Source organism: Streptomyces sp. NPDC012474, assembly GCF_042955185.1.
Classification (GTDB): Bacteria; Actinomycetota; Actinomycetes; order Streptomycetales; family Streptomycetaceae; genus Streptomyces; species Streptomyces cahuitamycinicus.
In genome coordinates, this window is record NZ_JBIBEP010000004.1 from 396,979 (window position 1) to 502,629 (window position 105,651).

The following is a 105,651-nucleotide window of genomic DNA, read 5'->3' on the forward strand; positions in this document are numbered from 1 at the left end:
AGGTGACCGGCGAGGACGACCTGCTCTTCCTCAAGAAGCAGGTGGGCGACGACCTCCTGACCCACCTGGCGCACTCCCCCTGGATCCGCGCGGCGGAACAGGGCCGGACCGGGTCCGGCCCGGACGCACTGGCGTCACTGGAGCCGCACAACCGCCACGCCCTCACGGTCCTGCGCGAGGCAGTCGACTCCCACCCCCGCGACTGGGACCGCCTCCACCGCCACGCGGTCGAGTTCCACCTGCGCAACGCCAACGCCTGGGCGGACGCGCGTACGGGCCAGGACCTGGCGGCTCAGGTGGATCCGGACTACGTGCCGGGCAGCGGGGCGGGCGTCTGATCCAGGAAGGCCGCCAAGGCCGTCACGAACGCACCCGCATCGTCCCTCCACGGAAAGTGCCCCGCTCCGCTTTGCACGACGAGTTCCGCCTGCGGGAACAAGGCGGCGTACTCCTTCATGACGCGCACGGGCGCGGCGATGTCGTACTCCCCGGCGAGAACGAGCACCGGTGAGGGCAACTCGGCGAGAGCGGCACGTGTGGCGCCGGGGTCGAAGGCTCCCTCGGAGGCGTACAGGGCCGCGGCCTGGTCGTTGCGCTGCTGCTGCTCCGCAGCGCGGAACTCCCGCGCCTCGTCGTCCCACCGGCCGAACCAGAAGGGGGCGACGGCGTCCCAGTCGGCGGGCTTCGCACGGCCGGAAGTGATCGCTTCCAGGGACGCCTGCGCCAGGGCGAACCACGGTTCGTCCCGACGCAGGCGGGCCGTCTCCAGCCGGTCCTCGGCGGTGATGCCGAGGCCGACGGCGAAGACGCTGGGCGTGATGAGGGCCAGCCGGTTCACGCGGTCCGGACGCCGGGCCGTGTACAGGAGGGCCAGGTTCGCTCCGGCGGAGTGCCCGAGCAGGTCGAGCCGCTCCAGGCCCAACTCCGCACGCAGCGCCTCGACGTCGCCGATCTGCCGGTCACAGCGGTACGACGCCGGGTGCCTCGGCAGCGTGGAGCGGCCCGTGCCCCGGAGGTCCAGCCGGATCAGGGTGCGATGGGCCGTCAGGCCGCCGAGGTCCCCCAGGTACACGGAGTCCTGCATGGGGCCGCCCGGGAGGCAGACCAGGGGTGGTCCGTCGCCCGTCACGTGGTAGGCCAGGGTGGTGCCGTCGGGTGCGGTGAAGGCGGGCATGGGCGCGACCTTGTCAGGATGTGGCGTGCTGGACAACGGGGTTTCCGTCGGGGCGACGGTCCCCGCCCATCAGGGCGTTCCACTATTCGATCCCCGTGGCATCGAGCAGCCGGACCACGTCCTTGCGCCCGTATCCGAGCATTCGGGCACGGCCAGCGGCCATCAGTACCAAGTGCGCGACGATCTTCGCCGCGTATCCGTCCTTGCCGTCCGCGTCGAACCATTCCTGGGGCTTTTCGACACCGAGGCTGTTCATCACCAGCCCGTGTTCACGGCGGACCTCCGCGACCGTGCCGGCGACCGCGTCCAGGAGCGTCTTCCCCGGCCGTTCGCACTCCAGGGCGAGGCACCCCCAGTCGACCGGCATGCACCCCTGCGGGGGGGCGCGCCCGCAGTCCCGCGTACCTCTCGTCCTCGAACCCGCAGGCCCGGAACTCGTCGTGCACCAAGGAGAACCGATGGAACCCCGGCGGCACCGGAGGCGGTGGAGGCGTGTACTCCCACCCGGCGTCCTCGTACAACTGCCGCTTCACCTCTTCTTCGTCGGCATGCGTCACGGTGAAGCCGTTGGCCTCGTTGCGCCCGGTCGTCGTGCCGTCGGGGTTGCGGTGGAAATGCAGGCCCATGGTGTGCTCCCGTCACCGTGCTGAGAAGTGGACGACAAGTCCCGTCACCAGCTCGAACGGCCCGCAGGCCGGGCAGGTGCCCGCCCCTCGAAGCACCATCCGATCGCGTGAAAAGGGCCGCTGCGGGAACTTGCCGGCGCAGCCGGACGGGCGGTTGTTACGCTCCCCCGATGAGGATCCCGGGCCCCGCAGAGATCCGGGCGCTGCACGAGAAGTACGCGCCCACCACCGAGGCGTTCGCCCTCGTCCACACGCACTGCGAGATCGTCTGGGGGATCGCCGAACAGCTCCTTGCCGCGCCCCACCTCGCTCATCTCGACGCCGAACTGGTCCGCGCCGGCTGCCTCCTCCACGACATCGGCGTCTACCGCCTCTACGGGGACGACGGACGACTGGACCACCGCAACTACATCCGGCACGGCCTGCTCGGCCAGGAGATCCTCGAAGCGGAGGGCTTCCCGGAGGCCCTCAGCCGCTTCTGCTCCCACCACACCGGAGTGGGACTCACGCGGCACGACATCGTGAGCCAAGGTCTGCCCCTCCCTCCCGGCGACTACGTGGCGGTGACGGCGGAGGAGAGGCTGGTGATGTACGCGGACAAGTTCCACACCAAGTCCCGGCCGTCGGCGTACCTCTCCCCCGACGAATTCGCCGCCCGCGTCCGCGGCTTCGGCGAGGACAAGGTGACCGCCTTCCAGGCCCTGCGCGCGGAGTTCGGCGACCCGGATCTCAGTGGGCCGGTGTCGGGCACCGAAGCAGGGGGAGGCGCCGCGTCAGCCGTCGTTCAGGGGTAGGGGTCGGGAAGCACGCGGGTTGCAGCCGACACCACCAGCACCGATGTCCGGCCTCACCTCTCGGGGAGGAAAGCGGCGCGGGAACCGGTCATCCCACCCGCTTCCACTCCTGACACCGATTGGTCGGCCCCGGCCGGGTGGGGCAGACAGGACATTGAGGGGGCTTCTGACCAAGCTCCTATCAGGTCATGTTCCACCTGGCCGGAGCCATGAAGAACGGGCCCCGTCAGCCGGACGGTACACCCGGAAGACAACCCAGCAGGGTGTCAGTCAGTGGCAGAGCCACGACCACCGGAACCCGCTACGAGTATCAATGTCAGTGGCTCGGCCTGATCTGCTCCTCGCGTCCGTTCACCCCGCACCGGACCGCGCGCGGACAGGACGAAGGACGCAGCCGAGCGGCGCCGCATTCGCCCCACGCGCCCGCGGCGCGATCACCGACCCGATGGGTTTCGTCCCATGCCTGGCCGTCTCCTCGAACTGCACGTCGAGAACTTCCGCAGCCTGCGCGACGTGACCGTGCCGCTCTGTCCACTCACGGTGTTAGTGGGCCCGAACGGCGCGGGCAAGTCCAACGTGCTGAAGGTGTTCGACTTCCTCGCCGACATCATCCGCACCGACCTCCAACCTGCTCTCGACACGCGCGGTGGGTTCGACGAGGTGGCCTTCTGGGGCGGGAACAAGCCGCCGACGTCCATGCGGATCCACCTCAAGGCGACCTGGACGACCAACTCCGCCCTCAACGCCCCGGACGAATACAACCTCACCATTCGGCGACGCTCCCTACCGGCGAACCGGGACGGCAGGCGACTCACGTACGCCCTTTCCCGTGAGGAGAGCTTCGCGTTCAAACGCAGGCAGGGGCGCGGACGGCGCATCACCATTCGAGTGAGGAAGCGCGCATCCTCGACGTGCGGGCGGGTGAGAGCAAGGACAGCGGCAGCTTCGGCATCCGGAGACTGAGCAGTGGCCTGTCCACGCTTCCCCGGCTCGGTCCTTCCGACGGCGGCGACGAGGTGACGCGGGTGGCCGATCGTCTCTCGTCATTCCGGGTCTTCGACGTCGACGTGGCGGCGGCCCGGCGCCCGACCCGCCTGCGCGGTACTGACTTCGGCACCCTCTCGCCGCACGCCGAGAACCTGGCCGGGTTCCTGATCCACCTGAGCGGCCGCGAGGAGATCTGGGACGACCTGGTCGCCGACGCCCGTACGGTCCTGCCACAGTTGGAGAACATCGAGGTCGAGGAAGTCGGCGGGGCGACGGACCAGCTGACCGTCGTACTGCGCGAGCGCGGCCTGCGCCGTCTGACGCCCCTCGCCGACGCCTCTTACGGGACCGTTCGCCTTCTGGGGCTGCTCGCCCTGCTGTACGACCCCAAACCTCCGGCGTTCACCTGCATCGAGGAGATCGACCATGGGCTGCATCCGCAGGCCCTGGAACTGGTCGTGCAGCGGCTGCGCGAGGCCGCCGAGCGGACGCAGTTCATCGTGGCCACCCACTCCCCCGCCCTCGTCAACCGGCTGTATCCGGAGGAGTTCGTCGTCTGCGACCGCGACGAGGATGGCGCGTCGATCATCCCGGCCCTCACCGTAGACGAGGTGAAGGAGATCGTTGAGGAGTCCGGTGAACAGCCGCTCGGGGAGTTGTGGTTCTCCGGGGTGCTGGGTGGCGACCTCACTGGGGGTGAACTGTGACTCCGAAGGCGCGGCAGAGCGGCGGGCGGGCCTCCCGGGCACCGGAACGTGGCGTCATCGTGCTGGCCGGCGAGGATCAGAACGACTGCGAGATCTCCTTCATGGGCGTTGATCGGTGATATGGCCGGCGACCGGCAGTTGGCCGGGGGAAGGGCAGCCGGCGGGCAGGTGCCTTCGGCCATCGCAGGGCAGCCGTGTACCGTCCGTGGCGCGCGACCGGGGTCCGGATTCGACGAGGCGGGTACCGATGTCCGAGGTGGGCCCTATTTTTGATGCTGATCGTCACGGTGCCCTCGCCGGCTGTCACGGCGGGGTGCACCCGGCGGTCCCGTCAGCCGCCCTGCCCGTAAGGCCTTCGTGAAGCCCACCCTGGCCGGCGAGGATACGCGCTCGCCCTGGAGCGGTTCCTCGGGGACCCGGGCACAGGTGACGGCCGGCCTCTACATCGGCGACAGGCCGGACACGGACTTCCGGTGGTGATGACGCGGCGTGAGGAGATGCCCCTCCCCGCGGCAGCAACCGCTCATACACGGACTTCGTCGGGGACCTCACGGGTTGGACGTGACGATCAGCCGCCGGTCAGCGTCGCCGCCACCGCCTGGAACCAGGCGCCGTAGGAGAACGGCTCGGGCGGGCCGACCTCCATGCCGAGCTCGGCGGCTGCCAGGGCGTAGTCCCCCTCGTCCAGAGGGAGGGCGAGCAGCTCGTGGAGTTCGCCCACGAGGCGTGCGGCGAGGTGGGGGTCGGTGGTGGCGGCGTAGTCGGCGACGGCCGCGTCGTGGTCGGGGAACTCGTCGACGATGTCCTGCGAGAACCAGCCGCCGAGCAGTTGCGCAGTTTCCGGGAAGCGCGCGTGCCACTCCCAGTGCGTCTGCGGGGACGACGGCTCTGGGACGTCGCCTTCCTCGATGCTCTTCTTCAGGTGATCGGCCAGAATCATCAGCCAGTCGCCGATCTCGGACTCTGCCATCCCGGTGTCCGGGGTCGAATAGAACTCGCCCAGCCTTTGCCTGATGCGGCCCGGTGGGTTGCGGATGTGTTCGCGCAGTTGGCGCTCCGCCTCCGCGATGGCCCAGGGGCGGGTGTGCCAGGTGTGGCGGAGGTACGCGTCCAGTGCGCGGCTGCGCCGCTCCGGACTGTCGTCGGCCGGTTGCCCCAGATATGCACGCATCACCTGGTCCAGCTCGCCGTACCGGCGGTCGTGTTCGAGGGGCTTCAAGGACATGTGCGTGCGGCCCCTACAGGTAGAACGGGACGGTCGTGTGAACGACGAAGCCATGCGGGCTCGACGGCTCACGGCGCAGAACGACGCGCGCCGCGCGAACGTCGACCGGCCCCCGCCCCGCCAGCAGGTCGCCCTCCAGCTGGACCCGGCCCACGTGCTCCTCTCGGGAGGGCCAGGCGGCCTCGATGGTGAGGCGAGCCCGGGTGCCCTGGGCGAGCCAGCGGTAGATGACCTGCTCGTTGGCGGTCACCACCTGCTGCGTGGCCCAGTGGGCGGTCTCCCGGTCGGGGTAGGAGGCGGAACGGGTCAGCACGGGGGCATCCTCTCAAAGCATCCGGCCAGGAGCTGCGCTTGTACGGATCAGTAGTCGGAGAAGTTCCAGAACATGCCCACCTCAGTGTCGGAGACGACGATCAGGCCGCAGTCCTCCGAGTAGTCCTTGGTAAGCGCCAGCGGGCTGTAAGCCCAACTCGATGACGTGAAGTCGAGCGTGCCACGGACATGGCCGGGCTTCTTGACGTTGGTGTGATAGGTGGCCTCGTCTCCGTACCGGGCGAGGATTGTGCGTGCCATCGCCCGCAATTCCTCCTCGCTTTCCGTGAAGCGCTTCAGGTTGGACAGGGTGCAGCAGTCGTCCGTGAGGGCCAGCAGCAGGTTCTCGGCGCTGGCCCGGTCGATCTCATGGAGACGCGGCGCGATGTACTCCGGAGGGTGGACGGCGAACGGATACGTGGGGTACGTCTCGCGCTCCGGGGTCTGCGCCGTGTCGTCGAGACCGGTCCAGCCCCGGGGATCCGGTACGGCCCGGGCCATCAACGCGAGAACGTCGAGGATCCAGTCCTCGTGGCGTCGCGGACCCGTGGCGTCGTACGGGAACGCGTCCTCGAAGAGGTGGCGTACTGCGGCTTCCCAGGCAATCTGGTCGACGGACATGTGGCGCTGGCCTTTCTATGCGGGGCGTCAGACCTTGGAGGGCATCGACGTCATGACGGTGAACGGCGGGGTGCGGCTGCTGTCGTACCGGATCCTTGTGTCGATGCCGGTGACGTCGTACGCCTTGGCGTTCATGCCGCCCTGCTTGTACCCGGACAGCGGGTCGTTCGGGTCGACCGGCTGCTTGAACACGCTGCGGCCGCTGGTCTCGCCGTTGGGCGCCGTCGAGTGAAACGGCTCGACTTCACCGTCACCCGGCGGCGGAGGGCCCTTGATCCACGCCTCGATGGCGGCCTTGTTCTGGTTCAGGTTGTACTCGGTCAGCTCCTCCGCCCGCTGGTAGTTCGGGAAAGCCGAAGCGGCTTTGGGCTTCGGCTTTCCGTACGGCCAGGCCTGCGTCGGCGTCGGGTTCGGCTGCTGGTCGCGTAGGCGCTGCGCCAACTGCTCGTCTGTCTTACCGACGTGCCTGTCCAGCGTGTGACCATGCTCCAGGTACTCGTTGGCAGCCAGGTTGAGGTCGTACTTGCCGGCCGAGTCGACCTTCAGCCAAACCTGCGAGTCCTTGAAGTCCTCCAAGGCCCGCATGCCGAAGCCCTCAGCGCGCGCCTCCTGGGCTTCGAACTTCGGGGCGCTCCGGTGCGCCTCGTCCAACGGCCCCATGAGGGCGTCGAGTTTCGGAACGAGCGCGTCCACCCGTCGGTTGTACTCGGTGACGATCGCGTTCAGCTTGGCGGTGTCCATGTTCAGGACGATGCCCTGGCCCAGCTGGCTCGCGCCCTTGGCGACACCCTTGACCACGCCTTTGACCAGGCCCTTGACGTCGTCCATGCCGACGCCGTCCTTGAGGTTGACCTCGACCTTGGGAATCGCGTCGCGTACGGCCTCGATGTAGACGTCCCACACCTCGCGATTGAGGTAGACGGCCGCTTCTGCGAACTCGTAGAGGAGGTCGCTGACTTTCTGAGCCGTGTCGAACAGCACGGTCATCACGGGGTGGGTGGCGGTCTGCGAGGAGGAGCTGTCGTGTTTCCACTCGTAGGTCTCGCGGCTCCCGCCCCACGACGTCGTGCCCCACAGCGAACTGCAGAACTGGCGCATCGCGTCGTGCCACTCGCTGTTGGTCTGTTGGGTGATGCTGTTGACGTTGCCGGTCAGCCCGCTCTCCGCCGTGGAGAGCGAGCTGGTCGTCGCCATCCACGCCTGGGACAGCGAGTTCAGGTAGTGCTGTTGCGGGAACGGGTAGACCTCGGCGACCTTGCCCATCCGGAAGGCGTGCTCGACCACCGGCCTCAGTACGTCCCGGACCGGCTCGGGCACCCACTCGAGGAGCCTGCGGATGAAATCGTCGCCACCGTCGTCGTCGCCCCACTTCAGATTCGGCACGGTGCCGTAGGCAGGCGGCTTCTCGATGACCTGCGGCAACGGCTGGACGACCGGTTTTGCCTTTCCGGAGGGGTCGTTGGCTGCCTCCGCCTTCGCGTAGGTGTTGGCCGTCGAAGTGAAGCCGACCGCCGCACCACCGATGCTGACGACGCTCTTGGCCCACACCTCGAGGAAACGGTTGCCGACCTTGACGTACGACGTCGCGAACGCTTGCGGCGAGGTGCCGTAACCGCCGGCGTCCGGGTACTTGTGCAGATCCTCGAGGAGGCTCTTGGCGCCTTTGTCCATCACCGTCTGCTGGCTCGCGACCCCGCCCGAGACGCGGTGGAGGTCGGTCGGCTTGACGTCGATGGTGCCGTTCTGGCTCGGTGGCGGTGTTCCCATCAGCCGGCTCCCCAGCCTCGCAGCACGGCTTGGTGCGCTGCCGCGTAGTTGATGTGGCTCGTGGTCGCGCACTCGTGGAGCCACTTCTGGGCCGCCTGGAGGTCCTGGGCCGAGCGGTCCCACTCGTCGATCTTGTCGACGAAGACCTCGCGGGCTTCCCCCTCCCAGGACAGCACGACCGGCACAACCCGGTCGTGGAGGTCCTCCAGACCGCTGTTCAGCTTCTTGAGGATGTCCTCCAGTTCGGCGGCGAGTTCGCGGAGGGTGGCGAAGGAGACGGTTATGTGGCCGTCGTCGGCGCTCCCGGTCGACATGATTCCCCGTTTCGTAGGTGTCATAGCGGAGGTGGCAGAGCTTCTCGCAGAGGCCGTCAAAAGGAGTCGAGGCTGCTGCGCGGAGGGACGGGCCCGGCTGTCTCCGGGTTCGGTGTCGACAGTTTGTCGACCTCGCTGTCGATGTCCACCGCGATGCTCCGCAGCCCGGCCACCACGTCCAGCTCCTGTTGCGTGAAGCCGTCCCGGCTCAGGCGTACGGCCTGCTCGAGGTGGCGGATCACTTCACGGATGCGCACGGCGTCCTCGGCCGCCGCCCGGTGGAACCCGCGGTACGCCGTCGCCGCAGGTCCTCGCCAGCCCGCTTCGATACGGTCGACGATCGCGTCCATCCGTCTGACCTGCTTGTCCAGGTGAACCTGCATGTCGTCGAGGTCATCGGCCAGTTTGGTGAGGTCCTGGCTCGACACCCTCAGATCGACGCCGCCCAATTGGCTCGCGCCCGCTCCACCTACACCCATGCTTCGTACCCCCGTGACTTCGGCATGGCAAACCGCGTATGCACGGTGATCCTAACCTCGCCCTCTTCCGCAGCCGGTGCCCGGCGGCGGGCCCGGGGCGGGCAGCCGACGGGCAGGCACGGCGCCTTCGGCCATGGGCGTCACCGACCCGCCCGCGCCCCGTCCGTGCCGCGCGGCCGAAGACCGGGATTCGACCGGGCGGGGCCCCGATGTCCGAGGCGGGCGTTATTTTTGATGCTGATCGTCACGGTGCCTTCGCCGCCTGTCACGGCGCGATGCACCCGGCGGTCCCGTCAGCCGTCCTGCCCGAAGGTCCTGGACGGCCGGGCGAAGCCCCCCGCCTGGACCGGCATCGTCCTCCTCGACGACGCGCCCGGCGTCCACGCCCAGGAGGAAGCGCACAAGCGCCGTTGGCGAGCCTGGCTGTACTGGTCCAATCTGCTGCAGTTCTTGGATGTCGGCGGCGGGGACGCCGTCCAGCTCACGACCGGCCGTCTCGACGGTTTCCCTGTCGAGACCCTGGCCGTCACGGGCGGCGGCGTCCTGGAGAGCGTCCGCGCCACGCTCACAGCCACCGTCGTGGGTTCCCCCGCGCCGGCCTGGACCACCGCAGGCCCCGGCCGCCGCGGAGGTGTCCGTCGCGGGAAGCGCCCCCGCCCGCCAGGGACGCGGCATGGGGCCCGGTCATCGAGTACCTCGACCCGGACGAGCCCGGTCTTGTCGGGGGGCCGGCAGGTACGGGGCGAGGGCCGCGTACACCTCCGCCGCAATGTCGGGACGGTCCTCGGGGTGCTTCTCGAGCAGTGCCTGTGTCAGGTGCTGGACGGCGCCCGGGGCATCGACACCGCAGTCGGCCAATCGGGGCGGGGGTGCGGTGAGGTGCTGGGTCACCAGCTCGGCGGGGCCCGCCCCGCGAAAGGGAGGGCGGCCGGTGAGCATCTGGTGCAGCAGGCACCCCACCGCATACAGGTCGCTGCGGCCGTCCAGTGACTTCTGGCCCGCCAGGAGTTCGGGCGACGCGTAGGCCACGTTGATCCGTCTGCGTCTTGTGCGCATGAGAGGCCCTCCAGCTCATCAGCGAGATCCCCGACGATGTGCTCGCTCAGAGGCAGGAAGTGACCGAACGGGCCCGCGAGGGGGGAGGGAAGGCCCCTCCCTTTCGGGAGGGGCCTTCCCCGGCGCTACCGCACCGGCGTCGCGACCGGCGCCGGCGCGAAGCCGGTCGGCCGGGCCGTGAAGGTGCCACGACCCTGGGTGCGGCTGCGCAACCGGGTCGCGTAGCCGAACAGTTCGGCCAGCGGCACGGTGGCGGTGACGACCGCCGCGCCCGTACGGGTGGCCGAGTCGGTCACCTTCCCGCGCCGGGCGGCGAGATCGCCGAGTACGCCGCCGACCGCGTCCTCGGGCACGGTGACCGTGACCTCGACGACCGGCTCCAGCAGGACCATCGCGCAGGCGCGCAGGGCCTCCCGGAGACCGAGCCGGCCGGCCGTGCGGAACGCCGTGTCCGAGGAGTCCTTCACATGGGTCGCCCCGTCGGTCAGGGTGACCCGCAGCCCGGTCACCGGGTGCCCGCCGAGCGGCCCCTCGGTGAGGGCGTCCCGGCAGCCCGCCTCGACCGCCCGGACGTACTCCTGCGGCACCCGCCCGCCGACGACGGCCGAGCGGAACGCGAAGCCTCCCTCCTCTTGCGGCTCCACATCCAGTACGACATGGGCGAACTGCCCCGCCCCGCCGTCCTGTTTGACGTGCCGGAACACCAGCCCGGACACGCCCCGGCCGACGGTCTCGCGGTAACCGACACGGGGGCGGCCGACATTGACCTCCAGGCCCAGCTCGCGCCGGAGCTTCTCCACCGCCACCTCCAGGTGCAGTTCACCCATGCCGGACAGGACCGTCTGCCCGGTCTCCGGGTCGGACCGCACGGCCAGCGAGGGATCCTCCTCGGTCAGCCGCGCCAGCCCCGACACGAGCCGGTCGGTGTCACCGGACCGGCGGGACTCGACCGCGACCGACACCACCGGCTCGGGCACACCGGCCGGTTCCAGGACGAGCGGCGCGTCCGGTGCGCACAAGGTCGAGCCGGCGCGTGCGGACTTCAGCCCGACCACGGCGACGATGTCCCCGGCGACTGCCCGGTCCAGCGGGGCGTGCCGGTCGGCCTGCACACGCAGGATCCGCCCGATACGCTCGCCGCGCCCGGCGCTCGCGTCCCACAGGGTGTCTCCCTTCTCGATCGTGCCGGAGTAGATCCGCAGGTAGGTCAGCCGTCCTGTCGGGGTGGCGTGCACCTTGAACGCGAGGGCGGCCGCAGGTGCCGCGGGGTCGGCCGGCCGGGCCTGCCCCTCGCCGTCGTGCGTACCGTTGACCGGCGGCACGTCCAGCGGCGACGGCAGGTAGGCCACGACCGCGTCGAGCAGCGGCTCGACACCGCGGTTGCGGTACGCGGAGCCGCACAGCACGACCACGCCGTCACCGTCCCGGGTCACCTCGCGCAGCGCCGAGGAAAGGGTCCCCTCGGACAGCGCGCCGGTAGCGCAGAACTCCTCCAGTGCCCCCGGGTGCAGTTCCGCCACGGCCTCCTCCAGCGACCGGCGGCGCGCCACGGCCTCGCCCCTCAGATCGCCGGGCACCGGCACGTCCTCGGCGGTGCCGTCGTCGGCCCACAGCAGTGCGCGCATGCGCACCAGGTCGACGACGCCGGTGAAGGAGTCCTGCGCGCCGACCGGGAGCTGTACGGCCAGAGGCGCCGGGTGCAACCGCTCCCGGATCGAGGCCACGGCGGCGTCGAGGTCGGCCCCGGGACGGTCCATCTTGTTGACGAACGCGATCCTCGGCACGCCGTGCCGGTCGGCCTGCCGCCACACCGACTCGCTCTGCGGCTCCACCCCGGCCACCGCGTCGAACACGGCCACCGCACCGTCGAGCACTCGCAGCGCACGCTCCACCTCGTCGGCGAAGTCGACGTGCCCCGGGGTGTCGATGAGGTTGAGCCGGTGACCGTCCCAGGCGCAGCTCACCGCCGCGGCGAAGATGGTGATGCCCCGGTCGCGCTCCTGCGGGTCGAAGTCGGTGACGGTGGTGCCGTCGTGGACCTCGCCGCGCTTGTGCGTGGTTCCGGTGGCGAACAGGATCCGTTCGGTGACGGTGGTCTTGCCGGCGTCGACATGGGCGAGGATGCCGAGGTTGCGGACGACGGCGAGCGGGTTGAGGTGGGTGCGCACGGCCCGGGGCCTTTCGGTGCGATCCGGAATGGGGCAGCGCGATTCCCGGGCGAAGCGGGCAGACGACGACCCGCGTCTGACGTCGCGTCAGCAGTGTTCGGGCGTCAGGCGTTCGTCCCGGTCAGCCGGTGCCGCCGCGCAGCGGGCACCGGGGCGACGAAGACACGAGGATCACCGCGTAGCGCGGCAGGGAGACGACGGCAGCGGTGTGGTCACGCATGGCCGTCTCCCTTCGTTCGTCGCGATGGTGCCCGGCGCTCGGTAGTGGGCGGCGCCGGGGATGTGCGTGAGTGTAGGGAGACCGATGCGAACGGGGCCAGGGATTTTTGGCGCCGGTCGCCCGGGCGGCTGCTGCCGGGTGGCCGGGGCTCGTCTTCTTCGCGTCCCGAGGGGCCAGGGTTCGTCTTCTTCGCGTCCCGGGAGGCCGGGGGTCGTTCACGTCGCCACCCGGGCCGGGGCTGCCCGGCGGCCCGGGTCCGTTTCCGTCCCCTCCCGAGCGGCGGCTGCCCGGCGGCCCGGGTCCGATTCCGTCCCCTCCCGAGCGGCGGCTGCCCGGCGGCCCGGGTCCGATTCCGTCGCGTCCCGAGCGGCGGCTGCCCGGCGGCCCGGGTCCGATTCCGTCGCGTCCCGGCCGACGGGGATTCAGCGGTAGTTGCCGGTTGCGGCTGCCGAGCCTCGCTGTGCCCCTCTGGTGTCCGCGCGCCTCAGGGTTCTCGTCCGGTTCGCGCTCTACTCGCCGGGCCGGTGACTGCGGACTCTGGCCGTATGGGGGCTGTCGAAGAGGGGCTGCGTCGATTACAGGTCGGCCAGTACGCGTGTCCGCGCTGCCGGTTGCCGCAGGAGCGCGTGGCGACGCTGGAGCAGGACTGGGTCCTGCTGGAGCCGGGGCTGGAGCTGCCGGCGCATCTCGTGCCGGCGGAGCATCGGTGGATCACTCTGTCGGACGGTCGTGTCACGGTGTACGGGGTGTGCCCGCCGGACGGATCGCAGCGCTGCCGGATCGAGCACCGGCTGGCGTGCTCGAAGCAGCCGTTGCCGGATCTCTGGCCGTGGCTGACGGCCCTGCGGGCGGAGAATGCCCGGGCGGCGCAGCGGCGAACGGACCCGGAACCGCCCCGCCCGCCGCAGGCGTGGCCGGACGCCGGGTAGGCGCGGCTCGCCCGTACGGCGGAGCCGAGGGCGCGGAGCCTGACCCGGGCCATCGGAAGGCCCGGGTCGGACCACTACTCCGGCGGGGTCGGGGTGTCGTGGGTGCGGTACATGGCCTGGACGTCGAGCTCCAGCTGGACGGTCGGGCCGACCACGGCGATGCCCCGGGCCAGCATGGAACGCCAGTTGAGCGTGTAGTCCTCGCGGTGCAGTTCCGCCGTCGCCAGGGCCGCGCAGCGCAACTCCTGGCCGTAGCCACCGTTGACGGTGCCGAGGTACGTCGTGTCCAGGGCCACGGAGCGGCTGACACCGTGCATCGTGAGGGAGCCCTGCAGCGTCCACTTGCTGCCGCCCCGGTAGGCGAAGCGCGCGCTCGTGAAGTCGATGTGCGGGAAGCGCTCGACGTCGAGGAAGTCGGCGGACCGCAGGTGGTTGTCGCGGGTGCTGTTGCCGGTGGTGATGCTGGAGGCGTCGATGCGGACGTGCACGCGGGAGTCGGTCATGTCCGGGGCTATCCGGATGCCGCCCTCGAAGCGTTCGAAGCGGCCGTGGACATGGGCCATGCCGACGTGCTTGGCGATGAACCGGATCGCCGTGTGCGGCGGGTCGAAGAGCCAGGTTCCGGGCGTCGGCAGCTGGAGCGCCTCGGCGGGCTGCAGCCAGACGCGTTCGGTGCCCGTCGGGGCGCCCGGGCCCGTCTCGATCGTCTCGCGGTGCGGCCGCAGGCCCTGCGCCGAGATGAGCAGGCTGTACCGGCCGGGCGGCAGCGCCGCGAGGAAGTATCCGTACGGGTCGGTCGTGCCGCGGGCGGCGACGCGGTGGGTGTCCAGGGCGGTGACGGTGACGTCCGCTGCGGCCAGCGGCGAGCCCATCGGGTCGACGACCTCGCGGGCGACGGCGCCCGCGCCGGCGGGGAGGGGGAGGGCGAGGCCCGCCGCTGCGGCGGGGGTGCTCTTGAGCCACCGGCGCCGGAGCAGTGCGAGGGCCATGGTGGTCACCTTTCTTCGGGTGCGCGGCCGTGCGGTCAGCGATTCAGCGCATGCCGACGGCCGCACCTTGCTGCGGTCACACCCCCTTGTCGATCTTGACGGACCGGGCTCCGGTGCGGGTGTCTCAATACGAGACAGTCAGGACTGCCCCCTGAAGGTGTCCGCGTGTTCGGCGGCCCACTGGGCGAAGCTGCGCGCCGGGCGACCGGTGACCTTCTCCACGACGCCGGAGACCGTACGGCCCACCTCCGGGGTGTTCCCGTACGCCTCCAGCAGGAAGCCGACGACGTCCTCGGGGAGGCCCGCCGCCCGCCACTGCGCGACGGCCTCCTCCTTGGTCAGCTCGATCAGCGTGATCTCCCGGCCCACGGCTGCGGCGATCGTCTTCACCTTGTCGCCGACGGTGAGCACCTCGGGGCCGGTGATCACGTACTCCTGGCCGCCGTGCCCCTCCTGCGTGAGGGCGACCGCGGCGACGGCGCCGATGTCGCCCTCGTGGACCATGGAGCTCAGCCGGTCGACGAACGGCTCCCGCACCTCGCCCGCCGCCACGATCCCGTCCGCCCACTCCAGGGCGTTGGCCATGAACTCGACCGGCATGAGCACGGTCCCGTCCACGCCGTCGTCGGCGCGCACCGCGTCCTCCAGCGGGGTGGGGCCGCCGCCGTGCAGCACGGTGACGCGGCGGACCCCGGCGGAGCGGGCGAGCTCCAGGAGCCGGGGGCCGGTCTCCAGCGGGCTGAAGGCCGCACCGCCGAAGGTGATCAGATGGAGGCCGGTGACGCCCTCCAGGGCCGGGGCCAGTCCGTCGGGCTCGGTCAGGTCGCCCTCGACCACCTCGACACCGGCCGGGAAGGAGGCCCTCGCGGCATCACGCGTCAGGGCACGCACCTCGTGGCCCCGGTCGAGCAGTTCGGCGACGACCTGACGGCCGACGGTTCCGGTGGCACCGGTGACGAGGATCTTCTGCGTCTGAGTCATGCCACGACCCTAGGAAGGCTTGCGGTCACCTTCTGTCCGCAAGGCCCAGAAGAGATGCCCCGGCTTCCCATACTGATCCGCAGGGGTGGGGGCAGTGGCGGAACGACGGCCCACGCGGCAGGACCTGGTCCGCCGCCGACGACGAAGCGGCTTCGTCGGAAGACGCGATGAGATCAGCACCTTCCGGACCAATCTCGGCCGGAATCCCGAGGCGGACGACTACCAGTTCCTCCACCATGTGCACGGCATCGCCGGTGTGGGCAAGACGTCTTTGCTGCGGCAGTGGGTAGCCATCGCCGACGAGCACGGCGCTGCCGCGGTGCACCTCGCCGGGCGGGAACGCAGTAGACCCCACGGCAGAGCCGTCGAGTGTTCCGGACTAAAGGGCGCTCCCGTCGGCACGCTCGGGCGGGCCTCCTTCGTACGCCGCCAGCAGTACGCCCCGGGCCCCTTCCGCCGTCACCTCGCGCGGATTGGCGTACGGCTCGCCCGCGGCCCGGACCGCCGCCGGGGTCACGTCGGCCTCCGTGAGGCCCAGTTCGGCGAGGGAGCGCGGGGCGCCGAGGCGGCCGGCCAGGTCCCACAGGGCGCGGGGCGCGTCGTCGGTGCCGAGGGCGCGGCGCAGTACGGTCAACGCCTGCGGGGCGGCGGGGGCGTTGTGGGCGAGGGCGTGGGGCAGGACGACGGTGTGCGTCTCGGCGTGGGGCAGGCCGAAGGTGCCGCCCAGGACGTGGCACAGCTTGTGGTGCAGCCCCATCGTGGTCGTGCCGAGGCACGCGCCGCACAGCCACGCCGCGTACAGTGCCCGGCCGCGCGCGTCGAGGTCCCCCGGGTCCGCGGCCAGCCGCGGCAGCGCCTCGGTCATCGCCCGGACGCCCTCCTCGGCCATGACCGAGACCAGCGGTGAGACGTCCGGGGCGTACAGCGCCTCGACGGCGTGCGCGAGCGCGTTGATCCCGCTGGTGACGGTCAGGGGTACGGGCAGGGAGAGCGTGAGGCGGGGGTCGTAGACGACGCTGCGGGGCTGGACGACCGGGTCGCGGCCGGTGCGTTTGGCTCCGTGCTCGGTCAGGCCCCACACCGGCGTCATCTCGGAGCCGGAGTAGGTCGACGGCACGGCGATCAGCGGCAGTCCGGTGCGCAGGGCGATCGCCTTGCCGAGCCCGATCGCGGAGCCGCCGCCGACCGCGACGCAGCCGTCCGCACCGGCCGCGCGTACGGCCGCGACGGCCCGGTCGGCGTCCTCGACGGGCACGTGCATCCGCGCTTCGGGGTGCAGCCCGGCGCAGCTGTCCCCGAGGGCGTCCGCCACCGTCCGCGCCACGGACTCGCCCCGGCTGCCGCACACCACGAACAGCCGCCTCAGGCCCAGGCGTCGCGCCTCGTCCGGGGTCGCTGTGACGGCCGCCCCGGGCCCGAAGACGACCCGCACGGGCCGGGTCTCGTACGTGAACCGCTCCTGGAACGTCATGCGGTCCGCTCCAGGACGAGGTCGAAGCGGGCGTGCCGGAAGGGGTTCGCCACACCGAACTCCCGGGCCAGCGACGGGTCATCGGTCTCCGTGAAGTCCTTGACCAGGCTCTGCTTCACGGCGAACACCGCGTCGGAGTCGAGGTAGTCGCCGCCGGCCACGAAGATGTGCGTGGTCACGGGCGTGTGGCCCTCGGCCTCGGCGATGAAGTGGATGTGCGCTGGGCGGTAGGGGTGCCGCCCGGTCGCGCGCAGCAGCCCGCCGACGGGGCCGTCGGTCGGGATCGGATACGCCGCCGGGACACAGGTGCGGAACCAGAAGCGGCCCTCGGCGTCGGTGGTGAACAGCCCGCGTCCGTTGCCCGCGGGCTGGACGCCGGGCTGCTGGACGTCGTAGTAGCCCTTGTCGTCGGCCTGCCAGACGTCGACGACGGCGCCGGGCAGCGGCGTGCCGTCGGCGGACCGCACCCGGCCGCTGACCACGCACCTCTCGCCTCCGCCCACCAGGTCGATGTCGTCGCCGAGCGCGCGGACCGGCGACTCGGTCAGGTGGAACGGGCCCAGCACGGTCGACTCGGTCGCCCCCGCCGCACGATCGCCGTTCAGAGTCTCCACCAGCATGGACAGGCCCAGGACGTCCGACAGCAGGATGAACTCCTGCCGGGTGTCGGTGCAGGCCTGGCCGGTCGCCGTCAGGAAGGCGATCGCCCGCTCCCACTCCTCCTGGGTGAGACGGGTCTCGCGTGCGAAGTCGTGCAGGTGGCGGACGAGGCCGGTGAGCAGTTCGCCCAGCCTCGGGTCCGCGGTCCCGCGCAGGCCGGCGAGCGCCTGCTCGGTGACGCCGGCCCCGGTCGCGTCGGTGGTCATCCCGACTCCTCCTCGTCGACGTCCGCTTCTTCCATGATGGCGCGCTCAGGCATGCCCGAGGATGCGCCGCAGCGCGTCCGCGAGCAGTTTCCCGGTATCCGGGCCGGCGCAGGCGTGCCGGAAGGCGACGAACCCGTCCGGGCGTACGAGGAGGGCGCCCGCGTCCGGGATCTCACGCAGCCGCGCCCAGTCGCCGTACGGGTCCTCGTACTGCTGCCCGGGGCCGATCACCACCGTGGCGATGTCCACCTCCTGCGCCTCGGCCGCCCGCGCCCACTCCTGTCCCCCGATGCCGGTCAGCAGGGTGAAGCGGCCCCGGCCGATCGTGTCGAGGGTGGAGAGCGTGCGGGTGCCGGAGGTGATCCAGGCGTGCGGGAGCCGGGCGCCGGGCCGGGAGGACGGCTGGTGGTACAGCTCGGGGTCGCGGGCGAAACCGGGGTCGGGCGTGCCGTCCGGGACGATCGCGGCAGAGCTGTCGGCGGGATAGCGCTGGTTGAGGTCGACACCGTGCGCGTTGAACTCGTAGACCTTGAAGGCGATCGCCTCGCGCAGCCTCGCCCGCTGCTTCTCGGCGGCCTCGGTGGCGTCCTTGCGGGCGGCGATGTTGGCCCACAGCTGCTCGGGAGTCTGCGGGGAGAGGCCGTCGAGGGCCTCGAAGACCGGGGCGGTCTCGCGGATGGACCGGTTGGCTCGGGTGACGATCTGCCGGCCGACCGGGGCGCGCTCGGCGGTGTAGCTGTCGAGCAGCCGCGGGTGGGCGGTGCCGTCGAGGACCAGCTTGAGCTTCCAGGCGAGGTTGTAGGCGTCCTGGATCGAGGTGTTGGAGCCTAGGCCGTTGGACGGCGGATGCCGGTGCACGGCGTCGCCGGCGCAGAAGACACGGCCGTTCGCGTACGACTCGGCGTACATCTCGTTGACGGTCCACGCCGAGGACGACCGGACGGTCACGGGGATGTCGTCGTCGCCGACGAGCTGCCGGACGACCGACTCGGCGTACTCGGTGGTCAGGTCGGGCGCGCCGGCGCTCACGTCGTACCCCCAGACGATCAGCCACTCGTTCCACGGGCGCACGCAGCGCACCAGCCCCGCGCCGATGCCGCCGACCGTCGCGCCCGGGGCGAGGACCCAGTAGAGGGTGGACGGGCGGTGGGCGGTGTACCGGCTCAGGTCCGCCTCGAAGACGATGTTGATGCTGCCGGCCACGCCCATCTGACCGCCCATCGGCAGCCCGGCGTCCGCGGCGACCTTCGAGCGTCCGCCGTCGGCGCCGATCAGGTACTTGGCGCGGATCTCGTACGTGTCCCCGCGCAGCCGGTCGCGGACGGTGGCCGTGACACCTTCGGCGTCCTGGGTGTGGGAGAGGTACTCGGTCTGGAAGCGGAGCCGGGTGCCGCGGGCGACGGCCGCGTTCACGAGGACCGGCTCCATGAGGTGCTGCGGCATGTCGCACATGCGGGTGGGGCTGGCGAGTTCGTGCTCGGCCTGCACGAGCGGGTCGTTGCCCCAGGAGCGCACCCGGCCCAGTTCCTCGCCCGCCAGGCTGGTGCAGAACGTCGTGTTGCCCATCAGGTGCTGGGGGGTGGCCTGCGCGGCGACCTCCTGCTCCACGCCGAGGTCGCGCAGCACCTCCATGGTGCGCTGGTTGGTGATGTGCGCCCGTGGGGTGTCGGCGAGGCTCGCGTAGCGGGTCACCACGATGTTGGGGACGCCGTAGGTGCTCAGGGCCAGCGCGGCCGAGGCACCGGCCGGGCCGCTGCCCACGATCAGGACGTCGGTCTCGACGACGGTGGACACGGGCGCTCCTGCGGAGGGGGGTCGGGCGGAGGGGGTTCCGGCGGCCCGGGTTCGGGCGGCGGGAATCGACCTCCGTGATCATGGCGTGCTCCGGGCGGCCGCGGGTGTCTCATTACGAGACACCTGGTGGGCGGGCCGACTTATGACGAGGGGCCTGGTGAGGCCGGCCGTCTCACTACGAGAGACCGGGTCGGTCCGGCCGTCTCATGACGAGAGGCCCGGTCAGGCAGACCGGACCAGCAATTGTTGGCCGTTCAACCGAACCCGCTACGGTGGTCCGTGCCGTGACCACCACAGATCCCTCCCCTGCAGCCACCGCCCGGCCCTGGCTGACCGCCGCCCGCGAGCGGTTCCTGTCGGGACGCCCGCTGCCCCCGGACGTACCGGAGGAGGTCCTCGCGGCGTGGCGGCGGGCGCGGTTCTTCGGTGTGCCGCACGACTTGGAGGAGCCGGTGGCGCGTCCGCCGCTCCCCGGGGAGTCGATACTGCTCGGTGCCGCCCGGCCGGTGCTCGACCGGATCGCCCCCGCTCTGGGCGGGAGCGGGTCACTGCTCGTCCTGACCGACGAACGACTGCGCGTGCTGTGGACGGCGGGCAGCGTGCCCGGGTTGGGCGTGTGCCCCGTCCTGTCGGAGCGGGAAGTCGGCAACAACAGCGCGGCCCTCGCCCTGCGCGCCCGCAGCCGGTCCGAGGTGCACGGACCCGAGCACTTCCTCGACCGGTGGCAGGACGTGTCCGCGGTCAGCGTCCCGGTCCTCGGCCCGGAGAGCGGGCAGGTGCTGGGCACGCTGACGGTCGCGTCCCGGCTGTCCGCCGCAGGCCGGCCGCATCCGCAGGCCGCGCTCGCCGAGGCGACGGTCGCGGCGGTCGAGACCGAACTGCGGGCGCGCGCAGGGCGGGGCGAGCGGGTGCTGCTGGACGCCTACCTGCGGGCCGCGCGGGGGCAGCACCGGGCCGTGGCGGCCCTCGACGGCCGCAACCGGCTGGTCAGCGACGCGGCCCAGCGGCTTCTGACGCCCGAGGTGCTCGCAGTGCTGGAGCATACGGCGGCCGGCGCCCTGGACACGGACGTCACGGGCTTCGCGGAGCTGCCGGATGGAGCCGGGTGCACCGCACGCGTCACTCCGGTCCGCCTGGACGGCAGGACCATCGGGATCGTGGCCGCCCTGGAATCCCTCGACGATCCCGCGCCCCCGGCCCCGGCCCCGGCCCCGGCGGTCGCACTGACCGGTTCCTCGGTCCCCTGGCGGCACACCGTCGGCCATGCCGTCGAACTGGCCCGCTCACGGGAACCGCTGCTGCTCACCGGTGAGCGCGGCACGGGCAAGTCCGCGCTGGCTCGGGAACTGGTCGGCCCGGACCCCGTCCAGGCCGCCGACGCGGCGCGGGACCCCGGCCTCGGCCAGGCTCTGCCCGCGTGGCAGCCCGGCCGCCCGCTCCTGCTCCGTCACGCCGAGCGCCTCGCGCAGCCCGGCGTGGCGGCGCTCAACTCCCTGCTCGACCAGCACCCGGACACTCGGCTGCTGGTCACCTACACACCCGGCGCACCGGTCGGCCCCTGCCTCCAGCGCCTGCTGGACAAACTGTCCGCCCGCTCGGTGACCCTGCCGCCACTTCGCGAACGCACCGAGGACATACGGGAACTCCTGCCGGCCCTCGCACCCCGGACGGCGCCCGGGCAGCCGCCGCTGACCTGGACCCTGGACGCCCTGCGTGCGCTCCAGCTGTACCCCTGGCCGGGGAACGTCACCGAGCTGGCCCATGTCGTAAGGGCCCTGGCGGAGCGGCGGCGGGCGACCGGGCCGGTGCGCCGGGCGGAGCTGCCGGACGCCGTCCGCGAAGGGCCGGCCGCGCGCCCGCTCAGCCCGATGGAGCACGCCGAGCGCGCCGCGATCCTGGAGGCGCTGCGCCGCCACGGCGGCAACAAGGCACGCGCGGCGGCCGCCCTGGGGATCGGCCGGGCGACGCTGTACCGCAAGCTGCGGGGGTACCGGCACTGAGTCACCCGACAAGCCGTGCGCACGCGCAACAGCTCGGGCGGGCCGAGAAAGATCTCGACCCGCCCGAGCTGGTTTGTGTCCGAGGGGGGACTTGAACCCCCACGCCCGATAAAGGGCACTAGCACCTCAAGCTAGCGCGTCTGCCATTCCGCCACCCGGACCAGGTGTCTGCCGCATTCAAGGGGTGTTCCCCGCAGCGACACGGACAACAATACCAAGGTTTCGGAGTGCCTTTCACCTGCGTTTCCGTGCACCTGGCGGGGGTCCGGGACCTCGCGCTCCGATACCTCTAGGGTCGCACCATGAGTGACTGGATGGTTACGCAGGGCTCCTCGGCCGGGCGTCGCCCGCGTGCGCTGTCACCGCTGAGGGAGCATCTGCGGGACACGTTCTGGTTCGCCCCGACCGCGGCGATGGTGAGCGTGTTCGTCGTCTGGGTGGGGGCGCAGGTGCTCGACGCGGCGATCGTCGACGCGCTCCAGGAGGACCGGGACTACGAGACGCTCGACGAGCTGCTGCGGTTCTCGGAGGACGCGAAGGCCGTGGTGACCGCGGTCGGCTCGGCGATGATGACCTTCATCGGTGTGGTCTTCAGCATCTCGCTGGTGGCCGTGCAGATGGCGAGCGGGCAGTTCACCCCCCGCGTGGTGCGGCTCTTCGTACGGAGCCGGATCACCAAGGCGACCTTCGCGGTGTTCCTGGCGACCTTCGTGCTGACCCTGCTGGTCCTGACGAGCTTCGACAGTGTCGAGGACCCCCGGGCCGTCACGTCGGTACCCCTGGTGCAGTCCGTACTCACCCTCGGCATGGTCGGGCTGAGCCTGCTGCTCTTCGTGCTGTACGTGAACGCCACCCTGAGGCTGATGCGGATCAGCCACGTGATCGCGCGGATCGCCTCTGAGTCGTTCCGGGTGGCCGCCTCGATGCCCGTGCCGGTGGGCGGGCAGGAGGCCCCCGGCCTGGACGCTGCAACCGCGTGGGTGCCGCACGAGGGCCGGGCGGGGGTGCTGCGGGACGTGCACGTCGCTCGGCTGGTGCGGGTGGCGCGCAAGCACGGGGTCGTGCTGCGGCTGATCCCCCGGATCGGGGACTTCGTGGTGCCGGGCATGCCGGTGCTGGCGGTCCACGGCGGGCCGGTCCCGCCACGCCGGGTGCTGCGCTACGCGATCTCGGTGGGGGTTGAGCGGACCTACCACCAGGATCTCGGTTTCGGGCTGCGGCAGTTGTCCGACATCGCGTTGCGTGCCCTGTCGTCCGCGATCAACGATCCGACGACCGCCGTGCAAGCGCTGGACCGTATCGTCCAGTTCCTGGCCGCGCTGAGCCGACGGCCGCTGGACGCCGCCCTGTACCAGGACCGGGCCGGTGCGGTGCGGCTGGTGCAGCCCGTGCCCCGCTGGACCGAGCTGGTGGACCTCGGGTTCACCGAGGTGCGGATGTGCGCGCCCCTGACCCCGCAGGTGTGCCGGCGCATGCTGGCCGGCCTGGACGACCTGCTCCTGCTCGCCCCGCCGGAACGGCGCGAACCGCTGCTGCGCCATCGCGAACTCCTCCGCCAGGCGATCGACGTGACCGCATCGACCCCGGCGGACCGGGAGTTCGCACTGCGCCCGGACCGGCAGGGGATCGGCTGAGGGACCCCGGGCACGCCCGGACACGAGGGGGAAGACGGCCGGGCCCGGCATCGCGGAGGGCGCTCGGGGCGGCGGCAGGGCCACCCGGCCTGGCCGGAGCGGCGCCGTGTCAGGCGTACGGCGCCGGAACCCACTCCGAGGGACGGGCCGCGTGGCGAACCGGCGCCGTACGCGCCCCCCTTCGTCAGGGCAGCAACTGGTACTCCGGGAAGTTCCCCGGCAGCCGCTCCCCCTCTGGGCCCCGCGTCACGGCGCGCACCAGCAGATCACCGCCGACGAACGCGCCGCGCCAGGAAGCTCCGAGCCCGCCGAACAGTTCGTCGCGGTCGCCCCGGGAGCGGGGCGTGCCGTGGCCGACCTTGAACGCGCGGATGTGCGGGGCGAGCCGGTCGTACGTCGCCCGGTCGTCCGTGGACAGCGTGGCGACCAGCGCGCCGTTGGAGGCGTTCATCGCGGCCAGGAGCTCCGCCTCCGTGTCGACCAGGACGATCGTGTCGACCGGGCCGAACGGTTCCGCGTGGTGCAGCGGAGACGACGAGGGCGGATTGAGGAGCGTGACCGGCTGGACGTAGGCGGAGGTGTCCTGACCGGGCAGGAAGCGGGCGTCGTCGGGTGTGGCGCGGTGCAGCGGTACGGCGCCGCGCTCGATCGCCTCGGCGACCTGGTCCCGCAGTTCCTTCGCCTTGGCCGCGTTGATCACCGGCCCGAAGTCCAGCTCAGGGTACGGGTCGTGGCTGTGCTCCACGGCGAGCGGATGCCCGACGCTGAGCGTGCGCACCGCCGGGAGGTACGCCGCCAGGAACGCGTCGAACAGGTGCCGCTGGACGACGAAGCGCGGGTACGCCGTGCAGCGCTGCTTGCCGTAGTCGAAGAGCTTGGGAATCACGGCGGTGAGCGCGTCCCAGTCCGAGTAGTTCCAGATGCCCCAGGTGTTGAGTCCTTCCTGCTCGAGTACGTGTCGCTTGCCGAGGTCGGCGACGGCCGTGGCCACGGCGGCGCCGGTGTCGCGGCCGCCGACGAAGGAGACGCAGCCGATCTCGGGCGCCCGTACCAGCGCCTGCGACAGCTCGCCTCCGCTGCCGCTGACAAGGGTCACGGGGATCCCCTCCCGGGCGGCCAGGGCGCAGGCCAGGGTCAGACAGGCGACACCGCCGTCGGTCGGGGTCTTGGCGATGACCGCGTTGCCTGCCAGTGCCTGGACCAGCATTGCGTGAACGAGCACGCTCATCGGGTAGTTCCAGCTGGCGATGTTGGACACGGGGCCGTCCAGCGGGGCGCGCCCGGCGAGCATCGGTTCTATGCCGTCGACGTACCAGCGGACCCCGTCGACGGCCCGGTCGACGTCCGCCTGGGCGAGCCGCCAGGGCTTGCCGATCTCCCAGACGAGCAGCAGCGCGAGCAGACCGCGGTGTTCGGCGAGCGCGTCGAGGGTGGCCGCGACCCGGGCCCGGCGCTCCTCCAGGGCGAGGTGGCGCCAGGCGCGGTGCTGGTCGAGTGCGGCGCAGACGGCCCGGTGGGCGGTGGTCCCGTCCAGGCGTGGCGGGCCGGCGATCGGGCTGCCGTCGACGGGGCTGACGGCGGGCAGGACCCGGCCGTCGTGCTGCCAGGCGCCGTTCCAGTGGTTGAGGACCCGGTCGTCACGGAAGGCCTCGGGAGCGACGGCGAGACAGCGCCGCCACGCGTCGGGCCAGGACGTGCCGGTCTTGAGGGTGAGGGTGGGTGCCATGCTGTTGCTCCGCTCTCGGTGCACGGTCGGGGGCGGGGAATCGGCGTGGTGGTCCGGGTGGGTGGGGGGTGGGCGGCCTGGCTGTCGGCCTTCGCTTCGCGGGAGCACGGTGGTGGCGCGGCTGTCGGCCTCGACCACGCGCGAGCACGGTGGTTGCGCGGCTACCGGCCTCCACCACACGCAAGCACAGTGACCGCCTAGCTACCGGCCTTCGAGCCGCGCAAGCGCCAGCTTCGCCGTCTCGGTCGGTGTGCTGCCCACTCTCACCCCGACCGCCTCCAGCGCCTCCTTCTTCGCGGCGGCCGTGCCGGAGGAGCCGGAGACGATGGCGCCCGCGTGGCCCATGGTCTTGCCCTCGGGCGCGGTGAAACCGGCGATGTAGCCGACGACCGGCTTGGTGACGTGCTCGCTGACGTACGCCGCCGCGCGTTCCTCCGCGTCACCGCCGATCTCGCCGATGAGGACGATCAGTTCGGTGTCGGGGTCGTCCTGGAAGGCGGCGAGGCAGTCGATGTGCGTGGTGCCGACGACGGGGTCGCCGCCGATGCCGACGCAGGTGGAGAAGCCGGCGTCGCGCAGCTCGTACATGAGCTGGTACGTCAGGGTGCCCGACTTGGAGACCAGCCCGATGCGGCCCGGCTTGGTGATGTCGGCCGGGATGATGCCCGCGTTGGACTGGCCTGGCGTGATGATGCCCGGGCAGTTGGGGCCGACGATGCGGGTGCCCTTGTCCTTCGCGTACGCGGTGAAGGCGACGGAGTCGTGGACCGGGATGCCCTCGGTGATGACGACCGCGAGGCCGATGCCCGCGTCGGCGGCCTCCACGACGGCCGCCTTGGCGAAGGCGGGCGGTACGAAGACGACGGAGACGTCCGCTCCGGTCGAAGCCATCCCGTCGGCGACCGAGCCGAAGACGGGGACCGCCCGGTCGTCGAAGTCGACGGTGCGGCCCGCCTTGCGCGGGTTGACCCCGCCGACGACGTTCGTGCCGGCCGCGAGCATCCGCCGCGTGTGCTTCATGCCCTCGCCGCCGGTCATGCCCTGGACGAGGACCTTGCTCTCCTTGGTGAGGTAGATGGCCATGGCGTTCCCTCTCCTCAGGCTGTGGTGGCGAGTTCGGCGGCACGGGCGGCGGCGCCGTCCATGGTGGTGACCTGCTGGACCAGCGGATGCGCGTGCTCGTCGAGAACGGCCCGGCCCCGGGCCGCGTTGTTGCCGTCCAGGCGGACGACCAGCGGCTTGGTCAGCCGGACGGTTTCCAGGGCCCGCACGATGCCGTCGGCGACCGCGTCGCAGGCGGTGATCCCGCCGAACACGTTGACGAAGACGGATTTCACGGCCGGGTCGGAGAGGATGACCGACAGCCCGTCCGCCATCACCTGCGCGCTCGCTCCGCCGCCGATATCGAGGAAGTTGGCCGGCCGCGCGCCACACCCGTCGACCACGTCCAGGGTCGACATGACGAGGCCGGCGCCGTTGCCGATGATGCCGACCTCGCCGTCCAGCTTGACGTAGTTGAGGCCCTTGGCAGCAGCGGCGGCTTCGAGTGCGTCGTCGTACCCTGCTTCCTCGGCGCCCCATCGTGCCTGCCGGAAGCGGGCGTTGTCGTCGAGGGTGACCTTGCCGTCGAGGGCGAGGATCTGCCCCTGCCGGGTCCGGACGAGCGGGTTCACCTCGACGAGGAGGGCGTCCTCGCGGACCAGGACTTCCCAGAGACGTACGAGGACGTCGACGGTCTGGGGCGGCAGCCCGGCCGCGTCGGCGATCTCGGTGGCCCTGGCCGACGTCACGCCCTCGGCCGGGTCGACGGGGATACGGGCCACGGCCTCCGGACGACCGGCCGCAACCTCCTCTATCTCCGTGCCGCCTTCCGCCGAGGCGATCGCGAGGAATTGGCCGGCCGCACGGTCGAGTACGTAGGACACGTAGAACTCGGTCTCGATGTCGACAGGCTGGGCCAGCATCACCTTGCCGACCGTGTGGCCCTTGATCTCCATGCCGAGGATCTGACGGGCGGTGAGCTCGGCGGCGGCCGGGTCTGCGGCGAGTCTCACCCCGCCTGCCTTGCCGCGTCCTCCGGTCTTCACCTGGGCCTTGACCACGACGCGGCCGCCCAGCCGGCGTGCGATCTCACGGGCCTCCTTGGGTGAGTCCGTCACCTCGGCCCGCGGCACCAAGATGCCGTGCCTCTCGAAGAGTTCCCTTGCTTGGTGTTCGTACAGGTCCATTCCGGCTCCTGACTGCCGTGTCTTGCGGGGAGCACCCCCCAGACACCCGAAAATGCCGCACGCCCCCTGGACACCACCCACCGGATGCGGGATAACAAGTTTCATACAGTATTCGTCGACTGTATGCAATGTACGCGAGCCGCTCCAACCCCCTACGAAGGGACAGGACTTCGCCATGCCCGACGACACCCAGGACTTGATCTCCGGTGGTCATCTCGTAGCCAAGGCGCTGAAGGCCGAGGGAGTAGACCGCATCTACACGCTGTGCGGCGGCCACATCATCGACATCTACGACGGCTGCGTCGACGAGGGCATCGAGGTCGTCGACGTACGCCACGAGCAGGTCGCCGCACACGCCGCCGACGGTTACGCGCGCATCACCGGCAAGCCCGGCTGCGCGGTGGTCACCGCGGGACCCGGGACGACCGACGCCGTGACCGGTGTCGCCAACGCCTTCCGCGCCGAGTCCCCGATGCTGCTGATCGGCGGTCAGGGAGCCCTTACCCAGCACAAGATGGGGTCCCTCCAGGACCTGCCGCACGTCGACATGATGAACCCCATCACCAAGTTCGCGGCGACCGTGCCCGACACGGCCCGCGCCGCGGACATGGTGTCCATGGCCTTCCGCGAGTGCTTCCACGGCGCGCCCGGCCCCTCCTTCCTCGAGATCCCGCGCGACGTGCTGGACGCCAAGGTTCCGGCCGCCAAGGCGCGCGTACCGCAGGGCGGCGCCTACCGCGCCTCGACCCGCTCGGCCGGCGACCCCGAGGCGATAGAGAAGCTCGCCGACCTGCTGGTGCACGCCGAGAAGCCGGCCATTCTGCTCGGCAGCCAGGTGTGGACCACCCGCGGCACCGAGTCCGCCATCGAACTCGTGCGGGCCCTCAACATCCCCGCTTACATGAACGGCGCGGGACGCGGCACCCTCCCGCCCGGCGACCCGCACCACTTCCAGCTCTCCCGCCGGTACGCCTTCTCCAACGCCGACGTCATCGTGATCGTCGGAACCCCCTTCGATTTCCGCATGGGCTACGGCAAGCGGCTGTCGCCGGACGCGACCGTCGTGCAGATCGACCTCGACTACCGCACGGTCGGCAAGAACCGCGACATCGACCTCGGCATCGTGGGCGATGCCGGTCTGGTGCTGAAGTCGGTGACCGAGGCGGCCTCCGGGCGGATCAACGGAGGGGCGTCCAAGCGCAAGGAGTGGCTGGACGAGCTGCGGGCGGCCGAGCAGACCGCTCTGGACAAGCGGCTGCCGAACCTGAAGTCCGACGCCTCACCCATCCACCCCTACCGCCTGGTCAGCGAGATCAACGACTTCCTCACCGAGGACTCGATCTACATCGGAGACGGCGGCGACATCGTCACCTTCTCCGGGCAGGTCGTGCAGCCCAAGTCGCCCGGGCACTGGATGGACCCGGGGCCCCTCGGCACGCTCGGTGTCGGCGTCCCCTTCGTGCTCGCGGCCAAGCAGGCACGGCCCGACAAGGAGGTCGTCGCACTCTTCGGAGACGGCGCGTTCTCCCTGACCGGCTGGGACTTCGAAACGCTCGTCCGCTACGACCTCCCGTTCGTCGGCATCGTCGGCAACAACTCCTCCATGAACCAGATCCGCTACGGCCAGGCCGCCAAGTACGGCAAGGACCGCGAGCGGATCGGCAACACCCTCGGCGACGTCCACTACGACAGGTTCGCCCAGATGCTGGGCGGTTACGGCGAGGAGGTCAGCGACCCCGCCGACATCGGCCCGGCGCTGCAACGTGCCCGTGAGTCCGGCAAGCCGTCACTGATCAACGTCTGGGTCGACCCCGACGCGTACGCCCCCGGAACCATGAACCAGACCATGTACAAGTGAGGTGCCCCCGATGACAGCTACCTCCACCAAGGCCCTCGAAGGCATCCGCGTCCTGGACATGACCCACGTCCAGTCCGGGCCGTCGGCGACCCAGCTGCTCGCCTGGCTCGGCGCGGACGTCGTCAAACTGGAGGCGCCGACCGGCGACATCACACGCAAGCAGCTGCGTGACCTGCCGGACGTCGACTCCCTCTACTTCACGATGCTCAACTGCAACAAGCGGAGCATCACCCTCAACACCAAGACCGAGCGCGGCAAGGAGATCCTCACCGAGCTGATCCGGCGCTCCGACGTCATGGTCGAGAATTTCGGCCCGGGCGCGGTGGACCGGATGGGCTTCACCTGGGACCGCATCCAGGAGATCAATCCACGGATCGTCTATGCCTCCATCAAGGGGTTTGGCGAAGGCCCGTACACCAACTTCAAGGCGTACGAGGTCGTCGCGCAGGCCATGGGCGGATCGATGTCGACCACCGGCTTCGAGGACGGGCCGCCGCTGGCGACGGGGGCCCAGATCGGGGACTCGGGGACGGGAGTGCACGCCGTGGCGGGCATCCTCGCCGCGCTCTACCAACGGGAGCGCACCGGGCGCGGGCAGCGGGTCAACGTGGCCATGCAGCACGCCGTACTCAACCTGTGCCGGGTGAAGCTGCGGGACCAGCAGCGTCTGGCACACGGGCCGCTCGCTGAATATCCCAACGACGACTTCGGCGACGAGGTTCCCAGGTCCGGAAACGCGTCCGGCGGCGGCCAGCCCGGGTGGGCGGTCAAGTGCGCGCCGGGCGGCCCGAACGACTACGTGTACGTCATCGTGCAGCCCGTCGGCTGGCAGCCGCTCAGCGAGCTCATCGGCCGGCCCGAGCTGGCCGCCGACCCCGAGTGGGCGACGCCCGAGGCGCGGCTGCCCAAGCTCGGCAAGATGTTCCAGCTGATCGAGGAGTGGTCCTCGACGCTGCCCAAGTGGGAGGTGCTGGAGCGGCTCAACGCGCGCAACATCCCGTGCGGGCCGATCCTGTCCACCCGGGAGATCATCGAGGACCGTTCGCTGGTCGCCAACGAGATGGTCGTCACCGTCCCGCACCCCGAGCGCGGCGACTTCGTGACCGTCGGCAGCCCGCTCAAGCTGTCCGACTCACCCGTCGACGTGACCAGTTCACCCCTGCTCGGCGAGCACAACGAAGAGGTCTACGTCGGCGAACTCGGCCTCGGTGACGAGGAAGTGCGCCTGCTCAAGTCGAACGGAGTGATCTGACGTGATGGCGGAAGACCGGGTCCTGCGGGTGCGGTCCCTCCTGGAGTCCGTGCGGGCCGAGGGACGGACCGCGCTGACCGCGCCCGAGGGCAAGGTGATCGCCGACGCGTACGGGATCGCCGTGCCGGGCGAGGAACTGGCGACGGACGTCGACGAGGCCGTGGCGTTCGCGGCGCGCTTCGGCGGGCCCGTCGTCATGAAGATCGTCTCACCGGACATCCTGCACAAGACCGACGCCGGCGGAGTGATCGTCGGGGTCGAGGGCGCGGCCGACGTGCGGGCTGCCTTCCACACCATCATCGACAACGCACGCGCCTACGACGCCGATGCCCGCATCTCGGGCGTCCAGGTGCAGGAGCTGCTGCCGAAGGGGCAGGAGGTCATCGTCGGCGCGGTCACGGACCCGACGTTCGGCAAGGTGGTCGCCTTCGGGCTCGGCGGGGTGCTCGTCGAGGTCCTCAAGGACGTCACCTTCCGGCTCGCGCCGGTGGACGCCGACGAGGCGCTGTCGATGCTGGACTCGATCCGGTCGGCGGAGATCCTGCGCGGGGTGCGCGGCCAGGCGGGCGTGGACCGGTGGGCCGTCGCCGAGCAGATCCGCCGGGTCTCGGAACTCGTCGCGGACTTCCCCGAGATCGCCGAGGTGGACCTCAACCCGGTGATCGCGACGGCGGAGGGGGCCGTCGCGGCCGACATCCGGGTGATCCTCGCCGAGTCGCAGCCCGCGCCGCGCCGGAAGTACTCCCGCGACGAGATCCTCGCGTCGATGCGCCGGCTGATGCAGCCGAGCTCGGTCGCCGTGATCGGTGCCTCCAACGAGCAGGGCAAGATCGGCAATTCGGTGATGCGCAACCTCATCGACGGAGGGTTCGCCGGGGAGATCCACCCGGTGAATCCCAAGGCCGATGACATCTTGGGCCGCAAGGCGTACAAGAGTGTCACGGACGTTCCCGGTGAGGTGGATGTGGCGGTCTTCGCGATCCCCGCCAGGTTCGTGGCCTCGGCCCTGGAGGAGGTGGGACGCAAGAAGATCCCGAACGCCGTTCTGATTCCCTCCGGGTTCGCCGAGACCGGCGAGCACGAACTCCAGGCGGAGATCGTGGCGATCGCCGAGCGGCACGGCGTCCGGCTGCTGGGCCCGAACATCTACGGCTACTACTCGACCTGGCACGACCTGTGCGCCACGTTCTGCACACCGTACGACGTCAAGGGCGGGGTGGCGCTGACCTCGCAGTCGGGCGGCATCGGCATGGCCATTCTGGGTTTCGCCCGCACCACCAAGACGGGTGTGTCGGCGATCGTCGGGCTCGGCAACAAGTCGGATCTGGACGAGGACGACCTGCTGACCTGGTTCGGCGAGGACCCGCACACCGACTGCATCGCGATGCACCTGGAGGACCTCAAGGACGGCCGCGCCTTCGTGGAGGCCGCCCGGGCGACCGTGCCGAAGAAGCCGGTGGTCGTGCTGAAGGCCGGGCGGACGGCCGCGGGGGCCAAGGCGGCCGGCTCGCACACCGGTGCCCTGGCGGGCGACGACGCCGTGTACGACGACATCCTGCGGCAGGCCGGGGTGATCCGGGCGCCGGGGCTGAACGACATGCTGGAGTACGCGCGCGCGTTGCCGGTGCTTCCCGCACCCAAGGGCGACAACATCGTGATCATCACGGGCGCCGGCGGCAGTGGTGTGCTGCTCTCCGACGCGGTGACGGACAACGGCCTGACGCTGATGGAGATCCCGCCGGATCTGGACGAGGCGTTCCGGAAGTTCATCCCGCCCTTCGGTGCCGCGGGCAACCCGGTGGACATCACCGGGGGCGAGCCGCCGTCGACGTACGAGGCGACGATCCGGCTGGGCTTGGAGGACCCGCGCATCCACGCGCTCGTCCTCGGCTACTGGCACACCATCGTCACTCCTCCGATGGTCTTCGCGGAACTCACCGCGCGCGTGGTGGCCGAGTTCCGGGAGCGCGGGATCGAGAAGCCCGTGGTGGCGTCGCTCGCGGGGGACGTGGAGGTCGAGGAGGCCTGCCAGTACCTCTTCGAGCGGGGGGTCGTGGCGTACCCGTACACGACCGAGAAGCCGGTGGCCGTGCTCGGCGCGAAGTACCGCTGGGCGCGGGAGGCGGGGCGGCTGGGGGGCGGTACATGAGGTGAGTGAGCGGGGGGCCGGCCGACGGTGCGCGTCGGCCGGTCCCGGGACCCGCGCGCGCACGAAAGGCATGGGACAGGGGGCGCTGGCCAGATCTTTCGACGCAAGGGGTGCGACACGACATGACAACGACCGATCTGCCCACCACGGTTCCCTACCGGGAGGTCACCGACGCGAACGGTCGCGTCTACCGCCTCGGTGAGACCGACATCGACATCATGGGGCGCAAGCGCAAGTGGATGGTGATCCTGCCCTGGATCGGCATGATGGGCATCTCCTCCGCCGAGTACGCGTTCGCGTCCGCCGAGGACACCCTGCACACGGCACACAGCTGGAACAGCATGCACATCTTCTGGATGATGACCGTCTGGGTCTTCTTCCAGGCCGCGGTGGCCTTCCCCGCGGGCAAGCTGCGTGAGAGCGGAAGGCTGCCGGCCCGCTGGGCCATGATGCTCGGCGCCACCGGCACACTGCTGGGCTACCTGTCCCTCGCCTTCGCGCCGCACGTGGTCTTCGCCTACATCGGGTTCAGCATGTTCAGCGGCATGGGCGCGGGCATGGTGTACGCCACCTGCGTCAACATGGTCGGCAAGTGGTACCCGGAGCGCAAGGGCGGCAAGACCGGCTTCGTCAACGGCGGTTTCGCCTACGGCTCGGTGCCCTTCGTCTTCCTCTTCAACGGCTACATGGACCTGACCAACTTCCGCTGGGTGCTGGTCTCGGTGGGTGTGTTCCTGGCCGGGATGGTCGCGTTCTCCGGCTACTTCTTCAAGGACCCGCCGAAGAACTGGTGGCCCGCCTCGATCGACCCGCTCAACCCGCCCGAGGACCCGCGCGCGGCCCGCTCGATGCGCATGAACCCGCCGGCGGTGCGCCAGTACTCCCCCAAGGAGGCCTGGCAGACCGGCAGGGTGGCCCTGATGTGGTTCTGTCTGGCCTGTACCTCCGGCGTGAACATCTTCGGTATCGCCTTCCAGGTCGAGATCGGCGAGGAGGCCGGATTCGCGGGCGGGATCGTCGCCACGGCCATGTCCCTGAAGGCCATCGTCAACGGCACCGGCCGCGGTGTCATCGGCTGGCTCTCCGACCTGTACGGCCGCAAGCGGTGCCTGCTCGTCGTCTGCGTGATCCTGGGCCTGTCCCAGTACGGCATCCTCTGGTCGGCGAACGCCGAGAACCTTCCGCTGTTCCTGGTCTTCTCGTCGATCTCCGGCTTCGGCGGCGGCGCCATCTTCCCGATGTTCGCAGCGCTCACCGCCGACTACTTCGGTGAGAACAACAACGCGTCCAACTACGGCATGGTCTACAGCGCCAAGCTCGTCTCCGGCCTGGGCGCCGGCATGGGTGCCGTGGTCGTCGGTGCCTGGGGGCACTCCGGAGCCTTCATCCTGGCCGGCTCCATCTCCCTCTTCGCCGGCTGCGTGGCAGTGTTCCTGACCCCGCCGGGACGCGACAAGAAGACGGGCCGCATCTCCCCCAACCCACAACCGCTCGGTGAGGACACAGCCTGACATGACGTGGGGTCCGACCGCGGCACGCAGACCGTTCGCACCGTCCGCCGTACACCGTCCCCGCCGCCGAGCGACCGACGTACACCGTCCCCACCGCCGAGCGACCGGCTGCCACCCGCACGTCCACCGTCTCGGCGGGACGGGCGGGGACGTCCCGGGCCGGACGGGGCCCGGGGGCTGACCGTCCCCGCGTGAGGAGGCCCTTCCCCGGCCGGGGAAGGGCCTCCTCACGTTTCTGAAGCCGTCAGCACTTCTCCTTCAGGGAGTGCAGGTGCGCGCTGGAGCGGCGCGCGAACGTGAAGGACTCGGCCGGGTTGTCGTGCTCCGCCTGCCAGTGGTGGGCCATGCGGTGGCCGCGCAGCCGGGTCACAGCGGAGATGAACCGCCGGTAGTCGATGTCACCGTCGCCGACATCGGTCATGCGGTAGCCGTACGGGTTCGACGGGTCGCTCTCACCGTCCTTCACGTGGAAGAGCGGGTAGCGGTCGGGCTGCCGCAACACGTAGTTCAACGGTTCGAAGGGGGCGGGCCTGCCGTCGGGCCTCTTGGAGAAGCGGAACTGACCGACGTACGCCCAGTAGATGTCCATCTCCAGGTAGACGAGATCGGGGTCGGTCTCCTTGAGCAGGACGTCGTAGAGGCGGACTTTGGGGTTGTCGGTGGCGAAGGAGAACTCCTCGGAGTGGTTGTGCTGGTAGAACTTCATGCCCCGGGCCTTCGCCGCCGCGCCGTACGTGTTGAATTCCTCGGCGGCACGCTTCCAGGCGTCGACGGTCGAGCCGTAGCGGAACGGGCCGGCGGCCGTGCCGATGTGCTTGAGGCCGAGGGCCTGGGCGTCGTCGAGGACCTTGGTGAGGTTCTGGGCGAATGTGTAGGCGCCCGGGTCGTCGGAGTAGTAGCCGACGTGGCTGCCGATCGGATTCAGGCCGTGGTTGCGGGCCAGCCGTCCGAGCTGGGCGAGGGTGATGGCGCCGGCCGAGCCCTGGGTGTAGCCGGCGAACTCGACCTCGTCGTAGCCGTATCGCTCCAGCTCGGCGAAGACGGGGCCGAAGCCGAGGCTGGAGACCTTGTCACGCAAGCTGTACAGCTGGATGCCGAGTCGGCCGGGCGGCAGGACGGGGCGGCCTCGACCCTTGGCGCCGGACGCGGTGCCTGCGGACGCGGCGGCAGGGGCGGCTGTCGCGGGGGCCGCGGCGCCGAGCAGGGCGGCGGCGGTGGCGCCGGCGGCCACGCCGAGCATGCCCCGTCTGCTGAGGCGGTGGCTGAGTTCGGGGTCGGGCTGGGAGAAGCGGCTCATGCGTGGAACTCCTCGTGATCGCGGGGCGTTGTCAGTGGTGAGTGCTTCACTTGTGACCAGTCGGGACTGAGGGCTATGGCCCCTACGGCCTCTACGGCCTCAGGCGAGACCGGCGAGTCGGAGCAGCAGTGACTTCACATCGGTGGCCGCGACGCGGTCGCCGACAGCACGGGGGGTGGAGCAGATGAGGAGCGGACCGTCGTCGTCGCTCTGCGGAAGGCGGCCGTGGCTGCCGCGAATAGGTGAGGGGTCCAGGGGCACGACCGCCATGCGGTAGCGCATGCCGAGTTTCTTGCGCGCCAGGGCGGTGGCCGCCTTGACCTTGACGTAGGGGTCGAGGGGATCCATGAAGAGCTCGACCGGGTCGTAGCCGGGTTTGCGGTGGATCTCGACGAGTTGCGCGAAGTCGGGCGCGCGGTCGTCGTCGAGCCAGTAGTAGTACGTGAACCAGGCGTCGGGTTCCGCCACGGCGACGAGTTCGCCCGCGCGCGGATGGTCGAGGTGATGGGCCTTCTTGCCCTCGTCGTCGAGGAGTTGCTCGATGCCGGGCAGGCCGTCCAGGGCGGCCCGGGTGGCGGCGAGGTCCTCGGGACGGCGCACATAGACATGGGCGATCTGGTGGTCGGCGACCGCGAAGGCGCGGGATGCCATCGGGTCGAGGTACTCCATGCCGTCCTGCGTGTGCACCTCCAGCAGGCCGGCGCGGCGCAGGGCGCGGTTGATGTCGACGTGCCGGTTCACCCGGGTGATGCCGTACTCGGACAGTGCGACGACGGTACGGCCCTCGGCGCGGGCGTCGTCCAGCAGCGGGGCCAGGGCGGCGTCCAGGTCGGCGGCCGCCTTCAGGGAGCGCGGATCGTCGGGGCCGAAGCGCTGCAGGTCGTAGTCGAGATGAGGGAGGTAGCAGAGCGTCAGGTCGGGGTGCCGGGTGCGGATGATGTGGCGGGTCGCGTCGGTGATCCACCGGCTGGACACGAGGTCCGCTCCGGGGCCCCAGAAGTGGAAGAGGGGGAACGTGCCGAGTTCTTCGGTGAGTTCGTCGTGCAGCGCGGCCGGCCTGGTGTAGCAGTCGGGTTCCTTGCGGCCGTCGGCGTAGTAGACGGGACGGGGGGTGACGGTGATGTCGGTGTCGGCGCCCATGGCGTACCACCAGCAGATGTTGGCGACGGTGTAGCCGGGGTGGGCGCGGCGGGCGGCGTCCCAGAGTTTGTCGCCGGCCACGAGCCCGTTGTGCTGGCGCCACAGGAGGACGTCGCCGAGTTCGCGGAAGTACCAGCCGTTGCCGACGATGCCGTGTTCGGAGGGCATGGTGCCGGTGAGGAACGTGGACTGGGCGGCGCAGGTGACGGCGGGCAGGACGGTGCCGAGCGGGGCGCGGGAGCCGGACTGGCCGAGCGCCTTCAGGTGGGGCATGTGGTCGAGGAGACGGGGGGTGAGGCCGACGACGTCGAGGACGAGGAGCGGGGTGGGGCGGTCCTCGGCGGCCGGGAGCGGGGCGGCCGGGTCCGGGTGCTCATGGGTGCCGGTGCTCATGGCAGTTCCTTCAGGCCGAGGTCGGTCAGCAGGTCGCGGGCGAGGGTGAGTTCGGCGGCGATGCCCTCGGCCAGTTGGGTGCGGCTCTTGGGGCGTGACTCGGGCGGGAGGGCCTGCCAGGTGTAGGTCTCGACCTCCAGGTGGCGGGTGAGCGGGCTCGGGCCGCCGACGAGCCTGGTCAGTGCGGATCTCAGGACCGGGAGCGTGGAGGTGAGGGGCGCGGCGGGGGCCGTGTGCAGGGGGACGTGGAAGTGGGCACGCCAGGGCGAGGCGTCCGGAAGGGCATCTCCGGCGAGGGCCTCGTCGAGGTCGTCGGTGGCACACAGGCCGGCCGCGGTGGCCGTACGGGTCTGGTGCAGGAAGCGGGGTTCGGCGAAGGCGGAGAGGGCCTGGCGCACCTCGGGAAGATGGGGGTGTTCGGCGTGCAGGGCGGCCGAGAGCTGGGATTTGACGACGGGGACGCGGGCTGCGGTGAGCGCGTCCAGGGCGGTGTGCGGATCTTCGAAGGAGGTGGCGAGATGGCAGGTGTCGACGCAGATGCCGATGCGGTCGTGGCCGATCGCGGTGAGCGGGGCGATGGCGTCGAGGGTGGTTTCGACGACACAGCCGGGTTCCGGTTCCAGGCCGACGCGGATGGAGCGGCCGGTCAGCTCCTCGAGGGCGTCCAGGCGTTCGGCGAGGGTGCGCAGCGCGGTGCGGGCGGTCTCCGCGCGCTCGTCGTCGTATGCGGTGCGCCAGGCGAGGGGCAGCGTGGAGATGGTCCCGTCGGTGACGTCGTCGGGGAGGAGACCGGCGAGGACACGGGCCAGGGCGGTGGTGTGGTCGAGGCGTTCCGGGTCGGCCCAGTCCGGCTTGTAGACACGGTACTTGACCTCCTCGGCACCGAAACCCTCATAGGGGAAGCCGTTGAGGGTGACGACCTCGAGGCCGCGCCGGTCCAGCTCTGTGCGCAGCCTGCGCAGTGCGGAGGGGTCGGTGACGAGGGCGTGGGCGGCGTCCTTCGCCAGCCACAGCCCGATGCCGAGCCGGTCGCGGCCCAGGCGGCGGCGGACGGGTTCGCAGTGGTCACGGAGTTGGGCGAGGACACCGTCGAGGGTTTCGGCGGGGTGGACGTTGGTGCAGTAGGCGAGGTGGACGGTGGAGCCGTCGGGGTGGCGGAAGCGCATGGTTCACGCCTCCGCGGGGGTCACTCGGGCCGGCGTGCCGGGGCCGGTGACCGGCGTGTGCGGTTCGAGCGGGGCGCCGCGCAGGATGGAGTTGCCCTCGTGGGTGGCCTCCGTGCCGGTGACGTCGAGGTTCAGGCGGCCGCTGAGCCCGTAGAAGGCGACGGGGTTGCGCCACAGCACCTGGTCGACGTCGTCCTCGTCGAACCCCTCGGCCAGCATCAGGTCGCCGACCTTGCGTGTCTTGAGGGGGTCGCTCTTTCCCCAGTCGGCGGCGGAGTTCACCAGGATCTGCTCGCTCCCGTGGGCGCGCAGGATCGCGACCATGCGCTCCTCGTCCATCTTGGTGTCGGGATAGACGGAGAAGCCCAGCCAGCAGCCGCTGTCCCTGGCCTCCTTGACGGTGGTCTCGTTGAGGTGGTCGACCAGGACGCGGTCCGCGGGCAGGGCGGACTCCCGGATGACGTCGAGGGTGCGGCGCAGCCCGGCGAGCTTGTCGCGGTGGGGGGTGTGCACGAGGGCGGGCAGTCCGTGGTCGGCGGCGAGCTGCAGCTGCGCGGCGAGGGCGGTGTCTTCGGCGGGGGTCATGGAGTCGTAGCCGATCTCCCCGACTGCCACGACGTTGTCCTTGACGAGATAACGCGGCAGCTCGTCGAGGACGGGCGCGCAGCGCGGGTCGTTCGCCTCTTTGGGGTTGAGGGCGATCGTGCAGTGGTGGGCGATGCCGTACTGCGCTGCGCGGAAGGGTTCCCAGCCGAGGAGGGAGTCGAAGTAGTCACGGAAGGAGGCGGGCGAGGTCCGGGGCTGGCCCAGCCAGAAGGAAGGCTCGACGACGGCACGCACACCGGCGGCGTACATGGCCTCGTAGTCGTCGGTGGTCCGGGACGTCATGTGGATGTGGGGGTCGAAGATGCGCATCAGGACTCCTTGCCGTGGGGGTGGTCCGTGCCGGGAGCCGGGGTGACGGACTCGGTCAGGTCCAGGACGCGGTGCAGGTCCTCGGGGACGGAGCGGCCGGCGGCGGTGCGTTCGGCGGCGTAGTCGGCCAGCATGCGGGCGAGTTCGCCATCGCCGGCGGCGCGTCGGGACAGATCCGCGACATGGTCGACGGGGACGCCGGTGAACAGGCATTTCAGCACGGCGTGACGCCAGGCATGGGCCGTCAGGTGCCGGGCGGCGTAGGGGCCGACGGCGGCGCTGAGGAGCCGGGTGTCGTTGGTGCGCAGGGCGTCCTCGATCAGCGGGAGGGCGCCCTGGCCGGACACGAGGTGGGGCAGGGCGTGCAGCACGGCCCGGCGTTCGTCGGCGGTGCCCTGGAAGTACACCCGGGTCAGGGCGTCGGTGCCGGCGCGGGCCGCGTCGAGGATCAGGACCCGTGCGGCGTCGGCGTGTACGGGCCCGCAGCGTCGGCCGGCCTCGGCGAGCCGCAGCTCCCATACGGAGATGGGCCCGTGGAGGCCGGGATGCGCGGCGGCCTCGTCGAGGGCGTGGTCGAGCCAGGTGCGGGCGGGTGGGTCCAGGTGGGTGGTGAGGTGGTTGCGGAGGTCTGTGAGCGAGGGGCGGGTGGATGCGGTGTCAGAGGTCGATGCGGTGCCAGGGGTCGATGCGGTGCCAGGGGTGGAATCCCCGGGGTGGGTTCTGGCGCTCGGGGTGTCCTGGGCGCTCTCGGTCTTCGCCGCGGGAGTGCTGTGGGGCCGGCTCACCTGCTGCTCCCTTCAGGGGCGGTGGAGGGAGCGCCGTGGGGTGGCGCGGGCTGCTGGAAGTCCTGAGCGAGGGCGGGCGGCGCGGTGGCCGCGGCTCGCTCGGCGTGGCGGAGGAACGGCAGGGAGTGCGCGGCGAAGTGAGGACCGGCGTGGGAGTGGCGGGGCAGTTCGACGACGGTCAGGCCTTGGTAGCCGGTGGCGGCGAGGGCCGCCAGGACCGGCGGAAAGTCGATCTCCCCCTCCCCGAACGGGAGGTGCTCGTGGGCGCCGCGCCGCATGTCCTCGATCTGGACGTGCCGCAGCCAGGGGGCGGCGGCGCGCACGCAGTCGGCGGGAGAGAGGGTTTCGAGGCACTGACAGTGCCCGATGTCCAGAGTGAGGCCGAGAAGTCCGGGATTCCCTAGGACACGGCGGAGGTGGTGGAAGTCGGCCAGAGTGGCGAGGAGGTGGCCCGGTTCGGGTTCGACGGCGAGCGGGATGCCCTCTGAGGCGGCGGCGTCCAGGACGGGAGCGAGGGACTCGGCGAGGTGCTTCCACGAAGTGTCGGTGTCGGCTCCCTCCGGCACGATCCCGCTGAAGCAGTGCACGGCGTGCGCGCCGAGGTCGGCGGCGATCCGGACGGCCCGCACGAGCAGGTCGGTGCGGCGGGCCCGGTCGCCGGGGTCCGGGTCCAGCAGGGAGGGGCCGTGCTTGCGGCGGGGGTCGAGCACATAGCGGGCGCCCGTCTCGACGGTGATGCCCAGCCCGAGCTCGTCCAGCCGCTGCGCGACCCGGCGGGTACGGGCGGCGAGGTCGGGGGCGAGCGGGTCGAGGTGCATGTGGTCGAGGGTCAGTCCGACGCCGTCGTAGCCGAGGTCGGCGAGGAGCGAGAGAGCGTCGTCGAGCCGGAGATCGGCGAGACCGTTGGTGCCGTAGCCGAAGCGGAGGGACGGGAGGGCACCGGGCGGGGCGGTGGCGGTGTGGGGTGAGGCGGCGGCCGGGACGGTGGGGTCGGATGAGGCGGCGGACTGCATGCCGAGGGCGTCTGAGGCCCCGGCCCCGCTGCTCTCCGAAGCCGCCCTGGCAGCTTCGGGGCTCATGTGACGCTCACCTTCTTCGCGAACCTCGCTCCGAGGGGGGCCAGGGCCGCGATGAGGAGGGCGGCGGCCGTGCCCCGGGAGCGCGCGGCCAGGGTGGCCTGGAGGGGGATGGTGGCGCGGATGCCGGCACCGACGGCGCGTTGGGTGAGAGGAGGTGAGGGGTTCAGGGCGGCGTGGAAGTAGGGACGTGCGACGGTCGCGGCGTAGGCGGCTCCGAGGACGGTGGTGAGCAGCCCCTTCCCGAGAGGCCGGGCCGCTCGGAGGCCCGTCAGCCCGACCACGGACTCCAGCCCGAGGTGCCGGGCCGCTCGGAGGCCCCGCCCCCCGGCCTGGGACTCCAGGCCGAGAGGCCGGGCCGCTCCGAGGCCCGTCAGCCCGACCACGGACTCCAGCCCGCGGTGCCGGGCCGCTCGGGGGCCCGTCAGCCCGTGGGCGGTTTTCTGCCGGCGGCCTCTCGTCGGCAGGGCGGAGCGACGCATCACCTGTCGGGTCAGCAGTGCTGTCGTCGCGAGGGCCGCCAGGGGGGTCAGAGATGAGCCGCCTTGCGCCTCCTGGCGGGAGACCGTGGTGACGGCAAGCGTGTGGGTGCCGAGGAGGGCCGCGGAGGGCAGGGCGGGGCGGGCATGGCCCGTCGTGGCCGCGGCTCCCAGGAGCAGGTCGAGGCCGCGGGCCGTGCCCATGGTCAGGGGGCCGGCGGGCGTGTGCTTCAGGCCGAGGTCGTACGCCCAGACGGTTACCGCCAGGGGCGCGGCGACGGCCAGGGCCGGGCGGCCAGCGCGCGCGGCCAGGGCCAGTCCGGCGCCGGTGAGGGCGCAGGCCGCCGTGAGTGCCGCGGCGGGCCGGACGCGGCCGGAGGGCAGGGGGCGGTGCGGGCGTTCGACGGCGTCGACGTCGCGGTCGGCCCAGTCGTTGAGGGCCATGCCGGCTTCGTAGAGGCAGAGGGAGGAACCGATGGCGAGCAGCGTGCGGGAACCGGGTGCCGAACCGGTGGCGGCCGCGCCGGCCAGGGCGTCCCCGGGGACGCTGAACAGGGCGGGCAGTCGCAGGAGTTCGGCCCACGCGCGGCTACGCCGCGAGCGGCCGGCGCATGCGCAGGGTGCCCTGCCATCGGTGGCGCCACCGGCGGGGCCACCGGGGATGCGACCGCCGGCACCACCGGCAATGCGACCGGCGACACCACCGGCGATACGACCGGCAGTGCCACCGGCAAGGCGTCCGGCCATGCCACCGGCCGGTCCACTGCCGGTGCCCGGAGGGGCGGCGCCCGCGACCGCGCCGTCGGGGCATCCGCAGGATGCCTGCCACAGTGTGACAGCGCTTCCCCAACTCTGCCGCAGTGTCACAGTGCTTCCCCCGTCTCCTCGGTGTCCCGCACCGACCGCGCACCACGGCCCTCTCCATCGGCCCGCCCGAGGCTCCGTCCGAACCGGACCAGTTCCTCGTACTGTTCGGACAACCCGACGGGCCCCTCCCCCACCGGGTCCTTGAAGTAGAAGCCGAGGGCGCCGAGCGGGCCGGACATTCCCGCCTCGTGGGCGCGGGCGGTCAGGCGGGCCAGGTCCAGCACCAGGGGTGCCGCGAGTGCCGAGTCGCAGCCCTGCCAGATGGTCTGGAGGATCATGCGGGTGCCGAGGAAGCCGTCGAAGGCGATGTGGTCCCAGGCGGTCTTCCAGTCGCCGAGGGCCGGGACGTCGTCGATGTGCGCCTCTCCCTCGGGGACGGCGCCGAGGGTGTCGGCGAGGACGCGTTCCTTGCCGGCGTTCTTCGCCGCCGCGGCGGCCGGGTCGGCGAGGGCCGCGCCGTCTCCGCCGCCGAGCAGGTTGGTGCCGGACCAGGCCCGGACGGTCAGCGCCCGTTGAGCGAACATGGGGCCCAGCACGGCGCGCAGCAGCGTCTGTCCGGTTTTGCCGTCGCGGCCGGCGTACGGCAGGCCGCTCCGTTCGGCCTCGCGGGCGGCGACGGGGTGGTGCATGCCCTCGGAGGGGGTGAAGTTGACGTAGGGGCAACCGGCGCGCAGGGCCGCCAGCGCGTAGAGGGTGCTGGGAGGGAGCGGGGAGCCGGGGCCGCCCTGGGACGCGGGTTCCGTGGAGGCGACGTTCACCACCACGGCCCGCTCCAGTGCCTGGCGGTGGACGAAGTCGCGGATGTCGTCGGCGAAGGCCGTGATCAGTTCGGTCTCGCTCCCGACGTCCCCGGGGGTGGGGCCGCCGGGCCGGATCTCCCGGTCGGCGGCGACGAGTTCGGCGGTGACGGCGGTGGCGGTGCCCGGTGGGAGGACGCCGCCGGCGGTCAGGGTCTCGGCGCGTTTGGGCAGGGGGCAGTCGAGGGTGTCGTGGCCGCCGAAGACGAGGTCGGACAGTGCGGGCAGACCGCTGTCGGTGAAGGCGGGGGTCTCGGTCACCATGCCGGTGGGCGGGTGCAGTCCCGCGGTGACGGCGGCACACCCCGTGACGACGGTGGTGGCGACGGAGCCGCGGGCTCCGATCAGCCACACTCCCACACGCGGTCGGGAGAGGGACGCGGACATGGGCAGCCTCCTGATCGTGCGCGAGCCCTGGGGGGGGAAGGTACTGAGACGGCGGGCGGGGGTCCGGCGTCCCCCGCCCGCCGCCGCTCTCAGCCACCCGTGACGGGCAGTTCCTTCAACTGGATGTTGCGGAAGGAGACCTGGTCGTCGGCGCCGTGGTTCTGCAGGCCGATGTGACCGTCGGTCAGGCTCCGCTGGGGGTCCTTGTTGGTGAAGTCGTTGATCTTGACTCCGTTGAGGAACACCTGGAGGCGTTCGCCCTGGACCTTGATCTCGTAGTTGTTCCACTGGCCGGGCGGCCGCAGAACCTGGTCACGGGCCTTGATGTTGGCCGACTTGAACGAGTAGACGGAGCCGGTGGTGCGGTCGGCCGCGTCCGTGGCGTCGATCTGGATCTCGTAGCCCTTGTTCACCGCGGACCAGGGGTCGTCGGAGGCGGGGAAGCCCACGAAGATCCCGGAGTTGTCGTCGCCCTGCATCTTCCAGTCGAGCTTGAGGGAGTACGACTTCAGTTCCTTGGCCTGGTACCAGAGCAGACCCATGCCGCCCTCGGACTCCATCACGCCGTCCTTGACGACGAACTTGCCGGGTCCGGCCTGCTTCCAGCCGTCCAGGGTCTGGCCGTTGAAGATCTTCCGGTGGTCCTTGCCCGGCTTGCAGTCCGCCTTCACCTGGCCGGTGGCGTACTGGAGGCCGCCGAGCAGGTGGGCGCGGAAGGCTTCCTCGGCGTAGGACTCCTTGGTGTGGCCGCCGCCGGTGTAGAAGGACCGGCCGCCGCCGTAGCTCTGGCACCAGGCGATCGGGTGGTCGCCCTTCATGGTGCCGCCCTGGTAGGTGGTCTCGTCCAGGGTGGCGAGGACCTTGGCCTGCTCGCGCGGGTTGGTGCGGTAGTTGTACCACTCGTCGGTGCGCTCCCAGGCCTCGTCCAGGTGCGCGGTCGAGGGGTGGTCGTGGTCCTCGACGCGGACGGTGGCCTTCTGGATGGCCGGGTGCGAGTGGAAGTAGGCGCCGACGAGGCCGCCGTAGAACTCCCAGTCGTACTCGGTGTCGGCGGCGGCGTGGATGCCCATGTAGCCGCCGCCGTTCTTCACGTAGTTCTCGAACGCCTGCTGCTGCTCGGCGTTGAGGACGTCACCTGTGGTGGACAGGAAGGCCACCGCGTCGTACTTGGCGAGGTTGGCCGTGGTGAACTGCTTCGCCTCCTCGGTGGCGTCGACCGTGATGCCGGCCGGGCCGCCGAGTTCCTTCAGCGCGGTGATGCCGGCCGGGATGGAGTCGTGGCGGAAGCCGGCGGTCTTGGAGAAGACCAGGACCTTCTTGCCGCCCTTGAACGGCTTTTTGGAGAACTCGAAGTCGTCCACGTCGAACAGCGCGCCCTCGCCGCCCTTGAAGACCAGGTAGATGTCGGTGGTCTTCTTCGGCAGCGACCGCAGGGGCACGTCGACGTTCTGGAACGTCTCCCAGCCACCGGTCGGAGGGATGTAGGCAGAGCCGTGCAGCGGACCCTCGGGCGAGCCGGTGCGCAGTTCGACGAAGCCGCCCGCGCCACCGGAGGAGGCCCGCACGGTCATCTTCTTCTGCCCGTCGAACCGGTAGGGGCTGAAGGAGATCCAGTCGCTGTCGTTGATGTCGCCGACGGTCTTGCCGCCGTTGGCGCCGGTCTTCTCGATCACCGACACGCCCGACTGGGTGGTGAAGTGCTCGCCCTGGCGGTGCAGCGGCTGGAGCACGGTGCGGGCGGTGCCGGTCAGGGCCTCCTGGCCGTTCGCCCCGCCGTCGGTGTAGCCGGCGCCGACGACGCCGTAGATGTTGGCGTTGGGGTCGTGGCCGCCGTCACCCGGGGGCGGCTTCAGGGTGCCCTCGCAGCCCATCTCGCTGGTCAGCTCGTGGGCGTGGGAGTCGTGGCCGAGACTGTAGGCGACCTTGACCTTGGAGCAGTCGACCGTCTCCTCGGGGTCGGTGACGGTCACCTTGAACGGGACGGGCTTGCCGAACTCGGCCAGGGCGCCGTTGCCCGGGATGTCGATCCTCACCTTGGGTTCGGTGTTGCCGACCACGATCCGGGTGCTGGCGTTGCCGGTGTTGCCCTCGGGGTCCTTGGCGGTGAAGGTGGCGGTGTAGGTGCCGACCTTCTTGTACCTGTGGGTGGGGTTGAGACCCTCGCCCTTGGTGCCGTCGCCGAAGTCCCAGCTGTAGGTGAGGTCCGGGGAGTCGGCGTCCTTCGCGGAGCCGGTGAACTTCACCTTCAGGCCGGCCGCGCCGGACGTCTTGTCGGCGCTCACCTCGGCTATGGGCGAGAAGCCGTCCTCGGCGTTCTCGATCCGGTACAGGGCGGAGTTCTCGTCGCCTTGGAACCAGGAGACGCCGTAGTCGAGGACGTAGAGGGCGCCGTCGGGGCCGAACTCCATGTCCATGATCTGGGTGCCGGTCCAGGGGAAGTCGTTGATCTTCGCGACGGAGCCGTCCGCGTCCTGCTCGATGCGCTTGATCCAGCGGCGGCCGAACTCACCGGCGAAGAAGTCGCCGTCGTACGCCTCGGGGAACTTCACGCTGGAGTCGAGTTCGGGGTCGTAGCGGTAGACCGGGCCGGCCATCGGGGACTCGGAGCCGCTGCCGAACTCGGGCAGGGAGTCACCGTCGTACGGGATCCAGGCGGCCTGCGCGGGCGGCAGGTCGGTGAGGCCCGTGTTGTAGGGCGAGGTGTTCTTCGGGGCGGCGCAGTCGAACGGTTCGCCGGACTCCTTGGTGGCGAAGTCGTAGTCGACGTAAGGATCGTTGTCGCCGGTGCAGAAGGGCCAGCCGAAGTTGGCGGGCTCGGTCACCTTGGCGAACTCGACCTGCCCTCCGGGGCCGCGCTTGGGGTCGGCGGCGCCGGCGTCCGGGCCGTAGTCGCCGACGTAGACGGTGCCGGTCTTGTCGTCGACGCTCATCCGGAACGGGTTGCGGAAGCCCATCGCGTAGATCTCGGGGCGGGTCTTGTCCCTGCCCGGGGCGAAGAGGTTGCCCTCCGGGATCGTGTACGAGCCGTCCTCGGCCACCTTGATGCGGAGGATCTTGCCGCGCAGGTCGTTGGTGTTGCCCGAGCTGCGGCGGGCGTCGAAGGCCGGGTTGCGGTTCGGCCGGTCGTCGATCGGCGTGAAGCCGTCGGAGGCGAAGGGGTTGGAGTCGTCGCCGGTCGACAGGTAGAGGTTGCCGTCCGCGTCGAAGTCGATGTCGCCGCCGACGTGGCAGCAGATGCCCCGGGAGGCCGCGACGTCCAGGACCTTCTTCTCACTGGACATGTTCAGCGTGCCGTTGGCGTTGAGCACGAAGCGGGAGAGGCGGTTGACGCCGTCGAACTTCTTGAAGTCCTCGGCGGTGCCGGTCTCCGGGGCGTCACCCGCGGGGGTGTCGAGGGGCGGGGCGTAGTACAGGTAGATCGCCCGGTTGTTCTTGAAGTCCGGGTCGATGCCGACGCCTTGGAGGCCTTCCTCGTCGTGGCTGTAGACGGGGATCTTGCCGGCGACCTTGGTGACGCCGCCCTGGTCGGTGAGGCGCAGGGTGCCGTCGCGCGAGGTGTGCAGCACGCTGCGGTCCGGGAGCACGGCGAGCGACATCGGCTCGCCCGTCTCGGGCTCGCCCTTGGCGAGCGGTACCTGCTGGAACTGGCCCTCCGCGGCCGCCGGTTCGTCGTGCTCCGGGTGGCCGGGGTGGGCGCCGGCGACGGTGGCCGGGGTTCCCACGGCGAGGAGCAGGCCGGTGAACAGGGCGACGGTGGTGCGAAGCCTGGGCCGCCTGAGGATGCGGGTGCTTCTGGGTCTGGTTCTGTGCACGAAGTCCCTCCGGGAACGGGGTGGGCCGTACGGGTGGGTACGAAGACGTGCGGTGCGGGCGCCGGGGTGCGCCGTCACCCCGGAGGTGCGTGTGTCCTGAACACATCAAGGACGGTAGCCGCGTCCGTCCGGGGCGAACACCCCTTGCGGCGGACTCGGCCGGACTTTCTCCCTGTGCGGGACAAAGCGGGATTCGCGCAGGTCGGAGGGGGGACCGGCGGTGCTGCCGGTTCCCCGTCCCCGACCTGCGTCGGGAGCCTGGTTCAGCTGTTGAACGCCGCGTCGAAGGACGCGCTGGGCGGCTCGAAGTCAAAGGCCTTCAGCCGGGTCAGGGCCTCCGGCGCTCCCTGGAGCCGGTCCATCCCGGCGTCCTCCCACTCCACCGAGATGGGGCCCTCGTAGTCGATGGAGCGCAGCATCCGGAAGACGTCCTCCCACGGCACGTCGCCGTGCCCGGCGGAGACGAAGTCCCAGCCGCGCCGCGGGTCGCCCCAGGGCAGGTGGGAGCCGAGCCGGCCGTTGCGTCCGTCGAGGCGTTTGCGGGCCTCCTTGCAGTCGACGTGGTAGATCCGGTCACGGAAGTCCCAGAGGAAGCCGACCGGGTCGAGGTCCTGCCACACGAAGTGGCTGGGGTCGAAGTTGAGGCCGAAGGCGGGGCGCCGGCCGACGGCGTCCAGGGCGCGCTGCGTGGTCCAGTAGTCGTAGGCGATCTCGCTCGGGTGGACCTCGTGCGCGAACCGCACGCCCTCGGCGTCGAAGACGTCCAGGATCGGGTTCCAGCGGTCGGCGAAGTCCTGGTAGCCCCGCTCGATCATCGCTTCGGGGGCGGGCGGGAACATGGCGACCAGGTGCCAGATGGCGGAGCCGGTGAACCCGATCACGGTGTCCACACCGAGGGCGGACGCGGCGCGGGCGGTGTCCTTCATACGGTCCGCCGCCCGCTGCCGGACTCCCTCCGGGTCCCCGTCGCCCCACACCTCTTGCGGCACGATGGCCTGGTGGCGTTCGTCGATGATGGCGTCGCAGACGGCCTGGCCGACCAGGTGGTTGGAGATCGCCCAGCACTTCAGGCCGTACTTGTCGAGAAGGGCCCGGCGGCCGTCGAGGTACCCCGGGTCGGACAGCGCCTTGTCGACTTCGAAATGGTCGCCCCAGCAGGCGAGTTCCAGGCCGTCGTAGCCGAAGTCGCGGGCCAGGCGGCAGACTTCCTCCAGGGGCAGGTCCGCCCACTGGCCGGTGAAGAGCGTGAAAGTGCGCGGCATCGAAAGGTGCCTCCTCAGACCGCGATCGGCGTGTAGACAGAGTTCTTCTCGGCGCTCTCCTCCACCGCCGCGAGCACGCGCTGCACCTGCAGCCCGTCGGCGAAGGAGGGTTCGGGGCGGCGGCCCTCGGCGATGGCGTGGACGAGGTCGCGGGCCTGGTGGACGAAGGTGTGCTCGTAGCCGAGGCCGTGTCCCGGTGGCCACCAGGCGTCCAGGTAGGGATGGTCGGGTTCGGTGACGAGGATGCGGCGGAAGCCGGCCTCGGCGCCGGGCTCGGTGCCGTCGTGGAAGGACAGCTCGTTGAGCCGCTCCAGGTCGAAGGCGAGCGAGCCGCGCTCGCCGTTGAGTTCGATGCGCAGGGCGTTCTTGCGGCCGGTGGCGTAGCGGGTGGCCTCGAAGGAGGCGAGGGCGCCGGAGGGGAAGCGGGCCGTGAACAGGGCGGCGTCGTCGACGGTGACCTGGCCGGTGCCGGCTGACGTGACGGCGGACAGTCCGCTGGTCGCCCCGGTGGGCAGGGGCCGTTCCCGTACGAAGGTCTCCGTCAGCGCGGAGACGCCCGCGAGCGGCTCCCCCACCAGGTACTGCGCTAGGTCGACGATGTGCGCGCCCAGGTCGCCGAGCGAGCCCGAGCCGGCCTGCTCCCTGCGCAGCCGCCAGGTCAGCGGGAACTGCGGGTCGACCAGCCAGTCCTGGAGGTACGTCACGCGCACGTGCCGCAGCCTGCCCAGGCGGCCCTCGGCGACCATGCGGCGGGCCTGGGCGGTGGCGGGCACCCGGCGGTAGTTGAAGCCGACCATCGCCACCTGGCCGCGTGCGTGCGCCTCCTCGGCCGCCAGCACCATCGAGGTGGCTTCCTCGACGGTGTTGGCGAGGGGCTTCTCGCACAGCACGTGCTTGCCCGCGGCCAGGGCGGCCAGGGCGATCTCGGCGTGGCTGTCGCCGGGGGTGCAGATGTCGACGAGGTCGACGTCGTCGCGTTCGACGAGGGCCCGCCAGTCGGTCTCGGTGGAGGCCCAGCCGTGCCGGGACGCCGCCGCGCGGACGGCGGCGGCGTCCCGGCCGCAGATCACGGCCTGCACGGGGTTCAGCGGCAGGTCGAAGACGCGGCCCGCGGTGCGCCAGCCCTGGGAGTGGGCGGCGCCCATGAAGGCGTAGCCCACCATCCCCACGCGCAGGGGTGGCTTGCCCGCCTCGGTCCCCTCCGGCTGCTCCTGCGGCTGTCCCATTCGGGTGTCCTCCTCGTCCTGGTCGGGGTGGCGCACGTGGGGGGTGCGGGGTGGCTCACTTGAAGCCGGTGGACATGTACTGGTCGACGTTGGTCTTGTCGACGACGGCCGAGTAGAGCGTGAGCGACGACGGGATCTCGAACTCGGCGAGACCCCCGATGCCCTTGCTCTGTCCGAGGGCGCGGGCGAGGTCGATCGCGGAGGCGGCCATGGTCGGCGGGTACAGCACGGTCGCCTTGAGCACGCCGTCGTCCTGCTTGATGGCCTGGAAGGCGGAGAGCGCGCCGGCGCCGCCGACCATCAGGAAGTCGTCGCGCCCGGCCTGCTCGATGGCGCGCAGGGCGCCCACGCCCTGGTCGTCGTCGTGGTTCCACAGCGCGTCGACCTTCGACTGGGCCTGGAGCAGCTGGGCCATCTTGGCCTGCCCCGACTCGACGGTGAACTCGGCGGCCTGGCGGGCGACCTTCTTGATGTTGGGGTAGTTCTTCAGGGCGTCGTCGAAGCCCTGGGTGCGCTGCTTGGTGAGCTCCAGGTTGTCCAGTCCGGCCAGCTCGATGACGCGGGCGCCGGACTTGCCCTTGAGCTTCTCGCCGATGTAGTGCCCGGCGTTGAGGCCCATGCCGTAGTTGTCGCCGCCGATCCAGCAGCGGTAGGCCTGCGGGGTGTTGAAGATCCGGTCGAGGTTGACGACCGGGATGCCGGCGCGCATGGCCTTCAGGCCGACCTGGGTGAGGGCCTTGCCGTCGGCGGGCAGCACGACCAGGACGTCGACCTTCTTGTTGATGAGGGTCTCGATCTGGCCGATCTGCTGGGCGGTGTCGTTGGAGCCCTCGGTGATCTCCAGGGTGACGTCGGAGTACTTCTCGGCTCGGCTCTTGGCGTTGTCGTTGATGGCGTTGAGCCAGCCGTGGTCGGCCTGGGGTCCGGCGAAGCCGATGGTGACCTGCTTGCCGGGCTTGTCGTCGGCCGCCGGCTGGTCGTTGCCGGCCGGTTCGTCCTTGGAGTCGGACGGCTCGTTGCTCGTGCACCCCGTGAGGAGGGCACCGGCGGAGACGGCGGCGGCCCCGAAGAGCAGCCCTCTGCGGCTCGTGATCTCTGGCATGGCGGGGAACCCTTTCCTCAGGTCGTGCTCGCGGTACGGCGCTGGACCAGCACGGCGGCGACGATGATCGCGCCCTTGGCGATCTGCTGGACGTCGCTCTGCAGGTTGTTCAGGGCGAAGATGTTGGTGATCGTGGTGAAGATCAGGACGCCGAGCACGGAGCCGGTGATGGTGCCCCGCCCGCCGGTGAGGAGGGTGCCGCCGATGATCGCTGCGGCGATGGCGTCGAGTTCGTAGAGGTTGCCGTTGGTGTTCTGGCCTGAGCCGGCCAGAACGATCAGCAGGAAGGCGGCGATGCCGCAGCACAGCCCGGACAGCAGGTACAGGTAGAGCCGCTGGCGGCGGACGTCGATGCCGGCGAGCCGGGCGGCCTCCGGGTTGCCGCCGACGGCGACGGTGCGGCGTCCGAAGGTGGTGCGGTTGAGCACCAGCCAGCCGATGACCGTGACGACGGCGAACACCATGACCAGCGGCGGGATGCCGAGGACGTAGGCGTCGCGCTCCCCCAGGTCGAGGACCGAGGGCACGGTGACGATCTGTGTCTTGCCGTCGGTGATCTGCAGGGCGAGGCCGCGGGCGGAGGCCAGCATGGCGAGGGTGGCGATGAACGGCACCATCGCGCCATAGGCGATGAGCACCCCGTTGACCAGGCCGCAGCCCACTCCGACGACCATCGCCGTGAAGAGGATGCCGGCGAAACCGTACTCCTGGGTGGCGACGGTGGTGGCCCACACGGAGGCCAGGGCGACGATCGCGCCGACCGACAGGTCGATGCCGCCGGAGACGATGACGAAGGTCATGCCGACGGTGACGACACCGATCACCGAGGCCTGGGTGAGCACGAGTTGCAGGTTGCGGGTGTCGAGGAACTCGTCGGGCTTGGTGATGCCGCCGATGAGGATCAGCGCGGCGAGGACGCCGAGCAGGGACAGCGTGCGGACGTCGGCGCGGACCAGCACACCGCGCCAGGCGGGGGGCTGGGCCGGGGGCACCTTGTCGGTGCCGCTGCCCCGGGGCGGGGAGACGGGCTGCGTCATGACGCCGGGCTTCCTTCCATGACCAGGTCGAGTACGCGGTGTTCGTCGAGTTCGCGCGCGGATGCCGTGTGGACGACCCGGCCTTCGCGCAGCACCAGGACGCGGTCGGCGAGGCCGAGCACCTCGGGCACCTCGCTGGAGACCAGCAGCACGGCGAGGCCCTCGTCGGCCAGCCGGCGGATGACCGCGTAGAGCTCGGCGCGGGCGCCGACGTCGACGCCGCGGGTGGGTTCGTCGAGCAGCAGCACCTTGCAGCCGCGCAGCAGCCAGCGGGCGAGGACGGCCTTCTGCTGGTTGCCGCCGGACAGGGTGCGCACGGGCACGGACGGGTTGTCGGGCCTCAGCGACAGCTCGCGCGTCGCGGCCCGGGCGGCGCCGAGTTCGGCGCCCCGGTCGATCCAGCCGGCGCGTGAGAAGCGGGACATGGAGGAGACCGACACGTTGCGGGTGACGGATTCCAGCATCAGCAGGGCCTGCGCCTTGCGTTCCTCGGGGGCGAGCCCGAGTCCGGCGCGGACGGCGGCCCGTACGCTGCCGGGCTTCAGGGCCCTGCCCTGGACCTGTACTTGACCGGTCGTCGGTTTGCGGGCGCCGTAGACGGTCTCCAGTATCTCGGAGCGGCCCGAGCCGACGAGTCCGGCGAGGCCGACGATCTCGCCCGGCCGGACGTCGAGGTCGAAGGCCTCGAACTCCCCCTGTCGGGACAGTCCCCGGATTTTCAGGACGGGTTCGCCGGTCGGCGTCGAGACGGGCCGGTCGGGGAAGACGTACTCGACGTTGCGGCCGGTCATCAGGGCGACGACCTCGCGGGTCGGGGTGGACTTCGCCGGGAGCCCGTTCGCGACGGCCCGGCCGTCCTTCAGTACGGTCACCCGGTCGCCGATGCGGCGGATCTCCTCCAGGCGGTGCGAGATGTAGACGACGGCGACTCCGGCGGCGGTGAGGTCGCCGACGATGCGGAAGAGGTTGTCGACCTCGTCCGGGTCGAGGGCGGCGGACGGCTCGTCCATCACGATGAGCCGTACGTCGTGGGAGAGCGCCCGGGCCATGGACACGATCTGCTGCTGTGCCGCCGGCAACTCCCCCACGAGCCGGGCCGGATCGATTTCGGGGTGCCCGAGTCGCTTGAGCAGGGCGGCCGTTGACGCCCTGGCCGCTTTGCCGCGTACGACGAACCCGGCCGTGGCCGGCTCATGTCCCAGGTGCACGTTCTCGGCGACCGACAGGTGCTCCACCAGGTCGAGTTCCTGGTAGATGGTGGCGATGCCGAGGCGCATGGCGGCGATCGGTGAACGGAGTGTCACCTCCTCGCCGCGCCAGCGGATACCGCCGGTGTCGGGCTGGTGGGCGCCGGCCAGCACCTTGATGAGGGTGGACTTGCCGGCCCCGTTCTGGCCGAGCAGGCAGTGCACCTCACCGGCCTGGACGTCGAGGTCGACGCCGTCGAGGGCCCGGACTCCGGGGAACGACTTGGTGATGCCGGACATGCTGAGCAGCGGTGGTTCTGGTGCCATGAGGTCCCCTTGGCGGGCGTGCGGGCCGGTTTCAGGGCAGGGCGGAGCGAGGCGGAGCAGGGCACTGCGCAGGGCGCGGTGCTGGTACGCCGTACTGAACTCGGTGCTTACGCGGGTGAGAAGAGGTGGTCACTGATGAGCCTGGCCCCGCCGATGACTCCGGCGGTGGGGCCCAACTCGCCCAGCACGATGGGCAGGTTGCCGGTCGCCAGCGGCAGCGACTGGCGGTAGACCTGGGTGCGGATCGCGGCGAGCAGGGTGTGGCCGAGGCCGGTCACCCCGCCGCCGATCACCACCAGGCCCGGGTTGAAGAAGCTGACCAGGCCGGCGATGACCTGGCCGGTACGGTTGCCGCCCTCGCGGATCAGGTCGAGGGCCGTGGCGTCACCGGCGGAGGCCGCGCCGGCGACGTCGACGGCGGTGAGGCCACCGTTCGTCTCCAGCCGCGAGGCCAGTTCGGCCGAGAGTCCCTGCTGGGCGGCTTCCACGGCGTCGCGGGCCAGGGCCGCCCCGCTGAAGTGGGCCTCCAGGCAGCCCCGGTTGCCGCAGGCGCAGGGGCGCCCGTCGGGGACGGCCTGGATGTGCCCGATGTCGCCGGCGCTGCCCGTCGTACCGCGGTAGACCTCACCGCCGACGACGATGCCGCAGCCGATGCCGGTGCCGATCTTGACGCAGAGGAAGTCGGCGACGGTACGGGCGACGCCCGCGTGCTGCTCCCCCATCGCCATGAGGTTTACGTCGTTGTCGACCATGACCGGGCAGCCGAGTTCCTGGCTGAGCGCCTCCCGCACGGGGAAGCCGTCCCAGCCGGGCATGATCGGCGGTGCCACCGGGATGCCCTCGGGGAAGCGGACCGGGCCCGGGACGCCGATGCCGGCGCCGTCGAACCCTTCCGCAAGCCCGGAGGCCCTCAGTTTCGCGGCCATGGCGAGAACCTGCTCGAAGACCGCGACGGGGCCTTCGCGCACGTCCATGGGCTGGTTGAGGTGCCCGAGGGTCTCCAGCTCGGCGTTGGTGACGGCGACGTCGACCGAGGTCGCGCCGATGTCGACGCCGAGGAAGCGCAGCCCGGGGTTGAGCCGGATGTTGTGGGAACGGCGGCCACCGCGCGAGGCGGCGAGTCCGTCGGCCACGACCAGCCCCGTCTCCAGCAGCCGGTCCACCTCCACGGCCAGTTTGGACCGCGAGAGGTCGACCTGATCACCCAGCTGGGCACGGGAGTTGGGGCCGCCGTCGCGCAACAGCCTGAGCAGCCGGGCCTGGTGAGCGTTCGCGGGTCGTGCGGTCATACGTCTCACGAGCCCCTCCCCGCCTAGATCGGCCTGTGCGCGCCGGTTTTCCGCCACCTCGGTGGCGTGCTTTCGGAGGGAACGTAGCAGCGGCTGCCGGAGGTGGGAAGAAGTCGCGCAGGAATTGCCCTCTACTTTTTCCACTCACAGGACAAAGCAGCGGTGACGGGTGCCCCGCATCGCAGCGGGGCGTGGCGGAGCTACGGAGCTACGAGCGCGAACGCGCGTGGTACGACCGGCGCGTGTGCTCCGTGTGGTCGCGCATCAGCCGGGTCGCGCGCTGTTCGTCCCGGTCGGCGACCGCGGCGATCAGTTCGCGGTGCTCGATCCAGGACTGCCGGCCGCGCTGCCGGGCCACCGGGGTGTAGTACCAGCGCACGCGCCGGTCGACCTGGGCGGCGAGTTCGGCGAGGACCGCGTTGCCGGCGAGCTCCATGATCTTGGCGTGGAAGCGGGCGTTCATGGCGACGGCCCCGTCCACGTCGTCGGCCTCGACGGCCTTCTCGCCCTCCGCGCACAGTGCTTCCAGGGCGGCGATGCCCGCGGTGTTCGCGCCCGCCGCCGCGAGCCGGGCCGCCTCGGCCTCCAGGAGCGTACGGACCGTGAGGAGCTGGTCGGCCTCCTCCTCCGTCGGCTCGTGCACGAACGCGCCCTGGGCGGGCCGCAGATCGACCCACCCCTCGGTGTTGAGGCGCTGCAGCGCCTCGCGCACGGGCTGCCGGGAGACGCCGAGATGCCCGGCGAGTTCGCTCTCGACGAGATGCTGGCCGGGTTGCAGCGCACGGGTGGTGATGAGTTCGAGCACTGCTTCGTAGACACGGTCGCGCAGCGGACCCGGGCGTTCCAGCTTGGGTACCGCCCCCTGGGGCAGGCCTGTCGACAGCATCGCGGTCCCCCTCCTCGGCAGGGCCGTGCACAGCGCGGCGCGAGCCGGCATCGCCGCAGAGTCAGTATCGATTGTCTTTCGTCTACAGTCTACGGCGCACAAGAGCCAGCGTTTCGGGGAGTTGACCGCGTCACACCGCCCCACCCCTCAGGGGCAGCGCACGACCTGCCCCGCGTACGACAGGTTCCCGCCGAAGCCGAACAGCAGCACGGGGTCGCCCGTGGCGACCGCACCCTGCTCGATGAGCTTCGAGAAGGCCAGCGGGATGCTCGCGGCCGAGGTGTTGCCGGACTCGGTGACATCGCGCGCGACCACGGCGTTGACCGCACCGATCTTCTCCGCGAGGGGTTCGATGATGCGCAGGTTCGCCTGGTGCAGCACGACTCCGGCCAGGTCGGCCGGTTCCAGACCGGCCCGCTCGCAGGCCCGCCGCGCGATGGGCGGCAGCTGCGTGGTGGCCCAGCGGTAGACGCTCTGCCCCTCCTGGGCGAAGCGCGGCGGAGTGCCCTCGATGCGCACCGCGTTGCCCATTTCGGGCACCGAGCCCCACAGCACCGGCCCGATGGCCGGCTCACCGACGGCCTCCACCACCGCGGCGCCCGCTCCGTCGCCGACGAGCACGCACGTGGTGCGGTCGCTCCAGTCGGCCACCTCGGACATCTTGTCGGCCCCGATGACCAGCGCCCTGCTCGCGCCCCCCGCGCGGACGGCGTGGTCGGCGGTGGCCAGAGCGTGGGTGAAGCCGGCGCACACGACGTTGAGGTCCATGGTCGCCGCCTGCGGGATGCCCAGACGGGCCGCGACCCGGGCGGCCATGTTGGGCGAGCGGTCGATGGCGGTGGAGGTGGCGACCAGCACCAGGTCGATGTCGGCCGGGCTCAGACCGGCGGCGGCGAGGGCCTTGGCGGCGGCGTGGGCGGCCAGTTCGTCGACCGGTTCGTCGGGGCCCGCGATGTGGCGCGTGCGGATGCCCACCCGGCTCCTGATCCACTCGTCACTGGTGTCCACCAGGCCCGCCAGGTCCTCGTTGGTGAGCACCTTGGCGGGCTGGTAGTGGCCGACGGCGGCGATGCGCGAGCCGTTCATTGGGTGGATCCCCCTCGTTGCCTTGGGTAGCGGATCCCCCAGTCTGATCAGTGACTCACCGGTATGGCGGCATCCAAGGCGACAGGAAACGGGCGCCGGGGTTGTCAGCTTCGGTCAGCACCTCGGACGCCCGGACACCTGTCGGACGCCTCCTCCGCGCCCCCGGCCCCTACCCGGTGAACAGCTGCGTGGCCTTGCGCACGAGCTCGTACAGCCCGTAGGCGAGCGGCACGCCCACCCACACCCAGGCGAAGGCGATCAGCCACCGCCGGTCCGGGCTAGGCGGACTCTGACTGCGCTCGCCGGACATGGGCGGCCTCCCTCGGGGCGGGGTTGTGGTGGCGGGGGTCGACGGGCCGGATCAGTTCGTTGGCGACGAAGCCGACGACGAGCAGCCCGATCATGATGACGAAGGACAGCCCGTACAGGGACGCACCGTGCCGGCCCGCCTCCTCCTGCCGGTCGGCGATCCAGTTCACGATCAGCGGGCCGAGCACCCCGGCCGTGGACCAGGCGGTGAGCAGCCTCCCGTGGATGGCACCGACCTGGTACGTACCGAACAAATCCTTCAGATACGCCGGAACTGTGGCGAAACCCCCGCCGTAGAAGGAGAGGATGACCAGCGCGCTCAGGATGAACAGCGGCTTGGAGGAGTCGCCGAACAGGGCGATGAGCGCGTACATCAGGGCGCCGACGCCCAGGTAGACGCGGTAGATGTTCTTGCGGCCGATGAGGTCGGACGTCGAGGACCAGCCGATGCGGCCCGCCATGTTCGCCGCCGACAGCAGCGCGACGAAGCCGGCGGCGGCGGTCACCGAGACCGGGGTGGAGGTGTCCGAGAAGAAGTCCGTGATCATCGGCGCGGCCTTCTCCAGGATGCCGATGCCGGCGGTGACGTTCATACACAGCACGATCCACAGGCACCAGAATTGCGGTGTGCGGATGGCCTGGTTCGCGGAGACCTGCGGGCCGGCGAGGACTCCCGGCCCGCTGTCCGCCGGCCTCTCCGTGCGCGGCACCCGCACCAGCAGCACGCCGAGCAGCATGAAGACGGCGTACGTCAGCCCGTGCACCAGGAAGGCCAGCGCGATCCCGGAGCTGTCGCCGCCGAACGACTCCAGCATCTGGGCCGACCACGGCGAGGCGATGAGCGCGCCGCCGCCGAAGCCCATGATGGCGATGCCGGTGGCCATGCCGGGCCGGTCCGGGAACCACTTGATCAGCGTGGAGACGGGCGAGATGTAGCCGATGCCGAGACCGATACCGCCGACGAAGCCGTAGCCGAACACGATCAGCCAGTACTGCTCCAGGGACGCGCCCAGCGCGGAGAGCAGGAAGCCGGAGGAGAAGCAGACCAGGGCGACGGTCATCGCCCAGCGCGGGCCCTTGCGCTCCACGAGCGTGCCGCCGAACGCGGCGGACAGGCCCAGCATGACGATGCCCAGCTGGAAGGGCAGCGCGCTCTGCGTGCCGCTGAGACCGAGCGCGGACTCCAGGGGCGGTTTGAACACGCTCCAGGCGTAGGCCTGGCCGATGGAGAGATGGACGGAGAGAGCGGCGGGCGGAACGAGCCAGCGGCTCCAGCCCGGGGGCGCGACTGGGGGACTCATGAACCCCGGACGGTAGGGACCCGCACGTGAGTTGAGAAGGCGGCGCGTCGACCGTATGCGGTGAGCGGTATCCGGCATGCGCCGAACGGTCGGCACACCCACCGGCGTCCGGCATCCGGCATCCGCCATGCGCCGAACGGTCGGCACGGGGACCGTTATCCGGCATCGGCACACGGACGGCATCCAGCACGCACCAAACCGCCGGCACACGGACCGGCATCCGGCATCCGGCATCCGGCACGCACCAAACGGCGGGCGCACGGACCGACATCCGCCATGCGCCGAACGGTCGGCATGCGGAACCGATATCCGGCACGCGCCGAACGGTCGACGCGCGGCCCCTTGCCGCCCCAACCTCCATACTGTAGACAATATTTCGTCGACACAAGCCGTCCTCGAGCCATACGCGACCCGTCGGGCGGCCGGACGGCAGCCACCTCCGCGGTATCCCTCAAACCGAACGGAGTGTTCCCGTGAAAGTCGCAGTTCTCGGCGCCGGTGCCATCGGCGCCTACGTCGGCGCCGCGCTCCACCGCGCGGGCGCCGATGTGCATCTCATCGCCCGTGGACCGCATCTGGCGGCCATGAGGCGGCACGGAGTCCGGGTGCTCAGCCCGCGCGGCGACTTCACCGCGCACCCCCACGCGACCGGCGACCCGGGCGAAGTCGGCCCGGCCGACTACGTCTTCCTCGGCCTGAAGGCCAACGCGTACGCGGCGTGCGGGCCGCTGATCGCGCCGTTGCTGAGCGGGACGACGGCGGTCGTGGCCGCCCAGAACGGCATCCCCTGGTGGTACTTCCACCGGCACGGCGGCCCCTACGATGGCCATCGCGTCGAAAGCGTGGACCCGCACGGCGCGGTCAGTGCGGTGCTCGCGCCCGAACGGGCCGTCGGATGTGTGGTCTACGCGGCGACCGAACTCGAAGGGCCGGGCGTCATCCGGCACTTGGAGGGCACGCGGTTCTCGATCGGCGAGCCCGACCGCAGCGTGTCCGCGCGGTGCGTGGCGTTCAGCGAGGCCATGCGGGCGGGCGGGCTGAAGTGCCCGGTCGAACCGGAACTGCGGGGCGACATCTGGCTCAAGCTGCTCGGCAACATCTCCTTCAACCCGATCAGCGCGCTGGCCCGCGCGACCATGCGGCAGATGTGCCTGCACGGCGGCACCCGCAAGGTCATCGAGATCATGATGACCGAGACGCTCGCGGTCGCGAACGCCCTCGGCTGCGAGGTCGGCGTCTCCATCGAGCGCCGGCTCGCGGGCGCCGAGCGGGTCGGCGACCACCGGACCTCCACGCTCCAGGACCTGGAGCGCGGCAAACCGCTCGAACTCGACGTACTCCTCGCGGCGGTCGTCGAGTTGGCGGACATCACCGGCGTGGAGGTGCCCACCCTGCGCACCGTGCACGCCATCTCGGACCTGCTCGCGCTGAGGAGCGCCGCATGAGTAAACGCGACCGAAGCCCGAAGACCTACACCCGGCTCACCCACCCCCTGGTCAGGGACTCGCGCGACGAACCCTTCCGCCGGGCCACCTGGGAGGAGGCTTTGGACCGGGCCGCCCGGGGTCTGGCACGCAACCGGGGCGCGTTCGGCCTGTTCTCCTGCGCCCGGGCGACCAACGAGATGAACTACGTGGCCCAGAAGTTCGCCCGGGTCGTCATGGGCACCAACAACGTCGACTCCTGCAACCGCACCTGCCACGCCCCGAGCGTGGCGGGCCTGTCGGCGGCGTTCGGCTCGGGCGGCGGCACGTCGTCGTACGAGGAGATCGAGCACACCGACGTCATCGTGATGTGGGGCTCCAACGCCCGCTTCGCGCACCCGATCTTCTTCCAGCACGTACTGAAGGGCATCAGGAACGGCGCCCGGATGTACGCGGTCGACCCGCGCCGCACCTCGACCGCCGAGTGGGCGGAGAGCTGGATGGGGCTGAACGTCGGCACCGACATCCCGATGGCCCACGCGATCGGTCGCGAGATCATCCACGCGGGGCTCGCGAACGAGGCGTTCATCGAGCGGGCGACCAGCGGTTTCGAGGAGTACAAGACCCTGGTCGAGCCATGGACGCCGTCCCTCGCCGAGAAGGTGACGGGCGTGCCGGCGGCGGCGATCCGCGAGCTGGCGCACGCCTACGCCCGCGCCGAACGGGCCCAGTTGTGCTGGACCCTGGGCATCACCGAGCACCACAACGGCACCGACAACGTCCGCGCCCTGATCAACCTGTCGCTGCTCACCGGGCACGTGGGCCGCTACGGCTCGGGCCTGCAGCCCCTGCGCGGGCAGAACAACGTGCAGGGCGGCGGCGACATGGGCGCGATCCCCAACCGTCTGCCCGGCTTCCAGGACATCCTCGACCCGGACATCCGGGTGAAGTTCGAGTCGGCCTGGGGCACGGTCATCCAGCCGCACTACGGCCTGAACCTCACCGAGATGTTCGAGGCCATGGAGGACGACGGTCTCAAGGCCGTCTACTGCATCGGCGAGAACCCGGCCCAGTCCGAGGCCGACAGCGAGCAGGCGGTGCGACGGCTGAAGGCGCTGGACTTCCTGGTCGTGCAGGACATCTTCCTGACGAAGACCGCCGAGCTGGCGGACGTCGTCCTGCCGGCCACCGCCGGCTGGGCGGAGACCGACGGCACCACCACCAACAGCGAGCGGCGCGTGCAGCGTGTCCGCAAGGCCGTCACCCCGCCCGGCGAGGCCCGCGAGGACATCGACATCATCTGCGACCTCGCCGCCCGCCTCGGCCACGACTGGAAGTACGCCGACGCGGAGACCGTGTGGAACGAGCTGAGGGCCGTCTCGCCCGACCACTACGGCATGACGTACGAGCGCCTGGAGGAGCACCAGGGCATCCAGTGGCCCTGCCCGGACACGGACGCCGTCGAACCCACCTATCTGCACGGCCGGTTGTGGGAGACCGACCCCTCCCGGCGCGGCCCGCTCGCGCCCTTCGGCCTGGTGCAGCACGACCCGCCCGTGGACCTCACCGACGACCGGTACCCGATCCGGCTCACCACCGGGCGGCGGCTCGACTCGTACAACACCGGTGTGCAGAGCGGCGGTTACGCCTCGCCGCTGCGGCGCGGCGAGTTCATCGAGCTGAGCCCGGAGGACGCCGAGCGCTACGGGGTCGTGGTCGGCGAGCACGTCCGGGTGACCTCGCGGCGCGGGTCCGTGACCGCCCCCGTGTGGGTGGACACCGCGCTGCGGCCCGGGCTCGCCTTCATGACCATGCACTTCCCGGACGAGGTGGACACCAACGCCCTGACGATCGAGGCGAACTGCCCGATCGCCGGGACGGCGGAGTTCAAGGCGTCGGCCATCCGGATCGAGAAACTGCCCGTCGCGACCATCGTGGGGTGACGCACCGTGGACCTGCACTTCGGCGACAGCAAACCGACGGACGACGAACGGGCGGCCGTCGACGCCCTGCTCGGCCCTCCGGAATCCTCGTGGGAGGGCGCCGACCGCTCCGACTCGGACCTGAGGTGGGCCCGCGGCGGACGCGAGGCCCGGGACCGCCGCCACCTGCTGCTGCCGGGGCTGCACGCGATCAACGACCGGATCGGCTGGATCAGCGACGGCGCCCTCGACTACCTGTGCCGGCGGCTCACGGTGCCGCCGGCGGAGGCGTACGGGGTCGCCACCTTCTACGCCATGTTCTCCGTGAAGCCACGTCCGGCGACCGTGCTCCACGTCTGCACCGACCTGGCGTGCGCGGCGGCCGGGGCGCCGGAGCTGTGCGCGGGGATCGAGGCGCGGCTGGGCCTCGGCAGCGGGGTCGCGGTCGAGCGCAGCCCCTGCCTGGGTCTGTGCGAACGCGCCCCGGCCGCACTCGCGATCAAGGCCGGGGACCCGGTCCGTACGGCCGTCTCGGCCCCGACGACCGTCGAACAAGCCGTGCTCGCCGCGAGCGCCCCCGACTCGGCGCCGGAGGAGCCCCCGGCCGCGCTCGCGGTGCCCCAGGCCGGACAGGACGGCCTGATGCTGCTGCACCGCGTCGGTGTGGTCGACCCGTCGTCCCTGGACGACTACCGCGCCCACGGCGGCTACACCGCCCTGCGCCGGGCCTTCGAGCTGGGCCCCGCCGGGGTGATCCGCGAGGTCACCGACTCGGGCCTGGTCGGGCGGGGCGGCGCGGCCTTCCCCACCGGCCGCAAGTGGCAGGCCACGGCGTCCCAGCCCGATCATCCGCACTACCTCGTCTGCAACGCCGACGAGTCCGAGCCGGGCACCTTCAAGGACCGGGTACTCATGGAGGGGGACCCGTACGCGCTGGTCGAGGCCATGACGATCGCCGGGTACGCGACGGGCGCCCACAAGGGCCACCTCTACCTGCGCGGCGAATACCCGCGCGCCCTGCACCTCCTTGAGCACGCGATCGGCCAGGCCCGTGCGCGCGGGCTGCTCGGCGACGACGTGCTCGGGCAGGGCTACGCCTTCGACATCGAGATCCGGCGCGGCGCGGGCGCCTACATCTGCGGTGAGGAGACGGCCCTGTTCAACTCCATCGAGGGCTACCGGGGCGAGCCCCGCTCGAAGCCGCCGTTCCCCGTGGAGAAGGGCCTGTTCGGCAAGCCGACGGTGGAGAACAACGTGGAGACGCTGGTCAACGTCCTGCCGGTCCTGACCATGGGCGCCCCGGCGTACGCGGCGATCGGCACCGGGCGCTCCACCGGTCCGAAGCTGTTCTGCGTGTCCGGGAGCGTGGAGCGGCCCGGTGTCTACGAGGTGCCGTTCGGCGCGACGCTGGGCGACGTGCTCACCCTGGCCGGGGTGCGTGCCGGGCTGCGGGCGGTGCTGCTCGGCGGGGCGGCCGGCGGTTTCGTCCGGGCCGACGAGCTGGACATCCCGCTCACCTTCGAGGGCACGCGCGAGGCCGGCACGACCCTGGGCTCCGGAGTCGTGATGGCCTTCGACGACAGCGTGCCCCTCCCCCGGCTGCTGCTGCGCATCGCGGAGTTCTTCCGCGACGAGTCGTGCGGCCAGTGCGTGCCCTGCCGGGTCGGGACGGTACGGCAGGAGGAGGCGCTGCACCGGATCGTGGAGCGCACGGGCGCCGACGCCGCCGGGGACATCGCCCTGCTGAGGGAGGTCGGCCGCGCGATGCGGGACGCCTCGATCTGCGGTCTCGGGCAGACCGCGTGGAACGCCGTGGAATCCGCCATCGACCGTCTGGGGGCGTACGAATGACCGTCACACCGCTGGGGATCCCGCGCCGCATGCTGGAGTTCACGATCGACGGCGAGGAGGCCCGGGTCCCCGAGGGCTCGACCGTCCTGGACGCCTGCCGGGCGGCCGGGAAGGACGTCCCTACCCTGTGCGAGGGCGACACGCTGCGCCCGAAGAACGCCTGCCGGGTCTGTGTCGTCGAGGTGGAGGGGGCCAGGACGCTCGTCCCGGCCTGCTCGCGCAAGGCGGAGCCGGGCATGGAGGTCCGTACGGACACCGAGCGCGCCCGGCACAGCCGCAAGGTCGTCCTGGAACTGCTCGCGTCCTCGGTCGACCTGTCGACGACGCCGAAGGTCGCCGGGTGGCTCAAGGAGTACGAGGCGAAGCCGGACCGCTTCGGCCCGGACGCGGCCCGGCTCGACGAGGAGCCGAGGATCGACAACGACCTGTACGTGCGCGACTACGACAAGTGCATCCTCTGCTACAAGTGCGTCGACGCCTGCGGCGACCAGTGGCAGAACACCTTCGCGATCTCGGTCGCGGGGCGCGGCTTCGACGCCCGGATCGCCGTGGAGCACGACGCCCCGCTCACCGACTCGGCGTGCGTGTACTGCGGCAACTGCATCGAGGTGTGCCCGACGGGCGCGCTGTCGTTCAAGTCCGAGTTCGACATGCGGGTGGCGGGCACGTGGGACGAGTCCGCCCAGACGGAGACGACCACGGTGTGCGCCTATTGCGGAGTGGGCTGCAACCTGACGCTGCACGTGCAGGACAATGAGATCGTGAAGGTCACGTCACCGCACGACAATCCGGTGACCCACGGCAACCTCTGCATCAAGGGCCGCTTCGGCTACCAGCACGTACAGAACCGGGGCTGATCAGGACATGGGACGAGTCACGGAACGACGCAAGGTGCTCCGCATCCGCGACGGGGTGGTCTCCAGCCGCCCGGACACGCTCGTCGCCGAAGAACCCCTGGAGATCCGGCTCAACGGCAAGCCGCTGGCGATCACCATGCGCACCCCGGGTGACGACTTCGCCCTGGCGGCGGGCTTCCTGGTGAGCGAGGGGGTGCTGGGCGGGCAGCGGGACCTGCGGAACATCGTCTACTGCGCGGGGGCCACCGCCGAGGGGTCGAACACGTACAACGTGGTCGACGTGCAGACGGCCCCGGGCGTCGTGATCCCGGACATCACCCTGGAGCGCAACGTCTACACGACGTCGTCCTGCGGGCTGTGCGGCAAGGCGTCGCTGGACGCGGTGCGCACCACGGCCCGGTGGCCCATCGCCGACACTCCCCCGGTCCGGATCTCGCCCGAGCTGCTCGCGAGTCTGCCCGACCGGCTGCGCGCGGCCCAGCAGGTCTTCGACCGGACCGGGGGCCTGCACGCGGCGGCCCTGTTCTCGGAGGAGGGCGAGCTGCTGGACGTCCGGGAGGACGTGGGCCGGCACAATGCGGTCGACAAGCTGGTCGGGCGCGCCCTGCAGAACGGGGAGCTGCCACTGTCCCGGGCGATTCTGCTCGTCTCGGGCCGGGCCTCCTTCGAGCTGGCACAGAAGGCCGTGATGGCCGGCATCCCGGTCCTGGCGGCCGTGTCGGCACCGTCCTCGCTGGCGGTGGACCTGGCCGCCGAGACGGGCCTGACGCTGGTGGGCTTCCTGCGGGGCAGCTCCATGAACGTGTACGCGGGTGAGGACCGGATCGCTCTGCGGGCCGCGGCCGCCCAGGGCTGAACAGGTTCCCCCGCGACACGGCGGCGGGGCCCCGACCGGCGGGGAGCGCCCCCTGCGCCGCAGGGGCCCCGTCTCGGCCCGGCCACGGCGGAGCAGCGGTCAGTGATCTGTGCCGGATATGCGCCGCAGCATGCCCGTGAACTGCTCGCGTTCGGCCTCCGAGAGGGGAGCGAGCAGTTCGTCGTTGGCCGCGCGGGCCGCCTTCTCGCAGCGCGTCAGCAGCCGGGCGCCCCGGGCGGTGAGGGACACCGCGTTCTTCCGCCGGTCCTTCGGGTCCGGCTCGCGCACCACCAGGCCCGCCGCCTGGAGGTCGTTCAGGATGCCGACCAGGTCCTTGGGGTCCAGGCCGGCCCCGCGGCCGAGGTCGGCCTGGGCGACGGGGCCGAGGTCGCGGACGGCGGACAGCACCACGTGGTGCCACATCCGCAGGTCCTCCTCGGCCAGCGCCGCGGCCACCAGGGCCCGGCCGCGGGCGGCGGCGCGGCCGAGCAGCCAGCTGGGCAGGGAGCGGATCGCGGGGAGGGGGGCTTCCGACATGGCCGCAGCCTAACCAAGAAGTCGTTGGTTCTCCCTATGATCGTCCTATACCGTTGGGCCTCCCTATGAATTCGTCGGGGGCCCGACGACCCCGGAGGTGCGATGCGCCGCGTCCGCTGCGAATCCCGAGGCGGCCCCCTGTTCGTGGAGGAGGCGCCCCTCCCCGAGCCGGGCCCCGGGGAGCTGCTCGTACGCGCGGAGGCGATCGGCGTCACGCTCCCGGCCGTCCGGAAGGTCACCGAGGCGGCCGAGCCAGGCCCACTCGGCGGCGAGATCGCCGGGGAGGTCACGGCCGTCGGCGAGGGCGTCACCCGCTTCGGCACCGGCGACCGGGTGACGGGGCTGTGCTCGGGCCACGGCTACGCCGACTTCGCGGTACTGCACGAAGCCCTGGCCTCCCCGGTCCCGGAGGGCGTGAGCCCGCTCGACGCGGTCGCCCTGGTCCGCGGCGGCCTGGTCGCCCTCGGCGCCCTGGAGGCGGCCCGCCCCCGGCCGGGCGAGGCGGCCCTGGTCACCGCGGCCGCGAGCGGGGTCGGCCACCTGGCCGTGCAGCTGGCCAGGACGCGCGGCGCCGGACGGGTCGTGGGAGCCGTCTCCGACCCGGCCAAGGCCGACTTCGTCCGGGGCCTCGGCGCCGACCACGTCATCACCTACAGCGACGACACCTGGGGCACCCCGGTCGATTACGTCCTGGACGCGGTCGGCGGCGAGCTGCTCGCCCCGGCCCTCGCCGCACTCGCCCCGGAGGGACGGCTGGTGGCGTACGGCTCGGGCGGCGGCACCATCCAGGCGTACGACCTGCTCGTGGGCGCCAAGTCGGTGATCGGGTTCCAGATGGCCCGTATCGCCCGTGGCAAGCCGGAGTTGTACGAGCAGTGGTGCGCGGAACTGTGGCGGCTGTTCGCGGCGGGAGAGCTCAGGCCGGTCGTGCACGGGCAGTTCGCCCTGGAGGACGCGGCGAAGGCGCACGGAGAGATCGAGGGCCGGTCCAACCTGGGCAAGGTCGCCCTGATCCCCTGACACACGCTTCTCTTCGAGGCGTCCCGGGACCAGGGCTACGCCTGCTTGCGGGAACCGGCCCGCCGGCGCCTCGGCAGCGGCCTCGCGGGGCCCGGTGCCATGGCCGCCCATGGACCAGGTGAACGGCAGCCACTAACGTCACACGGCGTGCCCGACGACTCAGCAGCATTACGAGCACGACAGCGCACGGGAACCGGGATCGGCCTGCTGCTGGTCCTGGTTCTCGGCGCCGCACTGCTCATCGCCCTGCCCGACGACGGTCCGGACGACGACGGAGGCTGCCGCGCGCTCACGGTCGGCTCCTGGAGGGCCGACGACGGCCTCACCGCCGAATTCGCGCGCTACGGCGACGACGCGGGCCGCACGGACGACTGGACCGGCGGCGACGGCACCCACTCCGTGCGACTGCCCGACGGCCGGGTGCTGTGGCTGTTCTCGGACACCTACCTGGGCCGGGTCCACGGTCCGCCCAACCCGCACGGCGAGTCCTACGCCTGGCGGGACGCCACCACACCTCTGGTGCGCAACTCCGCCGTGCTGATGCGCGACGGCCGCCTCGAATCCACCCTGCCCGCCCCGCTGTTCGCCGACCCGGCACCGAACCAGTGGCGCTGGCCGGTCGCCGCCCGCGTCGAACCCCGCTCGCCGGGCTCTGCGGAGCAGGTCGTCCGGGTGCTGCTGTGGGTGCGGACGGCAGGACAGTCCCCCTGGATCTACGGTGTGCCCACCGCGACCGAGGTCGCCACCCTGTCGCTGCCCGGGCTGCGCCTGGAGTCGATCGTCGAGGTGCTCGACCAGCGGCCGGTCGCCGACCCGTCCCGGCGTGTGCTGTTCGGAACGACGCTGGTCGAGGAGGGCGGCTGGACCTATGTGTTCGGCGGCGACGACCGGCGGCCCGCCTCCCGCCCCGTCTCGCACGCGTACGCGGCGCGGGTCCCGGAGGGCGGGCTGGCGGACCCGGCGGCGTGGCAGTACTGGAGCGGCTCGGCGTGGGTGCCCCGCGCCCGGCCCCGGCCGGTGCTCGGGGACGAGCGGCGCAAGGGTGTGGGCAGCGCGTTCTCGGTCGTCCGGGACGGCGGCACGTACGTGCTGTTCACGATGGCCGCGGGCCCGAAGGGGCTGACCACCGTGGCGTCCTACTGGTCCTGCTCTCCCGCCGGGCCGTGGCACGGTCCGGCGAAGGAGTTCAGCCCGCCGCTGCCGCAGGGGCAGGTGGCCGCCTACAACCCGCAGGCTCACCCGGTGCTGAGCGGTGCGGGACGGCTCGTCCTGAGCTACGACGTCAACTGGCTGGAGACGACGGGCGCGGCCGCCCAGCTCAGCCGGAACGTGTCCCTCTACCGACCGCGGTTCGTGTCGCTGCGGCTGGCTGCGCCGCGCTGACCTCCGCCGCCGCTTCCCGCGCGCGCCGCTTGGCGATCACCGCGCACACGATCAGCTGCATCTGGTGGAAGAGCATCAGCGGCAGCACGGCGAGGGCCGCCTGTGCGCCGAACAGGACGCTCGCCATGGGCAGTCCGGCGGCCAGGGACTTCTTCGAGCCGGCGAACTGGATGGCGATCCGGTCCGCCCGGCCGAAGCGCAGCGCCTTGCCGCCGTACCAGGTCAGCAGCAGCATCACGGCGAGGATGACCGCCTCGACGACGACCAGGCCGCCCAGCCGCGCCGGGCTGACCTGGTGCCAGATGCCCTGGACCACGCCCGCGCTGAACGCGGTGTAGACGACGAGCAGGATCGAGCCGCGGTCCACCAGGGCGAGGACCCGCTTGTGACGGGTGCCGAAGCCGCCCTCCCGTCGCCCACCACCGCCCTGCCCGACGCGCCTCGCGCGGCCCCTCATGACTCCGCAGCCCCGCAGCAGCTGCCCCGCGAGGAAGGGGACCAGCAGTTGCAGCACGATCTTCAGCAGCGAGTCGGCGGAGAAGCCACCGCCGCTGCCGCCGAGCAGCGAGGCGGCCAGCAGCGGGGTGGCGACGATGCCGACCAGGGAGGAGAAGGAGCCCGCGCAGATCGCGGCGGGCACGTTGCCGCGGGCCATCGAGGTGAAGGCGATCGACGACTGGACGGTCGACGGGACCAGTGTGAGGAAGAGCAGGCCCTGGTAGAGCGGGTGCGTGAGGATCACCGGCACCAACCCGCGGGCCGCGAGCCCGAGCAGCGGGAAGACGAGGAAGGTGCAGGCCAGGACCGTGACGTGAAGCCGCCAGTGCCGCAGGCCGTCGAGTGCCTCACGCGTGGAGAGCCGGGCGCCGTAGAGGAAGAAGAGGAGGGCGACCGCGGCCGTGGAGGCACCCGAGGCGACCTCGGCGGCCGGTCCACGCGCCGGGAACAGCGCGGCGAGGCCGACCGTCCCGAGGAGGAGCAGGATGTAGGGGTCGATCGGCATCCAGCTCGGCCAGTGCAGGCGTTTCACGGTGCTCCACTTGCTTGGTACTTCGGTCGGTCCCAGGGCCGCAGCGGGCCCCTTCCATCCTGCTCCCCGACCCGGCGATCGGGAATCCTGTATACGACTCTCACTGTCATCACGTTCCGCGATAACCTGGGTCCCGTGTACGACCCGTCCCATCTGCGCACGTTCCTCTCGGTGGCGCAGACGCTGAGCTTCACGCAGGCCGCGCGGCGGCTCGGGCTGCGGCAGTCGACGGTCAGCCAGCACGTGCGGCGGCTGGAGGACGCCGCCGGGCGGACGCTCTTCACCCGGGACACGCACTCGGTTGAGCTGACGGAGGACGGCGAGGCCATGCTCGGCTTCGCGCGCCGGATCCTGGAGGTGCACGAGCAGGCGGCGGCCTTCTTCACGGGCACCCGGCTGCGGGGCCGGCTGCGCTTCGGCGCCTCGGAGGACTTCGTGCTGACCCGGCTGCCGGAGATCCTGGAGGGCTTCCGGCACGAGCACCCGGAAGTCGACCTGGAGCTGACGGTCGAGCTGTCGGGCACCCTGCACGAGCAGCTGGCCGCCGGGAAGCTGGACCTCGTCCTGGCCAAGCGGCGGCCCGAGGACCCGCGGGGCGAGCTGGTCCGGCACGACCGGCTGGTGTGGATCGGCGCGGAACGCCTCCGGCTGGACCCGGACCGCCCGGTGCCGCTCATCGTCTACCCGCCGCCGGGCATCACCCGCGCGCTCGCCCTGGAGGCCCTGGAGCGGCAGGGCCGCCCGTGGCGGGTGGTGTGCACCAGCGGCAGCCTCAACGGCCTCGTCGCGGCGGCCCGGGCGGGCCTCGGCGTGATGGCCCACTCCCGCGGTCTCATCCCGCCGGGGCTGGTCCGGGTCCCGGACCGGGCGGGGCTGCCGGAACTGGGGCAGGTCGACTTCGTGCTCGTCCACGGCCGCCGCCGGCCCTCCGCCCAGGGCGCGGCGGACGCCCTGGCGGCGGCGATCCTGGCGGGCGGGGACCGGCTGCACCGCAGCGAGCGCAAGGGGCTGTGACGAACCGGGCCGTGACGAGCCGGAGTGACACAATCCGTCGCTGTCCCGCTGACAGAGGAGAGCCTGCTCCGCGGCCCGTCGCACCGCGGCCGGACACGTACAGATTCGGTGGAGATTACGGCACCGAAACTTACTCAACCGTCAGGTTTGTGTCCGACCCTTCCCCATGTGAGCGCTTTTTCCCTCGCTGACCAGCGCGGACCGGAGCGATCCTCACCTTCGCACCCCCTCCCGCCCCCTGCCCGGGTGGGGTAGCTTTCACGGCGCTGTGCGGGACGTCACTCGACAGGAGCGCTGAGGAGCGGGGAGCGGGGTTTGCGCGAGTTCACCATCCCTCCGTTGGCGTTGGCACCTCCGGTGGGCGGTCTGGCCGACGTGGTCTTCGAGCATGCCCAGGAGGACCCGCTGCACATCGCGCTGGGCCGCAAGGACGAGTCCGGCCAGTGGCGTGACGTCACCAGCGCCGAGTTCCGCGACGAGGTGCTCGCGCTGGCCAAAGGCCTGCTGGCGAGCGGCATCCGGTTCGGCGACCGGGTCGCGATCATGTCCCGCACGCGCTACGAGTGGACGCTGTTCGACTACGCGCTGTGGACGATCGGCGCCCAGGTCGTGCCGGTCTACCCGACGTCCTCGGCCGAGCAGTGCTTCTGGATGCTGTACGACGCCGAGGTGACCGCCGCGGTCGTGGAGCACGAGGACCACGCGATGACGATCGCCACCGTCATCGACCGGCTGCCCCAGCTGCACCGGCTGTGGCAGCTCGACTCCGGCGCCGTGCACGAGCTGTACGACGCGGGCGCGCACCTCGACGACGAGGTGGTGCACCGCCACCGGCAGGCGGTCACACCCGACTCGGTCGCCACGATCATCTACACCTCGGGCACCACCGGCCGCCCCAAGGGCTGTGTCATCACGCACGGCAACTTCATGTACGAGGCGGACACCGTCATCGAGCGCTGGGAGCCGGTGTTCCACTCCAAGCGCGGCGACGAGGCGGCGACCCTGCTGTTCCTGCCGCTCGCGCACGTCTTCGGGCGGATGGTCCAAGTCGCGGGGATCCGCGGCAAGGTGAAGTTCGGTCATCAGCCGCAGCTGAACGCGGCGGCCCTGCTGCCCGACCTGGCCGCGTTCAGGCCGACGTTCTTCCTGGCCGTGCCGTACATCTTCGAGAAGGTGTTCAACGCGGCCCGCCGCAAGGCCGAGAAGGAGGGCCGCTCCGGTCCCTTCGAGAAGGCCGTCGACATCGCCATCAAGTACGCCGACGCGCTGGAGGCCAAGGCCTGGGGCACCGGCCCCGGCCCGTCGGCGGGCCTGCGCATGCAGCACCAGCTGTTCGACAAGCTGGTCTACGGCAAGATCCGCGCCGCGATGGGCGGCCGGATCAAGCACGCCATGTCCGGCGGCTCGGCGATGGACCGCCGGCTGGGGCTGTTCTTCGCCGGCGCGGGCGTGCACATCTACGAGGGCTACGGCCTGACGGAGACCACGGCCGCCGCGACCGCCAACCCGCCCGGGCGCACCCGCTTCGGCACGGTCGGGCAGCCCATTCCGGGCATGACCGTGCACATCGCCAACGACGGCGAGATCTGGCTGCACGGCGAGAACGTGTTCCAGGGGTACCTCAACAACCAGAAGGCCACCGACGCCACCCTGCACGACGGCTGGCTCGCCACCGGCGACCTCGGCGCGCTGGACGAGGACGGCTTCCTCACCATCACCGGCCGCAAGAAGGAGATCCTCGTCACCTCCGGCGGCAAAAGCGTTTCGCCCGGGGTTCTGGAGGAACGCGTCCGGGACCATCCGCTGGTCAACCAGTGCATCGTCGTGGGCAACGACCGCCCGTACATCGCCGCCCTGGTCACCCTCGACCAGGAGGCCGTGGAGCACTGGCTGGCCATGCGGGCCAAGCCGCAGATGTCCCCGGCGGAGCTGGTGCGCGACGCGGATCTGGAGACGGAGGTGCGCCGCGCGGTGGTCGCCGCCAACACCCTCGTCTCGCAGGCCGAGTCGATCCGCACCTTCCGCATACTGGCCCAGCCGTTCACGGAGGAGCACGGGTTGCTGACCCCGTCCCTGAAGCTGAAACGGAAGGCGATCGAGAAGGCGTACGAGAACGAGGTCGAAGCGCTCTACCGAGCGTGACGTACGCCTCGCGGGGCAGGTGTGGCTTCGGAATCCTCCCGTCAGGAATGCATCACCGCCCGTGATCGTTGACGATGGGAAGTACACCCGACCACTTACCGAAGGATCGAGAGCTCGTGAGCAAGGTCCCCCCGATCATCCTGAACAACGGCGTCGAGATGCCCCAGCTGGGCTTCGGCGTCTGGCAGGTGCCGGACGACGAGGCGGAGACGGCCGTCGCGACGGCGCTGGAGGCCGGGTACCGCAGCATCGACACAGCTGCGATCTACGGCAACGAGGAGGGCACCGGCAAGGCCATCGCCGCCGCCGGACTGCCCCGCGAGGAGCTCTTCGTCACCACGAAGCTCTGGAACGCCGACCAGGGATACGACTCCACGCTGCGCGCCTTCGACACGTCGCTGGAGAAGCTCGGCCTGGACTACGTCGACCTGTACCTGATCCACTGGCCGACGCCGGAGCGTGGTCTGTACGTCGACACCTACAAGGCGTTCGAGAAGCTGCACGCCGACGGCCGGATCCGGGCCATCGGCGTCTCCAACTTCCTCCCCGAGCACCTTCAGAAGCTGATCGGTGAGACGTCGGTCGTCCCGGCGGTGAACCAGATCGAGCTGCACCCGCACCTGCAGCAGGGCGCCTCCCGCGAGTACCACGCGGGGCAGGGCATCGCCACGGAGGCCTGGTCGCCGCTCGGCCAGGGCAAGGGCCTGCTGGAGGTCCCGGCGATCGTGGCCATCGCCCGCAAGCACGACCGCACCCCGGCCCAGGTCGTGCTGCGCTGGCACATCCAGCTGGGCAACGTGGTGATCCCGAAGTCCGTGACACCCTCGCGGATCAAGGAGAACATCGACGTGTTCGACTTCAGCCTCGACGACGAGGACCTCGCGGCGATCAGCGCGCTGAACGAGGACCGCCGCATCGGGCCGGACCCGGCGGAGTTCAACGGCGCCTGAGCCGCACCGCCGGCGCCCCGGCCGGGAGCCCCTCGCGGGGCCCCGGGCCGGGGCGCCGTCGTTCCCGCACTCTCGGACCGGCTGCCGTCGTCATTGCCCTGTCGGTCCGGTCGAAGTCGACGGCATCGGAGCTATGCGGGCCGGACCGCCGTGTGCACGGTGTGGGCCGCCAGCACGAACACGTCCTGACGGTGGTGCAGGCTCGCCTTGTCGCCGGGGTCGAGGAGGCGGTCGAGGGTGGTGCGGTCGTCGTGGTCGAGGCCCTCTGCGAGGGTGTCGCGGAAGCGGGTCAGGGAGTCGACGACGTGGGCACGGGCGCGGTCCGAGGCCGGGGCGGGAAGGTCCAGGAGGAAGCTGTGCGTCCTGGTGTGTGTCAGGCCCGCGGCGGACAGCAGGGCGGGCCAGTTCTCGGGCTCGGCGACATGGCCCTGGAGGTCCTGCCGCATCTTCGTGAACCACTCCTCCTCGACCGCGTCCATGCGCGCCTGAAGACCGGGGCGGCCGATGCCGATGTCGCGGGGCAGGAACCGTGCGGGCAGCCCGCCCTCCATGAGGGCCAGGGTGCCCCCGGGCGCCAGCCGGGCCGCGAACGCGGCGAGCCCGGCCCGCTGGTCGCCGAGGTGGTGCAGGGTGCGGCTCGCCCAGAGCAGATCGGCCGGGTACTCCAACTCGTCGAGGACGTCCGGCAGTTCCCCTGCGACCGTGCCGAAGCGGTCGGCCACCCCCTGACGCTCCGCCCGTGCCCGGGCCCGCTCCAGCAGCGGCTCGGAGCCGTCCACCGCCACGATCCGCGCGCCCGGGAACGTCTCCGCGAACAGACACGACACGACACCCGGCCCACTGCCCGCGTCGACGATCAGACCCGGCTCGGTCACCTCCTTCGCCAGCCAGCCGAGGGCCCGTTCGTACATCGACGTGAACAGCTCCGCCTCGGACTCCAGCATCGGGGCCATCGCCGCCCAGTCGATGTCGGTGTGGTCGTGGTGGTGGCCGTGGCCCTGCCGGTGAACGTGGTCGTGGTCGTGCGCCATGGTGGACAGCCTCTCGCTCGGATGCGGTCAGCGTGCGACGGCACACCGTGCGGAGGCCACTGCTGTTGCCGGTCCCGCAAATCCGCCGGGGCGCGGGCCCCGGCGGATCAGCGGTTCAGCGCGGACGGGTCAGGACAGCGGCGGGTGCGCGTTCTGCATCAGCTGCCGGAACTGGGCGGAGAACCAGTGCCCGGATATCGGCGCGTCCGGCAGGGCACCGGACGGGTTGTTGCCGTTGCGCGGGTTGCCCTCGTACGTCGGGTCGCACATCCGGTCGAAGCCCTTGCCCTCGGGGTTCGGGATCTCCTCGCTCGCCCCGTCGGACTCGCCCGGGGGCTTCATCCACACGTAGGCGTCGATTCCGGCGGCCGGGGCGGCCTGCGGGCGTTCGCCGAGGCCGGCTCCGGACTGGTTGCACCAGTTGCCCGGGTTGATGCGGCGGTCGTAGCGGCCGCCGTCGACGTAGGTGTCGACGGTGGTCCGGGCGCCGGGGCCGGTGGGCCGGGCGGTGCCGCCCCAGCCGTTGCGGGAGGTGTCGATCAGCATGCCGATGCCGGAGTTGAAGCCGACCGAGACCAGCTGGTTGCGGAAGGCCTGGGCGAAGGACAGCTCGTCGACGTAGCGGTTCCAGTCGACCCAATTCGACTCGCGGACGGACTTGCCGGCCACGTTGTCGCTGATGGAGAAGTGGTCTTCCTTCAGGGCGCTGTAGTTCGCCGTGTTGGTGATGAAGCCGTGGACGTCGTTGACGGTCGCGCCCTCGGCGGACGCCGCCTCCTTGAACAGGGTCGCGGAAGGAGCGAAGTTGTCGTCCCAGCCGATCCAGCCGTGGTGGCCGGCGTCGACGTAGTTGTAGACGTTCGGCACGTCGCCGAGCTTGTTCAGCGCGTAACCGACGCCCTTGATGTAGTTGCCGTTGGCCTTCATCACGTCGCACTGCGGGGTGGCCGTCGGGCGGCTGCCGGTGTTGGTGACGAGGTTCGGCAGCGAGTCGATCTCGACGGTGGTGACGATCCGCAGCGAGGAGTACTTCGAGTCGGCGAGGATCGCCTTGATCGGGTCGATGTACTCCGTCTTGTATCGGCCGATCTCGTCGGCCTTCAGCTCGCCGTTGGAGGCGAGGGCGGCGCAGTCACGGCCGGGCAGGTTGTAGATCACGAGCTGGACGACGAGTTCGCCCGAGCCCTTCTGCCGCAGCGCCTCGTCGAGGTGGGCGCGCAGGCCCATCTTGCCGCCCGCGCCGTTGATGGCCGCGGTCCGGTCCAGCCAGACACCCGTGGGCTGGTTGGAGATGCGGCTGCCGCCCGGCTCGGCGGCGGCGTTCGCTGACCACTCCGGGTTCACGTACACCTTGGCGCCCTCGTAGGGGTTGTTCACCCGGTTGGCGGGGCCGCCCGGGTCCGGATCGGGTTCGCCGGGGCCGCCGCCGTCGTCGACGTTGCAGGTCACGCCGTCGAGAGTGAAGGTGGCCGGGATCGCGTTACTGCCGCTGTAGCTGCCCTGGAAGCCGAAGCTGACCGAACCGCCGGTCGCGAGCTGGGCGTTGTAGGTCTCGTTGGCCGCGGTGACGGCGGCACCGCTCTGGCTCAGCTTGGCGTTCCAGCCGCTGGTGACCTTCTGGTTGCCCGCGTACGACCACTTCAGCGACCACGACGACTTGGCGGCGCTGTTGTTGGTGATGGTCACGGCGGCGGTGAAGCCGGTGCTCCACTGGTTCTGGATCTTGTAGTCGACGGTGCAGGGGACGGCGGCGACGCCGGCGCCCGGGTCGACGGCGAAGGCGGTTCCGGTCGCTCCGGCGACCAGGGCCATGGCGGCCAGTAACGCTGTTCTCGTACGGCTCATGAGTGCGGTTTTCCCTTTCGGTGGTGGGGGTGTCAGCCGTTCAGGGCGCGCTCCGACAAGGACATGAGGAACCCGGCACCGGCTCTCGCGCAGCCGGGGAACACCGCGAGGGCGGCGGCTAAAAGTACTGAACGCGAGGGGTGTCGCATGAGCGACTCCGTGCAGGTCGGGCCCGTCGTGACGGACGCGTCGACTGATGGAACCGCTCCCACTGGTGTCAAGGAAGGTAGCGCCAAGTGTCGGTAAAGAACAGGGGAGTCGCTGACTTTCGCTCAACTCGCGGCGTCGAATCTTTTCGACTCTTCAAGTCTCTTGACCGGTACCTGACGTGTCCGCACTATGGGAGCGCTCCCACTGGTTCAAGCCTTGACTTCTCCGAGCCGCAAGGAGGAACCAGCACCATGCATCCCCCACCCCGGAGACGCGGAGCGGTACGACGGCTGTGGACCGCAGCCCTCGCAGCTCTCGCTCTTCCGCTGACGATGCTCTCCTCAGGGTCGACTCCCGCGCAGGCGGCGGCACTTCAGTGCAGTGTCGACTACAAGACCAACGACTGGGGCTCCGGTTTCACGGTGGACCTGACCCTCACCAACCGCGGCACGGACGTCATCGACGGCTGGACCCTGACCTACGCCTACTCCGGCAACCAGAAGCTGGGCAACGGCTGGAACGGCACCTGGTCGCAGTCCGGCGCGAACATCACCGTCAAGAACGCCTCCCACAACGCGCGGGTCGCCGCGGGCGCCGCCGTCTCCACCGGCGCCCAGTTCTCCTACAGCGGCGGCAACACCGCGCCGACGTCCTTCTCCGTCAACGGCACGCCCTGCACCGGCGCGCACCAGCCGCCGATCGCCGTGCTGACCAGCCCGAGCGCGGGCGCCGTGTACACCCAGGGCCAGGCGGTGCCGCTGGCGGCCACCGCCGCAGCAGCGGACAACGCCACGATCAGCAAGGTGGAGTTCTACGACGACACCAAACTGCTCGGCACGGACACGAGCGCGCCCTACGCGCTCTCCGTCGCGGACCTGGCCGTGGGCAGCCATTCCCTGGTGGCGAAGGCGTACGACAGCATGGGCGCCTCCGCCGACTCCACACCGGTCGGCATCACCGTCGCCTCCGGCCCGACCGTCGTCGCCTCGCCGCTCCAACTGGGCGTCCAGTCGGGCAAGTCGGGTACCTACGAGGTGAAGCTGTCCAAGCAGCCCTCGGCGAACGTGACGGTGACCTCGGCCCGCGCGAGCGGCAACGCGGGGCTCTCGGTCTCGGCCGGCGCGTCGCTGACGTTCACGCCGCAGAACTGGAACACCGCCCAGAAGGTGACCGTGGCGGCCGCGAACTCCGGTTCCGGCTCCGCCGTGTTCGAGTCGACGGCCGCGGGCCACGGCAAGGCGTCGGTCACCGTGACCCAGCTGGCGGCGGCGAAGGTCTACGACGCCCGCTTCCTGGAGCTGTACGGGAAGATCACCAACCCGGCGAACGGCTACTTCTCCCCCGAGGGCATTCCCTACCACTCGGTCGAGACGCTGATCGTCGAGGCGCCGGACCACGGCCACGAGACCACGTCGGAGGCGTACAGCTACCTCCTGTGGCTCCAGGCCATGTACGGCAAGGTGACGGGTGACTGGTCGAAGTTCAACGGCGCGTGGGACCTCATGGAGAAGTACATGATCCCCACCAAGGCCGACCAGCCGACCAACTCCTTCTACAACGCCGCCAAGCCGGCCACCTACGCCCCCGAGCTGGACACGCCGAACGAGTACCCGGCCAAGCTCGACACCGGTGTCCCGGTCGGCACCGACCCGATCGCGAGTGAGCTGAAGAGCGCCTACGGCACGGACGACGTCTACGGCATGCACTGGCTCCAGGACGTCGACAACGTCTACGGCTACGGCAACTCGCCCGGCAAGTGCGAGGCAGGCCCGTCGGACACCGGCCCGTCGTACATCAACACCTTCCAGCGCGGCGCGCAGGAGTCGGTGTGGGAGACGGTGCCGCAGCCGACCTGCGACGCCTTCAAGTACGGCGGCAAGAACGGCTATCTGGACCTGTTCACCGGTGACGCCTCCTACGCCAAGCAGTGGAAGTTCACCAACGCTCCGGACGCCGACGCGCGGGCCGTGCAGGCCGCGTACTGGGCGGACATCTGGGCGAAGGAGCAGGGCAAGGGCAGTGCCGTGTCCGCGACCGTCGGCAAGGCCGCCAAGATGGGCGACTACCTGCGCTACTCCATGTTCGACAAGTACTTCAAGAAGATCGGCAACTGTGTCGGGCCGTCGGCCTGTCCGGCCGGCACCGGCAAGGACGCCTCGATGTACCTGATGTCCTGGTACTACGCCTGGGGCGGCGCCACCGACACCAACGCCGGCTGGGCCTGGCGCATCGGTTCCAGCCACGCCCACGGCGGCTACCAGAACCCCCTCGCGGCGTACGCGCTCGGCAACTACGCCCCGCTGAAGCCCAAGTCGGCGACGGGCGCGGCGGACTGGGCCAAGTCCATGGACCGGCAGCTGGAGTTCTACCGCTGGCTGCAGTCGGACGAGGGCGCCATCGCCGGGGGCGCGACCAACAGCTGGGCGGGCCGCTACGCGACCCCGCCCGCCGGGAAGTCGACGTTCTACGGCATGTACTACGACGAGAAGCCCGTGTACCACGACCCGCCGTCCAACCAGTGGTTCGGCTTCCAGGCGTGGTCCGTGGAGCGGGTCGCCGAGCTGTACCAGCAGACGGGGAACGCGAAGGCCAAGGCGGTCCTCGACAAGTGGGTCGACTGGGCGCTGTCCAAGACCACGTTCAACCCGGACGGCACCTACCGCATCCCGTCGACGTTGCAGTGGTCGGGCCAGCCCGACACCTGGAACGCCTCCAGCCCCGGCGCCAACAGCGGGCTGCACGTCACCGTCGCCGACTACACCAACGACGTCGGTGTGGCGGCCTCGTTCGCCAAGACCCTGACGTACTACGCGGACCGCTCCGGTGACACGGAGGCCGCGGCGGCGGCGAAGAAGCTGCTGGACGGCATGTGGGCGAACCACCAGACCGATCTCGGGATCGCCGTACCGGAGAACCGGGCCGACTACAACCGGTTCGACGACCCGGTGCACATCCCGAGCGGCTGGACGGGCACGATGCCGAACGGCGACGCGATCAACTCGTCGTCGACGTTCGACTCGATCCGGTCCTTCTACGAGGACGACCCGGCCTGGTCGAAGATCGAGAGCTATCTCGCGGGCGGCGCGGTGCCGTCGTTCACGTACCACCGGTTCTGGGCTCAGGCGGACATCGCCTTGGCCATGGGCTCGTACGCGGAGCTTCTCGAATAACCCCGCCGGGCGCTCCGGGGGGTGGGCGGCTGTTCGGCTGCGCGGCCGTTGTGGCTGGTCGCGCGGTTCCCCGCCCCCGAAGCAGCGTCCGAAGCTCTGCGTACAAGGCCCTGCACCTGACGCGGGGCCACCAGGGCCGGGCGGTCCCCACCCGCACGAGGGACCGCCCGGCTCTCGCACGTTCCCCCCTCACGGAAGGAACCCCACCGTGCGAAGAACCCGTGTTCTCACGGCCGTGCTGGCGCTCGCGGCCGGGTTGTTGTCGGGTGCGCCCAGCGCACTGGCCGCCGATCCCCCGGCGACGAAGCTCGCCGCTGACACGTACACCTGGAAGAACGCCCGGATCGACGGGGGCGGGTTCGTGCCCGGCATCGTCTTCAACCGCTCCGAGAAGAACCTGGCCTACGCCCGCACGGACATCGGTGGCGCCTACCGCTGGCAGGAGTCCTCCAAGACCTGGACGCCGCTGCTGGACTCCGTCGGCTGGGACGACTGGGGGCACACCGGCGTCGTGAGCATCGCCTCCGACTCCGTCGACCCGGACAAGGTGTACGCGGCGGTCGGTACGTACACCAACAGCTGGGATCCGAAGAACGGTGCGGTCATGCGCTCCTCCAACCGGGGCGCGAGCTGGCAGAAGGCCGGCCTGCCGTTCAAGCTGGGCGGCAACATGCCGGGGCGGGGCATGGGCGAGCGGCTGGCCGTCGACCCGAACCGGAACAGCGTGCTGTACCTCGGGGCGCCCAGCGGCAAGGGGCTGTGGCGGTCGACGGACTCGGGCGTGACCTGGTCGCAGGTCGCCAACTTCCCGAACGTCGGCAACTACGCGCAGGACCCGAGCGACACGAGCGGCTACGCGTCCGACAACCAGGGCATCGTCTGGGTCACCTTCGACGAGTCCACGGGCACCGCCGGGAACGCCACGAAGACGATCTACGTCGGGGTCGCCGACAAGGACAACGCGGTGTACCGCTCGACGGACGCGGGCGCGACCTGGCAGCGACTGGCCGGGCAGCCCACCGGCCACCTGGCGCACAAGGGCGTCCTGGACGCGAAGAACGGCTACCTCTACCTCGCGTACAGCGACAAGGGCGGCCCGTACGACGGCGGCAAAGGACAGCTGTGGCGGTACGCGACCGGGACCGGGACCTGGAAGGACATCAGCCCCGTGGCGGAGGCCGACACCTTCTACGGCTTCAGCGGGCTGACCGTGGACCGGCAGAAGCCGGGCACGGTGATGGCGACCGCGTACAGCGCCTGGTGGCCGGACACACAGATCTTCCGCTCCACCGACAGCGGCGCGACCTGGACCAAGGCGTGGGACTACACGTCGTATCCGAACCGCGAGAACCGCTACACGATGGACGTCTCGTCCTCGCCGTGGCTGACCTGGGGCGCGAATCCGCAACCGCCCGAGCAGACGCCGAAGCTGGGGTGGATGACCGAGGCCCTGGAGATCGACCCGTTCGACTCGAACCGGATGATGTACGGGACGGGTGCGACGATCTACGGCACGGAGAACCTGGGGAACTGGGACGGCGGCGGCAAGTTCACCGTCAAGCCGATGGTGCGGGGCCTGGAGGAGACGGCGGTCAACGACCTCGCCTCTCCCTCGTCCGGCGCCCCGCTGCTGAGCGCGCTCGGCGACATCGGCGGCTTCCGGCACACGGACCTGACGAAGGTACCGTCGATGATGTTCACCCAGCCGAACTTCACGACGACCACGAGCCTGGACTTCGCCGAGTCGAACCCGAACACGGTGGTGCGGACGGGCAACCTGGACTCCGGGCCGCACATCGCGTTCTCGACGGACAACGGCGCCAACTGGTTCGCCGGAACCGACCCTTCGGGCGTGAGCGGCGGCGGCACGGTCGCGGCGGCGGCCGACGGCAGCCGGTTCGTGTGGAGCCCCGAGGGCGCCGGCGTGCACCACGCGACGGGCTTCGGCACGTCGTGGCAGGCCTCGGGAGGGATCCCCGCCGGGGCGATCGTCGAGGCGGACCGCGTCGATCCGAAGACCTTCTACGGCTTCAAGTCCGGGAAGTTCTACGTCAGTACGGACGGCGGGGCGACCTTCAAGGCATCACCGGCCACGGGGCTGCCGAGCGGTGACGGCGTCCGCTTCAAGGCGCTGCCGGGCGGGAAGGGCGACGTCTGGCTGGCCGGTGGCGCGACGGACGGCGCCTACGGCCTGTGGCACTCCACGGACGCCGGGGCCAGCTTCACCAAGCTGTCGAACGTCGAGCAGGCCGACACCGTCGGCTTCGGCAAGGCCGCACCCGGCGCCTCCTACCAGACCCTCTACACCAGCGCGAAGATCGGCGGCGTGCGCGGCATCTTCCGCTCCACCGACAAGGGCGCGAGCTGGACCCGCATCAACGACGACGCCCACCAGTGGGGCTGGACGGGCGCGGCGATCACCGGCGACCCGCGCGTGTACGGCCGTGTCTACGTCTCCACGAACGGCCGGGGCGTCATCTACGGCGACAGCTCCGGCGGCGGCTCCACAGACCCGGGTCCGGGCCCCGACCCGGGGCCGACGGGCGCCTGCAAGGTGACGTACAAGGTCACCAGCCAGTGGGCGGGCGGCTTCCAGGCGGACGTCCAGCTCGCCAACACCGGCACGAGCGCCTGGAACGGCTGGTCCCTGAACTGGGCCTTCCCCGACGGCCAGAAGCTGAACCAGGCCTGGAACGCCGAGGCGGCACAGTCGGGTTCGGCGGTCACGGCGAAGAACGTCGGCTGGAACGCGAACGTGGCGGCGGGGTCGTCGGTGAGCTTCGGCTTCACGGCGAACTGGTCGGGCACGAACACCAAGCCGGCCGCCTTCACGCTCGGCGACCGGAACTGCACGGTCACCTGAGGGGTGCTGCCGGGGGCGCGCGCCGGACACGGTGGGCGCCCCCGGCGGTGCGGAAGCGAGAGGCGACCGGGGCAGGGGAGGCGGAGCACCTGCCCGAGTGTTCGTGATGCCGCCCGTACGGGAGACCGGCGCCCCTGACGGCTTCGGCCTCTGGCCCGTCGCCGAGACCGAGCCGTTCGGCCTTCGCCCGCCCCCTCGCCCCGCCGTTCAACCGGCCTTCCGGAACGACCGCAGGCTGAACACCGGGTCGGGGCGGGGCCGGTCCTGGTCGGGGAGGTGTGCGAGGCGGGTGGCGAAGCCGTCGGCGAGCGGGTCACCCGGGGGCAGGGTGACGAACCAGCCCCGGCGCAGGTCGGCGATCGTGCGACGAGGGCTGCGGCCCTGGCCGAGACCGGTGAAGCGGGCCTGCCCGGCCGGGGCCAGGCCGTGTGCCGCGGCGCAGCACTCGACGTCCGCCGCCGCGTCCCGGACCGGGCCGGGCGGCCGGGAGGACAGGACGACATCGATGTCACTGCCCACGTTGTGGGAGGCGGCCTTGTCGACCGTGGTGACGTAGATCCCGCCGGGCCGCAGCACCCGGGCACATTCGCCGACGATGGCCCGCACCTCGGCGGGCCCGGCGGCCAGGTGCAGCAGCCACACGCTGCACACGGCGTCGAACTGCCCGTCCCGGAAGGGCAGCCGGCGGCTGTCGGCGCGCACGACGGCACCGGGGAGCCGGGTGGAGGCCTGCCGGGCCATCGCCGGGGAGAGGTCGGCGCCGGTCACCCGCAGGCCGTCGCGGGCTGCCGCGAGCCGGCGGGTCACGATGCCGGTGCCGCAGGCGACGTCGAGCAGACCGCGCGTGTCCGGCGGTACGAGGCTCAGCACCGCTTCCGCGGCGGCCGCCGCCCGGGGCTCACCGCCGCGTGAGGCGTCGTACCGCTCCGCTTCCTTGTCGTAATCGAGCACCCCGTCAGTGTGCCCCGTGCCCGGGGGCCAGGTCCTCCACCCTGCGGGCGAGCTCGAAGTCCTTGTCGGTCACGGCGCCGCCCGCGCTGTGCGTGTGCATGGCCAGGGAGACGGTGTTGTAGCCGAGCGTGAGGTCGGAGTGGTGGTTCAGCTCTTCCTGGACCTGGGCGATGTGCACGACCATCGCCGTCGCCGCGAAGTGCGAGCCGAGCCGGTAGGAGCGGATGAGGTGGTCCCTGTCGAGCGACCAGCCCGGCAGCTCGGCCAGCCGGTCCTCGACCTCCTTCTGCGACAGCGGTTCGACGGGCATGGGCCGCGCTCCTTCCCTGGCTGCTGGTCCTCCCAGCCTGCCACAGCGCGGCGGCCGGGGCCCTGGTCACCGGGGTGTGCCTGTCCGGCACGACCGGTTCTCGACTACGGTCCGGGCATGACCACTCACCCGTCCACCGTCGAGAAGGGCGCGGGCCCGCTGCTGCGGGCCTGGCGGGAGCAGCGGCGGATCAGCCAGCTGGAGCTGGCCCTGCGCGCGGACTCCTCGGCCCGGCACATCAGCTTCGTCGAGACCGGCCGCTCCCGGCCCAGCGAGGAGATGGTGCTGCGGCTGGCCGAGCATCTGGACGTCCCCGTGCGGGAGCGCAACGCGCTGCTGCTGGCGGCCGGTTACGCGCCCCGCTACCCGGAGACCCCGCTGGACGACCCGGCGCTGGGCGCGCTGCGGGAGGGTATCGAGCGGCTGATCGGCGGCTACGAGCCGTATCCGGCGCTGGTGGTGGACGCGCTGTACAACGTGGTGGCGGCCAACCGGGGGGTCATGACGCTGGTCGACGGGGTCGGCGAGGCACTGCTCGAACCACCGCTGAACGCGATGCGGCTGGCCCTGCACCCGCAGGGCCTCGCGCCCCGCATCCGCAATCTGCGCGCCTGGCGTGGGCATCTGCTGGAGCAGATGGAGCGGCAGATCGCGCTGCACCGCTCGGAGCCGCTGCGGGCGCTGTACGAGGAGGTGGCGGCGTATCCGGTGCCCGACGCGGATCCGGCGGACGAGCCGTCGGAGCCGGTGCCGTACTTCGCGCTGCCGCTGCGGATCGAGCACGAGGGCCGGACGCTGTCGTTCGTCTCCTCGATCTCCACGTTCAACACGCCGATGGACGTGACGGTCGCCGAGCTGGCCATCGAGACGCTGCTCCCGGCCGACCCGGCGACGGCCAAGTACCTTCAGGCTTCGCTGTCCTGACGGGCCCTCAGGGCCAGCTGCTGGAGCACGGCGAAGCCGGCCACGGCCAGGGCCTGGAGCACCGTCCACACGGCGCCCGGTGTGCTCGGCGTGAGCCACAGCGCCAGGGCCGCGAGGCTCACCGCCGCCCAGGCGAGGTTGGCCTCGACGACGGCCCGCACGCCGGGCGCCGGGGGCCGCCTGCGGGCGGCCAGCAGCCCGACACCCGCCGAGTAGAGCGCGAGGAACGCGCCGAGGGCGAGCAGCAGCGTGGCGTCGGCCCCGAGGAAGCTCCCGAGCGGGCCGGAGAACGCCAGGTAGGCGAGCGCGTTGGTGCCGGTGACGACGGCGTCCAGGGCGAGGAAGCGGCGCAGCATCGACTGCGGTTCCACGGTCCGGGCGAGTGCGGCGAGCTGGATCACGGACATGGGGAATCACCCTCCGTGCGGTTGTGGGGCGGCGGCTTCGGCCGGGTCCCGGGCCGGAGTGCGCCGGCCCGGGACCCGGTGCGTTCACGATCCCGGGCCGACGGCGTCCGGTCGATTACCCGCGGGGTAATGCCCCGCCTCTCTTGCGCTTCCGGCGATCTCCTCGGTGCGAGCCCTGCCATGCGGCCACCCGGGCGTGACAGACTGATCACAGGCTTGGGCACGTGGGGAGGCGTGGCGTGAGTGAACGGCGGGCCGCACCCACGGTGGGCCAGGTGGTCCTGGGCAAGCGGCTGCAGGAACTGCGCGAGGCCGCGGGCCTCAGTCGTGAAGAGGCCGCCAAGGTGCTGCGGGTCGCCCCGGCGACCGTCCGGCGCATGGAGACCGCCGACGTCGCGCTGAAGATCCCGTACGCGCAGATCCTGCTGACGGCCTACGGCGTGGCCGAGGACGAGGTGACCGCGTTCGTCGACCTCGCCGAGGAGGCGAACCGGCCGGGCTGGTGGCAGCGGTTCCACGACGTGCTGCCGGAGTGGTTCAGCCTGTACGTGAGCCTGGAGGGCGCCGCGCGGATCATCCGGTCGTACGAGCCGCACTTCGTGCCGGGACTGCTGCAGACCGAGGGGTACGCGCGGGCCGTGCTGCGGGCCGGGACCATCGCGAACGCCGGGCCGGATGCCGTGGAGCGGCATGTGTCGCTGCGGATGGAGCGGCAGCGGCTCCTGGACCGCCCCGATCCCCCGCACCTGTGGGTGATCATGGACGAGACGGTGCTGCGCCGCCCGGTGAGCGTCGACGGCCGGGTGATGCGCGACCAGCTGGACAAGCTGCTGGAGTACGCCGCGCGCGACCGGGTCACGCTGCAGATCGCCGAGTTCGCGGACGGCCCCCATCCGGGGACGTACGCGCCGTTCTCGCTGTTCCGCTTCGCCGAGCCGGAACTGCCCGACATGGTCTTCACCGAGTATCTGACCGGAGCGCTCTACCTGGATTCCCGCAAGGAGGTCTCGGCGCATCTGGAGGTGCTGGACCACATGACGGCCGGGCCGGGCTCGGCGCAGCGTACGGACGAGCTGCTGCGGGAGTACCGGGAGCGGTACTGAGCCCCTCGCTCCCGCTCTGACGTCATGGCACGGGTTCTGACCCGTACGGGCGCCGTCGGCGGGTGCGCTCCCCGGCCCGGCCCTAGCGTCGGGATGGCGGGCAGGCAGGCCGCCGCACGCGAAGGAGGTCCGATGCCCGGATTCGAGGTGCTGTACCAGGCGGCCGCGTTGTGCCTGATGTACCCCGACGACGACTTCCGCGCCCGGTTGCCGCTGCTGCGCGAAGCCGCCCCGCAGTTGCGGGAGTTCGCCGACCACGCGGCCGTCACCCCGCCGATGGAGCTGGCCGCGCACTACGTCGAGGTGTTCGAGGCGGGGCAGGAGCACAGCCTGTATCTGAGCGCCTGGCGCGAGGCCGCCCCGGCGCCCTCCGAGGAGCTCTACCGCGCGCACGGCCTGGAGACCACCGGTGAGGAGCCGCCGGACTTCCTGCCCGCGGTTCTGGAGCTCGCGGCCCGCACCGGCACCACGGAGCTGCTGGTGGACCACCGCGACGGTCTGGACCAGCTCCGGTGCGGCCTCACCGACTTCGGCACGCCGTACGCGACGGTCCTGGACGCGGTGTGCGCGACGCTGCCGCCCGCGCACACCGCGCTCTAGGAGCCCGCCGACCAGGTCGGCACGGGCACGGCTACGTGCCCGTGCCCAGCCGCCAGATGTCGTCGTCGGCAAAGGCACCCGCGAACGCCTGCACCTCGTCCACGTCACCGTGCAGGTATTCGCCCCACGCGTCACCGGTCCGGCCCCGGCCGATCTGAAGCGGTCCGGAGCCTCGCCAGCCGTTCGGGAGGTCCGCGGTCGCGTCCGTGCCGGCCCTGCCGTCGAGGTAGAGCCTGATCTGGTCGGTGGCGTCGTCGTAGACGACGGCGAGCCGGTGGCCGACGCCCTCGCCGCCGTCCGCCCTCTCCGTCTGGGCCACCACCGTTTCGGGGGCACCCCGCTCGTCCTTGTGCGGCATCACCAGCTGCCAGGCGTGTTGCGCGGGCTGGTAGCGCACCCTGAAGGCGTCGGTGTGCTCACCGGGCAGCGACAACACCGTCATGGGGCCCTCGGGCTCCGCGTCCGCCAGGCGTGCGACCACGCCGATGGTGAAACTGTCCGAGGTTTCGACGACAGGCCCCTCCGCCACCGCGTGGCCGGACCTGCCGTCCAGGGACAGATGCCCGTCGCCGACGAGCGCGTAGGGCACCGCGGGGCAGTCCGGGTCGAGCTCCGGGAGGCACGAGCCGTCCGGGCCGCGGTGGATCGTCGCACCGGGCGCCAGTTTCAGGGGCGCGCCGCCGTTCCGCTCGGGGCTGGCGCCGTCCCGGGCCGTCTCCAGTGACCAGTGGCCGCGCGACGACGGCTTGCGGTACGCCAGTTCCGACACCTCGTCGGGCACGACCACCCGGTCGTGGACCCTGACGCCGCCCAGTTCGCCGTGCCAGCGGTCGTGGTAGCCGTTTCCGTCGCGGACCCGGCCGATCTGGAAGGCGCCGGCGGTGGCGGCGGGCTTGGCCTCGGCCCTGGTGCCGGCCTCATGGCCGTTGACGTACAGCTGCGCCTTGCCCGTCTCGGCGTCGTACACGCCCAGCAGGTGAGCCCATTCGCCGGTCTCCGGAGCGCCGCCCGACACGGTTGTGCCGCCGACGGTGAACGACCAGTCCGGGGACTCGCGCCGGGCGTTGAGACCGAGGGCGAACGCGGCCGACTCCCCGGCGTCCTGGCCGGCGACGGTCATGTTCCGGCCGGTCTCGGCCGGGCGCGCCCAGGCGCTGACCGCGAAGCTCTCGCGGGGGTCGGCGACGGCCGGGGCGTCCGGGGTGAGGTAGCCGTGGCTGCTGCCGTCCAGGGTCGCCGTCGCGGTGAGTGCCGTACCCGCGGGCGCCGGGGCGCCGAAGGTGACGCCGGAGCCGGCGACCGCGTCGGTGCCGGCCTCGGCGTCGGCGGACGTGGCTCCCTTCGCGTCGGCCAGGGGCCAGTGGGCCACGGGCGCGCGGCCGGACTTCACCATGAAGTCGTACGACGACTGGCCGCTGCTGCGTCCGGCCCGGTCGATGGCCCGGACGGTCAGGCTCTCGGGGCCCGAGTCGAGGGGCAGGAAGGGGATGGTGGCAGGCCCGCCGGGCCGCTCGGGGCGGACGGTTCCGTAGGGGCCGCCGATGAAGCCGTATGTGTACGACACGACGTCGGCGGAAGGCGAGTCCATGGTGAAGTGGCCGTAGACACCCACTCCGTCCACCCAGAACACGTTCTCCGGGTATTCCGGCGAGGAGATCGTCGCCTTCTCCGGGTTCTCGTCGTCGTAGACGAATTCACAGACGGAGCCGTCCCCCTCGGAACTCCAGGGGGAGGACGCCTTGCCGTCGTTCGCGCGGACGCGCCAGGAGATGACGGTGTTCGCCGGGACGGAGCCCTCCGGCATGTGCCACCGCTGCGCACTGCCCGAGAGCGTCGCGAACCTGGTGTGCGTGAGGCGCTGTTCCACCCCGTCGGTGTCCGTCCACCACGCCTCGAACTCACCCTTGACCAGGTTGGCCTCGGCAGGGTGGTTGTCCTCCTCCGGGTCGTACAGAACCGCGCTGAGGACGGGCGGCTCGGAGACGTACGCCCTCTCGTCCCCCGTCGCGCACGCCTTGTACCCCGTCTGCAGATCCTGGACGAGCGGCTGCTTCGGCGGCAGGTTGTCCGCGGCCTGTGCCACGCCGGTGCCGGTCGTCATCACGGCCGCCACCGCACACCCCACCGCCAGCAGTCTGTGTCCGCCGGATCTCTTCGGTGCGTCCAACTGTCCCTCCCCTGTGAACTTCCCTCGGCCCGCCGGTCACACGGGCTGCTGGAGGTTAACAGGGGGCGCTGACGTCGCAGTAAGGGTTTTCCCCGTCCCTCGTGGGGAGTCGGGCTAGGCGGCGCCGCCCTTCTCGTCCCGTCCGTTCCTCTCGTCGTCCACGATCTCCGCGTCCACCACTGCCTCCTCGTCCTGCGGTGCGGTGGGGGGCTCCTCCGAGGGGGCCTGCTGGGCCTGGGCGTACATCGCCTGACCCATCTTCTGGCTGACGGAGGCGAGTTTCTCGACGGCGGCGCGCAGGGCGGTGGTGTCCGCCTGCTGTGCCAGTCCCTCCTTCACCTCGGCGACGGCCGACTCGACCTCGGACTTCGTGTCGGCCGGGACGCGGTCGCCGTTCTCGCGGAGGAAGTTCTCGGTCTGGTAGACGAGTTGCTCGGCCTGGTTGCGGGTCTCGGCGGCCTCGCGGCGTTTGCTGTCCTCCTCGGCGTACTGTTCGGCCTCGCGCATCATCCGGTCGATGTCGTCCTTGGGCAGGGCCGAGCCGCCGGTGACGGTCATCTTCTGCTCGCGGCCGGTCGCCAGGTCCTTGGCGGAGACGTGCATGATGCCGTTGGCGTCGATGTCGAAGGCGACCTCGATCTGCGGGACGCCGCGCGGGGCCGGCGGCAGACCCGTGAGGTCGAAGACGCCGAGCTTCTTGTTGTACGCGGCGATCTCCCGTTCGCCCTGGTAGACCTGGATGCCGACGGAGGGCTGGTTGTCGACCGCCGTCGTGAAGATCTCCGAACGCCGCGTCGGAATGGTCGTGTTGCGCTCGATGAGCTTCGTCATGATGCCGCCCTTGGTCTCGATGCCCAGGGACAGCGGGGTGACGTCGAGCAGCAGGACGTCCTTGACGTCTCCGCGGATGACGCCCGCCTGGAGCGCGGCGCCGACGGCCACGACCTCGTCGGGGTTGACGCCCTTGTGCGGATCCTTGCCGGTGAGTTCCTTCACCAGGTCGGTCACCGCGGGCATCCGGGTCGAGCCGCCGACGAGGATCACGTGGTCGACCGCCGAGAGCTGCACCCCGGCATCCTGGACGGCCTGGTGGAAGGGGGTCTTGCAGCGGTCCAGCAGGTCGGCGGTGAGCTCCTGGAACTGGGCCCGGGTCAGCTTCTCGTCGAGATGCAGCGGCCCTTCGGCGGAGGCCGTGATGTACGGCAGGTTGATGGTCGTCTCGGTGGAGCTGGAGAGCTCGATCTTGGCCCGCTCGGCGCCCTCGCGAAGCCGCTGTACCGCCATCTTGTCGCCCGCGAGGTCGACACCGTTCTGGCCCTTGAAGCGCTTGATCAGGTACTCGACGATCCGCTGGTCCCAGTCGTCGCCGCCGAGGTGGGTGTCGCCGTTGGTGGCCTTCACCTCGATGACGCCGTCGCCCATCTCCAGCAGTGACACGTCGAAGGTGCCGCCGCCGAGGTCGAAGACGAGCACCGTCTGGTCGTTCTCCTTGTCCAGGCCGTAGGCGAGCGCCGCGGCCGTCGGCTCGTTGATGATCCGCAGGACATTCAGGCCCGCGATCTCACCGGCCTCCTTGGTGGCCTGCCGCTGGGTGTCGTCGAAGTAGGCGGGGACGGTGATCACCGCGTCGGTGACGTCCTCACCGAGGTAGGACTCCGCGTCCCGCTTCAGCTTCTGCAGCACTCGCGCGGACAGTTCCTGCGCCCGGTAGCGGGTGCCGTCCACATCGCCCTCGGCGGGGAAGCGCCAGTGCGCGTCGCCCATGTACCGCTTGACCGAGCGGGCGGTGCGGTCCACGTTCGTCACGGCCTGCCGTTTGGCCACTTCGCCGACCAGCACCTCGCCGTTCTTGGCGAACGCCACGACGGAGGGTGTGGTTCTGGCCCCCTCCGCGTTGGCGATGACGGTGGACTCGCCGCCTTCCAGCACGGCGACCACCGAGTTCGTGGTTCCGAGGTCGATCCCGACCGCTCGTCCCATCGCTGTCCCCTTCCGCCAGGGCGACGACACGTCCCACAATCCAGCACAAAACTTGAGTGCGCTGTTGTCAATGCCGCGATGGGGTGAGCGGTCCGCGCAGGGCCACCGCGCGCCGGGGCCGGTCGGTGACGAGCACGTCGACGCGCGGGTGGGCGAGGAAGGCCCGCATCAGGGTGTCGTCGTTGACGGTCCAGACCATGGTGAACAGGCCGTGCCGGGTTGCCTCGCGCAGCACGTTGGTCCTGGCCAGCCGCTGGTGGACGGCGACGCCGTGCGCTCCGCAGGCCCGGATGCGGCGGCCCGGGAACAGCTCGCTGAGCCGCGTCCCGGGCAGCCGGGCCAGGGCCAGCTCCCTGCGGTCGCGCCCGAGGGACAGGGCGGTACGCACCCCGGGGAACGCCTGGGTCACGGCGGCGACGGAACGGTCCTCCAGCGTCGTCACGACGAGACCGTCCGTGCCGAGCAGTGCGACCGCCCGGTCGATCACCTCCTGCTCGTAGCCGACCTCCTTGAGGTCGAGGTGGGCCACGAGTTTCCCGGCGATCAGCGCCATGACCTCGTCCACCACGGGCACGGCGTATCCGGCCCGCTCGCACAGCTCGGCGTGGGTGAGCGCGGACAGCGGCGGCCCGGCGGGGCCGACCCGGGGATCGTGGTAGACGACGAGGACCCCGTCCCGGGTGCGGCGGATGTCGAACTCGACGTACTCCGCGCCGGACTCGATCGCGTCCTCGTACGCCTCCCAGGTGGCGGGGCCGGCGCGCTCGGAGCCGCCGCGGTGGGCGGAGACGGCGGGGTGTGGCGTCATGGTCGTCGGTTCCCGGCAGGCGAGCGGGGCGGTGGGACGGGGGCGAAGGCGTCGTCGGGCGCGGGCAGCAGCGAGCCGGAGCGGGTGCTGACCCGTCTGAGCAGGACCCAGCCGATCACGACCAGGACGACGAAGGGCAGCCAGGCCAGCGCGTAGGCGGTGCCGTAGGCGCGCAGGTCGAGGATGGAGCGCTGGTCGTCGACGTTCGTGCCGTTCACACCGAAGAAGGCCAGCAGCAGGGTCGGCGGGAGGGCGATGAGAGTGGCCGCGGCCACCAGGCCGGAGACGGTGCGGTCGCGGCGGTCGTCGCGTTCGGCGAGTTCGGCGTCCAGGGCGGCGGAACGGGTGCTGATCACCGAGGTCAGGCGCTCGACCATACGGGCCGAGTTCTCCAGGCTGTCGCGGATGCCGAGGGCGTCACCCAGCGAGGACTGGAACGCCTCCGTGACCATCTCGGGGATCAGCAGGCTGTCGACGTAGGCCTCGACACCGAAGGCCAGGTCGAGCTGGAGTTCGTTGACACCGGCGGAGAGGCGGGAGATCAGGGAGCGGATCTCGGTGGGCGAGTCGGTCAGGACCTGCTCGTTGGCCTTCATCATGGCGAAGGCCGCCAGCCGGGTGCGCTGGAGCACGGACAGGGCGGAGATCATGCCGACGGCGACGAGGGCCAGGCCGTTCTCCACGTGCGGGGCCCAGCCGGTCTGGACGGAGACGCCCCGGCCGAGGGCGGAGAGGGTGAGGCCGTGGTTCCTGACGTGGGGCGCGAGGCTCGCGTCGTAGGGGGTGGCGGGGTTCCACGGCATCCGGCCGCGGTAGACGATCTCGTTGAGCAGGATCGCCTTGCGGGCCTCGTCGGCGCTGAGCAGTTCGCGCTGTAACCGGCCGCCGGGGAAGACGAGTTGGTGCACGTTCTGGCCGAGGGCGAGCGGCCGGCCGCCGAGCTGTGCGGCCAGCGTCTGCAGGATCGGGCGGTCGTCGAGCTCGATCCGCTCCCGGTCGAAGCAGGTGGAGGCCAGCCAGACGGCGAGGTCGCCGGCGGTCGTCTCGCCCGCGAAGGCGCAGTCCACGACGAGGGTGGCGTCGCCGCGCGGGGTGGTGACGACGAGGATCCGCAAGGACGCGAGGCCGAGGCCGCGGTCGCCGTGCGGCAGCCGCAGCCGCCGGGGCGCGACCCGCTCGTCGAGGACCGGGAGGGGCAGCACGTCCTGGCTGGTCATCAGGTGGGGGGCGAAGCGGCCGTAGTCGTAGCGGTCGACCAGGGCGCCGAGGGCGGTGTCGCGGGGGCGGAGCCGTCCGGAGAGGCTGAACAGCAGCAGGACGCGGGTCCGCTCACGGGTGGCGGAGTCGAGCACCGTCGCGTTCGTGGACGTTCCCGGCAGCATCGCGTTCCTTCCGGCCCGGCGGTTCGAGGCGTCTGTTTCCTACCCCGGCCGGGGGTGGTGAACCGACGACGACGCGCGGGCCGCCCTTGCCGGGCGGGCCCGCGCGGCGGGGGTGACGCAGGTCAGGCGAGCTTGGCGGTCAGCGTGATGGGCGTGGCCTTGAGGGCCTGGCTCACCGGGCAGCCGACCTTGGCCTCGTCGGCGGCGGCTTGGAAGGCCGCCTCGTCGATGCCGGGGACCGTGCCCTCGACGGTGAGGTGGATGCCGGTGATGCCCTCGCCGGGCTGGAAGGAGACGTCGGCCGAGGTGATGAGCTTGGTGGGCGGCGTCCCGGCCTTGTTGAGGATGTTGGAGAAGGCCATGGAGAAGCAGCTGGAGTGGGCGGCCGCGATCAGCTCCTCGGGGCTGGTCTTGCCGTTCGCCTCCTCGGCGCGCGACGCCCACGTGACCGGCTGCTCGCCGATGGCGCCGGAGGAGTCGAAGGTGACGACACCGTTGCCCTCGAGCAGGTTGCCTTCCCAGACGGTGTGTGCGGAGCGCGTGGTAGCCACGAGTTCTTCCTTTCGCGTACGGACTCGCCTGTGGGCCCGTCTCCGGGCCCCGTGCCCCCATCCGATCACACTACGGCTCGACTCACGCGAAAGACCTCCCCTCCGGCGGTGAACGGCAGCCGCCTCCCCGCGGGATCGCACGGCCCGTCGACGCGGCCGAAGGTCAGGCTGCCCGCTCCTCCTCCGCTGCCTCCAGCGGCACCTGCGGCCCGTCCGACTCGCGCAGCCAGCGCCGCAGCACCCGGTGCACCTGCTCGGCTCCCACGAGTTCCTCGCCCTCTCCGACCGGTGCGGAGACGCCGACCGGGGACAGCAGGAAGGGTCTGCCCTGGGCGCCGCCGAGGCCGCCGTGGGAGCCGATCTGCTCCTCGAAGGCGAGGACTTCGCCGTCGGCCGGGTCGTGGAGGGAGTTGACCATGATGTCGGCGGTGTGCGGGAAGGAGTGCGTACGGCGCACCGCGTCGGCGGCGCCCGGGCCGAACGGGGCGAGCGGGCCCGGGTTGCCGTCGAGGTCGGCCAGCGGGATCTCGGCGCCGTACGCGCCGAGGACGACACCGCCGTGTTCGTCGCTGCGGACCAGCAGGAAGCCGATGCCGGGGTGGTTGGCGAGGGTCGGCAGCAGCGCGGGATGGCGGGCGTCGATCTCCTCCTTGCTCATCCGGTGCGTGACGTCCGGGAAGGAGATCAGGCCGAGGTTTCCGGAGGCGAGCACGATCGGCTCCTCGCGGCGCCCGGGGCGGTGCTGCTCGCCTGCCTCCTCCACGGGGATGCGCAGCGCGGCGCGGACGGCGGCGCGGGCCTCCGCCCCGCTGCGGGTGCGTTCCGCCTTGCGCGGCACGGGCAGGCCGCACCCGGCCCGCACCAGGTCGCCGAGGGTGAGGCCGTAGCGGGAGCGGAAGGTCTCGCCGGGGCTCTGGCCGTGGTCGGAGAGCACGACGATCCGGTAGGGCCGCGGCGCGTGCTCGGCGACGTTCGCGATCAGGGCGAGCGAGCGGTCGAGGCGCTCCAGGACCAGCTGCGCGTCGCGGCTCGCGGGGCCGGAGTGGTGGGCGACCTCGTCGTAGGCGACCAGGTCGGCGTAGACGGCGGTGCGGCCGGCGAGCATGTCGCCCGTCACGGCGGCGACGACGACGTCCCGCTCGACGACGGTCGCGAAGGCGCGGACCAGGGGATAGAGGCCGCCGCGGGAGACGCGCGGGCGTTGTCTGTGCAGGCTCGCCCGGGTGGACTGGCCGATCTCCCGGCCCACCTCGGCGACGAAGGAGAGCGCGGTGCGCACGGCGTTGGCCGGGTCGGAGAAGTAGGCGAAGTAGCCGTCCCGGGAGCGGTTCTCCCTGCTGCGGCGGCGGGCGGCGATGGACAGCACGAGGGCCTGCTGCTCGGCGCCGCCGCTGAACAGGTTGCCGCGGCTGGCGCCGTCGACGGTGAGCAGCCCGCCGTGCCCCGCGTACTCGACGGCACGGCGCTGGAGTTCGGCGGCGCTGGTCGGGCGGTTGCAGACGACCACTTCGCGGGTGTCCTTCTCGTACCAGCGGAAGGCGGGGACGTCGTGGTTGCTGCCGTGCAGGATGCCGAGCTGGCTGGCGCCGGTCTGGCTGGACCAGTCGGTGCGCCAGGGAGTGAGGCGGTGGGTGGGCCGGCCGCCGTCGCCTATGTCGAGCCAGCGGGCGACGGTGGGCATCAGGCCCTTGCCGACCGCGTCCAGCAGGGTGTCGTGGCCGACGCCGTCCAGTTGCAGGAAGACGGTGCCGGGGCTCTGCGGGCAGGGTGGTCCGGACCGGCGGCGGCGGTCGGAGAGCCGGTACAGCCTGCGGCGGTAGGCGTCGTCGTCCCGCACGGCCAGGGCGGCTCCGGTCGCCGACGCCACGGCCGACATCACGGCGGCGACCACGACGGCGGTCTCCGGGGCGGCGGCGCCGCGCTCGGCGGGGTTGAGGCGCAGGGCGACCAGCAGCAGCGCCCCGTTCAGGAAGAACACCAGCAGCCCCAGCACGAGCGCCGGGACCAGGAGCAGGAGCCGGACGAGCAACGGCCACACCAGGGCGGACAGCAGACCGAAGGCGCCTGCGCCGAAGGCCGCCGTGACGGCGATGTCGGTCGCGCTGTCGCCGTTCTCCGAACGGAGCCGGAAGTCCGGGAGGATCCCGGCGAGCACGAGCATGGTGGCGGTGGAGACCGCCCACACGGCGGCGCTCCTCCCCACCTGACTGGCGGCCCGCCGCCACCGCACGCCCCGCACGCCCAGCCACCTCACGTCTCCCGCCCGCAGTCGTCGCGGGCCCTCCCCCACAGTGTCCCAACGCCCGGCCGGGCCGTTTCGTCCCCAGGTCACGCCCCCGGCCGGGGACGAGTCAGCGCCCGTCGTAGCCGGCCGTCGGCATCGACAGCCGCCGGTGCACGCATGCCTTCATCGCCGCGTCGTACGCAGGCTCCGCATGCCCCACCGTCTCGACGCGTACACCGCGGCGGGCGCACTCGGCGGTGAACTCCTCGACGGAGGCGAGCGCGCTCTCCAGTACCCGCCGGCTGGGCGCGACGAACACGTCGAGGCCGGGTCGGACGCCGTCCCACAGCGCGCCGTGATCGGGCCGCAGTCCGCGCACGAGTAACTCCCGGCTGACCACGTAGCCCCGCTCGGCGGCCCAGCGGGCGCACATCGCGTGCTGACTGCGGGAGTCGACCAGGAACGGATCGTCGTCGAGCTCCTCCAGCGGCGTCAGACTCGCGATCGCCGTGACCCGCACCGGCACCATGGCGCCCCCTCACCTCCGGTTTCGCCGCCGACCCTACTCCTGCACGTAGGCTTCGGGGGAGTCGCGCGAAGGAGGCGAAGAAGTGCCGGTGGAGATCACCTGGTGGGGTCACGCCACTTGCACCGTCGAGGACTCGAACGTGCGCGTGCTCACGGATCCCCTGTTCGCACGCCGGCTCGCACACCTGCGGCGCCGGCGCGGAGCCCTGCCGCCCCCGGGCGCCCCGCGGGCGGACGTGGCGCTGGTGTCGCATCTGCACGCCGACCATCTGCACGTGCCGTCGCTGATGCGGCTCGCTGCGGGCACGCGCCTGCTCGTGCCCCGGGGCGCGCGCCGGGCGGTGCCCGGTCTGCGCCGGCTCGCGCACCTGCGGGTGAGCGAGGTGGCTCCCGGGGACGAGACGCCGGTCGGTGACATCGTCGTACGGGCCGTGACCGCGCGGCACGACGGGCGGCGGCTGCCGTTCGGGCCGCACCGCTCCCCCGCCCTCGGCTACGTCATAGCCGGCGAGGCCCGGACGTACTTCGCCGGGGACACGGGGTTGTTCGACGACATGGCCAAGGAGGTCGGGCCGGTCGAGGTGGCTCTGCTGCCGGTGGGCGGCTGGGGGCCGTACCTGGGCGAGGGGCACCTGGACGCGGGCCGGGCGGCGCAGGCGCTGGAACAGCTGGCGCCGCGCAGTGCGGTGCCGGTGCACTACGGCACGTACTGGCCGATCGGCATGGACGCCGTGCGCCCCCACGAGTTCCATGCGCCGGGGGAGGAGTTCGTCCGGCTGGCGGCCCGGCACGCGCCGGCTGTGGCGGTGCACCGGCTCGGGCACGGGGAGAGCGTGCGCCTGGAGGTGGCGCGGTGAGCTGGTCAGCGCCCGTGGCGCTGACCGGCGTGCCCCTGCTCGCGGCGTCGTCCGTCACACCGGCGTCCGTGGTTCCCGAGTCCACGCAGCAGGCGATCGGGTATCCGACGCTCTTTCTGCTGGTGCTGGCCGGGGCGCTGGTGCCGGTGATCCCGACGGGGGCGCTGGTGAGCTCGGCGGCGGTGGTCGCCCTGCACCGGGCGGCGCCGTTCTCGCTGGCGATGGTGTTCGTGACGGCGTCGCTGGCGGCCTTCGCGGGCGATGCGGCGCTGTACTGGCTGGGGCGGCGCGGGCTGAAGTCGAGGAACGGGTCGCGTTGGCTGGAGGCGCTCCGGTCGCGGGCGCCGGAGGACCGGCTGGAGCAGGCGCAGGAGAAACTCGCCGCGCACGGCGTGGCGGTGCTGGTGCTGTCACGGCTGGTGCCCGCGGGGCGTATTCCGGTGATGCTGGCCTGTCTGCTGGCGGAGTGGCCGATGCGCAGGTTCTCCCGGGGGAATCTGCCGGCCTGTCTGGCGTGGGCCGCGACCTACCAGTTGATCGGGATTCTCGGGGGGTCGCTGTTCGCCGAGCCGTGGCAGGGCGTGGTGGCGGCCATCGCGCTGACCGTGCTGATCAGCGTGGTGCCGGGGTTGGTGCGGAGGGTTCGCTAGCGCCGTGGTGGTTCGGGGTCCTCTTCGGGGTGCGGGTCATCGGGGGTTGTTCGCGTAGTTCACCGCGCCCCTCGTCACCTACAGTTCCCCGCGCCCCTCGTCGCCTACAGCACCTTTGACGCGCCGATCGGCATGTCCCACAGGGCCTTTCGGGGCAGGCCCGCCTTCTCCCAGGCCGCCCGCACCCGTGTGAGGGGCTCCAGGACCGGCTCCGCCGACAGGACGAACGTGCCCCAGTGCATGGGGGCCATCCGGCTCGCGCCCAGGTCCTGGGCCGCCCGGACCGCCTCCTCCGGGTCGCAGTGGACGTCGCGGAGCCACCAGCGGGGGTCGTAGGCGCCGATGGGCAGCAGGGCCAGGTCGATGCCGGGGTAGCGGCGGCCGATGCGGGAGAACCAGTGGCCGTAGCCCGTGTCGCCCGCGAAGTAGACGCGTCGGCCGCCCTCGTCGGTGAGGACCCAGCCGCCCCACAGGCTGTGGCAGGTGTCGGTGAGGCTGCGCTTGGACCAGTGGTGGGAAGGGACGAAGTCGAAGCGGACGCCGTCCAGTTCGGCGGCCTCCCACCAGTCGAGCTCCGTCACGCGCGTGAAGCGGCGGCGGTGGAACCAGCGAGCGAGCCCGGCCGGGACGAACACCGGGGTGTCGCGCGGAAGGCGGCGCAGCGTGGGGGCGTCCAGATGGTCGTAGTGGTTGTGGCTGATGACGACGGCGTCGACGCGCGGCAGTTCCTCCCAGGGGACCCCCACGGGGGTGATCCGGGCCGGGGTGCCGAGGATCCGGCGCGACCAGACCGGGTCGGTGAGGACGGTCAGTCCTCCGATGCGCAGCACCCAACTGGCGTGTCCCGCCCAGGTGACGGCGACGGTGCGGGCGTCGACGCGGGGCAGCGGGGCCGGTGCGTAGGGCAGTCGGGGGATGTCGGCCAGTCCCTCCGGGCCCGGTCTCACCGCCCCCTCGCGGGCGAAGCGGGCCATGGCCTTCAGGCTCGGGAGCGGCGCGGTCAGCCGGTCGTGGAAGGTGCGCGGCCACACCCGCCGTTCGGCCAGCGGGCGGGGTTCGGCCAGGCGCGGGTACGGGGGCGCGAGGGGGGAGGGGAGCGCGGGTTCGTCGGACTCCCGGGTGCTCGTGCTGGTGGTCGACTCGGACTGCTGCGTCATCGAGGAGGCTCCCATCGCTGAGCGTCGTCGCGGAGATCGTCGAAGACCGACTTCAGTTGGATCAACGAGCGGCGCACCTGCGGCAGTTCCGACGGGGTCGGCGAGGTGAGGCATTCCGCGCGTTGCGTGTCGGAACCGGCCACCAGTGCGCCGGTGGAAAGCCGCACGCGCGGGGCTTCGAGGTCGTCGCCGAAGCGGTGCCCGCCCGGGGCGGGCATGCCGAGGCGTGCGGTGAGGAAGTCCTCCAGGTCCTGTGCGTCACCCACGCCGTGTGCGGTCAGCGCGGGGCGCAGCGGAGCCAGGTCCACGTACAGGTGGCGGCCGGAGCGCGGGGGCCGGGCGAGGGCGCCCGCGGCGACGACGGCGGTGTGCGCCTCGGCCGCCAGGAGCGCGTGCAGGCGCACGGCGGTCGCCACGCGCGCGGTGACCGGTCCGGGCTCCCCCAGGGCGTACCCCGCCGCGGCGGCGACGGGCGCTGCGACGCGGGCGTCGAGGGCGGTGAGGACGTCGAGCACGCGCGCGTGGAGGCCCTCTCCGTCCTCCCCGGCCGGGAAGCGGGCCACGGCGGCCGGCCAGCCGGGCGGGAGCAGCGCCCCGGACAGGTCGGTGACGACGGTGACCCGGTCGGGCACCATCTCGGCGGGGCTGAGCAGCACGGTGTCGTGCGGGTCGTGCAGGGTGTCGCGCCAGGTCTCGTCGCTGACCAGGTGCAGGCCCTCGCCCTGGGCGGCCTCGACCGTCTCGTGGAGCAGTTCGGGAGGGGCGACGGTCGCCGTGGGGTCGTCGGCGACGGACAGCACGAGCAGCCGCGGATCGCCGCCCTCGGCGCGGACCCGGCGCACGGTCTCCAGCAGCGCGTACGGGTCCGGAACACCGCCGCTCTCCGGCGGGGTCGGCACATGGAAGGCGGGCCGCCCCAGCAGGCGTGCGTACGGCGCCCACCAGGCGGCGCAGGGCCGCGGTACGAGGACGTCGCCGCCGAGGGCGGCGGTCAGCGCGAGCAGCAGGGCGGGCGAGCCGGGGGCGGCGGCCACCCGGTCGGGGTCGCAGTGCAGTCCGCGGCGGTCCCAGTAGCCGCAGGCGGCCTCGCGCAGGGCCCGGCCGCCGCCGACCGGCTCGTGGCCGCCGCGGGACGCCGCGGCGGCGAGCACGGCGGACAGCTCCGGCAGGACGGGCAGCCCGTCCTCGGGGAGCGGCGGCCCGAACCGGACGGGGCCGTGACCTTCGGGGGCCGTGCGCCGCATCCGTACCTCCGCAGTGCCAGTGCCTGGTGCCGCCGTGTCGTGTCGCCGTTGCCTTCGGCACCTGAGTACCCAGAGTGCCGCCGCCCCATGGGCACCCGGCCCAGTCGTGACCGTCACAGCATGAGCGGGGCCGGGCCGGGGAAACCGGATCGTTCCCGCGCCGGTACGGGCCGGGCGGGTCAGCGGCGGGGGTCGCTCTCCCGGCTGCGCAGCCGGTGCACGGCGGCTGCGAACGCGCCCGCGATCAGCACCCCGCCCGCGGCCAGGGCGGGCACGGAGTCGGTGAAAGCGCCGCCGTCACCGGCCCGTACCCCGCGCTGGACCGGTGTCGCTCCGCACTCGGTGTGGTGGCGTTCGCGGTGGTCCGAGGGTTCGGGGCAGGGCTTGTGGGTGGGGTGGTGCGTGGGCGGGTGGGTGGGGTGGTGCGACGGCTTGTGGGGACCGGCGCCGTGCGCCACGGTGAACGTCGCGCTCCACTCCTTGCCCTCCCCGCCGGGAGCGGCCGGACAGGTGCCGTCGACGGTCCACGCCGAGTCCTGGCCCTGGGCGTCGGGATCGCCCTCGAAGTTCTCCGCGGAGGCGATGCGGGCCGTGCCGCGGTAGGCGGGGCCGGACACCTCGTCGTCGTTGCCGGTGACCCGCTGCAGCGGCACCGTGCCCTCGTCGAAGGCCTGTGAGGTGGCGTCGACGGTGTCGGGCGGCGGGCCCCCGGTCGGATCACAGCTGACCGAGACGGTGAGTGTGCCTCCGGGGTGGACGGTGGCGGGACTGACCTCGGCGGCCGGCTCCGCGAAGACGGCCGGCGCGCCGCCGAGCAGGGCTGAACCGGCCAGGACGGCGACGGACAGGGCGTGCAGGCTGCGGCGCATCGAGGGGACTCCTTCGGTAGTCATACCCCTCTGCCATGACAGCCAGGCCCCAGTGTCGTCGCGCGCGGCGGGGCCCCATTGGCGGGACAGTGCCACTCAACCGGGTGAATCGGAGGTGCCCAGGGGCGCGGGGAACCGCGGGACCAGCCGCCACGGGCACGTGGAGGCACGACCTCGGACCCGCACAGACACGGCCGCGGCCACGGGCCCGCACCGGCACGACCACTGCCCGCACAGACGCGGCCACGGGCCCGCCCCGGCACGACCGGTCAACCCCTGCGGCGCTAGGCGACATCCCGCATGACCTGCTCCCGCACCCGCCCGCAGCACCGGCTGATCAGCCGGGACACGTGCATCTGCGAGATCCCCAGCTCGTCGGCGATCCGGCTCTGCGTCATGTCCCCGAAGAACCGCATGTACAGGATCGCCCGCTCCCGCTCGGGCAGCGCCGCCAGCCGGGCCTTCACGGACTCCCGGTCGACGACCGTGTCCAGCGCCGGATCGTCGGACCCCAGCGCGTCGCTCAGGGAGTAACCGTCCTCGCTGCCGGGCAGCTCCGCGTCCAGGGACAGCGCCGTGAAGCTCTCCAGCGCCTCCAGACCGGCCCGGACGTCCTCCTCGCTCATGTTCGCGTGCTCGGCGAGCTCGGTCACGGTGGGGCGGCGTCCGGAGATGGTCTGGGACAGGTCCTGGCCGGCGACACGCACACGGTTGCGCAGGTCCTGGACGCGGCGAGGCACGTGCAGGGTCCACATGTGGTCCCGGAAGTGCCGCTTGATCTCGCCGGTGATGGTCGGCACCGCGTAGCTCTCGAAGGCGTTGCCGCGCTCGGGGTCGTACCGGTCGACGGCCTTGACCAGGCCGAGGGCCGCGACCTGGCGGAGGTCCTCGAAGCTCTCGCCGCGGCTGCGGAAGCGTCCGGCGAGACGGTCCGCCATCGGCAGCCAGGCCTCGACGATCTCGTCGCGGAGTGCGTCGTGCTCGGGGCCGGCAGGCATCGAGGTCAGCCTGCGGAAGGCCTCGGCGGTGTCGGGGGCGTCGTCGTGGGGATGCCGTTTCGCGCTGGTTCGGGTCTGCATGATGCGTCGCAATTCCCTTGCAAGTGCTCTGGGTTGGACGGTCACCGTGGAAGCGCATCCGCTGTGGGACAGGGCGTCGGTGGCGGCGCGCGACGTCGCTCCCACGGGCGTGCCTCCTGTCCGAAGCACTCATGGGCGCCTGCCCCCGGCCCCCTCCCGCAAACCCGGAGAGGTTTTCCGCCGTCGCGCAGCGTGACCCGGACTGCTGCCGGTGGCGGCGTCGACGGACCGGGGACCGCTGGTCGAGCGGGAGGTCGAGCGGGATTTCAAGGCGACGGCGCAGGAGTTCCCGCCGGGGCGGGTGAGGACGTGACACCCGGAGCAGCGGGTGGCACGACGGCCGGTTCGCGCCGGCCGGTGTCCTCCCGTGGCAGCAGCAGCTCCTCGTAACGTCCCAGCACCAGCACCACTCCGAGCATGAGCAGCGGGATGAGCACAGCGAGCATCGCCATGACGGGTCCTTCCCCAGAGAGGTGTTGGGGGGGGTGTGATCCGGGTCTCCCGCAGAACATGGCGCAAACCAGTGCGGACGGCGGCGATCGGACTCACGGAACCTGTGTCGCCGTCCGGTGTACGGGTACGCGGTGCGGGCCCCCGAACGTCTGGAGGGAGACATGCAGCGAGGCAGCGACCGGCTGAGCGTCCACCGGGACGACGAGATGAAACACGAACTGCAGGGTCTGCTCAGGTCCGGGCACCCCACGCGCAGTGAGGAGTGGCACGACCCGGAGCCGGCCGCCGAGGACGACCCCGAGGTCGCCCACGGGCCGGTGACACCGAGCCGTGCGCCGACGTCCCTGGAGTCGGTCCGGCTCGAACTGGCCCGGATCCTGGGCCGCAGGGCGTTCCCCGCGAGCGCGCGCGAGCTGGCCCGCGAGCTGCGCGGCCACCAGGCGCCCGACGCCTTGGTCGAGGCCGTGGAGGGGCTGCCGCGCCAGGAGCGCTACGGCACTGTCCAGGAGCTGGCCCAGGCCCTGATCCGGGCCCGTGAGACGGGGCCGGAGGAATACGCGTAGGGACCGCGTCGGGGGCGCCGCGGCCTGCCGCGGCGCCCCCACCGGCCTGGGAACGGAGGGAAGACTCCCGTGATGGCCCAGTACGTCAAGGACGTGATGACGGCGGGTGTGGCCGCCGTACGCCCGGACGCCTCGCTCGTCGAGGCGGCGCAGCTGATGCGCACGCAGAACATCGGCGACGTGGTGGTGGCCGAAGGTCAGGACGTGATCGGTGTGCTCACCGACCGTGACATCACGGTGCGGGCCGTCGCCGACGGCACCGACCCGATGACGGTCAGCGCGCGGACCGTGTGCACCCCTCATCCGGTGACGGTGACGCCGGACGACCTGGTGGCGACGGCGGTGACGCTGATGCGCGAGCACGCGGTGCGCCGGCTGCCCGTGGTCGAGGACGGGCTGCCGGTGGGGATCGTGAGCCTCGGCGACGTCGCCGAGGCCGAGGACCCCGCGTCGGCACTCGCCGACATCAGCCGCGCCGAGCCCGATGCCCGGGGCGGTGCGTGAACCCGGACCGGGCGGAGCGGACCAGGGCCGGCCTGTACGCCGGCCGCGAGAACGAAGAAGAACGGGAAAGGACCTAGAGCATCATGCGTATCGCGTTTCTGGTCGCACCCGAGGGTGTCGAGCAGGTCGAGCTGACCGATCCGTGGCAGGCCGTGAAGGACGCGGGTCACGAGCCCGTGCTGGTGTCGACGCAGCAGGGCGAGATCCAGGCCTTCAACCACCTCGACAAGGCGGACACGTTCCCCGTGGACGAGGTCGTGGGCGACGCCTCGCCGGACTCCTTCGGCGCTCTCGTGCTGCCGGGCGGCGTCGCCAACCCTGACTTCCTGCGGATGGACGACAAGGCCGTGGCGTTCGTCCGGGACTTCTTCGAGCACGGCCGCCCGGTGGCGGCGATCTGCCACGCGCCGTGGACCCTGGTCGAGGCGGACGTCGTGCGCGGCCGGGAGCTCACGTCCTGGCCGAGCCTGCAGACGGACATCCGCAACGCGGGCGGCACCTGGGTCGACAAGCAGGTCAAGGTCTGCGACCACGGGGCGAACAAGCTGGTCACCAGCCGCAAGCCGGACGATCTGAAGGCGTTCTGCGAAACCTTCCTGGACGTCTTCGCCCAAGAGGCCGCCTGACGGCCCGGCGGCCCCGCGCGGCGCCCCGGCGGCGTCGCCGGGCGCTCCACGGGGCCGCTACCGGCCTGCCGTGTCCTTCGAGGGGCTCAGGTGCCGGGGGTCGCGGGAGTCTCCGACTCCCCGCTCCCCCGCTCCCGGGCCCCTTCACGCGTGCGGCCCGCGGCCACCGGGCGGCGCGGGTTGCGGCGCAGGTACTCGCCCTCCAGCTGCGCCATGCGCTCGTTGTGGGCGCGCAGCGCGTCGTTCGAGCCGTAGAGCAGCGTGTCGTGACGCGTGCGGTGGATGGTCTCCAGTTCTTTCATGAGCTGCTGGTCGTCAAGCCGGTCAGGGTCCACTCCGGTCATCGTGTCGCCCCGCTCGTCGTGTTCGTCCGTGCGGTCCGGGTACCCGCCCCCGGAGCAACTGAGCACTGCCCCCGAGCGGTATCCGGGAGGAACCATGGATCTCGCCTATCTGCACCCACTGTACGAACACCCCGGGCCTTGGGCCTCCGTGTACGTCGACACCTCACGGCACACGGAGGGCACTCCCCACGAGCGGGAGCTGACGGCCCAGGCGATGGCCGGTGCGCTGGCCGAGCAGGGAGCGGACGAGGCGACGTGCCGGGCCGTGCGGAGCGCGATCGAGGATCTGCGGCACTCCTCCGAGCCGCACGGCCGCGCTCTGTTCGCCCGCGCCGGCGAGGTCGTCCTCGACCCGCCGCTGGTCCGTCCACCGCAGGGCGGCGACTGGGCCGAATGGGCGCCCCTGCCGCGGGTCGCGCCCCTGTTGGAGCTGGCCGGTGAGGACCCGGTGTGCGTGGTGGCGTACGTCGACCGCAAGGGCGCGGACTTCGAGCTGCGCAACGCGCTGGGCCGGGAGGACGCCGGGAGCGTCACCGGCCGGCAGTGGCCCGTTCACCGGACGGGCTCCGCGGACTGGTCGGAGCGCCACTTCCAGCTGCGGGTGGAGAACACCTGGGAGCACAACGCCGCGGAGATCGCCGACGCGCTCGCCGTGTGCCAGGAGGAGACCAAGGCCGACCTGCTGATTCTCGTCGGCGACGACCGGGAGCGGCGGTCCGTGCACGAGCGGCTGCCCAAGCGGCTGCACGCCCTGGTGGTCGAGGCGCCGCACGGCACCGGCAGCCGGCTGCTCGACGAGGACGTGGAGCGGGCCCGGGCCGAGCATGTGGCGCGGCAGGCCGAGGCGGAGCTGGAGCGGTTCCGCGCCGCCCGGAACCCTGACGACGAGGGCCGGGCCGGGGCCGTCGAGGGCGTGCCCGCGCTGGTCGAGGCGGCACGGGAGCACCGCATCGACGAGCTGCTGATCAGGGTGGACGGGCCCGACGCGCACCGCGAGGTGTGGATCGGGGAGGACCCCGACCAGCTCGCGGTGCGCCGCACGGACCTGAAGGTCCTGGGCGAGCAGCACTCGTGGCCGGCCCGGGCGGACGACGCCCTGATCCGTTCCGCGGTGGCCACGGACGCGCCCGCGCTGTCGGTCTCCGAGCGGGAGGTCCCCGTGGGGGGTCTCGGGGCGCTGCTGCGCTGGAAGTGAGGGAGCGGGCCCCTAGCTGTGCTGTGACCGGAAAGGTTCACCGGCTTGCGGCAAACCTTCCCGGTCACAGCACTAGTGTGATGCGCCAGAAATCCTGAGGGTTAGTTTTCCTCTGTTTTCTGGTTGTCGGTTCCGACCTTGGTGAGGTAGTCGGCGAGGGAGTTGA

General features: G+C 71.5%; 87 protein-coding genes, 1 tRNA gene and 1 pseudogene (1 of these 89 only partly in view). 31 read left to right on the forward strand and 58 right to left on the reverse strand.

Annotated elements, in window-relative coordinates; all coding sequences use genetic code 11:
* On the forward strand, positions 1–338 hold the 3' portion of the coding sequence (locus ACFY9S_RS12460; protein ID WP_391126349.1) for an ATP-binding protein. 622 nt of this gene lie to the left of the window's left edge; 338 of the gene's 960 nt are visible here — the last part of the coding sequence; its start codon lies beyond the left edge, outside the window; its stop codon occupies positions 336–338.
* On the opposite strand, the gene ACFY9S_RS12465 is transcribed toward ACFY9S_RS12460, so the two are convergent.
* Together ACFY9S_RS12465 and ACFY9S_RS12470 are read right to left on the reverse strand one after the other, a co-directional pair.
* Complete coding sequence (locus ACFY9S_RS12465; RefSeq protein ID WP_391126352.1) at positions 308–1,174, reverse strand: alpha/beta fold hydrolase; 867 nt, start codon at positions 1,172–1,174, stop codon at positions 308–310. The two genes, ACFY9S_RS12460 and ACFY9S_RS12465, sit on opposite strands and share 31 nt — an antisense overlap.
* A gap of 82 nt (positions 1,175–1,256) precedes the next feature.
* Complete coding sequence (locus ACFY9S_RS12470) at positions 1,257–1,541, reverse strand: hypothetical protein (RefSeq protein ID WP_391126355.1); 285 nt, start codon at positions 1,539–1,541, stop codon at positions 1,257–1,259.
* A 429-nt stretch (positions 1,542–1,970) separates the two neighbouring features.
* On the opposite strand from ACFY9S_RS12470, the gene ACFY9S_RS12475 reads away from it, so the two are divergent.
* Together ACFY9S_RS12475 and ACFY9S_RS12480 are read left to right on the forward strand one after the other, a co-directional pair.
* Positions 1,971–2,594, forward strand: coding sequence for an HD domain-containing protein (locus tag ACFY9S_RS12475; protein ID WP_391126358.1), 624 nt, complete (start codon positions 1,971–1,973; stop codon positions 2,592–2,594).
* A 459-nt stretch (positions 2,595–3,053) separates the two neighbouring features.
* Positions 3,054–4,288 (forward strand): annotated as a pseudogene (locus ACFY9S_RS12480) (AAA family ATPase).
* 568 nt (positions 4,289–4,856) lie between these two features.
* Here the strand turns inward: ACFY9S_RS12480 and ACFY9S_RS12485 are convergent.
* From ACFY9S_RS12485 to fusA, 8 genes are all read right to left on the reverse strand, one after another.
* Positions 4,857–5,513 (reverse strand): contact-dependent growth inhibition system immunity protein, encoded by a 657-nt coding sequence (locus ACFY9S_RS12485; RefSeq protein WP_391126361.1) that lies wholly within the window; start codon positions 5,511–5,513, stop codon positions 4,857–4,859.
* A 13-nt stretch (positions 5,514–5,526) separates the two neighbouring features.
* Positions 5,527–5,826, reverse strand: a complete 300-nt coding sequence (locus ACFY9S_RS12490; protein WP_391126364.1) for an RNase A-like domain-containing protein — start codon at positions 5,824–5,826, stop codon at positions 5,527–5,529.
* A 47-nt stretch (positions 5,827–5,873) separates the two neighbouring features.
* The gene (locus tag ACFY9S_RS12495; protein WP_391126367.1) at positions 5,874–6,446 is read right to left on the reverse strand and encodes a hypothetical protein; all 573 of its coding nucleotides are present in this window, start codon (positions 6,444–6,446) and stop codon (positions 5,874–5,876) included.
* A 27-nt stretch (positions 6,447–6,473) separates the two neighbouring features.
* The gene (locus ACFY9S_RS12500) at positions 6,474–8,213 is read right to left on the reverse strand and encodes an RNase A-like domain-containing protein (protein ID WP_391126370.1); all 1,740 of its coding nucleotides are present in this window, start codon (positions 8,211–8,213) and stop codon (positions 6,474–6,476) included.
* Entirely contained in the window at positions 8,213–8,527 is a 315-nt protein-coding gene (locus ACFY9S_RS12505) for a WXG100 family type VII secretion target (protein WP_391126373.1), read from the reverse strand. The genes ACFY9S_RS12500 and ACFY9S_RS12505 overlap by 1 nt, the downstream gene beginning before the upstream one ends.
* Positions 8,528–8,583: 56 nt before the next feature.
* Positions 8,584–9,006 carry a WXG100 family type VII secretion target gene (locus ACFY9S_RS12510; RefSeq protein WP_391126376.1) on the reverse strand — a complete coding sequence of 141 codons (423 nt, stop codon included), beginning with the start codon at positions 9,004–9,006 and terminating at the stop codon, positions 8,584–8,586.
* Between the two features lie 684 nt (positions 9,007–9,690).
* Positions 9,691–10,062, reverse strand: coding sequence for a hypothetical protein (locus tag ACFY9S_RS12515; RefSeq protein ID WP_391126378.1), 372 nt, complete (start codon positions 10,060–10,062; stop codon positions 9,691–9,693).
* Positions 10,063–10,187: 125 nt separating this feature from the next.
* Positions 10,188–12,230, reverse strand: coding sequence for an elongation factor G (gene fusA, locus ACFY9S_RS12520; protein WP_391126380.1), 2,043 nt, complete (start codon positions 12,228–12,230; stop codon positions 10,188–10,190).
* 765 nt (positions 12,231–12,995) lie between these two features.
* Here fusA and ACFY9S_RS12525 point away from each other — a divergent pair.
* Positions 12,996–13,379, forward strand: coding sequence for a DUF6083 domain-containing protein (locus ACFY9S_RS12525; RefSeq protein WP_391126383.1), 384 nt, complete (start codon positions 12,996–12,998; stop codon positions 13,377–13,379).
* 74 nt (positions 13,380–13,453) lie between these two features.
* Here ACFY9S_RS12525 and ACFY9S_RS12530 read toward each other — a convergent pair whose 3' ends face one another.
* The 5 genes from ACFY9S_RS12530 to ACFY9S_RS12550 all read right to left on the reverse strand — a co-directional run bounded on the left by ACFY9S_RS12530 (position 13,454) and on the right by ACFY9S_RS12550 (position 19,480).
* The gene (locus ACFY9S_RS12530) at positions 13,454–14,368 is read right to left on the reverse strand and encodes a YceI family protein (RefSeq protein WP_391126386.1); all 915 of its coding nucleotides are present in this window, start codon (positions 14,366–14,368) and stop codon (positions 13,454–13,456) included.
* A 138-nt stretch (positions 14,369–14,506) separates the two neighbouring features.
* Positions 14,507–15,349 (reverse strand): NAD(P)H-binding protein, encoded by an 843-nt coding sequence (locus ACFY9S_RS12535; protein ID WP_391126389.1) that lies wholly within the window; start codon positions 15,347–15,349, stop codon positions 14,507–14,509.
* A 379-nt stretch (positions 15,350–15,728) separates the two neighbouring features.
* Complete coding sequence (locus ACFY9S_RS12540; protein ID WP_391126392.1) at positions 15,729–16,820, reverse strand: iron-containing alcohol dehydrogenase; 1,092 nt, start codon at positions 16,818–16,820, stop codon at positions 15,729–15,731.
* On the reverse strand, positions 16,817–17,686 hold the full coding sequence (locus tag ACFY9S_RS12545; RefSeq protein ID WP_391126394.1) for a dioxygenase: 870 nt from the start codon (positions 17,684–17,686) through the stop codon (positions 16,817–16,819). The genes ACFY9S_RS12540 and ACFY9S_RS12545 overlap by 4 nt, the downstream gene beginning before the upstream one ends.
* Positions 17,687–17,731: 45 nt before the next feature.
* The gene (locus ACFY9S_RS12550; RefSeq protein WP_391126396.1) at positions 17,732–19,480 is read right to left on the reverse strand and encodes an FAD-dependent monooxygenase; all 1,749 of its coding nucleotides are present in this window, start codon (positions 19,478–19,480) and stop codon (positions 17,732–17,734) included.
* 284 nt (positions 19,481–19,764) lie between these two features.
* Between ACFY9S_RS12550 and ACFY9S_RS12555 the strand changes: the two genes are divergently transcribed.
* Positions 19,765–21,480, forward strand: a complete 1,716-nt coding sequence (locus tag ACFY9S_RS12555; RefSeq protein WP_391126399.1) for a helix-turn-helix domain-containing protein — start codon at positions 19,765–19,767, stop codon at positions 21,478–21,480.
* A gap of 76 nt (positions 21,481–21,556) precedes the next feature.
* Here the strand turns inward: ACFY9S_RS12555 and ACFY9S_RS12560 are convergent.
* Positions 21,557–21,641: transfer RNA gene (locus ACFY9S_RS12560), tRNA-Leu, on the reverse strand.
* A gap of 141 nt (positions 21,642–21,782) precedes the next feature.
* Between ACFY9S_RS12560 and ACFY9S_RS12565 the strand changes: the two genes are divergently transcribed.
* Positions 21,783–23,114 carry a DUF2254 family protein gene (locus tag ACFY9S_RS12565; protein ID WP_391126402.1) on the forward strand — a complete coding sequence of 444 codons (1,332 nt, stop codon included), beginning with the start codon at positions 21,783–21,785 and terminating at the stop codon, positions 23,112–23,114.
* Positions 23,115–23,298: 184 nt separating this feature from the next.
* On the opposite strand, the gene ACFY9S_RS12570 is transcribed toward ACFY9S_RS12565, so the two are convergent.
* The 3 genes from ACFY9S_RS12570 to sucC all read right to left on the reverse strand — a co-directional run bounded on the left by ACFY9S_RS12570 (position 23,299) and on the right by sucC (position 27,068).
* A complete protein-coding gene (locus ACFY9S_RS12570; protein WP_391126406.1) occupies positions 23,299–24,840 on the reverse strand; it encodes an aldehyde dehydrogenase family protein in 1,542 nt (513 codons plus the stop codon).
* Positions 24,841–25,041: 201 nt separating this feature from the next.
* The gene (gene sucD / locus ACFY9S_RS12575; protein WP_391126409.1) at positions 25,042–25,923 is read right to left on the reverse strand and encodes a succinate--CoA ligase subunit alpha; all 882 of its coding nucleotides are present in this window, start codon (positions 25,921–25,923) and stop codon (positions 25,042–25,044) included.
* Between the two features lie 14 nt (positions 25,924–25,937).
* Complete coding sequence (sucC, locus tag ACFY9S_RS12580) at positions 25,938–27,068, reverse strand: ADP-forming succinate--CoA ligase subunit beta (RefSeq protein WP_391126411.1); 1,131 nt, start codon at positions 27,066–27,068, stop codon at positions 25,938–25,940.
* A gap of 175 nt (positions 27,069–27,243) precedes the next feature.
* On the opposite strand from sucC, the gene ACFY9S_RS12585 reads away from it, so the two are divergent.
* The 4 genes from ACFY9S_RS12585 (at position 27,244) to ACFY9S_RS12600 (ending at position 33,838) form a co-directional block, all read left to right on the forward strand.
* Positions 27,244–28,926 (forward strand): thiamine pyrophosphate-binding protein, encoded by a 1,683-nt coding sequence (locus ACFY9S_RS12585; protein ID WP_391126415.1) that lies wholly within the window; start codon positions 27,244–27,246, stop codon positions 28,924–28,926.
* A 10-nt stretch (positions 28,927–28,936) separates the two neighbouring features.
* A complete protein-coding gene (gene frc, locus ACFY9S_RS12590) occupies positions 28,937–30,178 on the forward strand; it encodes a formyl-CoA transferase (RefSeq protein ID WP_391126418.1) in 1,242 nt (413 codons plus the stop codon).
* 4 nt (positions 30,179–30,182) lie between these two features.
* Positions 30,183–32,327: an acetate--CoA ligase family protein gene (locus ACFY9S_RS12595; protein WP_391126421.1), complete on the forward strand. Its 2,145-nt coding sequence runs from the start codon at positions 30,183–30,185 to the stop codon at positions 32,325–32,327.
* A 122-nt stretch (positions 32,328–32,449) separates the two neighbouring features.
* Complete coding sequence (locus tag ACFY9S_RS12600) at positions 32,450–33,838, forward strand: MFS transporter (RefSeq protein WP_391126424.1); 1,389 nt, start codon at positions 32,450–32,452, stop codon at positions 33,836–33,838.
* 244 nt (positions 33,839–34,082) lie between these two features.
* On the opposite strand, the gene ACFY9S_RS12605 is transcribed toward ACFY9S_RS12600, so the two are convergent.
* The 19 genes from ACFY9S_RS12605 to ACFY9S_RS12695 form a co-directional block, all read right to left on the reverse strand.
* Positions 34,083–35,135 (reverse strand): TIM barrel protein, encoded by a 1,053-nt coding sequence (locus ACFY9S_RS12605; RefSeq protein ID WP_391126427.1) that lies wholly within the window; start codon positions 35,133–35,135, stop codon positions 34,083–34,085.
* Positions 35,136–35,234: 99 nt separating this feature from the next.
* The gene (locus ACFY9S_RS12610) at positions 35,235–36,668 is read right to left on the reverse strand and encodes an alkaline phosphatase family protein (protein WP_391126430.1); all 1,434 of its coding nucleotides are present in this window, start codon (positions 36,666–36,668) and stop codon (positions 35,235–35,237) included.
* Entirely contained in the window at positions 36,665–37,834 is a 1,170-nt protein-coding gene (gene eboE / locus ACFY9S_RS12615) for a metabolite traffic protein EboE (RefSeq protein ID WP_391126433.1), read from the reverse strand. Before eboE ends, ACFY9S_RS12610 begins: the two co-directional genes overlap by 4 nt.
* A 3-nt stretch (positions 37,835–37,837) precedes the next feature.
* Positions 37,838–38,749 carry a TatD family hydrolase gene (locus ACFY9S_RS12620; protein ID WP_391126436.1) on the reverse strand — a complete coding sequence of 304 codons (912 nt, stop codon included), beginning with the start codon at positions 38,747–38,749 and terminating at the stop codon, positions 37,838–37,840.
* The gene (locus ACFY9S_RS12625) at positions 38,749–39,534 is read right to left on the reverse strand and encodes an EboA domain-containing protein (RefSeq protein ID WP_391126439.1); all 786 of its coding nucleotides are present in this window, start codon (positions 39,532–39,534) and stop codon (positions 38,749–38,751) included. The genes ACFY9S_RS12620 and ACFY9S_RS12625 overlap by 1 nt, the downstream gene beginning before the upstream one ends.
* Entirely contained in the window at positions 39,531–40,613 is a 1,083-nt protein-coding gene (locus tag ACFY9S_RS12630) for a TIM barrel protein (protein WP_391126442.1), read from the reverse strand. Before ACFY9S_RS12630 ends, ACFY9S_RS12625 begins: the two co-directional genes overlap by 4 nt.
* Positions 40,610–41,836 carry an SCO3242 family prenyltransferase gene (locus ACFY9S_RS12635; protein ID WP_391126445.1) on the reverse strand — a complete coding sequence of 409 codons (1,227 nt, stop codon included), beginning with the start codon at positions 41,834–41,836 and terminating at the stop codon, positions 40,610–40,612. Before ACFY9S_RS12635 ends, ACFY9S_RS12630 begins: the two co-directional genes overlap by 4 nt.
* Before the next feature lie 116 nt (positions 41,837–41,952).
* Entirely contained in the window at positions 41,953–43,140 is a 1,188-nt protein-coding gene (locus ACFY9S_RS12640; RefSeq protein WP_391126448.1) for an inositol-3-phosphate synthase, read from the reverse strand.
* Positions 43,141–43,229: 89 nt separating this feature from the next.
* Positions 43,230–46,952: a ThuA domain-containing protein gene (locus ACFY9S_RS12645; RefSeq protein WP_391126452.1), complete on the reverse strand. Its 3,723-nt coding sequence runs from the start codon at positions 46,950–46,952 to the stop codon at positions 43,230–43,232.
* Between the two features lie 263 nt (positions 46,953–47,215).
* Entirely contained in the window at positions 47,216–48,214 is a 999-nt protein-coding gene (locus ACFY9S_RS12650) for a TIM barrel protein (protein ID WP_391126455.1), read from the reverse strand.
* Between the two features lie 14 nt (positions 48,215–48,228).
* Positions 48,229–49,440, reverse strand: a complete 1,212-nt coding sequence (locus ACFY9S_RS12655; protein ID WP_391126458.1) for a Gfo/Idh/MocA family oxidoreductase — start codon at positions 49,438–49,440, stop codon at positions 48,229–48,231.
* Positions 49,441–49,495: 55 nt separating this feature from the next.
* Complete coding sequence (locus ACFY9S_RS12660; protein WP_391126461.1) at positions 49,496–50,542, reverse strand: substrate-binding domain-containing protein; 1,047 nt, start codon at positions 50,540–50,542, stop codon at positions 49,496–49,498.
* 17 nt (positions 50,543–50,559) lie between these two features.
* Positions 50,560–51,579: an ABC transporter permease gene (locus ACFY9S_RS12665; protein WP_391126463.1), complete on the reverse strand. Its 1,020-nt coding sequence runs from the start codon at positions 51,577–51,579 to the stop codon at positions 50,560–50,562.
* On the reverse strand, positions 51,576–53,093 hold the full coding sequence (locus ACFY9S_RS12670; protein ID WP_391126465.1) for an ATP-binding cassette domain-containing protein: 1,518 nt from the start codon (positions 53,091–53,093) through the stop codon (positions 51,576–51,578). Before ACFY9S_RS12670 ends, ACFY9S_RS12665 begins: the two co-directional genes overlap by 4 nt.
* 107 nt (positions 53,094–53,200) lie before the next feature.
* Entirely contained in the window at positions 53,201–54,382 is a 1,182-nt protein-coding gene (locus ACFY9S_RS12675) for an ROK family protein (RefSeq protein WP_391126468.1), read from the reverse strand.
* A 208-nt stretch (positions 54,383–54,590) separates the two neighbouring features.
* Positions 54,591–55,268 carry an FCD domain-containing protein gene (locus ACFY9S_RS12680; protein WP_391126471.1) on the reverse strand — a complete coding sequence of 226 codons (678 nt, stop codon included), beginning with the start codon at positions 55,266–55,268 and terminating at the stop codon, positions 54,591–54,593.
* Between the two features lie 147 nt (positions 55,269–55,415).
* Positions 55,416–56,354 (reverse strand): beta-ketoacyl-ACP synthase 3, encoded by a 939-nt coding sequence (locus ACFY9S_RS12685; protein WP_391126474.1) that lies wholly within the window; start codon positions 56,352–56,354, stop codon positions 55,416–55,418.
* Between the two features lie 169 nt (positions 56,355–56,523).
* A complete protein-coding gene (locus tag ACFY9S_RS12690; RefSeq protein ID WP_391126477.1) occupies positions 56,524–56,664 on the reverse strand; it encodes a hypothetical protein in 141 nt (46 codons plus the stop codon).
* Positions 56,633–57,964 carry an MFS transporter gene (locus tag ACFY9S_RS12695; protein WP_391126480.1) on the reverse strand — a complete coding sequence of 444 codons (1,332 nt, stop codon included), beginning with the start codon at positions 57,962–57,964 and terminating at the stop codon, positions 56,633–56,635. Before ACFY9S_RS12695 ends, ACFY9S_RS12690 begins: the two co-directional genes overlap by 32 nt.
* Positions 57,965–58,437: 473 nt before the next feature.
* On the opposite strand from ACFY9S_RS12695, the gene ACFY9S_RS12700 reads away from it, so the two are divergent.
* The 5 genes from ACFY9S_RS12700 to fdhD are packed head-to-tail and all read left to right on the forward strand — an operon-like array spanning position 58,438 to position 64,874.
* A complete protein-coding gene (locus ACFY9S_RS12700) occupies positions 58,438–59,409 on the forward strand; it encodes a 2-dehydropantoate 2-reductase (protein WP_391126483.1) in 972 nt (323 codons plus the stop codon).
* Positions 59,406–61,331 (forward strand): molybdopterin-dependent oxidoreductase, encoded by a 1,926-nt coding sequence (locus tag ACFY9S_RS12705; RefSeq protein WP_391126486.1) that lies wholly within the window; start codon positions 59,406–59,408, stop codon positions 61,329–61,331. Before ACFY9S_RS12700 ends, ACFY9S_RS12705 begins: the two co-directional genes overlap by 4 nt.
* A 6-nt stretch (positions 61,332–61,337) precedes the next feature.
* Positions 61,338–63,161 carry an NAD(P)H-dependent oxidoreductase subunit E gene (locus ACFY9S_RS12710; protein ID WP_391126489.1) on the forward strand — a complete coding sequence of 608 codons (1,824 nt, stop codon included), beginning with the start codon at positions 61,338–61,340 and terminating at the stop codon, positions 63,159–63,161.
* Positions 63,158–64,018, forward strand: coding sequence for a 2Fe-2S iron-sulfur cluster-binding protein (locus ACFY9S_RS12715; RefSeq protein WP_391126492.1), 861 nt, complete (start codon positions 63,158–63,160; stop codon positions 64,016–64,018). Before ACFY9S_RS12710 ends, ACFY9S_RS12715 begins: the two co-directional genes overlap by 4 nt.
* Before the next feature lie 7 nt (positions 64,019–64,025).
* Positions 64,026–64,874, forward strand: coding sequence for a formate dehydrogenase accessory sulfurtransferase FdhD (fdhD, locus tag ACFY9S_RS12720; protein WP_391126495.1), 849 nt, complete (start codon positions 64,026–64,028; stop codon positions 64,872–64,874).
* Positions 64,875–64,973: 99 nt separating this feature from the next.
* Here fdhD and ACFY9S_RS12725 read toward each other — a convergent pair whose 3' ends face one another.
* Positions 64,974–65,411: a MarR family transcriptional regulator gene (locus ACFY9S_RS12725; RefSeq protein ID WP_391126498.1), complete on the reverse strand. Its 438-nt coding sequence runs from the start codon at positions 65,409–65,411 to the stop codon at positions 64,974–64,976.
* 102 nt (positions 65,412–65,513) lie between these two features.
* Between ACFY9S_RS12725 and ACFY9S_RS12730 the strand changes: the two genes are divergently transcribed.
* Positions 65,514–66,431: a zinc-binding dehydrogenase gene (locus ACFY9S_RS12730; protein ID WP_391126501.1), complete on the forward strand. Its 918-nt coding sequence runs from the start codon at positions 65,514–65,516 to the stop codon at positions 66,429–66,431.
* 147 nt (positions 66,432–66,578) lie between these two features.
* Positions 66,579–67,814, forward strand: a complete 1,236-nt coding sequence (locus ACFY9S_RS12735; protein ID WP_391126504.1) for a DUF4185 domain-containing protein — start codon at positions 66,579–66,581, stop codon at positions 67,812–67,814.
* On the opposite strand, the gene ACFY9S_RS12740 is transcribed toward ACFY9S_RS12735, so the two are convergent.
* Positions 67,750–68,817, reverse strand: a complete 1,068-nt coding sequence (locus tag ACFY9S_RS12740) for a bile acid:sodium symporter (protein ID WP_391126625.1) — start codon at positions 68,815–68,817, stop codon at positions 67,750–67,752. The genes ACFY9S_RS12735 and ACFY9S_RS12740 overlap by 65 nt on opposite strands.
* A 162-nt stretch (positions 68,818–68,979) precedes the next feature.
* Between ACFY9S_RS12740 and ACFY9S_RS12745 the strand changes: the two genes are divergently transcribed.
* The 3 genes from ACFY9S_RS12745 (at position 68,980) to ACFY9S_RS12755 (ending at position 72,950) form a co-directional block, all read left to right on the forward strand.
* Positions 68,980–69,858 (forward strand): LysR substrate-binding domain-containing protein, encoded by an 879-nt coding sequence (locus tag ACFY9S_RS12745; protein WP_391126507.1) that lies wholly within the window; start codon positions 68,980–68,982, stop codon positions 69,856–69,858.
* 315 nt (positions 69,859–70,173) lie between these two features.
* Entirely contained in the window at positions 70,174–72,000 is a 1,827-nt protein-coding gene (locus ACFY9S_RS12750; protein ID WP_391126510.1) for an AMP-binding protein, read from the forward strand.
* Between the two features lie 74 nt (positions 72,001–72,074).
* Complete coding sequence (locus ACFY9S_RS12755) at positions 72,075–72,950, forward strand: aldo/keto reductase (RefSeq protein ID WP_391126512.1); 876 nt, start codon at positions 72,075–72,077, stop codon at positions 72,948–72,950.
* A 131-nt stretch (positions 72,951–73,081) separates the two neighbouring features.
* Here ACFY9S_RS12755 and ACFY9S_RS12760 read toward each other — a convergent pair whose 3' ends face one another.
* Both ACFY9S_RS12760 and ACFY9S_RS12765 read right to left on the reverse strand, forming a co-directional pair.
* Entirely contained in the window at positions 73,082–73,981 is a 900-nt protein-coding gene (locus tag ACFY9S_RS12760) for a class I SAM-dependent methyltransferase (RefSeq protein WP_102911663.1), read from the reverse strand.
* A gap of 129 nt (positions 73,982–74,110) precedes the next feature.
* Positions 74,111–75,826 (reverse strand): glycoside hydrolase family 6 protein, encoded by a 1,716-nt coding sequence (locus ACFY9S_RS12765; protein WP_391126516.1) that lies wholly within the window; start codon positions 75,824–75,826, stop codon positions 74,111–74,113.
* 401 nt (positions 75,827–76,227) lie between these two features.
* Between ACFY9S_RS12765 and ACFY9S_RS12770 the strand changes: the two genes are divergently transcribed.
* Complete coding sequence (locus tag ACFY9S_RS12770; protein WP_391126519.1) at positions 76,228–79,146, forward strand: glycoside hydrolase family 48 protein; 2,919 nt, start codon at positions 76,228–76,230, stop codon at positions 79,144–79,146.
* Between the two features lie 208 nt (positions 79,147–79,354).
* Entirely contained in the window at positions 79,355–82,009 is a 2,655-nt protein-coding gene (locus tag ACFY9S_RS12775) for a cellulose binding domain-containing protein (protein WP_391126522.1), read from the forward strand.
* 207 nt (positions 82,010–82,216) lie between these two features.
* Here the strand turns inward: ACFY9S_RS12775 and ACFY9S_RS12780 are convergent, their stop codons facing one another.
* Both ACFY9S_RS12780 and ACFY9S_RS12785 read right to left on the reverse strand, forming a co-directional pair.
* Positions 82,217–82,960, reverse strand: coding sequence for a methyltransferase domain-containing protein (locus tag ACFY9S_RS12780; protein ID WP_391126525.1), 744 nt, complete (start codon positions 82,958–82,960; stop codon positions 82,217–82,219).
* Positions 82,961–82,964: 4 nt separating this feature from the next.
* Positions 82,965–83,270 (reverse strand): 4a-hydroxytetrahydrobiopterin dehydratase, encoded by a 306-nt coding sequence (locus ACFY9S_RS12785; protein ID WP_391126528.1) that lies wholly within the window; start codon positions 83,268–83,270, stop codon positions 82,965–82,967.
* Positions 83,271–83,387: 117 nt separating this feature from the next.
* On the opposite strand from ACFY9S_RS12785, the gene ACFY9S_RS12790 reads away from it, so the two are divergent.
* Positions 83,388–84,194 (forward strand): helix-turn-helix domain-containing protein, encoded by an 807-nt coding sequence (locus ACFY9S_RS12790; protein WP_391126531.1) that lies wholly within the window; start codon positions 83,388–83,390, stop codon positions 84,192–84,194.
* Here ACFY9S_RS12790 and ACFY9S_RS12795 read toward each other — a convergent pair.
* Positions 84,176–84,601, reverse strand: coding sequence for a hypothetical protein (locus tag ACFY9S_RS12795; protein WP_391126533.1), 426 nt, complete (start codon positions 84,599–84,601; stop codon positions 84,176–84,178). The genes ACFY9S_RS12790 and ACFY9S_RS12795 overlap by 19 nt on opposite strands.
* Before the next feature lie 239 nt (positions 84,602–84,840).
* Here ACFY9S_RS12795 and ACFY9S_RS12800 point away from each other — a divergent pair, with 239 nt between their 5' ends.
* Positions 84,841–85,704 (forward strand): Scr1 family TA system antitoxin-like transcriptional regulator, encoded by an 864-nt coding sequence (locus tag ACFY9S_RS12800; protein ID WP_391126535.1) that lies wholly within the window; start codon positions 84,841–84,843, stop codon positions 85,702–85,704.
* 132 nt (positions 85,705–85,836) lie between these two features.
* The gene (locus tag ACFY9S_RS12805) at positions 85,837–86,304 is read left to right on the forward strand and encodes a molecular chaperone TorD family protein (protein ID WP_391126538.1); all 468 of its coding nucleotides are present in this window, start codon (positions 85,837–85,839) and stop codon (positions 86,302–86,304) included.
* 31 nt (positions 86,305–86,335) lie between these two features.
* Here ACFY9S_RS12805 and ACFY9S_RS12810 read toward each other — a convergent pair whose 3' ends face one another.
* The 7 genes from ACFY9S_RS12810 to ACFY9S_RS12840 all read right to left on the reverse strand — a co-directional run bounded on the left by ACFY9S_RS12810 (position 86,336) and on the right by ACFY9S_RS12840 (position 95,945).
* Positions 86,336–88,405, reverse strand: coding sequence for a LamG-like jellyroll fold domain-containing protein (locus ACFY9S_RS12810; RefSeq protein ID WP_391126628.1), 2,070 nt, complete (start codon positions 88,403–88,405; stop codon positions 86,336–86,338).
* A 180-nt stretch (positions 88,406–88,585) separates the two neighbouring features.
* Positions 88,586–90,451 carry a molecular chaperone DnaK gene (dnaK, locus tag ACFY9S_RS12815; RefSeq protein ID WP_391126540.1) on the reverse strand — a complete coding sequence of 622 codons (1,866 nt, stop codon included), beginning with the start codon at positions 90,449–90,451 and terminating at the stop codon, positions 88,586–88,588.
* Positions 90,452–90,518: 67 nt separating this feature from the next.
* Positions 90,519–91,259, reverse strand: coding sequence for a glycerophosphodiester phosphodiesterase family protein (locus ACFY9S_RS12820; protein WP_391126543.1), 741 nt, complete (start codon positions 91,257–91,259; stop codon positions 90,519–90,521).
* Entirely contained in the window at positions 91,256–92,641 is a 1,386-nt protein-coding gene (locus ACFY9S_RS12825) for a hypothetical protein (protein ID WP_391126546.1), read from the reverse strand. Before ACFY9S_RS12825 ends, ACFY9S_RS12820 begins: the two co-directional genes overlap by 4 nt.
* A gap of 122 nt (positions 92,642–92,763) precedes the next feature.
* Complete coding sequence (locus tag ACFY9S_RS12830) at positions 92,764–93,192, reverse strand: OsmC family peroxiredoxin (RefSeq protein ID WP_102911374.1); 429 nt, start codon at positions 93,190–93,192, stop codon at positions 92,764–92,766.
* Positions 93,193–93,355: 163 nt separating this feature from the next.
* Positions 93,356–95,431, reverse strand: coding sequence for a phage holin family protein (locus ACFY9S_RS12835; protein ID WP_391126631.1), 2,076 nt, complete (start codon positions 95,429–95,431; stop codon positions 93,356–93,358).
* A 112-nt stretch (positions 95,432–95,543) separates the two neighbouring features.
* Positions 95,544–95,945 carry a hypothetical protein gene (locus tag ACFY9S_RS12840; protein ID WP_102913940.1) on the reverse strand — a complete coding sequence of 134 codons (402 nt, stop codon included), beginning with the start codon at positions 95,943–95,945 and terminating at the stop codon, positions 95,544–95,546.
* Between the two features lie 82 nt (positions 95,946–96,027).
* Here ACFY9S_RS12840 and ACFY9S_RS12845 point away from each other — a divergent pair, with 82 nt between their 5' ends.
* Positions 96,028–96,801 carry an MBL fold metallo-hydrolase gene (locus ACFY9S_RS12845; RefSeq protein WP_391126550.1) on the forward strand — a complete coding sequence of 258 codons (774 nt, stop codon included), beginning with the start codon at positions 96,028–96,030 and terminating at the stop codon, positions 96,799–96,801.
* 29 nt (positions 96,802–96,830) lie between these two features.
* Positions 96,831–97,451 carry a VTT domain-containing protein gene (locus ACFY9S_RS12850; protein WP_391126634.1) on the forward strand — a complete coding sequence of 207 codons (621 nt, stop codon included), beginning with the start codon at positions 96,831–96,833 and terminating at the stop codon, positions 97,449–97,451.
* Between the two features lie 104 nt (positions 97,452–97,555).
* Here the strand turns inward: ACFY9S_RS12850 and ACFY9S_RS12855 are convergent, their stop codons facing one another.
* From ACFY9S_RS12855 to ACFY9S_RS12875, 5 genes are all read right to left on the reverse strand, one after another.
* Entirely contained in the window at positions 97,556–98,608 is a 1,053-nt protein-coding gene (locus ACFY9S_RS12855; protein ID WP_391126553.1) for an MBL fold metallo-hydrolase, read from the reverse strand.
* Positions 98,605–99,852, reverse strand: coding sequence for an aminotransferase class I/II-fold pyridoxal phosphate-dependent enzyme (locus tag ACFY9S_RS12860; RefSeq protein ID WP_391126556.1), 1,248 nt, complete (start codon positions 99,850–99,852; stop codon positions 98,605–98,607). The genes ACFY9S_RS12855 and ACFY9S_RS12860 overlap by 4 nt, the downstream gene beginning before the upstream one ends.
* A 179-nt stretch (positions 99,853–100,031) precedes the next feature.
* Entirely contained in the window at positions 100,032–100,721 is a 690-nt protein-coding gene (locus ACFY9S_RS12865) for a hypothetical protein (RefSeq protein ID WP_391126559.1), read from the reverse strand.
* Between the two features lie 284 nt (positions 100,722–101,005).
* The gene (locus ACFY9S_RS12870; RefSeq protein WP_391126562.1) at positions 101,006–101,800 is read right to left on the reverse strand and encodes a SigB/SigF/SigG family RNA polymerase sigma factor; all 795 of its coding nucleotides are present in this window, start codon (positions 101,798–101,800) and stop codon (positions 101,006–101,008) included.
* 266 nt (positions 101,801–102,066) lie between these two features.
* On the reverse strand, positions 102,067–102,252 hold the full coding sequence (locus ACFY9S_RS12875) for a hypothetical protein (RefSeq protein ID WP_391126565.1): 186 nt from the start codon (positions 102,250–102,252) through the stop codon (positions 102,067–102,069).
* A gap of 162 nt (positions 102,253–102,414) precedes the next feature.
* Between ACFY9S_RS12875 and ACFY9S_RS12880 the strand changes: the two genes are divergently transcribed.
* The 3 genes from ACFY9S_RS12880 to ACFY9S_RS12890 all read left to right on the forward strand — a co-directional run bounded on the left by ACFY9S_RS12880 (position 102,415) and on the right by ACFY9S_RS12890 (position 103,946).
* Entirely contained in the window at positions 102,415–102,816 is a 402-nt protein-coding gene (locus ACFY9S_RS12880; RefSeq protein ID WP_391126568.1) for a DUF2795 domain-containing protein, read from the forward strand.
* A gap of 72 nt (positions 102,817–102,888) precedes the next feature.
* A complete protein-coding gene (locus ACFY9S_RS12885; protein WP_391126571.1) occupies positions 102,889–103,320 on the forward strand; it encodes a CBS domain-containing protein in 432 nt (143 codons plus the stop codon).
* Positions 103,321–103,403: 83 nt separating this feature from the next.
* The gene (locus tag ACFY9S_RS12890) at positions 103,404–103,946 is read left to right on the forward strand and encodes a DJ-1/PfpI/YhbO family deglycase/protease (protein WP_391126574.1); all 543 of its coding nucleotides are present in this window, start codon (positions 103,404–103,406) and stop codon (positions 103,944–103,946) included.
* Between the two features lie 86 nt (positions 103,947–104,032).
* Here ACFY9S_RS12890 and ACFY9S_RS12895 read toward each other — a convergent pair whose 3' ends face one another.
* Entirely contained in the window at positions 104,033–104,290 is a 258-nt protein-coding gene (locus ACFY9S_RS12895; protein WP_391126637.1) for a DUF6158 family protein, read from the reverse strand.
* A gap of 94 nt (positions 104,291–104,384) precedes the next feature.
* Between ACFY9S_RS12895 and ACFY9S_RS12900 the strand changes: the two genes are divergently transcribed.
* A complete protein-coding gene (locus tag ACFY9S_RS12900) occupies positions 104,385–105,485 on the forward strand; it encodes a Vms1/Ankzf1 family peptidyl-tRNA hydrolase (protein WP_391126577.1) in 1,101 nt (366 codons plus the stop codon).
* The last annotated feature ends 166 nt before the right edge of the window (positions 105,486–105,651 follow it).

Bases quoted from the DNA above. Each gene is read 5' to 3' on its own strand.
- ACFY9S_RS12465 (WP_391126352.1), bottom strand. From the start codon at position 1,174: ATGCCCGCCTTCACCGCACCCGACGGCACCACCCTGGCCTACCACGTG.
- ACFY9S_RS12470 (WP_391126355.1), bottom strand. From the start codon at position 1,541: ATGCCGGTCGACTGGGGGTGCCTCGCCCTGGAGTGCGAACGGCCGGGG.
- ACFY9S_RS12475 (WP_391126358.1), top strand. From the start codon at position 1,971: ATGAGGATCCCGGGCCCCGCAGAGATCCGGGCGCTGCACGAGAAGTAC.
- ACFY9S_RS12485 (WP_391126361.1), bottom strand. From the start codon at position 5,513: ATGTCCTTGAAGCCCCTCGAACACGACCGCCGGTACGGCGAGCTGGAC.
- ACFY9S_RS12495 (WP_391126367.1), bottom strand. From the start codon at position 6,446: ATGTCCGTCGACCAGATTGCCTGGGAAGCCGCAGTACGCCACCTCTTC.
- ACFY9S_RS12500 (WP_391126370.1), bottom strand. From the start codon at position 8,213: ATGGGAACACCGCCACCGAGCCAGAACGGCACCATCGACGTCAAGCCG.
- ACFY9S_RS12505 (WP_391126373.1), bottom strand. From the start codon at position 8,527: ATGTCGACCGGGAGCGCCGACGACGGCCACATAACCGTCTCCTTCGCC.
- ACFY9S_RS12510 (WP_391126376.1), bottom strand. From the start codon at position 9,006: ATGGGTGTAGGTGGAGCGGGCGCGAGCCAATTGGGCGGCGTCGATCTG.
- ACFY9S_RS12515 (WP_391126378.1), bottom strand. From the start codon at position 10,062: ATGCGCACAAGACGCAGACGGATCAACGTGGCCTACGCGTCGCCCGAA.
- ACFY9S_RS12525 (WP_391126383.1), top strand. From the start codon at position 12,996: ATGGGGGCTGTCGAAGAGGGGCTGCGTCGATTACAGGTCGGCCAGTAC.
- ACFY9S_RS12530 (WP_391126386.1), bottom strand. From the start codon at position 14,368: ATGGCCCTCGCACTGCTCCGGCGCCGGTGGCTCAAGAGCACCCCCGCC.
- ACFY9S_RS12535 (WP_391126389.1), bottom strand. From the start codon at position 15,349: ATGACTCAGACGCAGAAGATCCTCGTCACCGGTGCCACCGGAACCGTC.
- ACFY9S_RS12540 (WP_391126392.1), bottom strand. From the start codon at position 16,820: ATGACGTTCCAGGAGCGGTTCACGTACGAGACCCGGCCCGTGCGGGTC.
- ACFY9S_RS12545 (WP_391126394.1), bottom strand. From the start codon at position 17,686: ATGACCACCGACGCGACCGGGGCCGGCGTCACCGAGCAGGCGCTCGCC.
- ACFY9S_RS12565 (WP_391126402.1), top strand. From the start codon at position 21,783: ATGAGTGACTGGATGGTTACGCAGGGCTCCTCGGCCGGGCGTCGCCCG.
- ACFY9S_RS12570 (WP_391126406.1), bottom strand. From the start codon at position 24,840: ATGGCACCCACCCTCACCCTCAAGACCGGCACGTCCTGGCCCGACGCG.
- sucD (WP_391126409.1), bottom strand. From the start codon at position 25,923: ATGGCCATCTACCTCACCAAGGAGAGCAAGGTCCTCGTCCAGGGCATG.
- sucC (WP_391126411.1), bottom strand. From the start codon at position 27,068: ATGGACCTGTACGAACACCAAGCAAGGGAACTCTTCGAGAGGCACGGC.
- ACFY9S_RS12585 (WP_391126415.1), top strand. From the start codon at position 27,244: ATGCCCGACGACACCCAGGACTTGATCTCCGGTGGTCATCTCGTAGCC.
- frc (WP_391126418.1), top strand. From the start codon at position 28,937: ATGACAGCTACCTCCACCAAGGCCCTCGAAGGCATCCGCGTCCTGGAC.
- ACFY9S_RS12595 (WP_391126421.1), top strand. From the start codon at position 30,183: ATGGCGGAAGACCGGGTCCTGCGGGTGCGGTCCCTCCTGGAGTCCGTG.
- ACFY9S_RS12600 (WP_391126424.1), top strand. From the start codon at position 32,450: ATGACAACGACCGATCTGCCCACCACGGTTCCCTACCGGGAGGTCACC.
- ACFY9S_RS12605 (WP_391126427.1), bottom strand. From the start codon at position 35,135: ATGAGCCGCTTCTCCCAGCCCGACCCCGAACTCAGCCACCGCCTCAGC.
- ACFY9S_RS12610 (WP_391126430.1), bottom strand. From the start codon at position 36,668: ATGAGCACCGGCACCCATGAGCACCCGGACCCGGCCGCCCCGCTCCCG.
- eboE (WP_391126433.1), bottom strand. From the start codon at position 37,834: ATGCGCTTCCGCCACCCCGACGGCTCCACCGTCCACCTCGCCTACTGC.
- ACFY9S_RS12620 (WP_391126436.1), bottom strand. From the start codon at position 38,749: ATGCGCATCTTCGACCCCCACATCCACATGACGTCCCGGACCACCGAC.
- ACFY9S_RS12630 (WP_391126442.1), bottom strand. From the start codon at position 40,613: ATGAGCCCCGAAGCTGCCAGGGCGGCTTCGGAGAGCAGCGGGGCCGGG.
- ACFY9S_RS12635 (WP_391126445.1), bottom strand. From the start codon at position 41,836: ATGGCCGGACGCCTTGCCGGTGGCACTGCCGGTCGTATCGCCGGTGGT.
- ACFY9S_RS12640 (WP_391126448.1), bottom strand. From the start codon at position 43,140: ATGTCCGCGTCCCTCTCCCGACCGCGTGTGGGAGTGTGGCTGATCGGA.
- ACFY9S_RS12650 (WP_391126455.1), bottom strand. From the start codon at position 48,214: ATGCCGCGCACTTTCACGCTCTTCACCGGCCAGTGGGCGGACCTGCCC.
- ACFY9S_RS12655 (WP_391126458.1), bottom strand. From the start codon at position 49,440: ATGGGACAGCCGCAGGAGCAGCCGGAGGGGACCGAGGCGGGCAAGCCA.
- ACFY9S_RS12660 (WP_391126461.1), bottom strand. From the start codon at position 50,542: ATGCCAGAGATCACGAGCCGCAGAGGGCTGCTCTTCGGGGCCGCCGCC.
- ACFY9S_RS12665 (WP_391126463.1), bottom strand. From the start codon at position 51,579: ATGACGCAGCCCGTCTCCCCGCCCCGGGGCAGCGGCACCGACAAGGTG.
- ACFY9S_RS12670 (WP_391126465.1), bottom strand. From the start codon at position 53,093: ATGGCACCAGAACCACCGCTGCTCAGCATGTCCGGCATCACCAAGTCG.
- ACFY9S_RS12675 (WP_391126468.1), bottom strand. From the start codon at position 54,382: ATGACCGCACGACCCGCGAACGCTCACCAGGCCCGGCTGCTCAGGCTG.
- ACFY9S_RS12680 (WP_391126471.1), bottom strand. From the start codon at position 55,268: ATGCTGTCGACAGGCCTGCCCCAGGGGGCGGTACCCAAGCTGGAACGC.
- ACFY9S_RS12685 (WP_391126474.1), bottom strand. From the start codon at position 56,354: ATGAACGGCTCGCGCATCGCCGCCGTCGGCCACTACCAGCCCGCCAAG.
- ACFY9S_RS12690 (WP_391126477.1), bottom strand. From the start codon at position 56,664: ATGTCCGGCGAGCGCAGTCAGAGTCCGCCTAGCCCGGACCGGCGGTGG.
- ACFY9S_RS12695 (WP_391126480.1), bottom strand. From the start codon at position 57,964: ATGAGTCCCCCAGTCGCGCCCCCGGGCTGGAGCCGCTGGCTCGTTCCG.
- ACFY9S_RS12705 (WP_391126486.1), top strand. From the start codon at position 59,406: ATGAGTAAACGCGACCGAAGCCCGAAGACCTACACCCGGCTCACCCAC.
- ACFY9S_RS12715 (WP_391126492.1), top strand. From the start codon at position 63,158: ATGACCGTCACACCGCTGGGGATCCCGCGCCGCATGCTGGAGTTCACG.
- fdhD (WP_391126495.1), top strand. From the start codon at position 64,026: ATGGGACGAGTCACGGAACGACGCAAGGTGCTCCGCATCCGCGACGGG.
- ACFY9S_RS12725 (WP_391126498.1), bottom strand. From the start codon at position 65,411: ATGTCGGAAGCCCCCCTCCCCGCGATCCGCTCCCTGCCCAGCTGGCTG.
- ACFY9S_RS12730 (WP_391126501.1), top strand. From the start codon at position 65,514: ATGCGCCGCGTCCGCTGCGAATCCCGAGGCGGCCCCCTGTTCGTGGAG.
- ACFY9S_RS12740 (WP_391126625.1), bottom strand. From the start codon at position 68,817: ATGCCGATCGACCCCTACATCCTGCTCCTCCTCGGGACGGTCGGCCTC.
- ACFY9S_RS12755 (WP_391126512.1), top strand. From the start codon at position 72,075: ATGGGAAGTACACCCGACCACTTACCGAAGGATCGAGAGCTCGTGAGC.
- ACFY9S_RS12760 (WP_102911663.1), bottom strand. From the start codon at position 73,981: ATGGCGCACGACCACGACCACGTTCACCGGCAGGGCCACGGCCACCAC.
- ACFY9S_RS12765 (WP_391126516.1), bottom strand. From the start codon at position 75,826: ATGAGCCGTACGAGAACAGCGTTACTGGCCGCCATGGCCCTGGTCGCC.
- ACFY9S_RS12770 (WP_391126519.1), top strand. From the start codon at position 76,228: ATGCATCCCCCACCCCGGAGACGCGGAGCGGTACGACGGCTGTGGACC.
- ACFY9S_RS12785 (WP_391126528.1), bottom strand. From the start codon at position 83,270: ATGCCCGTCGAACCGCTGTCGCAGAAGGAGGTCGAGGACCGGCTGGCC.
- ACFY9S_RS12790 (WP_391126531.1), top strand. From the start codon at position 83,388: ATGACCACTCACCCGTCCACCGTCGAGAAGGGCGCGGGCCCGCTGCTG.
- ACFY9S_RS12795 (WP_391126533.1), bottom strand. From the start codon at position 84,601: ATGTCCGTGATCCAGCTCGCCGCACTCGCCCGGACCGTGGAACCGCAG.
- ACFY9S_RS12805 (WP_391126538.1), top strand. From the start codon at position 85,837: ATGCCCGGATTCGAGGTGCTGTACCAGGCGGCCGCGTTGTGCCTGATG.
- ACFY9S_RS12810 (WP_391126628.1), bottom strand. From the start codon at position 88,405: ATGACGACCGGCACCGGCGTGGCACAGGCCGCGGACAACCTGCCGCCG.
- dnaK (WP_391126540.1), bottom strand. From the start codon at position 90,451: ATGGGACGAGCGGTCGGGATCGACCTCGGAACCACGAACTCGGTGGTC.
- ACFY9S_RS12820 (WP_391126543.1), bottom strand. From the start codon at position 91,259: ATGACGCCACACCCCGCCGTCTCCGCCCACCGCGGCGGCTCCGAGCGC.
- ACFY9S_RS12825 (WP_391126546.1), bottom strand. From the start codon at position 92,641: ATGCTGCCGGGAACGTCCACGAACGCGACGGTGCTCGACTCCGCCACC.
- ACFY9S_RS12840 (WP_102913940.1), bottom strand. From the start codon at position 95,945: ATGGTGCCGGTGCGGGTCACGGCGATCGCGAGTCTGACGCCGCTGGAG.
- ACFY9S_RS12855 (WP_391126553.1), bottom strand. From the start codon at position 98,608: ATGACGCAGCAGTCCGAGTCGACCACCAGCACGAGCACCCGGGAGTCC.
- ACFY9S_RS12860 (WP_391126556.1), bottom strand. From the start codon at position 99,852: ATGCGGCGCACGGCCCCCGAAGGTCACGGCCCCGTCCGGTTCGGGCCG.
- ACFY9S_RS12865 (WP_391126559.1), bottom strand. From the start codon at position 100,721: ATGCGCCGCAGCCTGCACGCCCTGTCCGTCGCCGTCCTGGCCGGTTCA.
- ACFY9S_RS12870 (WP_391126562.1), bottom strand. From the start codon at position 101,800: ATGCAGACCCGAACCAGCGCGAAACGGCATCCCCACGACGACGCCCCC.
- ACFY9S_RS12875 (WP_391126565.1), bottom strand. From the start codon at position 102,252: ATGGCGATGCTCGCTGTGCTCATCCCGCTGCTCATGCTCGGAGTGGTG.
- ACFY9S_RS12880 (WP_391126568.1), top strand. From the start codon at position 102,415: ATGCAGCGAGGCAGCGACCGGCTGAGCGTCCACCGGGACGACGAGATG.
- ACFY9S_RS12885 (WP_391126571.1), top strand. From the start codon at position 102,889: ATGGCCCAGTACGTCAAGGACGTGATGACGGCGGGTGTGGCCGCCGTA.
- ACFY9S_RS12890 (WP_391126574.1), top strand. From the start codon at position 103,404: ATGCGTATCGCGTTTCTGGTCGCACCCGAGGGTGTCGAGCAGGTCGAG.
- ACFY9S_RS12895 (WP_391126637.1), bottom strand. From the start codon at position 104,290: ATGACCGGAGTGGACCCTGACCGGCTTGACGACCAGCAGCTCATGAAA.
- ACFY9S_RS12900 (WP_391126577.1), top strand. From the start codon at position 104,385: ATGGATCTCGCCTATCTGCACCCACTGTACGAACACCCCGGGCCTTGG.